Origin of the sequence: Devosia sp. LjRoot16 (assembly GCF_964252795.1) — a bacterium.
Taxonomy (GTDB): Bacteria; Pseudomonadota; Alphaproteobacteria; order Rhizobiales; family Devosiaceae; genus Devosia_A.
The window spans coordinates 1-115343 of the sequence record NZ_CAXUPH020000003.1; the positions used below are offsets into that span (position 1 = coordinate 1).

Genomic DNA, 115343 nt, shown 5'->3' on the forward strand with positions numbered 1-115343 from the left:
CCCTCAAGGGGCAGGGGAGCCGAAACTGCTCTACTCCCCGCCCTCTTCCTCGCGGCGCTGTTCGCGGCGGCCGGACCAGAAGTCGAGCCGCTTGATCACCTCGCGCTCGAAGCCGCGCTCGTTCGGCTGGTAGAACTCGGGGCGGCGATCGCCGGCCAACTCGTCCGGGAAGAACTCCTGGCCCGAGAACGCATCCGGATAATCGTGGTCGTAGCGGTAGCCCTTGTTGTAGCCGAGCTCTTTCATCAGCTTGGTTGGGGCGTTGAGGATGTGCTTGGGCGGCGGCAGCGAGCCGGTCTGCTGGGCCAGCGCCTTGGCATTGGCGAAGCCAAGCATGGCGGCGTTGGATTTCGGAGCCGTGGCGACATAGGCGATCGCCTGCGCCATGAACAGCTCGCCCTCGGGGAAACCGGTGCGTTCGAAGGCGTTCCAGGCAGTGATCACCTGCACCATGGCCTGTGGATCGGCCATGCCGACATCCTCGGAGGCGGCGCAGGCGAGGCGCCGGAAGATGGTGTCGGGGTGCTCGCCACCCACCAGCATGCGCTGCGCCCAGTACATCGCCGCCTGCACGTCGGAGCCGCGCAGGCTTTTATGGAAGCAGCTGAGCAGGTTGTAATGCTCCTCCTGCCCCTTGTCGTAGACCGGCGCCCGCTTCTGCACCGTCTCGGCGAGGGCGGCGACATCGAGCATCGCATCCTCCGGCAGCGCGAACAGTTCCTCGGCGAGGCCGATGAGATAGCGGCCATCGCCATCTGCCATCTCGAGCAGCGCATCGCGCGCTTCGGCGCTGATCGGCAGCTTCCTGCCCACATGCGCCTCAGCCCGCTCAGCAAGGATGGCGAGGTCGGGCTTCTCGAAGCGGCGGAGGGTATAGACCTTGGCGCGCGACAGCAGCGCCGCGACCATCGAGAAGCTCGGATTCTCCGTGGTGGCGCCGATCAGGATGACGGTGCCGTCCTCGACATGCGGCAGCAGCGCATCCTGCGTGGTGCGGTTGAAGCGGTGGAGTTCATCGACGAACATCACCGTCTGCCGCCCTGCCCCCAAACGCAGCGCCTTGGCGTCGGCGATCACCTTGCGGAGGTCGGCGACGCCGGACAGCACCGCGCTCAGCTGTACGAAATCGAGCCCGACTTCCTTTGCCACCAGCCGGGCAATGGTGGTCTTGCCGACGCCCGGCGGGCCCCACAGGATGAACGACGAGACCCGGCCGGCTGCGACCATGCGGCCGATCGGGCCGTTGGGTCCCAGGAGGTGATCCTGCCCGATGACGTCGGCGAGCCGCTGCGGCCTCAGGGCCTCGGCGAGCGGACGCGGCGCGGCATCATCGAACAGCGAAAGCATCAACCACTCACCTCGGCCCGGACGATCCGGCCGCCCCGCTGTAGCACAACCCGCCAGCTCTGCGGACGGTCATTGGCGAGCTTGCCGAAACGCTCGGCATCATCGGTCGCATTGCCGTTGAGACTGATGATCAGGTCGCCGGCACGCAAACCCATATCGTCGGCGGGCGAGCCGGACTCGATGCCGCGCACCACCACTGCATGGGTGTCGTAGGGCAGCCCCAGCTCCTGCGCCACGGCGGGCGTCACGGTTTCGACGGTGGTGCCGGCGAAGCGCGTGTTGCCCGAAACGGTGACAGGCTTGGCGGTGCCCGGAGGCGCTTCGAGGGTGATGATCTTGTCCTCGGTCTTGCCGGCGCGGAAATATTGCAGGTCCGCCGTGGCGCCGACCGGCTTGGTGGCAAGGCGGAAATCGAACGCGCTGGGCTGCTCGATGTTGAACCCGTCGACCGCCAGGATCACGTCGCCATCGGCAAAGCCGGCCTTCTCGGCCGGACCACCCGGGGCGATCTCGCTGATCAGCGCGCCGCGTGCCTGGCCAAGCCCGAGGCTGTCGGCGAGATCGGCGGTCACCGGCTGCATGCGGGCGCCGAACCACGGACGCACCAGCGCCCCACCGGCAATGCCGGTCTCGGCAACGAGCTTGGCCATATTGGCCGGGATGGCGAAGCCGATGCCGACCGAGCCGCCGGAGCGCGACACGATCGCGGTATTGACCCCGACCAGCCGGCCCTGCAGATCGACCAGCGCGCCGCCGGAATTGCCCGGGTTGATCGCCGCGTCGGTCTGGATGAAGAACTCGTAGTTCGAGCTCTCGACGCCGGTGCGCGCCAGCGCCGAGACGATGCCGGAAGTGACGGTCTGGCCGACACCGAACGGATTGCCGATGGCGAGCACCAGGTCGCCGACCTCGAGCTGGTCGGAATCGGCAAAGGCCAGCGCCGGGAAGGTCGCGCCCTTGGCGTCCTTGACCTTCAGCACGGCAAGATCGGTCTTGGGATCGTCGAGCACCAGGTCGACCGGGTACTCGTGTCCGTCATTGGTCGAAACGCGGATGTCGGTCGCGCCTTCGATGACGTGGTGGTTGGTGAGGATGACGCCGGCGCCATCGACGATCACACCGGAGCCGAGCGACTGCGATTTCTGCGGCCGGCTGTCCATGAACGGCCCATCGCCGCCGAAGAAGCGCTGGAAGAACGGATCATCGAGGAACGGTGAGGTGGCGCGCTGGCTGATCGTCGTGGCGTAGACATTGACTACCGAGGGGGTGACCGACTTCACCACCGGCGCGAAGCTGAGCTGCAGCTCGGTGCGGGTGGCAGGAACGGCGCGCGTTTCGGCCGCGGCCGGTTCGGTGGCTTGCACGGCGCTGACCATGGCCGGCGGCTCGGCGGTGCGACTCGAAAGCTCGGCGTAGCCGAACACCAGCGCGGCGCCCGCCGCAACGCCTCCGAGCACCAAGACCAAACCCTGTTTCGACATCGTCATATCCTCGGGCGATAGTGCGCCGCGAACCGTGGGCGCGATGGCCCGACAAACGCCGCGAATCTGGCGCCTTTTAGGTGCTGGGCTTACCGATTGGTAATCCCCGAAATATGACGTTGCCCAGTAGGTCAATCGACCCTATATGCAGCGCTCACTTTTCTGCCCCGAGGACCTTCTCGTACAAGACCCCTGAAAGGTTAGCCGCCCAATGACTGAGCCGACCACGGTCTACACCAACACGTCGCAGCTTATCGCCAGCGAGGAGCCGGATTTTCCGAGCTTCCTGTTCTCCAAGAAAGAACTGCACCGGGCGACCAAGGTGTTCAAGAAGGGGTTCGACGGCCTCCTGACCTATGCGGTCAAGTGCAACCCGTCGCCGCACATTATCCGCCAGCTGCACGAAGAGGGCCTGAAGGCCTTCGACGTCGCCTCCAACATGGAGATGGAGCTGGTGCGTGATAACGCCCCGGGCGCGGCGATGCACTACAACAACCCGATCAAGAACAAGCGCGAGATCGAGCGCGCCTATGAGGAGTTCGGGGTTCGCTCGTTCACCATCGATCACCCGCAGCAGCTCGACCAGCTGGCGGCGGTGGTGTCGCCGTCGCGCGACATCGAGGTGACCACCCGCTTCAAGGCCGGCAAGGCGCTGAAATCCTACGATTTCGGCATCAAGTTCGGCGTGATGCAGGACGGCGCCGCCGAGATCGTCCGGCTCGTCGACCAGATGGGCTACACGCCGTCGCTCTGCTTCCACGTCGGCTCGCAGTGCGAGGACGTTTATGCCTACGAGCGTCACATCGCGGCAGCCGCCAAAATTGCTGAAGAGTCGGGCATCGAGCTCAAGCGCCTGAACATTGGCGGCGGCTATCCTGCCCCCTACCCGACCTCCGAAGCGCCGCCGATGGACTATTATTTCGAGACCATCTCGCAGGCGGTGAAGGACAACTTCGCCAGCTCCAAGCCCGAGCTGATCATCGAGCCGGGCCGTGCGCTGGTGACGTCCTCCACTTCACTGTTGCTGCGTGTAAAACACCAGCGCGGCGGACAGTCGGTCTACCTCAACGACGGCGCTTACGGCTCGCTGATGGAAGTGAAGTTCATGCACTTCACCCCGCCGACCCGGGTGTGGCGTGGTCCGCGCCTGCACGACAATGACGGCGAGTTCTCCGATTTCACCGTCTGGGGCCCGACCTGCGACAGCTATGACGTGCTGCCGCAGATCTTCACCCTGCCGTCCGACGTCGATGAAGACGACTGGATCGAGTTCGGCCTGATGGGCGCCTACACCCAGGCCTCGCTGACCCCGTTCAACGGCTTCTGGCGCCGCGACCAGTACTGGGTGGACGAAGTCTACACCGGCAAGGACATGCAGCCGGCCGAGTGAGTCTCATTCAAACTGCTATGCCGCTCCAGCCCAGTGCTGGGGCGGCATTTCTGTCTCTGGAGGAACGACGTGCAGGACCTGCCTCCACTTGCCAGTCTCGGTCGCAGGATCATGATCCTGGGCCCCACCAACTCGGGCAAATCGACCTTGGCCGTCGCCGTGGCACAGAAGCTCGATATTCCTGCCATCCACCTCGACCGCCTGCAGCACCTGCCCAATACCAACTGGCAGGTGCGGCCCGAGGAGGAGTTCGCCGCCCTGCACGACCAGGTCATCCTTGAGCCAAGTTGGGTCATCGACGGCGGTTATTCGCGACTGGCGCCACAGCGGGTTCGACGGGCCACGGCCATTCTGGTTATCGATGCGGGCCTCGCCACGCGCTATCGCCGCTATTTCTACCGCACCCTGTTTCAGAAGTCGCGAGCCGGCGCCCTGGAGGGGGAACAGGACTCGCTGAACTGGCTGATGCTCCGCTGGCTGTGGAAGTCGCGGAACGCGGCCGGCAAGTATCGACAGCTGGCGCTGGCATCCGGCCTGCCGCATGTCTTCACCGGGACCCCGGAGGAGCTGAACCGGCTCTATGCATCGTGGGATCTGAAACGAAAATAGCTCGGCACCGCCCCATCGGTACCATCGCGACTGAGCGATAGGGCCCGCGCGAACCCCTGTTCACCCCGCCGTAACAGGCATATCGTCCTCCTCAGCAACCCAAACGAGGTGGCGAGATGCCGGGTGGGGTGGTCTTGGCTCTGGTGGTGCTCTTAGGTTTTGTGGCCTGGGGCGCGGTGCTGTTCTGGCGGGGACGGGTCGTCGACCGCAAGGCGCTGCACGAGGAACGGCACGAAACACGGGCCGAGCGACGGCGCATCCATCACAAGGGGTGAGCGATGTCCCTCGGTCTTATCATCGCAATCTGCGCCGCCTCGGCGCTTGCCGCTTGGGGCGTCATGCTGTTCCGGCGTGGCGCCGCCCCAGAGGCGGGCTCACAAGCATCCTCGCACACCGAGACAAACGCGGCGCAAACTGAGCCTGGAGTGGACGGCTCCGACTAGAGCAACTTCTCGATAGCGGGCGCGATGTCAGCCGGCTCCGTCGCCGAGGCGAAGCGCTGGACGTTCTTGCCGCTGCGATCGACGAGGAACTTGGTGAAGTTCCACGGGATCAGCTGCACACCGAGCAGGCCCGGCGCCTTGCGGCGCAGCCACTGGTAGAGCGGCAGCGCGCCGCGGCCATTGACCATCACCTTGCCGAAGATCGGAAAGGTGACGTTGTAGTTGAGGTCGCAGAACGCCGCGATCTCCGCCTCAGTGCCCGGCTCCTGCTCGCCGAACTGGTTGCAGGGGAAGCCGAGGACGACGAGGCCACGGTCCTTGTAGGTTTCGTACAGCTTCTCGAGCCCGGTATATTGCGGAGTGAAACCGCATTTGCTGGCGACGTTGACCACCAGCACGACCTTGTCGCGATAGGCTGACAGCTGCTGCTCGGCCCCACCGAGCAACGGGGCGGAAAAGTCATAAAGTGTGGTCAAGGCAATAGCTCCGGTCAGGGCAACATCCCTGCCCTAACCCGATACCTGCATCATGCCGCGAGGCTTTTCAAGGAACAGGCCTGTAACCGTCAAGCCGGCGGGACCTGGCACATGATGCCGAGCGGCCGACCCTCGTTGTCGCCGAAGAACGCCATCCATTCCTCGGTGCCGTCGGCATGCCGGTGAATCATATGCGGCGCCGACTGGAACACCGCGCCCCGTTGCTGCAACTCCCGGTGCGCGGCGTGAATGTCGGGGACGCGGAAATAGATGACGTAGCCGTCGGCCTCGGCTTTCTCGCCGGTGCTCAGCATCAGCCGGGTGCCGCCGCAATCGAAGAAGGCGAGGTTGCCGAAGGTGTAAAGGTGCGGCAGCCGCAGCACATCGCGATACCAGGCCTCGGCCGCCGCAATGTCGTGAACCGAGCGAGACAGCTGCCCGATAGTCCCCCACTGGACGTCGTTGCGCTCCAGAACTTCAGTAGCCGATGCCATGTCGTCTCCCCTTTGCCTGTGCCGCCCAAGCGCGCTGGCCTGCGGCACCCCGGCCCATTGCCGGAGGGCGCGGCGATCGGCGAAGCCGAGCTTGCCCAGGATATTGCCGACGTGGAACTTCACCGCGTCGCTGCTGATGCCGAGGCGCTTCGAGATGGTGCGGTCGGTGCCGCCATGCCGGATGGCATCGGCCACCCGCCATTCGGCGGGGGTCAGGCTATCGGCATAGGGCGGGCGGCCACGCGACCTCGTTACGCTCATCAGAGGAGGCTAGCGCAACGCGGGGCGAATTTCCCTACCCCTCGCTGCCATCGGGGTCGCGCAGATGCGCGTCTATCCGCCGCGTCTCGAGTGATTCCTGCGCCTTCTCAAGCTGCCGCTCCGCCTTGGTGCGCCCAAACTTGATCCGGTTCTCCGTCGCAACCTGCTCCTTGGCAACGCGCGCCTTGGCCTTGCGGGCTTTCGAGAGAGAGAGGATTTCGGCCACGACTGAAACTCCGGTTCGCCGCTATTGTGCAGCGGCCGGCGCCCGGGTCAACAGCGCCACCAGCGCATCCAGCATCGCATCGACCCGATGTGCCATCGGATCGTCCATCGCGTCCGCCAGCGCCACCATGGTAATGAAGCCGATCCCGGCCATGTGGGCAGCGACGGCCAGGCGGCGTGCGTCCTCGCCTCCCGTGAATTCAGGGCTGAGCTTGTCCGCCAGGGCGCTGTACATCGACGAGGTCGCCGCGTGAATCGGCGCGAGCAGTTCGCCTGTCCCAGGTACGGCCGCCCGCTCGTCGAATTGCGGCGCGAGATAGAGCATACGGAAACGGCCGAGGTCGGCGAGGTGATGCGCCACCAGCGCGCGAATGAAGCGTTCGACCGCTGCAGCGCCTGATGCTGTCGGTTTGACCGCCGCGATCAGCACATCGGCTTCGGCCTTGAGTTCGGGAAGCGAGAAGTCGCGGATCAGTTCCCACTTGTTGGGATACCAGTAGATGATGGCCTGCTTGGATACCCCCAGCGCTCCGGCCAGCGCCTGGAAGGTCAATGCCGCGGTGCCATGCTCGGCGACGATCCGCCGGGCATGCTCGACGATCGACTCTCGGGTGACCCGACTGCGCCCTGCCATCTCGATCCATTGACAACTTACCAACGGTAAGTATGGTAACTTACCAATGGTAAGCAAGTGGTGTCGCGATGTCGAAACTCACCGTGTCTACCTTCTCGCCCGATTGGGGACTGCCGACCTCGGGCCCGTTTGCGCTCAAGCTGCTCAAGTGGCTGGATCTCGCCGGCATCCCCTATGACCAGGAGTTCGAGGACGTTCCGTCCAAAGGGCCGAAGGGCAAGAGCCCATGGATCGAACTGGACGGCGAGCGGATCGGCGACAGCGAGGTGATCATCGAACTGTTGGCACGGCGCAGCGGCTTCGATATCGACCGCGACCTCGCCGACGAGCAGCGGGCGCTGTCGCACACGCTGCGGCGCATGCTCGAGGAGCACTTCCACATGGTGTTCGAATGGGAGCTGTTTGTTCACCCTGCGGGCATCGAAGCGGTGCGCGCCATGGCGGCCCGAATGGTGCCGGGTATCATGGCCGGCCCCGTCGCCACCATGATCTGCCGCCACTTCCGAAACCAGTTGGGCGCTCGCGGGATGGCGCGACACAGCGCCGAGACGATTGCCGCAAAAGGCAAGTCGGACCTTGACGCCATCGAGGCGATCCTCGGCGACAAGCCGTTCCTCGTGGGCAGCCGTCCTTCGATGGCGGATGTGACGGCCTACGGACTGCTGGGTCCGATGGCTGCCTGGCCAATGCGAACCCCAGTTGCCGACAGCATCAAGAGCCGCTCGAAGCTGATGGGTTACCTGCAGCGGGTAGCGGAGGCCAAGGCCGAGCAGCGTGTTGCCGCCTAGGCTCACGCTTTGAAACACTGCAGTGTTTCCTGGACGCGCCCTACGCGGTGGGGCGCGGCAGCGCCAGATAGACGCTGTGGCACCACTCATCGCCGACGAGGAACGTGTTCTCGGCGGCGCCGGTGACAGCAAAGCCGAGGCACTGCAGCAGCTTCAGCGAGGCCGCATTGCGCGGGTCGACGTCGGCAGTCACCGCCTCGATCGGATAGGTCGCGAAGGCATAGGTGAGAAACGCCGAGGCCGCTTCCGTCGCGAGGCCTTTGCCCCATGCGCCGGGATGCAGGATGAAGCCCATCTCCGGCATCTTCCAGATGCCGATATTGCCGATCACCTGCCCATCCTGAACGATGACCCATTCGTCGCGCGCCGGGTCACCGCTGAAGAACTGCGCCTCGAACCACGTTTCTGTCTCTGCCATCGATACGTGCGGCAGCGTCGCCCAATAGCGCATGGCCTCAGGCGAGCTGAGGATGGCGTGCATCGCCAGGATGTCGGCAGGAATGGCGCGGCGCAGCACCAGGCGCGCCGTTCGAAGCTCGGACAACTGGAACTCCTGAAATCCCTGGAGCCTATCGCGGGCCGGGCAGCGCGAGATAGATGCTGTCGCACCATTCGTCGCCGAGCAGGAACGTATTCTTCGCTTCGCCGGTCCTGGCAAAACCGAGCTTCTCCAGCACCCGCAGCGATGCGAGGTTTCGCGGGTCGACATCGGCCAGCAACTGGTCGGTGAGCTGGCGCGAGAAGGCGTAGTCGATGAAAGCCGCCGCCGCCTCGGAAGCAATCCCCCGCCCCCAATAGCCGGGGTGGATCATGAAACCGAAATCCGGCAGGCGGCCCGCGCCGACATCGCCGACCAACCGGCCCTCGAACTCGATCGCGAAATCCTCGCCACCCGCTGCCGTGCGCTCGATCTTCTGGTCGAGCCAGGCGCGGGTCACCTCACGATCGGCGTGCGGCAGCGTCGACCAGTAGCGCATCCCTCGCGCGTCCGACATGATCGCAAAGAACGCGTCCAGGTCGTCAGCACGTGGGCGGCGCAGCAGCAGCCGCGCCGTACGGATTTCCATCAGACCAGCCGGCTCTGTTCCTTCGCCGCTTCGATGAAGCTGGCAAAGAGCGGGTGCGGCTCGAACGGCTTCGACTTCAGCTCCGGGTGGAACTGCACGCCGATGAACCACGGGTGGTCGGTGCGTTCGACGATCTCGGGCAGCTTGCCGTCAGGCGAGACGCCGGAGAACAGCAGGCCATTCGCCTCGAGTACCTTGCGGTAGTTCATGTTCACTTCGTAGCGGTGACGGTGCCGCTCGGTGATGCGGGTCGAGCCGTAGATGTCGGCGACGCGAGACCCTTTGGCGAGCTGCGCCGGGTAGGAGCCGAGACGCATGGTGCCGCCGAGATCGGTTTCGGAACTGCGCGTAACCTGCTCGTTACCCTTGGTCCACTCGGTCATGATGCCGACGATCGGTTCCTTGGTCGGGCCGAACTCGGTGGAATTGGCGTTCTTGATGCCGGCGGTGTTCCGCGCCGCCTCGATGCAGGCCATCTGCATGCCGAAGCAGATGCCGAAATACGGCACGTCCTTCAGCCGCGCGAAGCGGGCCGCCTGAATCTTCCCTGCCGAGCCACGCTCGCCGAAGCCGCCCGGCACCAGGATGCCGTGGATATGTTCGAGATAGGGCGCCGGATCCTCGTGCTCGAAGATCTCGGAGTCGATCCAGTTGAGGTTGACCTTCACCCGGTTGGCGATGCCGCCATGCACCAGGGCTTCGCTGAGCGATTTGTACGCGTCCTTGAGGCCGGTATATTTGCCGACGATGGCGATGTTGACCTCGCCCTCCGGGTTGTGGAGGCGGGAGGACACATCCTCCCAGGCCTTGAGGTCCGGCGCCGGTGCGTCCTCGATGCCGAAAGCAGCGAGCACTTCGCGGTCGAGGCCTTCCTTGTGGTAGGCGAGCGGCACGTCGTAGATCGAAGCGACGTCGAGGCCCTGGATCACCGCGCTCTCGCGCACGTTGCAGAACAGCGCCAGCTTCTTGCGCTCGGAATGCGGGATCGGACGATCGCAGCGGATCAGCAGAATGTCCGGCGCGATGCCGATGGAGCGCAGCGTCGCCACCGAATGCTGGGTCGGCTTGGTCTTCAGCTCGCCGGCCGACGGAATGAACGGCATCAGCGTCAGGTGGACATAGATGGCGTGGCCGCGCGGCAGGTCGTTGCCGAACTGGCGGATCGCCTCGAAGAACGGCAGGCCTTCGATATCGCCGACGGTGCCGCCGACCTCGACGAGCACGAAGTCGAAATCCTCGTTGCCCTCGCGGATGAAGTCCTTGATGGCGTCGGTGACGTGCGGGATCACCTGCACGGTGGCGCCGAGGTAATCGCCGCGGCGCTCCTTGGCGATGATGTCGGAATAGATCCGGCCGGTGGTGATGTTGTCGCGCTTGTTGGCGTGCCGACCGGTGAAGCGCTCGTAATGACCGAGATCGAGGTCGGTTTCCGCGCCGTCGTCGGTGACGAACACCTCGCCGTGCTGGGTGGGCGACATCGTGCCCGGATCGACATTGAGGTAGGGGTCGAGCTTGCGGAGGCGGACCTTGTAGCCACGAGCCTGCAGCACCGCTCCGAGAGCGGCGGACGCAAGGCCTTTGCCCAATGAGGAAACCACGCCACCGGTGATGAAAACGTACCGAGCCATGGGCCTTTATCCTATTCGGTCGAAGTTCTGATTCTCAAGAGCGCCGCCGATCACGAACGGCACCCCACACAAAAAGAAGAAGGGGATGTTGCCATCCCCTTCCCCGGTTCGCTGTCGCGGCGGCCTCAGTTGGCGGGCGCCGCTGGTTGTTCTGTCGTCGCCGGCGCCGCCGGAGCTTCGGTAGCGGGCGCCGTTTCGGTGGGCACCGGCAGGTCGGAACCGGTCGCCGGAGCTTCGGTGGTGGTCGCCGGAGCTTCGGTGGTGGTCGACGGAGTGGTCGTCGTGGCCGGCGCCGGCGCGGTGGTCGTGTCAGTCGGAACCGGCAAGTCACCGGCGCTCTGCTGCTGCAGCTGCTGCAGCGCGTCGAGCACGGTCGTCGGCGCCGCGTCGCCACCCTGGGCGGCGCGGTCGAGGATGGAGCTCGTACCGCGATCAACCGAGGAGAGAATCGTCAGGCCGATGGCCGAGGCAAAGAACAGGGCCGCGAGGATTGCCGTGGTGCGGGTCAGAAGGTTCGCCGAACCACGGACCGAAATCAGCCCGTTGGCATTCGAGGAACCCATACCAAGCCCGCCGCCCTCCGACCGCTGCAGCAGGATCACTGCAATCAGCGCGAGCACGATCAGGAGGTAGGCGACGATCAGGACGTTGGCCATTGGACCTTCAGGCTTTCGATATCGGTTTGGCGCGCCTTCTACACGCGCGCCAACACAAATGCCAGCGCCATCCGCCGCCTTTCGCTCGGCGCCGGATGCGTCTTCTAGAGGGCGGAGATAATGGCGTGGAAGTCGTTTGCCAAGAGGCTTGCGCCCCCGACCAGCCCGCCATTGACGTTGGCGATGCGCAGGATCTCGCTGGCGTTGGACGGCTTCATCGAGCCGCCATAGAGGATGCGCACTGCCGCGCCGGGCTCGCCGAAGCGGGATTTCAGCTGGTCGCGGATGGCATTATGCATCTCAGCGATGTCGCTCGAAGTGGGAGTACGGCCGGTGCCGATGGCCCACACGGGCTCGTAGGCGATGACGATGTCGTGACCCGACCAGTCATCCGGCACCGAGCGTTCGAGTTGCCCGATAACCACGGCGACGGCATTGCCGGCGTCACGCTCGGCCTCGATCTCGCCCACGCAGATGATCGGCACGAGCCCGGAGGCGTGCGCCGCGAGCGCCTTCTGCTGCACCAGCACATCGGTTTCACCATGGTTGGTGCGGCGTTCCGAATGGCCGACGATCACGAACTGCGCCCCGGCATCGGCCAGCATCTGCGCGCTGATATCGCCGGTATGGGCGCCGCTGGCGGCCGGATGGCAGTCTTGTCCACCGGTGACGATGCCCGCGGGAGCCGCCAGTTCGTTGAGCCGCTCGAGCAGCGTGGCAGGCGGACAGATCACCACCGTTCCCCGCGGGCCGCCGCCATTGGCGAGGAGCGCGGCAAGCTTCTGCACCTCCCCCAGGGAGGCCGTGGTGCCGTTCATCTTCCAGTTGCCCGCGATCAGCGGCGTTATCTCTGCCGTCACCTTGACGCTCCTTCTACTTGCCTATTGTGGGAGTTTCCCATAACCCCCGTCCCGATGTGCCTTGCGGCACAAACTCGACCCTGTCTAGTATCCGCCGCCCGCCGGGGAGGCGGCTGTTGTTGGATTTGTCTCGATGCTCGATAGCTTTCGCCACCTGACCAAGACCTGGTTCGGCAAGATTCTCGGCGCCTTTCTGATTGTCGGCCTGGCGGGGTTCGGTATTTCGAACGTCATCACCGGCTTTGGCACGAACACCGTAGCCACCGTCGCCGGACAGGATATTTCGGTTCGCGACTATCAGCGCGCCTACAATACCCAGATCAATGCTGTCGCCCAGCAGATCGGGCGCGTGCCGACCGTCGAGGAAGCCAATGTCTTCGGCGTACCGGGCGCGGTGCTCGACCGGCTCGCTGGTGAGGCCGCCGTCAACAAGCTCGGCGAGGACCTCGGCCTCGGCGTCTCCGAGGACCGCCTCGGCAAGATGCTGCGCGAGGACCCGAGCTTTTCGAGCGCGCTTGGTGCGTTCGATCGCAGCAATTTCCTGCGCGTGCTGCAACAGAATGGTTTCACCGAAGCTGAGTATTTCGACCTCCAGACCAAGGCGGCGCGCCGCCAGCAACTGGTGAGCGGCCTGCTCTCCGGTGCGCCGGCGCCTACGACCGCTACCGAGCTGTTGAGCCGCTTTTCGGGCGACACGCGGACTGTCGACTACTTCATCCTGAACGCCCAGGCCCTGCCCCCGGTTGCCGAACCGACGGAAGAAGAGCTGGCGACCTACCTCAAGGACAACCAGGCCAATTTCCGCACCAAGGCGACCCGTACGATCGAGCTGCTGGCGCTGTCACCCGAGGCGATCGCCGCTACCAAGACCATTTCAGATGAAGACGTCGCGGCCGAATACGAGCGCACCAAGCAGAGCCGCGTGAAGATCGAGCGGCGCACCGTCAAGCAGGTGGTGCTCAACACGCCCGAGCTCGAGAAGGCCTTCACCGACGGCAAGGCCGCCGCTACGCCGTTCGCCGACGTGCTCGCCGCCAGCGGCGCGAGCGCGCAGGATCTGGGCAACCTCAGCAAGACCGAGATCACCGATAGCAGCCTGGCCGACGCGGCGTTCGGGCTGGCGCTGAACGACTACGTCATCATCGAGGGCATCGGCTCGAAGCGCGCCGTCACCGTTTCGGCGATCGAGCCGGGCGGCGTCATCAGCCTCGAGGACGCCAAGGCCGATATCGCCAAGCAGTTGGCGCTCACCCAGGCCCGCAACGAATATACCGACGTGCTCGACCAGATCGAGGAACTGCGCGCCGCGTTCAAGCCGCTGCCGGAGATCGCCGAGCGCTTTGGCCTCCACACCGTGACCGTCCCGCTGACCGAAACCGGTGCGGAGCTCGCCAACAGCCCCGATGTCGGCCCTGAGGATGCGCAGCGCATCGCCACCGCGGTGTTCAAGGCCGAGCAGGGCAACCTCGCTCCGACCATCCAGCTGAGCTCGACCCGCAACCTCTGGTTCGACCTCAAGCAGGTCGAGGACGCGCGAGACCAGACGCTCGACGAGGTCCGCGACGCGGTGATCACTGCCTGGACCAATGCCAAGACCGACGAAGCCGTCACCGCCGAAGCAGCCAAGCTGCTCGAGCAGGTGAAGGCCGGCACCGCATTTGCCGACGTTGCCAGCAGCATCGGCCAGTTCCCGATCCTCAGCCAGCCGCTGAAGCGCGCTGGCGACGGCACGACCGTGCTGAACCAGGCGGTAGCCAATGAGATCTTCAACGGCGGCCCGACGCATTTCGGCTCGGCGGTGAACGGCGACGGCGACCACGTGGTGTTCCAGGTGGTCGAAGTGAACCAGGGCACCTCCGACCAGACGGCCGAGATCAAGAAGTTCGTCGAAGAGTCGAGCCGTGATGCGCTCTACAGCGATCTGCTGACCGGGTTGAAGTCGGAAGCCGGCCTCAGGATCAACGAGCAGGTCCTGAAGCAACTTACCGATACCGGCGCCCTGCAATGACCGCTGACGACCAGTACGGCGCCTTCGCGGCCGGATACGATGCCGGCCGCGCCCAGATCGTGTTCCGGCGTGTCGTCGCCGATCTGGAAACGCCGATCGGCGCCTACCTGAAGCTCGCCGAGGGGCGGAAGAACACCTTCCTGCTCGAGAGCGTGCAGGATGGCGCCACTGTCGGGCGCTACTCGATGATCGGCTTCGATCCGGACATCATCCTCAAGGTCGAGCGGGGTCAGGCGAGCATCAATCGCAATGCCGGCCTGACGCCCGACGCCTTCACCCCGGTCAGCGAGCCGCCGCTCGATGTGCTGCGCGCCCTGGTGGCGGAGAGCCAGGCCGAAGTGCCGCCCGGTCTTCCCTCGACTGCGGCCGGCATCTACGGCTATCTCGGCTACGACATGGTGCGCCTGATGGAGGTGCTGCCCGACCGCCACGAGGATCCGCTGGGTTTCCCCGAAGCGATCCTGATGCGGCCCACCGTGCTCGCCGTGTTCGATACGCTGAAGGACGAACTCTATCTCACTGCGCCGGTCTACATCCGCCCGGGCGTGACCGCCCGGCAGGCCTGGGAAGGTGCGCAGAGCCGCATCGATGATGCCGTTGGCCGCATGGGGCGCACCCTGCCCTACACCTCGACCCCGCCCGATATCGACGCCATCGCGGTCAAGTCCAACACCAGCGTCGAGCAGTATGCCCGCATGGTCGAGGACGCCAAGGAATACATCCGGGCCGGCGACATCTTCCAGGTGGTGCTGAGCCAGCGCTTCGAGGCCGAGTTCACGCTGCCGCCGACCGCGCTCTATCGCGCGCTGCGCCGCACCAACCCCTCGCCCTACATGTACATGCTGGATTTCGGCGATTTCGCCGTCGCGGGCTCAAGCCCGGAAATCCTGGTCAAGGTGCAGGACGGCAAGGTCAACATCCGCCCCATCGCCGGCACCCGCAAACGTGGCGCCACGCCGACGCGCGACAAGGAACTGGCGGACGAGCTGCTGAGCGACCCCAAGGAACTGGCCGAGCACTTGATGCTGCTCGACCTCGGCCGCAACGACGTCGGCCGGGTGGCCAAGATCGGTAGCGTCGAGGTTACCGACAAGTTCTTCCTCGAGTACTACTCGCACGTCATGCACATCGTCTCGAACGTCGTGGGCGACCTCGACCCGAAATACGATTTTGTCGATGCACTGGCCGCCGGCTTCCCTGCCGGCACGGTCTCGGGCGCGCCAAAAGTCCGGGCGATGGAGATCATCGACGAACTCGAGAAATCGCGCCGCGGCATCTATGGCGGCTGCGTCGGCTATTTCGGCGCTGACGGCACGATGGATACCTGCATCGTGCTACGCACCGCGATCGTCGCCAAGGGCAAGATCTACGTGCAGTCGGGCGCCGGCATCGTCGCCGACAGCAAGGCCGAGCTCGAGCAGCTCGAATGCGAGAACAAGGCGCGCGCCCTGTTCAGCGCCGCAGAAGAGGCGCTCCGCTATGCCGGCGAAGCGCGGGTTGGCCAATGAGCACTCTACGATGGCGGGGGCAGCTCTGATTCTGTGATTTCCGCTTTCGCGGGAATGACCCGGTGTTTTACATAACGTCCGAGCCTGGAACCTGAGACATGCGCCTCCTCGTCATCGATAACTACGACAGCTTCACCTACAACCTCGTCCACTTTCTGGGCGAACTGGGCGGCGAGTCCGAGGTGTGGCGCAACGACAAGATCACCCTCGATCAGGTCGCGGCGATCGCGCCGGAAGCCATTGTACTGTCGCCGGGCCCGGCGACCCCCGATACGGCCGGCATCTGCCTCAGCCTGATCGAGCGCTTCGCGCCGACAACGCCGATCCTTGGAGTGTGCCTTGGGCACCAGGCGCTCGGCCAGGCGATGGGCGGCGAGGTGATCCGCGCGCCGCAGCTGATGCACGGCAAGACCAGCAAGATCAATCACAGCGGCAAGGGCCTGTTCCGCGGGCTGAATTCCGGCTTCGAGGCAACGCGTTACCACTCGCTGATCGTCAGACCGCAGAGCCTGCCGGATGTGCTGGAGGTGACCGCCTCCACCGATGACGGGCTGATCATGGGCATGCAGCACCGGAACTACCCGAGCCACGGCGTGCAGTTCCACCCCGAGAGCATCGCGTCGGAAAACGGGCACGCGATCCTGCAGAACTTCCTCAACCTCGCCCGCGACTTCAACCTCAGGAAGGCCGCGTGATGGATATCAAGGGAGCTCTCAACAAGATCGCATCGCGCCAGGATCTGACCGGCGAAGAAATGCGCGCCGTGATGACCACGATCATGGATGGCGAAGCGACGCCGAGCCAGATCGGCGCGTTCCTGATGGGCATGCGGGTGAAGGGCGAGACGGTCGGCGAGATCGCCGCGGCCGTGTCGATCCTTCGGGACAAGATGGTGCCGGTGGCGGTCGACGCCCCGGACAGCATCATCGATATCGTCGGCACCGGTGGCGACGGGGCGGAGACGCTGAACATTTCGACCGCGACGTCGATCGTCGTGGCGGGCGCCGGCGTTCCAGTGGCCAAGCACGGCAACCGCGCGCTCAGTTCCAGGTCGGGCGCCTCCGATGTGCTGCAGGCGCTTGGCATCAAAACCGATATCGGGCCCGACAAGATCAGCCAGTGCATCCGCGAGGCCAGCATCGGCTTCATGTTTGCGCCCGCGCATCACCCAGCGATGAAGCATGTCGGCCCCACCCGCATGGAGATGGGCACCCGCACCATGTTCAACCTCCTGGGGCCGCAGTCGAACCCGGCCGGCGCCCGCCGCTACATGCTGGGTGTCTACGACAAGAAATGGGTCGAACCGGTCGCCGCGGCGCTGCTTGCCAACCGCGCCATTTCGGCCTGGGTCGTGCATGGCGCCGATGGCATCGATGAGCTCTCGACCACCGGCCCGAGCTTCGTCGCCTCGATTAAGGGCGGGGACCTGCGCAGTTTCGAGATCACCCCGGAGGATGCCGGCCTGCCGCGCGCCACCATGGCCGACCTCAAGGGCGCTGACCCGGCCTACAACGCCTCGCGGCTGCGCGGGCTGCTGGATGGGGTGAAAGACCCCTATCGCGATATCGTGCTGCTCAACGCCGCCGCCGCGTTCATCGTCGCCGGCCGCGCCGACACGCTGAAGCTCGGCGCCGACCTTGCGGCCCGCGAGATTGACTCCGGCCGCGCCAAATTGACGCTCGACAAACTCATTTCCGTATCGAACAGCTGACCCATGTCCGACATCCTCTCCCAGATCGAAATCTACAAACGCGAGGAAATCGCCGCGGCGAAGACCCTCCGCCCCTGGAACGAGGTGGTCGCCGAAGCGCATGACGCGCCTCCGGTGCGGCGGTTCCTCTCGGCGCTGAAAAAGAAGCGGGCTGACAACCAGTTCGCGCTGATCGCCGAAGTGAAGAAGGCGAGCCCCTCCAAGGGCCTGATCCGTCCCGACTTCAACCCAGCCGAGATCGCCCGGGCCTATGAACTGGGTGGCGCCTCCTGTCTATCCGTGCTCACCGATCGCCCGAGCTTTCAGGGCGCGCCGGGCTACCTGATCGAGGCGCGCAACGCCACCAAGCTCCCGGTGCTGCGCAAGGATTTCCTGTTCGAGACCTACCAGGTGGCCGAGAGCCGCGCCTGGGGCGCTGACTGCATCCTGATCATCCTCGCCGCGGTCAACGACGACACCGCGCGCTACCTGCTCGACGCCGCCGAGGAGTGGCGGATGGATGCGCTGGTGGAAGTGCACGACCAGATCGAGCTCGATCGGGCGCTGGGGCTGAATGCCGAGTTCATCGGCATTAATAACCGGAACCTGCGCACCTTCGAGACGACGCTCAACACCTCGGTGACCCTCGCCGGCGGCGTGCCGCAGGGGGTGCACCTGGTGTCGGAAAGCGGCGTCAACACCCATGCCGACCTGGTGAAGCTCGAGCATGCCGGCATCGGCACCTTCCTCGTCGGCGAGAGCCTGATGCGCCAGGACGACGTCACCGCCGCAACCATCAAGCTGCTGCACGGCTGATGGCGCTCACCCACCTCAACCAGCGGGGGGAAGCGCATATCGTCGATATCGGCGACAAGGCCACGACTCGCCGCCGGGCGGTGGCGACAGCGCGGCTGGAAGCCAAGCCCGAGACAGTGGCGCTGATCCTTGGCGGCGAACTGAAGAAGGGCGATGCCCTGGCCGTAGCCCGCGTCGCCGGCATCATGGCGGCCAAGAAAACCTCCGAGCTGATCCCGCTCTGCCATCCGATTCCGCTGACCAAGGTGAGCGTTGAGATCGAAGGCGACGGCCCTGCCCTGCTGGTGACGGCGACCGCCGAGACCACAGCGCAGACCGGAGTCGAGATGGAGGCGATGACGGCGGCCTCAGTCGCCGCGCTGACCCTCTACGACATGGCCAAGTCGCATGATCGCGCCATGCGGGTGACCTCCATCCAGCTCGAGGAGAAATCGGGCGGCAAGTCGGGTGATTTCCACCGATGATGCCGGTCGACGAAGCCATCGAGCGGATCTTCAGGAAGCTGCCCAAGCTCGGCAGCGAGGCGCTGCCGCTGGTCCGCGCGCATCGCCGCGTGCTCGCCCAGCCACTGGTGGCGCGTCACAGCCAGCCGCCGTTCGATGCCAGCGCCATGGACGGCTACGCCGTACGCGCCGCCGAGGTGGTGCCGGGCCAGCCGCTGAAGCTGGCCGGCACCTCGCAGGCCGGTGCCCGCTTCGTCGGCATGATGGAGCATGGCCAGTGCGTCCGCATCTTCACCGGCGCGCCGTTGCCGATCGGCGCCGATGCGGTGATCATGCAGGAAGAAGCGACGGCCAAGGGCAACCAGATCAGCTTCGAGAAGGTGCCCAAGCCCGGCCAGAGCGTCCGCAAGCAGGGCTTTGACTTCAAGCGCGGCGCCGAGCTGCTGCCGGCGGGTGTGGCGCTGACCCCGGCAATGCTGAACCTCGCCGCTTCGGCCAACCACCCGACCTTGACCGTGACGCGCCGACCCCGGATAGCCGTGCTGGCGACCGGCGACGAACTGGTAGCGCCGGGCACGCCGCTCGGGCCGGACCAGATCATTGCCTCGAACACCTACGGGCTGATCCCGCTGCTGGCGCCCTGGGCCGAACAGGTGATCGACCTCGGCATCGTCGCCGACGACAAGGATAAGCTCGAGGCGGCGCTGCTCGGCGCCTTCGACCAGGGCGTCGACATGCTGGTCACCACTGGCGGTGCCAGCGTTGGCGAGCGCGATTACGTCCAGGAAGTGCTGCGCGACCTGGGCGTCGAGGTGGATTTCTGGAAGCTCAGGATGCGACCGGGCAAGCCTCTGATGTTCGGCACCCGCGGCAAGACGCTGGTGTTCGGCCTGCCGGGCAACCCAGTCTCGGCGCTGGTAACGGCCACCGTGATCCTGAAGCCGGCGCTCAGAGCGCTCACCGGCCACATCGATCCGTTCTGGCCGCGCATTGGCGTCCCCACCCTGCTCGGCCTGCCGCCGAATGGGCCGCGCCGGCACTTCATGCGGGCGACACTCAGCCGCAACGACATCGGCTTCCTGCAGGTCGAGCCGATCTTCGAAACCGACTCGAGCCACTCGACCTCGCTGGCGCTGGCCGACGCACTGATCGTCGTGCCTGAGGATTCGCCGGGCGTGCCGCCGGGCGAGATCGTCGACGTGATCCCGCTCAGCTGGGGCTGACCCGGACTTGACCTTCCCATCATGGGAAGGTGTATCCGCCTCCTGCTGACAAGGAGGCATTGGATGAACATCGGACAGGCCGCGAAGGCCACCGGCATCTCCACCAAGATGATCCGCTACTACGAATCGATCGGGCTGGTCGCCGCCCCGCACCGGACCGAGTCCGGCTACCGGGTCTATCTCGACGACGATCTGCATGCGCTGCGCTTCATCAATCGGGCTCGTGACCTCGGCTTCTCGGTCGAGCAGATGCGCGACCTGCTGACGCTGTGGCGCGATCGCGACCGGGCCAGCGCCGACGTCAAGGCGATCGCCCGCGCGCATATCGCGGTACTGGCCGAGAAGGCGCGCGCCCTCGCCGCGATGAGCGAGACGCTGCAGCACCTGGCTGAAACCTGCCACGGCGATGACCGGCCGAGCTGCCCGATCATCGAGAAGATCGCCGCTGCCGTGCCGTCTTCGGGCCGTCCGGCAAACCGCCCGCGCTTCGGCATCGCGCAGTTGCACTGAGGCTTGACCCTCCAAACATTGGAACCCTTAGGCACCTCGATCGATGCCGCGCGACTCCCGCGCCGGACCAGTCGAAAGGACCTTTCCAATGCAACCCGATCCACGGCGGTGGTGGGGCCTCGCGCTGCTGAGCGCCGCCCAGTTCATCGTCATTCTCGATACCTCGATCGTCGGCGTCGCCCTGCCGGCGATCCAGACCCAGCTCGGTTTCTCGCCCGAGAACCTCAGCTGGATCTTCAACGCCTATGTCGTCGCCTTTGGTGGCCTGTTGCTGCTCGGCGGCAAGCTGAGCGACGTGTTCGGGGCGCGCCGCATGTTCGCGCTCGGCTTCGTCATCCTGACCGCGGCCTCGATTCTGGCTGGTGTCGCGAGCTCTCAGGCCATGCTGATCGCCGGCCGCGCCATCCAGGGTGTTGGCGCAGCGCTGATTGCGCCGTCGGCGCTGGTGCTGCTGATGCAGCTGTTCGCGCATGATGGTCGCGAGCTCGGCAAGGCGTTCGGTGTCTGGGGCGCCGCCGCCGCTGCCGGTGGCACCGCTGGGGTGTTCCTCGGCGGCGTCATCACCGAGTGGCTGAGCTGGCCCTGGACCTTCCTCGTCAACGTGCCGCTCGGCGCGCTGGTGCTGCTGCTGACCCCTGCCCTGTTGCCGCGGGTGCATGGCGGCACCGGCCGGATCGACTGGCTCGGCGCCATCACCATCACCGGTGCGCTGTCGCTGGCGGTCTATGCCATCGTCACCACCGGTCCGGGACAATGGTCATCGCCCACGACGCTGACCCTGCTCGGTGTGGCGGCGCTGCTGTTCGTCGGCTTTGTCGTGCTGCAGGCCATGGGCCGGCAGCCCTTGCTACCGCTTTCGATCTTCGCGACCCCGAACCTCGCGGCTGCGAACCTGCTGATGGCGCTGCTCGGCGCGGCGTGGATTCCGCTGTGGTTCTACCTCAACCTCTACCTGCAGCAGGTGCTGGGGCTGTCGGCGCTCTATAGCGGCCTGGCGCTGGTGCCGATGACCATCACCATCATGGTGCTGATGGTCTGGCTGTCGGGCCGGCTGGTCGGCCGCTTCGGTATCAAGGCCAACCTCGTGGCCGGCCTGCTCGCCATGGCCGTTGCGCTGTTCCTGTTCACCCGCGTGCCCGCCGACGGTGACTTCTGGGTCGACGTGCTGCCAGCCTCGCTGCTGGCCGCGCTGGGCATGGCGCTGGCCTACATCCCGGCCACCATGGCCGGCATGTCCAGCGCACGCCCCGAGCAGACCGGGCTCGCTTCTGGCCTGATCAGCACCACCTATCAGGTCGGCTCGGCCATCGGCCTCGCCGCCATGGTGGCGGTGGCGGCGGGAAGCGGCTCAGACCTGCTGGCCGGCTTCCAGGCGGCATTCTTCGGGGCGATGATCGTCGCGGCGGTCGCCGCGCTGGCCGCGCTGCTGCTCATCAGCGGCACCCCTGCCACGCAGGCGGCAGCCGCGGAGTAGCGAGAACGGGCCCGGCGTCGGCGCCGGGCCTCACTCCACCGCTAGTGCCTGGTCTTCCGCTCGAGCACCGACTTGAGGACGATGGTGAGCACGGCCAGCAGCGCCAGCGTCGAGGCGGCGGCGAAGGCGCCGGTGACGTTGAAATCGTTGAACAAGAGCTCGATCTGCAGCGGCAGCGTATTGGTCTGGCCGCGGATGGCGCCCGAAACCACCGACACCGCGCCGAACTCGCCGATCACCCGGGCATTGCACAGCACCGCGCCATAGAGCAGCGCCCAGCGGATGTTGGGCAACGTTACGTGCCAGAAGATCTGCCGGCCGTTGGCGCCGAGCGACAGCGCCGCCTCCTCGTCTTCGCCGCCCTGCTGCTGCATCAGCGGGATCAGCTCGCGCGCCACGAACGGCGAGGTGACGAACAGCGAGACGAGGAAGATCGCCCACACCGTGAACATCAGCTTGAGGTCGAACTGCGCCAGCAGCGGGCCGAGCAGCCCCTGCCCGCCATAGAGGAACAGGTAGATCACACCAGCCACGATCGGGCTCACCGAGAACGGGATCTCGATGAAGGTGATGAGCAGCCGTTTGCCGCGGAATTCGTAGCGCGTCACCAGCCAGGCGGCGGCGATGCCGAACCCGACATTGATCGGCACCACGACGATCGCCGCCAGCACGGTGAGAAAGATCGCGTGCAGCGTTTCGGGTTCGACGATGTTGGCGAGATAGACGCCGACGCCTTCGCGAAATCCGGTGACGACGATCAGCAGCAACGGCACCAGCAGCACGGCGCCGGCCATCAGGTAGGCGAGCCCGATCAGCCCCCACGCCACCGCGGATTGCGGGCGGCGCGGATCGGCCGGGAGCGACGCGTCAGCGGGATTTATCTGCATAGCGGAGCTGCCAGGCCTGAAGCAGGTTGGTAAGGAACAGGGTGACGAACGCAGTCGCCAGCAGCACGGTCGCGAGCGCGGCGGCGGCCGGGTAATTGTGCTCGTCGAGCCGGATGAAGATCAGCAGCGAGACGATCTCGGTCATCCCCGGCAGGTTCCCGGCAATGAACACCACGGCGCCGAACTCGCCGATGGCGCGGGCAAAGCAGAGCACCACACCGGTGGTGAAAGCCGGCAGGATCAGCGGCAGGATCACCCGCGAGAACACCTGGAACGGCGTCGCGCCGAGCAGCCGGGCTGCCTCCTGCACATCCTCGGGAATGTCCTCCAGCACCGGCTGCACCGTACGCACCACGAAGGGCAGCGAGGTGAAGGCCATGGCGACGATGATGCCAAGCTGCGCGTGGGTGACAGTGACCCCGAGCGGCACGAGGATTTGTCCATACCAGCCGGCCGGACCGAACAGCGTCACCAGTGCGAGGCCGGCGACAGCGGTGGGCAGCGCGAATGGCAGGTCGACCAGTCCATCGATGATCCGCTTGCCGGGGAACTCGTAGCGCACCAGCACCCAGGCCAGCAGCAGGCCGAAAAAGCCGTTGAACATGGCCGCTGCGGCGGCGGAGGAAAAGGTGATCCAATAGGCCGAAATCGCCCGTGGCGACGAGACGATGCGCCAGAACTCCGGCCAGCCGAGGCTGAAGGTTTTCAGCAGCATCGCCGCGAGCGGCAGCGCCACGATCAGGACGAGATAGAGCGCCGTGATGCCGAAGGTCAGCCCGAAGCCCGGCAGCAGATGCCTGCGACCGGGCTTTCGCGCCTTCGGCAGGCGCGTTCCAAAGGCAATGGCGCGGGGTGCTTCCCGCGCCGTATCGAGGCTGGTCAAGGCCCGGCCCTACTGGTTGACGAACACCTTGTCGAGCAGGCCGCCTTCGGCGAAGTGGTCGGCCTTGATCTTGTCCCAGCCGCCGAACACGTCCTCGACCGTCACCAGGCGCACCTCGGGGAACTGCGCCTTGTACTTTTCGACTGCCGACGCCTCGTGGACGCGGTGGAACAGCGCGCCGGCAATGTCCTGGCCCTCGGGCGAATAGAGGTAGTTGAGGTAGGCAGTGGCGATCTCGCGGGTACCGCGCTTGTCGACCACCTTGTCGACCACGGCGACCGGGAATTCGGCCAGCAGGCTCACCGACGGGATCACCGCGTCATACTGGTCGTCGCCGAGCTGCTTGATGGTGCCGAGCACTTCGGCCTCGAAGGTGATCAGCACGTCGCCGATCTTGTTCTCGACGAACGTCGTGGTGGCGGCGCGGCCGCCGGTCTCGAACACCGGAACGTTCGAGAACACCTTCTTCAGGTATTCTTCGATCTTGGCCTCGTCGCCGGCAAACGCCTCGGTCGCCCAGGCGCGGGCGGCGAGATAGGTATAGCGGCCATTGCCCGAGGTCTTGGGGTTCGGGAAGATGATCTTGACGTCGTCGCTAGCGAGATCGGCCCAGTCCTTGATGCCCTTGGGGTTGCCCTCACGCACGAGGAACGCCGGCAGCGAGTAGAACGGCGAGGCGTTATTGGCGAACTTCGACTTCCAGTCCGCGGTTACGAACTCGCCCTTGGCCAGCGTATCGACGTCGATCACCTGGTTGAAGGTGACCACATCGGCTTCCAGCCCCTCGAGGATCAGGCCGGCCTGCTTGGACGAGCCGGCATGCGACTGGTTGACCTTCACGTCGGCGTTGACCGAGGCCTTGTAGGACGGGACGAACTTGGCGTTCACCGCATCGAACAGCTCGCGCGAAATGTCATAGGAGACGTTGAGGATCTCGGTAGTCTGCGCCAGCACCGGCGCGGTCCCCAGGAGAATGGCGGCAACGGCCGCGGTGAAAAGCTTGTTCATTATGCCCCAGCGGAAAAATCGGAATGAACCGAGGATTCGGTGAGGCGAGAAAGACGAAGTTGGCAGCCCGCGTCAAAGCCTAGTGCGTTGATCCGGAGGACTTATTCCCCTCGGGCGAGGCAAAGAGCATCGCGTTGCGCGGGACCGGTGCCGCGCGCAACGTCATTTCCAGCGCCTTGGCCGGTCAGCGACCGATGGCGCGGAACTGTTTGGGCTCGATGCCCAGGGTACGCAGGTCGCGGGCGGTCGGAACGCGGCCGGCCTGCGTCGCGGCAGCGGCCGCATTGGCAGCACCGAAAATGCTGAAGACGTCACGGAGAAGGCTGGGCTTGCGGGTCATCTGGAGGTCCTTTCGTCCCCCATAAATGGGAAGGCTTGCCTGCCTCCGGCAGTGGGCGGGGAGGCAGGCAAGCCATGCGTGTGTTGCAGGCGTCAGTCGTTGTCGGCAGCAACCGCCGCCAGCACTTCGCCCTTGCCGCGCACCCTGAGGATCAGGGGCACGATCAGCGCCAGCGCCGCCAGCGCCAGCAGCGTCGCCGAGATCGGCGAGGTGAACAGCACCATCACATCGCCCTGCGAGATGGCCAGCGCCCGCCGCAGCTGCTGCTCGGCCATCGGGCCGAGGATCAGCCCCACCACTACGGGAGCGATCGGGAAATGGAACAGCCGCAAGCCATAACCCAGCAGGCCGAAGGCCAGCAGCATGCCGAGCTCGAACACCGACGGGTTGGCGCCGATAGTGCCGAGCGTCGCGAACAGCAGGATGCCGGCATAGAGCCAGGGTTTCGGGATGGTGAGCAGCTTCACCCACAGCCCGATCAGCGGCAGGTTGAGGACAATCAGCATCAGGTTGGCGATCAACAGGCTGGCGATCAGGCCCCAGACCAGCTGCGGGTTCGAGGTGAACAGCAGCGGCCCGGGTTGCAGGCCGTATTGCTGGAAGCCGGCCAGCATGATCGCCGCGGTCGCCGAGGTCGGCAGCCCCAGTGTCAGCAGCGGCACCAGGGTCCCGGCAGCCGACGCGTTGTTGGCCGCTTCCGGTCCCGCCACGCCTTCGATGGCGCCATGGCCGAACTCCTCTGGGTGTTTGGAGAGCTTCTTTTCCGCCGCATAAGAGAAGAACGTGCCGATCTCGGCGCCGCCGGCCGGCATGGCGCCGATCGGAAAGCCGATAACGGTGCCGCGCAGCCACGGCTTCCACGACCGGGCCCAGTCCTTGGCGCTCATCCATAAGGAGCCGCGCACCGGCTCCACCGTTTCGGGCGCGCGCTTGCCCTGTGCCGCGACGAACAGCGTCTCGCCGATAGCGAACATGGCGACGGCCAGCGTCGTGACCTCCACCCCGTCGAGCAAGTCGGGAATGCCGAAACTCAGCCGCGCCTGCCCGGTCTGCAGGTCAATGCCGATGATCCCCAGCGTCAGGCCGATGAACAGCGAGGTCAGCCCGCGCAGGGCGGAATCGCCGAACGCCGCCGAGACCGTGACGAAAGCCAGCACCATCAGCGCGAAATACTCGCGCGGCCCGAAGGCAAGCGCGAACTTCACCACCCACGGGGCGAGGAAGGCGAGCGCGATGGTGGCGGTCAGGCCGGCAACGAACGAGCCGATGGCCGCGGTGGCGAGGGCTGGACCACCCCTGCCCGCCTTGGCCATCTTGTTACCCTCGAGCGCCGTGACGATCGAGGCGCTTTCGCCGGGCGTGTTGAGCAGGATCGAAGTGGTCGAGCCGCCATACATGCCGCCATAGTAGATCCCAGCGAACATGATCAGTGACCCGGCGGGATCGAGCTTGTAGGTGACCGGCAGCAACAGTGCCACGGTGGTCGCCGGCCCGATGCCGGGCAGCACGCCGACGGCGGTGCCGAGCGTCACGCCGACCAGGGCGTACAACAGGTTGATCGGCTGGATCGCAACCGAAAGCCCCTGCAGCAGCAGGGCGAAGGTATCCATCAGCTGGCGCTCCCCGGAGCGGCCTTGAACGGCGCGGTGATGAGGTCAAAACCCTGGATCAACAGCTGCTCGGGCGGACCGGCGGGCAGCGTCAGCTGCAGCAGGCGGGCGAACACGAACCAGACGAAGCCCGAAATGAGGATGCCGCTCAGCAGCGCCAGCGGCAGTGAAACCTTGCCCAGGCCCCGCGCCGTCATGGCGAACAGGATGCCGGTCGCGATCGAAAAGCCGGTGAACTTGATCAGCGCCATCTGCGCGACAAGTCCGCCGACGATCCACAGTACAGGCGGAAAATCCTGCTGCTCGCGCTCGGGAAAATCGTGCCGATAGGCGGCAATTGCGGTCCAGATGGCGAGGCCGCCAAGGCAGATGGCGATCGCATAGGGAATGGTCTGCGGTCCGATCCGGGCATAGGCGCCACCGGCGCCCAGCCGCGAGGCGTCCCACGCAACCAGCAGCGCGAGAGCCAACAGACCCGCAGCGATGACCAGCGCCGCCCAGTCAGGGCGGCGCTGCTTGTTTGCCTGAGCCATGGGCTCGATCATTGCACGAGACCGACGTCCTTGAGAATTGCCTCGGTGGAGGTGATCTCGGTGGCCAATTGGGTCTTGAACGCGTCACCGGCCAGGTAGGTGTTGTTCCAGCCCTTGGTCTCGAGGATCTTCGTCCACGAAGCCGAGTTCACCAACTTTTCGATATCGGCGCCGATCGCGGCGGTCTGCTCGGCGCTGAGGCCAGGACCGGCCCACACGCCGCGCCAGTTCTGCACCACCAGGTCAACGCCGCCTTCCTTGAAGGTCGGCCCGTTGATGATGGCCACCTTCTCGGGCGACGAAACCCCGATGACGCGTAGCGCACCGGCTTCCACCTGCGACTGGAATTCGCCATAGCCTGAAATACCCACCGTCACCTGGCTGCCGAGCACGGCGGCGAGCGCTTCGCCGCCACCCGAGAAGGCCACGTAGTTGACGAGCTTCGGGTCGACGCCGACGGCCTTGGCAAAGAGGCCGGCGGTGATGTGGTCGGTACCGCCAGCTGAGCCGCCAGCCCACGACACCGAGCCGGGATCGGCCTTCAGTTTGGCGACGAGACCGGCGAGGTCCTGGATGTCGGAAGCCGCCGGCACGACGATCACTTCGTACTCGCCGGTGAGCCGGGCAATCGGCGTCACCGCGTCGAGGGTCACCGGCGCCTTGTTGGTGAGGATCGCGCCGACCATCACGTAGCCGCCGACGATCAGCTTGGACGGGTTGCCATTGGCCTCCTGCACGAACTGCGCGAGGCCGATGGTGCCGCCGGCGCCCGGCACATTGGTAACCTGCACATTGCCGGAAATGCCCTCGGCGGTGAGCGCCTCCTGCATCGAGCGGGCGGTCTGGTCCCAGCCGCCACCGGGCGCGGCAGGCGCCATGATCGAATAGTCGGCGGCAAAGGCCGCGGTGGGCAGCGCCAAGGCGCCCGCCAGCAAGGCAGTCGCGACGAGATGCTTCATTGCTTGTCCTCCAATGCGGCCGACGCAACGCCGACCGTCGTTATTTCGATCCAGGGGGAATACCCCGCGATGAAACAGCGCGGGCTGCCGCGGGGTTGCGGCAACGCTGATCAAAACTGCGGGGGTCCTCCCAGACTCCTCGACCGGACGCTGTTGCGCCTCGGCCAGGCTGGACCAGAGCACAGCAAGCTGTCGTGAAGCTGACGCGCCCTCTCCCAGACGACGGGTGCGCCCTACCTACTGGATGCTCAGCGCGTCGTTCCAGCGCCGGATCAGCCGGGCTCGCTTTACCTGATCGAGATAGACCATCAGCCCGGGGCTGACCGGCACCGGCCGGAGCTGGTTGCCGAGCGCCAGTTGCATGGCGTTGGCGGTGTTGTCGCCGGTAACGCTGGGGTTGAGCGCCGCGATCTGCAGCTGTTGCGCCATGATCGTCTGACCCTCGGCCGACATGAAGAAGGCGAGGTAGCGACGGCCCAGGTCCGGGTTGGCCGCGGCCTTCGGCACCAGCCCGATGCGCGAGGTGACGATGGTGTAATCGGCCGGCAGGACGATGCCGAGATCGGGGTTCCGCGCCGCCGCCTCGGCGGCATAGGAGCCAAGGATGTTGTAGCCGAAGACGAACCGGCCGTCGGCGACGCGGTCGACGATCGCCGAGGTGGTCGAGTAGAGCTTGACCCCCGCCGCGCCCATGGCGCCGACCAGCGTCCAGAGGTCCGAATACTGCTCCTGGTCGCGCGAGAAGAACATGAAGCCGACGCCGGAGCGCTCGATGTCGTAGGTGCCGATCCGGCCATGGATCGCATCGGCATTGGCCTCGAGGTACTGGATCAGCTCGGCCCGCGTCGACGGCGGCTTCGACCCGGCAAAGCTCGGCTTGTGGTAGATGAACACCGCGGGCTCGTAGGTCAGCGCATAGGCGGTGTTGCGCCAGTTGGCCCAACGCGGCCAGCTCGCCGATAGCGGCACGCTGCTCTCCTGCGCATAGCCATCATTGGCCAGCTTCACCTGCAGGTCCATCGACGAGGAAAAGGCGAAATCGGCGGTCGGGGCCCCGGCATCGGATTCGGCAACGACCCGGTCGTAGATATCGACGGTCTGCAGGTCTTCGTAGGCCACGGCGATATCGGGATTAGCGGCCTGGAACGCTGCGATCATCGGGCGCGCCAGCGGCTCGTCGAGCGACGAATACACCGTCACCGTCCGCGCCTCGGCCGCTCCACCGAGCGCCGGAAACACCTTCATCCCCTGGGCCAGGGTCGGAGACGTGACGAGCAGCAGGAGGATGGCAAACAGACGCAGCATGGCGCGACCATGCCCGCTCCCCTGCCCGCTCCACAAGGGCTATGGGCAACGCGCCACGCTCAAACCTGAGCAAGATCGCGTTCTCCGACCGCGCTCTTGCTCAGGGTCTTTTGTATTGGTCGCGCGATCGAACCGGAAAAGTCTGCAACTTTTCCTGATCTCGCTCTACCGTGGGCGCGGGGAGCGAGTGATGCGTATCTTGGTGGTGGAAGACAACCGGACCTTGGCCGATGGCCTCGCCGCGGTGCTGCGCGTCGCCGGCTATGCGGTCGATGTGGTGCATGACGGTGTTTCGGCCGACGCGGTGCTCACGACCGAAACCTTCGATCTGGTGGTGCTCGACCTGAGCCTGCCTGAAATGGATGGGCTCGACGTGCTCCGGCGCATGCGGGGCCGCCGCAACCCCTCTTCGGTGCTGGTCCTCACCGCCCGCGGGGCGCTCGACGAACGGGTGCGCGGCCTCGACCTCGGCGCCGATGACTATATGACCAAGCCATTCGAAGTGTCGGAACTGGAGGCCCGCATCCGCGTGCTGCTGCGCCGCCAGGCCGGGCTGCACAATTCGAGTATCGCCTTTGGCAGCATCGAGCTCGATACCGTATCGCGCACCCTGTCGGCCTTCGGCCAGACGCTCGACATCCCGGCGCGCGAGCTGAGCGTGCTCGAAACGCTGCTGCACAAGGCCGGCAAGGTGGTGGCCAAGCAATCGATCATCGAATCGCTCGCCGCCTTCGACGACGACCTCAGCGAGAACGCGGTCGAGCAGTACATCTCGCGCCTCCGCCGCCGGCTCGCGCCTTACGCCCTCACCGTGCGGGTGGCGCGCGGGCTTGGCTATTATCTCGACCGGATCGCCGACTGATGATGACGCGGCCCTACTCGCTGCGCCGGCGCCTGCTGCTCTGGCTGATGGTGGCGCTGCTCGCCGTCGCGGCATTGGCGGTGGTCGACACCTGGCGCGAGGCCCGCGACACCGCCACCTCGCTGTCAGATCGGGTGCTCGCCGGCTCGGTACTGGCGATCGCTGAGCGGGTGATCGTCACCGAGGACGGGGCGCTCGAGGTCGACGTGCCCTATGTGGCGCTGGAAATGCTGACCTCAGCGGCGCAGGACCGGGTGTTCTACCGCGTCGACGGCCCAGAAGGCTTCATCACCGGCTACCAGACGCTGCCGACCTCCGACGTCGCGACGGCCGACATCGCCTATTCCGACGCCAGCTTTCGCGGTGAGCCGATCCGGGTTGCGGTGCTGCGGCGGGCGGCGTCGTCAGGCGTCAGTGCTATCCCCTTCACCGTCACGGTGGCCGAAACTACCATCGCCCGCACGCAGCTGACCCAGACGCTGCTGGTGCGCTCCGCCATCCGCCTGGCCCTGTTGATTCTCGCCGCGGCGGTGATCCTCTGGCTCGCTGTGGGGTTCTCCCTCGCTCCGCTCTACCGCTTGCGCGACGCCATCTCGCGCCGCGCCCTCGATGACCTCAGCCCGATCGAGCAGCAGGTGCCACGTGAGGTGCAGGGGCTGGTCGACACCATCAACTCCTTCATGACCCGGCTGTCGGCAGCGCTCGAGGCGCTTCGACACTTCACCGGTAATGCCAGCCACCAGCTCCGCACCCCGCTCACCATCATCCGCACACAGCTGGCGCTGGCGCTTCGCGCCGATACGCCGGCCGCAGCGCGCGAGGCGGCGCGAACCGCCGATGCCGCGGTGGTGCACGCCGAGCGCGTGCTGGCGCAGCTGCTGCTGCTCGCCCGCATCGACGAGGCCGCCTCAGATCGGCTGCAGTTCCCAGTCGTCGATCTGCACGAACTTGCACGAGATCGCACGGGCGACTACGTCGTCCGCGCCCATGCGGCCGAGATCGACCTCGGCTTTGACGGTAACGGCCCTGCCCTGGTCCGCGGCGACCCGATGCTGCTGGGCGAACTGCTCAGCAACCTGATCGAGAACGCTATCGCCTATGCCGGCCCGGGTGCCGAGGCAACGGTTCGCGTCGCCGCCGCGGAGGATGTGCTGCTCGAGATTGCCGATACCGGCAAAGGCGTTGCGCCCGAGCAGCTGGCCGCAGTGCAGAAGCGCTTCAGCCGCGGTGACAGCGACAAACCTGGCGCCGGCCTCGGCCTGCCCATCGTCGAGGAAATTGCTCAACTGCTCGGCGGTGAGCTGAGCGTCGCCTCACCGCCAGGCGGTGGTTTCCGCGTGCAGCTCCGCCTCCCGATTGCGGACCAGCCCTAGCGACAATTGTCATTCGTGCGTCTTCGTGCAATATCGTGCATAATCACGCACGGAGTCGCACATGCTCACCGATGAACGCCACGATGTGATCCGCGCCTTGCTGCTGAGCGATGGGCGCGTCGTCGCCAACGAACTCGCAGCGCGGTTCGGCGTGTCGGAGGACACCGTCCGGCGCGACCTGCGCGAACTGGCCAAGGCCGGCTACTGCCGGCGCGTCCATGGCGGCGCCCTTGCCCCGGCGCCGGTGGCGCTGCCGATTTCGGCCCGGGTGGAGAAAGACGCCGATGCCAAGACCCGCCTGGCGGCCGAGGCGGTAAAACTGCTGCAGCCGCGGCACACCGTGTTCATCGATGCCGGCAGCACCAATTACGCCATCGCCCGTGCCGTCCCGCGCAGCATGGAGCTGACGGTGGTCACCAACGCTCCCGCCATCGCCGCGGCGCTCGCTGACCACCAGCAGGTCACCATCATCATGCTGGGCGGCATCTACAACGGCGAACTCGGCAGCGTCAGCGGCAACACCACCGTCGAGGCGGTCGAGGCCATCTATGCCGATCTGGTCTTTCTCGGCACCTGCGCCATCGACCTGACGTTCGGCGTCTCCGCCCTTGATGCCGTCGAAGCCGAAGTGAAGCGCGCCATGGTGATGCAGAGCCGCGCCCTGGTGGTCGCCGCGACTGCCGACAAGCTTGGCCTCGCTGCGCCATTCCGGGTCGCGAGGCCTGAAGCGCTGACCCACCTGGTGGTCGAAGGCGATGCCGATCCCGGCCTGCTCGGAGATTTCGCCGCCCAAGGCACCACCGTCCACCACGCCACCTGACTTTAAGCCGCACTGGATCTCCGCCGTGACCACTCTCGCATTCGCCACTGACCGTATCCCCTCCGGCCGGCGGGAACAGCTCGCCACCCGGGTGATCTTCCTCGTGGTCGGCATCGTCATGGCCGGCTTTGCGCCGCTGGTGCCCTTGGCCAAACTCCGCCTCGGCCTCGATGAAGGCGCGCTCGGCCTGTTGCTGCTGTGCCTGGGTCTCGGCTCGATTCTTGCCATGCCGATCACCGGCATCCTGACTGCCAGGTGGGGCTGCCGCGCCGTGATCGCCGTCGCCTCGGTGATCATGATCGGTGCCTTCCCATTCCTCGCTGTCGCCGACAGCTGGCTCAGCATGGCCGTTGCCATCGCCGTCTTCGGCGCCTCCCTGGGCACGGTTGACGTGGCGATGAACATCCAGGCGGTGATGGTCGAGCGCGACAGCGGCCGGCCGATGATGTCAGGCTTCCACGGCCTGTTCAGCCTCGGCGGCATCGCCGGGGCCGGTGGCATGAGCGCCTTGCTGGCGCTCGGCGGCCTGTCGCCGCTGGTGGCGGCTATCGTCGTCAGCGTCGTATCGCTGCTGCTGGTTGGCTTGTCGCTGGGCGGGCTGCTGCCCTATGGCGACAATGGGCAGGAGAAGTCGCCGCTGTTCGCTCTGCCCAAGGGCGGCGTGCTGCTGCTCGGCATCCTGTGCCTCTTGACCTTCCTCGCTGAGGGCTCGGTGCTCGATTGGAGTGCCGTGTTCCTCACCTCTGTACGCGGCGCCGATATCGGCCTTGCCGGGCTTGGCTATGCCGCCTTCGCCGTGGCGATGACCGGCGGACGGCTCGCCGGTGATCGTATCCGGATGGCCCTGGGCGAGCGGCGCGTCATCCTGTTTGGCGGCCTGATCGGCGCCATCGGTTTCGCCGTGGTGCTGCTGGTTCCCTCGGCTCATGCCGGGCTCGTCGGCTATTTCCTCGTCGGCGTCGGCGCCTCCAACCTCGTACCGGTGCTGTTCTCGGCCGCGGGTCGTACCAGGGACATGTCGCCCGGCCTCGCGATCACCGCGGTCAGCACACTCGGCTATCTCGGGCTACTCGCGGGGCCCGCGCTGATCGGCTTCGTGGCACACCTCACCACCCTGCCCTTCGCCTTCGTGCTGCTCTCGGCCGCCATGCTGATGGTGGCGGCAAGCTACAAGGTCGCGAAATAGCGGATCGCACGTCTGTGTGTATTGTACCGCCGCCGGCTTTTGACTGCCGGCGGCGGAAAACGTTATCCTGCCGCCAAGCAATCTCTCGAAGTACCCAGTATGCCGCTGCAAACGCGCGCGACGCCACCTGAGGGAGCGTCGTATTACAGTGCCGGGTTCCTGAGGCAGACGCTGGCGCACGGCGATCTGGTGGTGGCGCGGACATTTCAGGCCGAGCGACGGCCGATGCGCGACAACAGCCATACCGCCGAGACCTTCGGTATCCAGGACGCCATTCTCTGCACGGTGCACCTCAAGCACATGGACCCCGGTCACACCTGGTGGGACGGGCGGCACTTGCCGACTTCGGAAATGACCGAAGGCAGCCTCCACGTGCACGATCTGAGGTACAACTGGACCTCCGAACTCATCGACGCCTTCGACTGTGTGCATTTCAGCTTTCCGCAGACCCTGCTGCGCGCCGTAGTGCTCGATGATCAGCCGGACTCGCGGATCGAGATCGCAGCCCGCACCTTCGACGCTGAACGCACCGACCAGACGTTGCTGCATCTGGCGCGATCCCTGTTGCCCGGCCTGGCACGGCCGCAGGAGGTCAGCCGGCTGTTTGCCGATCACGTGATCTCCGCCGCGGCCGCGCATTTCACCTCGGCCTATGGTTCGGTGCGCCTGGTCAATCGCCGGAATGGCCGGCTTGCTCCCTGGCAGCAGGCCCGGGTGCTGGAGTACCTGGCGGCGCATCTCGACACCGACATCACAGTCAGCGAGCTCCGCCGCGATCTGCTGGCAATCGTCGAGCCATTTCGCCCATGCGTTCCGGGCCACCATGGGCATGCCGCCGCATCGCTTCCTCCTCGGCAAGCGCGTCGGCCGGGCCATGGAACTGCTGGTGCACACCGATCAATCGCTCGGCGAGATCGCCGCCGCGTGCGGCTTTGCCGACCAGAGCCACCTGACCCGGGTGTTCAGCCGAACCGTCGGGGTCAGTCCCGGCAGGTGGCGGCAGCAGCGAGCCGAATAGTTCAGCTCGCCGCCGAATTTGGCGCAGCTTTGTCCAAAGCCAGCAGGTGCGTTCAATGGCAGCCGGCGATCACCGACTAGTCCTTGCGGGAGGGACTAATCGGGACGTGGCCGCGTGCAAACCTGTTGCTCACGTGAAGGGGATACGCCGCAGGCGCTGCAGCCGGGGCAGTATCGCTTCGGCCCCTTCGTGCTGGACGTGGCGCGCTCGATTCTCACCGAGAATGGGCGTCACATTCGGCTCGGCAGCCGTGCCATGAGCATGCTGGCGGCACTGGTGGCAGCGCGCGGCGAGCTGGTGCCGCGACGCCAGCTGATCGAGCGGGCCTGGCCAGAGACCTTCGTTGAGGCCTCGAACCTGCGCGTGCAGATCTCGGCGGTGCGGCGGGCCCTCAACGATGATGGCCAGTCGGCAACTTACCTCATCAACGTCGCCGGCTACGGCTACCGTATCGGCGTCCCCGTCGAACAGGGCGACTGGCATGAACCGGCAGCACCTGGAGCAGCCCTGCCACGGCACCAGATCACCGCCATAGTCGGCCGCGATCGAGAGGTTGCCGCACTCGTCCGGGCAACCCGGCGATCGCGGCTGGTAACGCTGACGGGGCCCGGCGGCGTCGGCAAGACCACCATTGCCGCTGCTGCCGCTCAGCGGCTGCATGACCAGCACATGATGGACATCTGCCAGGTGGACTTTGCCGCGCTGGAGGCGCCAGAACTCGTACCGGCAGCCGCGGCGGCGGCGCTTGGGCTGGAGGTCGACGCAGATGCCGCGCTCCCGGCACTGCTCGAGTTCGCGCGAGCCCGCACCTTGACCTTCGTTTTCGATAGCTGTGAGCATCTGTTGCCCGCCGTGGCGGCCCTGTCGCAGGCCATCCTCCATACCTGCCCCGATATCAGCGTCATCGCGACGAGCCACGAGGCGCTGGGTCTGGCGCTTGAACGCGTCATTCGGGTTACCCCGCTGGCGGTGGCGGAGGCGACGGCGACGCTGGAGGGTGTGCTGCGCTTCCCGGCCTGCGAGCTGCTGGTGTGTCGCGCCCTCGCTATGCAGCCGACGCGGAAACTCGGTGACGCGGACGCCGCCACTATCCGCGCGCTGTGCGACCGGCTGGACGGACTGCCGCTGGCCATCGAGATCGCCGCGGCGAATCTGGATGTGCTTTCGCTCGCCGAACTGCTTGGGCAGTTGAGTTCCGGCCGCGGCCTGGACCTCGGCAACAGACGGACAGCGGCGGCTCGGCACCAGACCATGCGCGCCATGCTCGACTGGACGACACGCCGTCTGAGCGGCCCCGAACACCTGGCGTTGCGGAGACTGGCTCAACTCGCCGAGCCGTTCGACCTGCAAAGGCTGGAGCAGGCAGCCGGCGCCGACATCATCGCCAGGTTGATCCGGCGCAGCCTGCTCGTTCCGGTCAGGCAAGACGGTCGCTTGCTGTACCGGATGCTCGCCAGCACACGCCTCTACGCGAACCAACACCTCAACGAGGTGTAAGCGCCTCGATCGTCACTTCGGCCCGACCTCGCCAGGCGAGTGCGCCTTGCGCTTGGGCGCAGGCCATCGCGGCAACGGCACGGTCTTTGGCCTCCTGCCTGTCGGCGCAGGTCAAAGCCTCCGCACGCAGCACCTCGGGCGCATTCCAGCCAACGGTGCCGGCGGCGACGCGTTGACTGGCCAGCGGCGTCAGGAAGGCTGGATCGAAGGTCGGCAGCATATCGACGACTTTGCGGGGCAGCTCCGGCAAGGGGCCGATGCGACCCGAGCGACCCATGGAGCGCGCAGCCTCGAAGCCAACGATCCAGTCGTTCCAGAATGTGGTTCCGATCCGTACCGCGGTCTCGCGGAAACTGGCGAGAGATTGGTCCACGAAGTCGTAGTCCGCGGTCCACAGTCCAAGCGGCACCGCGGCCAGTGCCATGGTCTGGCACAGCGCTCCCGGATTGGCGCCGGCGTGCTCGATGGCACGCTGTACAAGCAGGTGGCTCCGCCCGATCTCGCCCTTGAGGAAGGCGATACGCGCCAGGATGATCCGCGCCGACACCCGATGGCTCACGTTAGAAAGCGGCAGGAACTCGTAGGGACAGGCCAGGACCTGCTCGGCAAGGTCTTCGGCCAGCAGATGTCGCCCCAGGAAGTGTTCGGCCTGGGAGCGCATCCGCATCGCCGTCAGCTTGATCTCGGGCGAGTGCAGCCTGTCGGCCGCCGCGTCCATGTCGGTCGCTGCGAGCAGCGTCTCGGGATAGTCGCCTGTGGTGATGGCCGCCCCGAAACGGGCCATGACGCCTTCCGGCACGACGTCTCCCGTCTCGGCTTCGATCCTTCGCGCACGGTTCGCGAGGGCGGCAAACGCACCGGTATCTCCCGATATGCTGGAAATCAGCATGGCGTGGACCAGGGAAAGCCGCAACGCGTCACGCCGGAGCGGCGCATCCGGCAGGTCCACGGACTCAAGCGCGGCCTCGATGTGCTGCACGTACTCGCCAGTCAACGGAAACTGCTGGCCGAACTGCAGTGACAGCAGGGTCAGCCGCTTGCCGAGCATGCGGTCTCCATCGGGTGAGAACGCCCATGCAAGCGCGGCCCGGGCGTCGCCGACGAGCCCACCATAGCGCGCCATCCAGTCACTCCAGCCGACAGTGAGGATAGCCTCCTCTGCTCCGGCAAGCAGGTCGCAGCAATCCAGCGCGTGCCGACGGCGTACCTCATTGACGTCGGTTGCCTCGATGAGCCGCTCAAGTGCGTAGGTTCGGGTGGTCTCCAGCAGCCGATAGCGCACGACATCGCCGGAGATATCGACCTGCAGCAGCGATTTGCGAGCCAGCGTAGCGATGGCGCGCAGCGTACCGCTGTCATCGAGTTCGCCACCCGCCGCGATGCCGATGGCGCTTTGCAGGGTGAAACTGGACTGGAACACCGCGAGGCGGTTGAGCACCAGGCGCGCCTGGTCATCGAGCGCGGCGTAGCTCCAGCCGAGCGTCGCCTCGAGGCTGCGGTGCCGTGGATTGGCGGTTCGCCGGCCCTCCGCCATCGAGAGGAACCGACCATCGAGCTGTGCCGCCAGTTCGCGGATGCTGATGACGTCGATCAGGCTGGCCGCGAGCTCGATGGCGAGGGGGATTCCGTCGAGCCGTCGACACAGTTCCGCAATGGCGCCGACCTCGGCGTCGGTGATCTGCATCGCCGGCGAGCTGGCGGCGGCACGCTCGAAGAACAGCTCGACGGCCGGATAGAGCGCCGCCTCACCCACGGTCTCGAGGGTGCCGTCCGGAACGGCGAGTCCGGGCAGGCGGAACAGCGTTTCGCCGCTTGCCCTCAGGGCCTCCCGACTGGTGGCCAAAATGCTGACATTGGGGGCATGCGCCAGCAGCGCTTCGACGAGTTGCGCCGCCAGGTCGATCAAATGCTCGCAGTTGTCGAGCACCACCAGCAACTCGGCGTCGGCAAGGCTGCTGGCGATCTGCCGGAAGCTGTCGCGTTCGGACGTATCAACTCCCAGCGAGGCGGCGAGCCAGGTTCCCGCCTCCTCGATTGAGGTCACCGGTGACAGGTCGACGAACCGGACCCCACCGGCAAAACGCTCGGCGTTCCGCTCGGCCCAGGCGATCGCCAAGGTGCTCTTGCCGATGCCACCCGGCCCCGCCACGCTGACGAGACGAGAGCGCTGCAGGGCCGAGGACAGCGAACGCATCGCATCCTCGCGTCCCAGCATCCGCACGATCTGAGCCGGCAGCCCAAGCGCCATGCCCGGAGAGGCCGGCACGGAAGCGAGCGCCGGCCCGTGGCCGATCCGGCCGACGAAACGATAGCCGCGACCATGCTCGTTGACGATGAAGCGCGTGCCCGACTGGCCATCGCCAAGCGCTTTGCGCAAGGCGCTCATGTGCACCCTGAGGCTCGATTCATCCACCTGCATGCCAGGCCAGACCCGCTGCAGCAGCTCGTTGTGGCTGACCACCTCCCCCGACCGCTCGATCAGCGCGATCAGCAGGTCGAGGGCTCGGCCGCCCAGCCGCAATTCGCTGTCGCGGTCAGTGAGCCGGCGTTCGGTCAGGTCGAGCACGAAGGGACCAAAGTTCACCAAATCTGCTGCGGTCTGGGCCAAGGCGAGTAAGTCCGACGTGGCGCCATTGCCACGTCCCGAAGCTAGCCGGGCGAACATCCAGGCACGAGCGAAACGATGTTAAGCGAATGCACCAAAGGCCTGCGATTGCGGGACTTAACAAGATTTAACGCTGCATCGAGGACGCCCCCGCATAGCCTCTGTGGAACGATACAAACAGGCGGGACGGGCCATGTCGATCGCAACCGGTCACATCGGAATGGATTTGACGAACGACACGGCGCCGAGGGCCTCGGCGGCGTCCATTGTCGAGCGCATGGATCGCCTGCCGCTCACCTGGATGCATCTGGGGATCGTTGCGATCGGCGCGTTCGGCTTCACCTTCGATCTCATGGAGGTGTCGCTCGGCAACGTGCTGTCGGCGGTGTTCAGCGCCCCGCCCTACGCCGTCGAGGCGGTGCAGCTTTCGTGGTTGCTCGCCGCCATGTATGTCGGCGCCATTCCCGGTGCGCTCATCGCCGGGTGGCTGGCGGATCGCTATGGCCGGAAACAGGTGATGCTCGCAGTGCTGCTGGTGCTGTGCGTCACCTCCATCGCCGCCGCGGCGAGCCCTGACGTCAATACGCTGATCGTCTCGCGCATCCTGTCGGGCCTGGCGCTCGGCGCCTATCCGCCGCTGCTGTTCTCGTTCTTCACCGACTTCATGCCGCCGCGCCGCCGCGGCACGGTGATCATGATGACGGCCGGCATCGCGTCGCTCGGGCCGGTGCTGATGATCTTCCTCGTGCGCTGGCTGACGCCCATTCAGCCGTTCGGCGTCGAAGCCTGGCGCTGGGCTTTCATTCTTGGCGCTGTGGGTGCGCTGGTGGTGGCGATCTGCTTCCGCTTCGTGCCGGAATCGCCGCGCTGGCTGGTTGCCCGCGGCCGCATCCGGGAGGCTGAAGTGGCGCTCGAAGGGTTCGAACGCTCGCGCGTCGCCATTCCAAATCCCCCTGGCGCTGCGCCGGTTCCGCCGCCGGTGGCGCATCCGGTCGATGCCGCCGATGCCAAGCCGAACCGCTGGCACTTCGTCCTGGTCGCAGCCATCTATTTTGCCTCGCCCTGGGGCACTGTAGCCTTCCCGCTGCTGATGGGCGCAGTGCTGATCGAGAAGGGCTTCGCGCTCTCCGACAGCCTGTTCTATGTCGGCGTCTCGATGTTCGGACCGGCGATCGGCACGATCATCGGATCGCTGTTCGTCGACAAGTTCGAGCGCCGGATCGGCCTCGTTGCCTTTGGCCTCGGAATGATCGTTTCCGCCATCGCCTTTGCCGCCAGCCTCAACCCGCTTTGGCTGATGGCTGCCGGCATCGCCTTCCAGCTGCTGGCGATGATGCAGGTCCCGACCATGACCATCTACGCGGCGGAATTGTTCCCCACGGCATGGCGGGCACGCACCTCAACGGCGGCATGGTCGATCAACCGCCTCGCTTCGGCAGTGGCGCCGCTGGTGCTGCTACCGCTTTTGAAGACGCACGGAATCTGGCCCATGTTCTCGGTGATGATCGCGATCCTCGCGGTCGGCATCGCAATAGTTTTCGTGGCGCCCAACGGCAAGGCCGGGCGCGCCGTCGACTGACAGGTATTGGTTTTTGCTGCAGCGGCCGCCGGCGCGATCTGTGTCGGCGGCCAAGCAGGTTTATTGAATGGGGACGTTTCATGCGCGGCGCTGTGGACGCAGCACGCTACCGCAACCTGTGCCGGGCAGCCTCGCGGCGGCGAGGCTTGCGCAACCCTCGCGGCCTACCCTACCGTTCGGTGCGGGGCGCTTCCCCTGAGCTGGCCGAGAGCGGTGCAACGTGATGGACGAAGCTGGAGATCCTTCGGCTGACGACCCCGGTGCGGTGGTGTCTGGCCACGGCTCCGGCGCTCCATCCTATGCTTTTGGCCCGTTCGAGCTGTCGGCGGCGCGCCAGTTGCTCACCCTGAACGGGCAGCCGGTCCGGCTTGGCAGTCGCGCGATCATGATCCTTTCGGCGCTGCTGCAGCGGCCGGGCGAACTGGTGAGCAAGAACGACCTCCTGGCGAGCGCCTGGCCCGACACGCATGTCGAGGAAGGCAATCTCCGCGTGCACATCGCCGCCCTCCGCCGCGCGCTCGGCGATTCCAGCGAACTGCCCAAATACATCCTCAATGTCGCCGGCCGCGGCTACAAGTTCGTGGGCCCGGTATCACGGGAGATGAGCGGCCCCGCGCCACTGGAGGGCTTCACCCCGGCGATCCGTGTCAACCTGCCGGCGCAGGTCGCCAATGTCATCGGACGGGCCGACGTCCTCGATGTGCTGGCAACGCTGCTGGAGCAATCGCGCGAAGTGACGATCGCCGGACCGGGTGGCATCGGCAAGACCACGGTCGCCGTCGCCCTGGCCCACAGGTTAAAGCATCAGTTTCGTAGTGGCGCCTACTTCATTGATCTGGCAGCAGTCTCGTCCGCAGACAACCTTCCATTCGCCGTCGCTTCGGCGCTTCGGATCGCCATCGACACCGAGCGGCCGGCGCAGAGCCTGGTTGCCCACCTCACGCGCGACGAGGCCTTGCTGGTGTTCGACAACTGCGAGCACGTGATCGATACCGCCGCGCATGTGACCGAGGCCATCCTCAGGGGTTGCCCAGGCATTCGGATCGTCGCCACCAGCCACGAGCCGTTGCGGATGGAGGGCGAGCGGGTGTTCCGGCTGGCGCCGTTCGAACTGCCTCCGGGCGCGGATGCGCTGCCGCTGCGCGAGGCCCTGCTCCTCCCCGCCGTCGAGCTCTTCGTCTCGCACATGCTGGCCAACGACGACGCGCTGACCATCGGCGATGCCGATGTGCCGTTCATCGTCGAAATCTGCCGTCGGCTGGACGGATTGCCGCTGGCGATCGAGATCGCCGCCTCGCGCGTCGGCACGTTCGGCATCGCCGAACTGGCTGCCCGGCTCGATGACCGCTTCGGCATCCTGACCGGCGGACGGCGCACCGCTGCGACGCGGCACCAGACCCTGAGCAATATGCTGGATTGGAGCCACGACAACCTCGGCGAGCGCGATCGCGTCGTGTTGCGACGGCTGTCGGTATTCGCTGGCGAGTTTTCCATCGACGCTGCCGCGCTGGTGGCGGGCGACGAGCGTGTCAACCAGAGCAGCGCGACCGATGCGGTCATGAGTCTCGCGCGCAAATCCCTGCTGATGCAGGGTGCCCGGGACGGTGCGTCGAGCTTCCGCATGCTCGACAGCACGCGGATCTACGCCCAGGACAAGCTCGCGCAGGCCGGCGAGGTGAAGCGGGTCCGCGAACTGCACGTCCATTACCTCTGCGATGTACTGCGCAGGGCGGAAACTGCCTGGAATACGACACCGGTGCCGGACTGGACCGACACCTACAAGCGCTACATCGACGATATCCGCACGGCTCTGAGTTGGTCCTTCGGGTCGGATGGCGATGCCGCAGGCGGGATCGTGCTGACCGGACTCAGCCTGCCGCTGGCCATGCAACTGGGCCTCCACGACGAGTTCCGCGAGCGCATGTTCCTTGCCATCGAGCATGCCGGACGGTTGCCCAAGCCACTTGTCGTGCCCGAACTGCGGCTGCACATCGCGAGGAACGCCTTCACCTACAATGTCGGGCAGACCGTCGATGTCGCCTTTGCCCGCGCCGTGGAGCTGGCCGAAATGACGGGAAAGGACCGTCACCGGCTCGAGCCGCTGGTGCAGATCAGCTCTACCCATATCAGCCTCGCTCAATTCGAAACGGCCGCCGTCGTCGGCGCCCGAGCGCTGGAACTGGCATATCGGAGCGGCGACGAATACGCGGTTCTCTCCGCAAGCCGCGTCCAGGCGCAAGCCGCCCACTACGTCGGCCAGCACGGGCGCGCCATGGAGCTGGCCAACGCCGTGTTGCGCCACCCGGTGCGCAACATCCCCTACACCTATGGCTTCGTTCACACCGACCGCCGGATTTCGATGCGCTGGGTGTTGATGCGATCGCTATGGATGAGCGGCCGCGCCGACGAGGCGAGGCGGGTAGCCGAGGAAGGCATTGTCATCGCGCCCGATGCGGGTCCCGTCGCCCTGGCGCAACTGCTGGGCATGGCCGCGATCCCGGTCTATTTGTGGTGCGGCGACTACGGGCGGGCGCGCGAGCTGACGACGATGCTGCTCGAGCACTCGGAGCGCTACTCCTTCAAGTACTGGGCCCAGTGGGGTAAGTTGTTTGACGACGTCATCGCCTGGCACACAGCGGGCCGGCCCATCCCCCCGGCGACAGGCGACCTGCAGGTACAGACTCTGTCGTCCATCGTGGGCCTCGCCGCCCCGCTGCCAACGACCATCAACCTCGCCGACTGGTCGGCCCCCGAACTGCTCCGGCTGCGCGGTGAGCGTGACAGCAGTGAAGCAGACCTGACCGACGCGCTGCAGCTCGCCCGGCAGCATGGGGCGCGCGCCTGGGAACTCCGTTGCGCGATGAGCCTTGGGCGTCTTTGGGCAAGCAGACGTCGACGGATGGAGGCCGTGGACCTGCTCAGCGGCACTCTCGAGCAACTGCCCGAGGGGCATGGCACTGCCGACCCGATCGCCGCCCGGGCGCTGTTGGCCGAGCTGGCCTAGCCGCGCTGCTTGAGCGCGGTGAGTTCGCCGGTGTCGTGGCTGCAGAAGATCTCGATCTCGCCGCTATGAGCTTGCTGCAGCTGGCGGAGCCGCTCCAGGTTGTGCCGCGCCGCCGGCAGGTCGGTGGTCATGATCCGCTCGTAGAGCGCCAGACCCGGCGGCATGCCGCCTTTCGCCAGCAGCTCGCTGTGGTGAAGATACGCATCGCCGGCATTCAGCAGCCAGCCGTCGCTCGTCGATACCGCAACGCCGGCGTGACCCAGGGTGTGGCCGCGCAACGGGATGAGCAGGATTTCGGGTGGCAGGCCTTCCAGCTGGCGCACCGCCTCGAAGCCGAACCAGGCCTCGCCGTCGGGGGTGTAGCTCCGCCAGTCGCGGACCGCATCCCACTGCAGCGGCCGGTAGCGCTGGTTGCCGACGAAGCCTCGCGGCAGCTGCCGCGCCGCATCGTGCTCGGCCGCAAGCAGATGCACCTTGGCGCCTGGAAAGTCCTCGAGCCCGCCGGCGTGATCGAAATCGAGGTGGGTCAGCACAATGTTCCGTACGTCGCGGGCCGAATAGCCCAGCGCCTCGACCTGGCGGATGGCCGTATCCGCTTCCCGAAGCCGAGGGTTGAGCACCAGCGGCCAGAGATGGCTTAGGCGCCGCTCCGGGATGCTGCTCACATCCTGCAGGCCATAGCCGGTGTCGACCAGCACGAGGCTGTCGGCCAGCTCGATCAGCAGGCAATGGGTACAGATATTGGCGCTGAGGCCGGTCGCGGCGCTGTCGTAGAAGCGACCGCCGACCGGGCAATGGCTTCCGCAGTTCAGGTGGTGGATACGCATCGAACCTCACCCCAGGGCAGGCCGGCCCGTAGACCGGCCCGCTACTATGTCATGCCACCGAGCGTTTGAGAGCGGCGACATTGCTGCGGCCGGAGCGGGCGTTGCGGCTCGCCCAGTCGAGCGCCAGGTCGGCGACCTCCTCCCAGCCGAGATCCATGCAGGTCCAGTGCGACCGATCGGGGAAGATCCGAAGCTCGGTCTTGGAAGGCGCGCGCTTCTGCCGCTCGTAATTGGCCCGCGTCATGCTCGCATCGGCCACCAGATCCTTGCCGCCGCCGATCATCAGCAGCGGCGCCCGCTGCGGGTTGTCCCACTGGATCTTGCCGGTCTGCGTCAGGATGCCGTCCCAATAGAGCTTTCCGGGGGTCGGCACGATGTAGCGATCATAGAGCGCATCGGACTGGCCGGCGGGGATGGTCTGGGCGAAACGCGTCGCGAAGAACTTGCGCGACATCTGCATCACCCGCCCCCAGCTGCCGAACGAGCCGAGCACCGGGAAGGCCGAGACGATCGAATGCGGCCCCAGCGGCACGCCGGTGGTCGGCGCCGGGTCGATGGCGACGCCGGCAACGCCGAGGCCGCGATTGAGCAGGCTCTGCACCATCACGCCGCCGGCCGAGTGTCCCATCAGGATCGGCTCTTCCGGCAGGCTGCGAATGGTGCGGTCGAGGTGTTCGAGGATCTTGAGGAAGCCGACCGTCCGGAGCTCGGGGTGTGAATGCGCCCGCAGTTCAGCGGGATCGCGATCGTCGTAGGGCCAGTTGGGCGCCACGACGCGGTAGCCCTTGGCTTCGTAGTGGGCGACCCATTTCTCCCAGCTCTTGGCATTGAGCCAGGCGCCGTGGACCAGAACGATGGTGTTGCTCATTCGTCGTCTCCTTGATTGTTCAGGCTCGGGTTGTTCAGGCTTGGACAGTCTCGACCGGCAGGTCGGCCAGCCACTCGGCAAACAGGTGGCGCGACGCCCGCTTGAGCGCGGCGCCATGGTGGAGCGATTGTTGACGAAGCTGCTCGGGCGACTTGCCGGCCATCGCCAGCTCGACGGCATGGCCGATCAGCCAGCTCTCGATTTCGTCGGCATCGACTTCGGCGTGGAACTGCAGGCCAAGGGCGTAGTGCCCCAGGGCAAACGCCTGATGCGGGCAGGCCTGTGTGGCGGCGAGCAGGCTCGCCCCATCCGGTAGATTGAACACATCGCCATGCCAATGCAGCACCTCTACGTCCTGCAGAGCCGCCAATGGCGATTGCAGGCCGCGGTCGGTGAGCACCAGCTCGCTCCAGCCAATCTCCTTGACCGGGCACAGATCAACCGAGGCTCCCAGCGCCCGCGCCATGAGCTGTGCGCCCAGGCATATGCCCAGCGTCGGTCGCCCGCGCCTGAGCCGCGCCTCGATCAGGCGGATCTCCTCGGTAAGGAACGGGTAGTGATGCTCGTCATAGGCGCCGATCGGCCCGCCGAGCACCACCAGCAGGTCGTCTTCCAGCGCTTCGGCGACCGGCAGCGCGTCCCTGCCCGCATCGACCAGGCGAATGTCGAAACCCGATTGTCGCAGCAGCAGCTCCAGCGTGCCGAGGTGCTCGAACTCGACATGCCGGAGGGCGACACAGGTCCTGGGGGCGCTGCCGTTCATTGCGGCGCCGGCGCCACTTTGCCCGGCAGGCTGAGGTCGCCCGAGGCGATCTTGAAGACATCATCGACGCAGAGCAGTGGGGCGTGGATGTTGGCGTTGACCTTGAGACCGGCGGTGACACCGTCGAAACTGGCGCCGGCGAGCGACGAGACCGCACTCAAAGGAACGCGGACCTCCACCGTGTCCGAAGTGAAATCGAGCGGAAACTCCGGGCTATCGATGAGGATCGGCACCCCCGGCCAGGTCGGCGGGGTCTTGACCGTCGCCCCCTCGGGAATGTCTTTGACCGTCAGTCCACCGCCGCAGGCTTCGTCCTTGACCAGCACCACCCAATGGGGGTGCCAGATGTGACGGTTCTTGCCGCCATAGGCCGCGTCGTCGAAATCCGGGTGGAAGGTAACCGCCATGGCGACGATCCCCTGGCCAACGTCAAAACCAATATCGCCGCTGTCGATCGAGGTCGGCCAGACATAGGCATAGACCTCCGAACCGGCGAACTCACCCTTCGGATCGGGCTTGCTGGTGCCAGCCCCATCACGAACCTTGACGGCGAACACCACATCGCCGCCCTCAGTGGTAACCCGCGTATCGACGATGTCGAACGCGGCATGCACCGCCGGATCGCTGGCACTGGCGATCTCGTGGGCGCCGGCCGGCGGAACGAGTGCGGCCGCGACGGCGAGCGCCACGAGTGATGAGCTACGCATGGACTTGTCCTTTGCTGATGGGTGGACATTGGTGGTCCCGGCGCCAGCGGCCGGGACTGGTGGAGGTGTGGCGGTGGAACCGGCGCGAGAAATGCGACTGGTCGACATAGCCGCAGGCGCTGGCGATCTCAGACAGCGGCAGGTCGGTGCTGAGCAGCAGGTGCTTGGCTTGCATGATGCGGTGGTGCGCCAGCATCTTGTGTGGCGACAGCCCGAAGCTCGCCCGGAAGGCCCGGGAGAAGTGGCCGGAGCTCAGACCGGCGAGGTCGGCCAGCTTGCTGACCCGCAGCGGACGATCGGCGTTGTCGACGATGTGACGCGCCACCCGGTTCTCCTGCCAGGCTGCAAGCCCGCCGCTGCCCCGCCGATCACGCCGCAGATAGGCCGGGATCGGCCGAGCCAGCCGGCTTTTGAGCGCCGCCGCTACGGCGTCGACCAGCTGCGTTTCAACCTCGTTCGCGCGCATGTCGAGCATGTTCATGTCGTCCTCCGAGGCTGGTCAGCCAGACCGAGCCGGTGCATGCGAAGGCGGATCGCTGGCGGGGAAGGACTCGTCGGATTCCTCATCCACCAGATCCCAATCCCGCGCCGGGCGGCGCATCGCCGCCGGACCGGAATCGCGGACGGTGCCAAGCTCGGGCGCGAGCGGCGGCGGGCGATCCCCTGCCGGTTTTCGCCTGGTCATGGCGCGGCCAGCCCGGAGACGAACTGCCAGAGGTCGGCATTCACCCGGTCCTTCTGCGTGGTGCAGATGCCATGGTCGCCGCCGGCATAGACACGCAGCTCGTTGCCGGCGACGATCTTGGACGACTGCGCTGCCGATGCGATGATCGGCACGATCTGATCGTCGTCGCCGTGGAGGATCAATGTCGGCTTGTCGAACCGCTTCAGGTCCTCGGTGAGGTCGGTCTCCGAGAACGCCTTGATGCAGTAGTGGCTGGCCGGCATGCCCGCTGCCATGCCCTGGCGCCAGAAGCTGTCGCGGACGCCCTGGCTGATCTTCGCGCCGGGTCGGTTGTAGCCGTAGAACGGCATCGACAGGTCGATGAAGAATTGCGACCGGTCCGCTTGCACCCCGGCGCGGATGCCATCGAACACCTCGATCGGCAGCCCGGTCGGATTGGCGGCAGTCTTCAGCATCAGCGGCGGCACCGCACCGATCAGCACAGCTGCGGCGACACGCGCCGTGCCATGCCGGCCGATATAGCGAGCCACCTCACCACCGCCGGTCGAATGGCCGACATGAATGGCATCGGCAAGCCCGAGATGGCTGACCAGAGCCGCGAGGTCGTCGGCATAGTTGTCCATATCGTTGCCGCCGAGGGGCTGGCTCGATCGGCCATGTCCGCGCCGGTCATGCGCGATCACCCGGTAGCCGCGCTCGGCGAAATAGAACATCTGGTCCTCGAACGCGTCGGCGCTCAACGGCCAGCCATGCGAGAAGACGATCGGCTGTCCGGTTCCCCAGTCGTTGAAGTAGATCTCGGTGCCGTCCTTGGTGGTGAAGTGGGCCATGGGCAATCTCCTGGGTAAGGGAAAGACGCGTGCCGCCACGCGAGGGGCATGGGAGGGCGGGCGGCACGCGAGGGCCACGAGCGCAGGATTTGGGGCGTCTGCACTCGCGGGAGAGCGTGGGCTACTGCGCCGACACCGCCTTGGCGGCGTCCATGATCAGCTTCGCGGTGTCCTCGGCATGGGCAATGAACGCCAGGTGCCCGCCGCTGACCGTCACCACGGTTGCCTTGGCGCGGCCGGCCATCTGCTTTTGCGCCTCGGGCGGGATCACGTGATCGGCATCGGCCAACTGGTACCAGGACGGCTTGTCCTTCCAGGCGGCAACGGTGAGCGGCGTGCTGGCGCCCTGCAGCGAGATCGGCACCTGCGAGTCACGCAGGAATTCGGCGTCGGCCTGCGGCAGCGCATCGGCGAAACCGGGAACATACGCAGCCTCGTTGAAGAACACGAAGCCATCCTCGCCGATATCGAACGGCGGCGGATGGTTCGGATCCTGCGGGATCAGGCCGAACGGCGATTCCCCGACATCCGGCACGAAAGCCTCGACATAGACGAGACCCGCCACCTTCTCGTGGTCACCCGCCTCGGTGATCACCGCGCCGCCATACGAGTGGCCGACGAGAATGACCGGGCCATCCATGCGGTCCAGCACCCGATCGGTGGCAGCGACGTCTGCCTCGATCGAGGTCAGCGGGTTCTGCACCATGCGGACGTTATAGCCCTCCTTCTTCAGGATCTCGTAGATCGGCCGCCAGCCCGAGCCATCGGCCCAGGCGCCATGGACCATCACGACATTCTTGATCTCGGCGGCGAGTGCCTGCGGCATGGCCGCGAGCAGCATCGGCAGCGCTGTCGCGAGGCTGAGCGCGATCATCTTTGTTGAAAGCATTGGATCTCTCCTTGGTGAGACCGAGTTCTGTCTCGGTGGTCCAAAGCTGATCCGGCGCCGGTCATGCTGCCAGTTAATCGCTGTGAAGTATCGTAACGGCGCGCCGAGCGATTCATGCTTCTTAGCAACTCTTCACACGCCGCGGGTTGGCCGACTCGCTAGGGTCTCTGCTGGGGCATGCTGCCGTCAGCCGCGACAGCATTGTCTCCGCAACCGATCCGGAGGCAGCGCCGATGACGATTTCAGCGGCCGACACGCACACCGAAATGGCCATGCAGTGGTGCGCCACCTTCACCGAGGCGGACTATCCGCGCTGCCGACAAATCGCCTACGACATGGTCGAGCAGGCGACGCGCGAGCGGCTCGACGAACCGATCTTCGCCTACAAATCGATCGCCCAGTCGCTGCACTTTCTCGGCGAACATGCCGAGGCGAAACGGGTGGCGGAACGCGTCCGACGCGAGGCCAAGGGGTTCATCCCCTGCACCTCTGTGCACCCCTACGTTTCGATGGGCATCGTCCTCGCCCGCATCGCGTGTCTCACCGGCGACGGCCAGGAGGCGGTCGAGATCGCTGCCGACACCCTGGCGCGATCACGCCGCGACAACCTCATCGCCAACTGTCACGCCATTGCGCTGGCCTGTGCCCCCATCGCCATCTGGACCGATGACGAACAGGCCGCCCGCTCCTATGCGTTCGAGCTGATGGAGGAAGCTGGCGGCGACGGGCTCAACTACTGGCGCAACTGGGGCCGCCGCCTGCTCCGCGCCATCGATCTCCGCTTCAATCCCCACGAGGTCAACGAGGAGCCGCTCGAGGTCGACAGCCTCGATGCGATCGAAGCCGACCACCTGGCAACGGTGGACGGCCGCGCCATTTCCGAACTGGCGCTGCGGCGTGTCGCCGAAGGCACCGTCGGCTGGACCAAACCCGAGGTGCTGCGCACCCAGGCAAGCACGGCCATCTGGTTCGACCCAGCGGCCGCCCGGCGCCTTCTTGCAGAGGCCCGCGCTACCGCCCTCGAGCAAGGCGCAATCGCCTGGGTGAAGCGCATCGACGAGACGGCGGCGCAGCACGGCGGCCGTTTCCCGCCCCCGCACCACCCTACCCTCGGCCCCTGACCCGATGAATGGCCCGCCAAATGAACTGAAGCTGCGCTCGCCGGATGCCGCCGGGGCGTCCGAAGACCAGTTACTGCATTTTGGTGGCTTCAGCGTCGACGCCTCCCGCCACCTGCTGTTCGAGGACGACAAGCCGGTGCGTCTGGGCAGCCGCGCCATGGCCATTCTTCTGGCACTGCTGGAGCGACCCGGCGCCCTCGTAACCAAGGAGGAGCTGGTCCGGGTGGCGTGGCCCGAGACCTTCGTCGAGGAGGTGAACCTGCGCGTGCACCTCGCCGCCATTCGACGTGCGCTGCGCGATTCCTCCACCAGGCCGGTTTACATCGCCAACGTTTCGGGCCGCGGCTATCGCTTTATCGCGCCGGTCGGCGGCAGAACGCCGGTTGCTCGCGCTGCCGACGGCCCACCCGCAACACTGCCAGGTAGCCTGGTCCAGTTGATCGGCCGTGACGAGGCGCTGCGCGCCGTTGCCGACATGGTCACGGCGCGCCGGCTGGTGAGCGTCGTGGGCCCGGGCGGCATCGGCAAGAGTTCGCTCGCTGCCGTGGCGGCGCAGCGGCTGGCCGGTCGCTTCGCCGACGGGGGCGCCTATGTCGACCTCTCCACGCTGACCGGCGGTCGCAGGGTCGAGCCGGAGTTGCTGCGGGCGCTCGCAGCGGGCAGCGGGGACCGGCCGGTGGATGTTCACAAACTGCTGCTGATCGACAGTTGTGACGCGCTGATCGAGGACGCCGCCGTCGCGATCGAAGCCGTGCTGCGCCTGCTGCCGCGCCTCCACGTCCTCGCCACCAGCAGCGAGCCGCTGCGAGCTGCCGGAGAGCACGTCTATCGCCTGGCGCCGCTCGACCTGCCGGAACGCGACGATATCGGGCTGGACGAGGCCATGACCCACGCCGCGGTGCGCATGCTGATCGAGCGCGTCCAGGCCGGCAACGAAACCCTGCGCGGCAGCGACCGCGACGTCCGGCACCTCGTGGCCATCAGCCGCAAACTCGACGGCTTGCCGCTCGCCATCGATATGGCCGCCGCTCGTATCCAGGTGTTCGGGCTGCAGGAAGTGCGCACCCAACTCGAGCGCGGTATCGAGTTTCTGTCCGATGGCCGCCGCACCGTTGCGCCGCGCCACCGTTCGATGCGCGGGCTCTATGAGCTCAACCATGGCACGCTTTCCGGCGACGAACGCATCGTGTTGCGGCGGCTGTCGATCTTCGCCGGCGCGTTCGACCTGGCTGATGCCTCTGCCGTGACCACCGACGGCGACCTCGATGATCGCCGCCTCATCGCCGCGCTGGGAGGCCTCGTGGCAAAGTCGCAGGTGCTCACCGCTCGGGGTGGACATGCAGTGCGATACCGTCTCTCCCGCCCCTTGCGCGCCTACGCCGCCGAACGGCTCGCCGCGTCGGAGGATTTGCCTCGGACGGCACGGCGTCATGCCGACCTCGCCCTGTCGCATGTCATCAATGCCCTCGAGGCCTGGCAGAAGCTGTCACGGGCCGAGTGGCTGGAACGGCATGGCGACCTGGTCGAGGAGGTCCGCGAGGCACTCGACCGGTGCCTTTCGCCGCATGGCGACCTAGACGCTGGCGCCCTCCTCGCGGCCCATGCGAGCCCCCTGCTGCTGCGGGGTGGCCACTATGATGAGATGCGGAGCCGCGCCGTGACAGCTCTACGGGCCGGAGCGCTTCTGCCAGCCAACCTGCGGTTCCGGCTGCATCTGCAACTGGCGACGCTGACGGAAGATCGCGCCGGTCCGCTGCGCATCGAAGGCCGGCACTTGCTCGAGGCGGCCCGCCTTGGCCGCACCATGGCCGCCGCATGGGCCGATGCAGAACTTCTGCTGGTCCGCTCGGCCCTGGCGCTGCGCACCGGTCACCTCCGGCACGCCGCCGGGCTGTCGCAGGCGGCTCTTGCCTATGCCCGCGCTGCCGGACGTCGCGATCTGGCGCAAACCGCGGACCGGTTGCAGGCGGAGGCGCTCCACTATGCCGGCGACCATGCCGCCTCGGCCCGCCTCGCCAACGCCATGATCGGTGGACCCGACTGGCAATTGCCGGCGCCGCTCGCCATTCTGACCTCCCCGCCGAGGGGGGCCCTGCGCGTCGTGGAGGCGCGCCGGCTGTGGCTGCTGGGCAAGCCCGACCAATCCCGCCACCTGCTGTTCGAGGCGCTGAACTTCGCCGCCGAGCAAGGTCCCTGGGCCCTCTGCGAAGCGATTGGCCTCGGCGCCTGCCCTTTGCTGCTGTGGTACGGCGAGGATGACCGAGCCGTTGGCTGCATCACGCAACTGGGGCGCGCGGCCGAGCATGCCGGGCTGCCGCTCTGGACCTCATGGGCCGATCTCTACCGCAAGGTGATGATCCACATCGCCGTCCGCGAAGGCCGTCGCAGCGAAAGCGCCATCCTGTTGCAGCCGGCGAGCTTCCTGCAGGCCGAGACCTGGGTGACGCTCACCGGCTCGCTGCGCGGGCTGAAGCTCTCCCCCGAACGCAGCAGCGGCTGGTGCCGACCCGAGATCCTGCGGGCCTTCGCCCTCGCGAGGGTCGCTGACGGCGATATCGAGGCCGGCACGCGGCTGCTGCAGGAGGCCATCGATCTCGCTCGAACCCAGGGAGCGCTCGCCTGGGAACTGAGGGCCGCCATGAGCCTCGCACGCCTGTGGTCGAGGGACCGGCGGACTGCCGCCTACGAGCTCCTTGCGGGCACTCTCCACGCCTTCACCGAAGGCAAGGCTACCTCGGATCTCCTCGCCGCCACGGCCCTCCTCCGCCGCCTCGCCAATGGGTGAGAGCAGCGGCGTTCCTAGGCCCGACACCTGCTCATTCCGCTCGCTGCGCCCCCAATCGTAACGCAATATTCACCGCTCGATTGCAGAACATAACTGGAACACGTATAACACGTTCAGTCTTTGTTCCGATTCTGCTCACGGAGCCGCCCATGCTTACGCGCAAGCAACACGAACTGCTGATGTTCATCCACGAGCGGATGAAAGAGTCCGGCATCCCACCCTCGTTCGACGAGATGAAGGACGCGCTCGACCTGAGAAGCAAGTCCGGCATCCATCGATTGATCACCGCGCTGGAAGAGCGTGGCTTCATCCGGCGTTTGCCCAATCGGGCCCGCGCGCTCGAGGTGATCAAGCTGCCGGATTCGATGAACCCCTCGCTCGGTGGTCGCAAGGCCCGCTTCGAGCCCTCGGTCATCGAGGGTAACCTCGGCAAGGTGTCGGCGCCTCCGGCCCGCCCCTCGGCACCGGTGGTCAATGCCGACTCCTATCGGGCGGTGACGATCCCGGTAATGGGCCGCATCGCGGCAGGCACGCCGATCGAAGCGATCCAGACCCACAGCCACTCCATCATGGTGCCGCCTGAAATGCTGGGGCCTGGTGAGCACTATGCACTGGAAGTCCGCGGCGACTCGATGATCGACGCCGGCATCTTCGATGGCGACACCGTGCTGATCAAGAAGCAGGACGCCGCTTCGACTGGCGAGATCGTGGTCGCCCTAGTCGATGACGAGGAAGCGACGCTGAAGCGGCTTCGCCGCCGCGGCAACTCCGTTGCGCTCGAAGCGGCCAACCCGGCCTACGAGACCCGCATCTTCCCGCCTGACCGGGTGAAGGTGCAGGGCCGGCTGGTGGGCCTGCTGCGCAAATACTGACGTATTGACCCCACCGCCAATCGGGTCCCTGGGCCGGCAGCCTTGCCGGCCCTTTTTCTTATGAAACCGAACCTCCCCGCCGATATTTGCACTAGGGCCGGGCCGGCAAAGACGTTACGGTCCGCGCCGCCAAGGGAGGCTTCGGGCATCCTCGGGCAGCGCCGCCATGCAAATGGCCGTCGCGATCGTACCAGGAGAGTGGACAACCTTCCCGATCGCGCTTTAGCGGCATGGCGGTGCGCAGCAAACGTGCAGCGCCAGGGAGAAGGTTTTGGCAGCAGAGGTCGAATGGGTCGCCGTTGATTGGGGCACTTCCAATCTGCGCGCATGGGGCATCGACGCCGCCGGCGAGATCGCCTTCGCGCGCTCGTCGCCGGATGGCATGGGTCGCCTCAGCCGCGAACAATACCCCGATGTGCTGACCTCGCTGCTCAGCGGTGTCGCCGAGGATGTCGAAGACGTGCTGATCTGCGGCATGGCCGGTGCCCGCCAGGGCTGGATCGAGGCCCCCTATCTCGACGCGCCGGCCGAGCTTGGTCGCCTCGTTCAAGGCGCGGTGGCGCCCGACATGCCCGGTCCGCTCAACCCCCGCATTCTTCCCGGCGTCTGCCTGCGTGATGTCGGCGCCGAGGACGTGATGCGCGGCGAGGAAACCCAGTTGCTGGGCCTGTCATCGTTGCTCCCGGGCTTCTCCGGTCTGGCGGTGATGCCCGGCACCCACAGCAAATGGGCGCTGCTTTCTGGCACCAGGCTCGAGCGCTTCTCGAGCGCCATGACCGGCGAGATTTTCGAACTGCTGCGCACCCACTCGGTACTGCGTCACTCGCTGGGTGGCGAACTCGAAGGCGAAGATCGGGAGCGCGGCTTCGAAGCCGGCCTCGATCAGGGGCTGGAACGTCCCGAACGGCTGACTGCGACGCTGTTCAAGGTTCGCGCCGGCTCGCTCCTCTCAGGACGCAGCGCACCATGGTGCGCCGGGTTCCTCTCGGGTCTGCTCATCGGCGCTGAAATCGGCGGCCAGCGCGATTGGATCGGCGAAGCCGAGATCCCCTTGGTCGGCAGCGTCGGCCTTTGCGGGCTCTACCAGATGGCCTTCGCCCGGCTGGGCGCCAGCACCCGCATTATCGATGCAACCGACGCCACCCTCGCCGGCCTCAAGGCTGCAAGACAGGCATAGACCATGACCCACCGACACATCATCGCGATCCTTCGCGGCATCACCCCTCATGAAACCCTCGAAGTCTGCGACGCCCTGGTGCTCGCCGGCATCACCATGATCGAGGTGCCGCTGAACTCGCCGGAGGCGCTGCGCTCCATCGAGGATGCCGCCAAGGTGTTCGAGGGCCGGGCGCTGATCGGCGCCGGCACCGTGCTGAGCCGCGCCGACGTCGATGCCGTTGCTGATGCCGGGGGGCAGTTCGTCGTCTCGCCAGATACCAACCCGGCGGTGATCGGCGCCACCATCGAGCGTGGCATGACCTCGTATCCGGGCGTCTTCTCGCCCACCGACGCCTTCAACGCCATCCGCTCGGGCGCCACGGGCCTCAAGTTCTTTCCGGCCGAAGTGCTGGGCCCCAAGGGCATCAAGGCGATGAAGGCCGTACTGCCACCCGACATTCCGCTTTACGCCGTCGGGGGCGCCAATCCCGATAATTTCACCGAGTACTTCGCCGCCGGCTGCGCCGGCTTCGGTCTCGGCACCTACATTTTCAAGCCCGGCATGTCCGCCGCGGATGTGGCATTGCGCGCCACCGCGGCCGTCGCTGCCTATGACCAGGGAAAACCGCGATGAACACCAAGGCCGAGCTCTTTGTCGATAGCCGCTGCGAGCTGGGCGAAGGCCCGTTCTGGCACCCGCTGCTCGAGCGCCTGTTCTGGTTCGATATCCTCAACCAGACCATGCTGAGCGCCGGAACCGATGGCCACATCGTCGACCGCATCACCTTCAAGGACACCGTCAGCGCCGGCGCGGTGATCGACAAGCAGAGCCTTGCAATCGCCCAGTCGGGCGCCCTGCTCCGCTACGACTTCTTGACCGACACGACCTCGGTGATCGCCGAGATCGACGGCGATGTTCCGACCAACCGCACCAATGACAGCCGCGTCGACCGCACCGGTGGTTTCTGGATCGGCACCATGGGCCGCAAAGCCGAAGCGGGAGTCGGCGGCGTCTACCAGTACCGGGCCGGGCAGACCACCAAGGTGATCGAGAACATCCGCATCCCCAACTCGATCTGCTTTTCGCCCGACGGCCGCACCGCCTACTTCACGGACGCCGGCAAGATGATCGTCAAATGCGCCACCGACCCGGAGACCGGCCTGCCGGTCGGGCCGTGGGAAGACTTCTTCACCATGGACGGCCCTGGCGGCGCCGATGGCTCGGTGGTCGACTCCGAGGGCTGTCTGTGGAATGCCCGCTGGGGCGGCGGCAAGGTCATCCGCATCTCGCCCGACGGCAAGCTCGACAAGGTGGTCGAGGTGCCCGGCGTCAGCCAGGTGAGCTGCCCGGCCTTTGGCGGCAACGACCTCAAGACCCTCTACATCACCACGGCGCGCGAACACATGACGCCCGCAGAGATCGAACGCGAGCCGCATGCGGGCAGCGTCTTCGCCGTGGCGCTCGACGTGCCCGGTATCGCCGAACCCTTCCTCAAGCTCTGAGTTTCACGTGTCTTTTCCCGCTGTCGGCGTCTGCTACTACCCCGAACACTGGCCCGTCGAATGGTGGGAGGATGACGCGCGCCGCATGGCGGAAATCGGCATCCAGTATGTCCGCATCGGCGAGTTCGCCTGGTCGCGGCTCGAGCCCAGGCCGAACGAGATGGACTTCGGCTGGCTGGTGGCTGCCATGGATGTGCTCGGCAAGCATGGCCTGAAGGTCATCGTCGGCACGCCCACGGCCACGCCGCCGCGCTGGCTGCTCGACAAGATGCCCGACATGCTGGCGGTCGACCGTGATGGCCGGCCGCGCGGCTTTGGTTCGCGGCGACACTACGACTTCTCGCATCTGGGCTATCGGCGTGAGTGCGCCCGCATTACCCGGCTGCTGATCGACCAGGTCGGCCAGCACCAGGCGCTCGCCGGCTGGCAGACCGACAACGAGTATGGCTGCCACGACACCGTGCACTCCTACTCCAAAGCCGCCGCGCTTGGTTTCCGGCTCTGGCTGAAAGACAAGTACAAGTCCATCGATGCGCTGAACGCCGCCTGGGGCAACGTGTTCTGGTCGATGGAGTACAACAACTTCGAGCAAATCGACCCGCCGAACCTGACGGTGACCGAGGCCGCGCCGGCAGCCTGTCTCGATTTCCGCCGCTACTCCTCCGCGCAGGTCGCTGCGTTCAACAAGACGCAGTACGACCTGATGAAAGCCGCACGTCCCGATCTGCCGGTGATCCACAACTTCATGGGCCGCTTCACCGAGTTCGATCACTACGAAGTGGCCGAGACGCTCGATGTGGCGAGCTGGGACTCCTACCCGATCGGCCATCTCGCGGTTTCCAATGAATCCGACGAGGTGAAAGCCGCGTATTTCCGCCAGGGCGAGCCGGACGCGCAGGGCCTGCAGCACGACATCTACCGTGCCGTCGGCCATGGCCGCTGGTGGATCATGGAGCAGCAACCCGGTCCGGTGAACTGGGCCGAGTACAACCCCGATCCCCTGCCCGGCATGGCTCGCCTGTGGGCCTGGGAAGCCTTCGCGCACGGCGCTGAGGTGGTGTCGTACTTCCGCTGGCGGCAGGCGCCATTCGCGCAGGAGCAGATGCATGCCGGCCTCTTGCGTCCCGATAGCCAGCCGGCCCCGGCCTACCACGAGGCCAAGCAAGTCGCAGAGGAACTCAAGCGGCTCGGCATCGATGGGGTGGCCAACAAGGGTCGCGTCGCCATCGTCTACGATTACCAGAGCGAATGGGCATGGCGGATCCAGCCGCAGGCCAAGGGGTTCTCGCACCACCAGCATGTCCGCAACGTCTATGTGCCGCTGCGCAAGCGTGGCGTCGACGTCGATATCCTGCCGCCTTCGACCACCGATTTCTCTGGTTATGACCTGGTGGTGATCCCGGCGCTGTTCGCCTGGAACGACCAGCTCCGCACCGCCATCGAGAATTTTGACGGCCACCTGCTGATCGGCCCGCGCTCCGGCTCGAAGACCGAGAACTTCTCTATCCCCACCGGCCTTGGTCCGGACCTGCCGCAGAACCTCCTCGACGCAAAGGTGGCGCGCGTCGACAGCACCGATCCGCGCCGGACTGTTTCGGTCAAGGGTGGCGGCGCCGTCGGCCATTGGCGGGAGCGGCTCGACACCCGGGCTGAGATCGTCATCGAGGACGAAGAGGATTTCCCGGTGCTGGTGGCACAGGGAAAGCTCAATTACCTGGCAGCCAGCGGTGATCGCGCCCTGATGCAGCGGATCGTCGATCACCTGCTCACCGAAGCGGATGTTCCGACGCTCAACCTCCCCGCCGGCGTGCGCTGCCGCACCAGAGGTAAATGGCGCGTTTACTTTAACTACGGCGACACTGTGGCAAACCTGACTGCGGCGCCCGACGAGAAGGGCTATGTGCTGGGCGGCGCCCAGATCGAAGCGGCCGGGGTCACGGTAGCGTTGCTCGCCACGGCCGGCTGAGTTGCGGAATAGCGGGGCGGATTTCGAAACCGCCCCGCGCTTCATCCCAGCGCAGCCACTGCACCCCGCCGCGGGCCAGCGCAGCTGCGTCGATCACCGTATCGGCCGCGCAGTTGGCTGGGACGGCCCGGCGGGCGATCAGCAGATCGGCCATGCCGCAATCCTCGTAGAAGCCGGCCGGGTCCCGCACGATCGTCACGGTGAAGCCCCGGCTGCTGGCGCCAAAGCAGCCGATACTGTCGCAGCTGAGCAGCGCGCCGGGTTCAATGACCTCGCCATAGGTCTCGCGCCACACTCCGACGGCAAAGCTGTCGGCTTTACCCGCCACAAGCTGCAGGCCCGCGTCGCCCCGCAAAGCCACCGCCTGCGTGGTGTCGGCGATAAGGACATCAGGCGGACGATCAACGGCGAACAGCAGAACAGCCGGCACCAGCAGCACGGGCGCGATCAGCCGGTGCCAGGTCGAGAGGAACGTGAACCAGGCAAGCGTTGCGAGCCCCATCAGCAGGGCAACGGGCGCCAGCAATGGACTGGCATCGAGGCCCGAACTCCAGCTGGCCACCAGCCCGCCAAGATCGAGCATCCGGTCGATCGACCACCCCATCACGGCAAGGAAAGGAGCCTCCCAACCGAACGGCATGGCAAGCGTTGCCAACACCGCGAAGGGCATCATCACGAAGCCGACCAGCGGCAGCGTGAACAGGTTGCCCAGCACGCCGAGCGGCGAGGTCTGCTGGAAGTGGTAGACGGAGAACAGCAGCGTCGCAGCCCCGGCGATCAGGCTGGTCAGCACGATGCCCCACAGATATCCGCCGGTGCGCGCCAGTAGGGATTTCTCTCGTCCCTCCGGCGGCCGCATCAGCTCCCACGCGCCGATCAGTGCCACGACTGCCGCGAACGACAGCTGGAAGCTCGGCCGGAACACGCTGGCGGGATCAGTGGCGATGACGATCAGCGCCGCGATGGCGACATTGCGCATAGTGAGCGCGCGCCGACCGAACACGATAGCGCCGAGCACCAGCACCAGCATGATCGTCGAGCGCAGCGCCGCAACATTGCCACCCGAAATGGCGAAATAGGCGAGCGCTGCGACCACGGCGCCCGCCGCAGCAACGCGCTTGACCGAAACGAACCGGTGGATGCCGCTCACCAGCGCCAGGCCGCCTCGCAGCGTCACCAGCACCAGTCCCGCGACGATCGTCAGGTGCAGCCCGGAAACCGACAGCACATGCGCCAGCCCGGCCGCGGCCATGGTCTCGCGCGCCTCGTCGGGCACCGCGCTCTGGTCGCCGGTGATCAGGGCGCGCGCGATGCCGGCGGTCGGCTGCCTGAGGTCGACGTCGATGCGCGCGGCGATGCCGCGGCGGATGCCGTCGATCACCCGTTCCGGCGCCGAGTTGCTGCCGGTCGATACCCGCTCGACCGGTCCGGTGGCGTTGCCATAGGCGCCGACCCCATCGAAGAAGGCGTGGAACTGGCTATCGAAGCCATTCGGAACCACCGGACCGGGCACCGCGTAGAACCGCACCGGCGCGCGAATGATGTCGCCCGGAGCCAGCGATGGTCCATCGGCAATGACGATCCGGGCACGCCGCATCGGCACGGTCCGCGACGTTCCCTGCGGGGTGATCGCCGAGACGATGACCCGTGTCCCGCTCTCGAGCTCCGACACAATCTCGTCGACGCGCATCTCATAGGTGCCGTAGGCCGGCCGGGCCAGCATTGTCGTGCCGAACAAGGCCGCGTGGATGGAGAGCAGCGAGATGCCAACCCAGAACGCACCGGCGAGGGTCAGGGCGCGAAAGACAACCGTGTGGCCGCGAGAGAAAAGCAGCCCGATGGCGATCGCAGAAGCGATGAGCCCAAGTACCCAGGGCTCGGGCTCAGTCGGCGCCACCAGCGAAACCATGAGGCCGGCGATGATGGCATAAGGCCAGAGCAGAAACAGCCGTCGGTGTTCGAGGGCCGTTGCAACGCTGGTGCGGAAGCCTTGCCAGAGTGTCACACGAGGCCGCAGCCTGGCCGGCAGCGGCGACGGCAACGCCGGTTCGGCCCGCGCCGGAACCAGCCGCTCAGCCACCGCCTTTCCGACAGTCACGGTCATTCGCCGAGCCCCCGCTCCGCCCGATCGCGGCAGTAATGCTAACCGGGTGGTGCCGCCATGCCAACTGCCGCGCTTGCGCTTCGGCCCCGGGGTGCTTACACACCGCCAAACGCCAATTCTCCGGGATGTTTCACCGACCCATGGCTACCCCAGTCGTCACCCGCTTTGCTCCCTCGCCCACCGGCTATCTCCATATCGGCGGGGCCCGCACTGCCCTGTTCAACTGGGCCTTTGCGCGCCACACCGGCGGCAAGATGCTGCTGCGCATCGAGGATACCGATCGCGAACGTTCGACCGAGGGCGCCGTCAAGGCGATCTTCGAGGGGCTGAGATGGCTGGGGCTGGATTGGGATGGCGAGCCATTCATGCAGTTCTCCCGGGCCGCCCGGCACGCCGAGATCGCCAACGAACTGCTGGCGCGTGGCCAGGCCTACTATTGCTACTGCTCGCCCGAGGAGTTGGCCGAGATGCGCGAGACCGCGCGGGCCAACGGCCTGCCGCCGCGCTACAACGGCTACTGGCGCGATCGCGATCCGGCGGAAGCCCCGGCTGGCGTTGCGCCTGTCATCCGCATCAAGGCGCCGCAGTCCGGCGAGATCCGCGTGCAGGATCATGTGCAGGGCGAGGTGGTGTTCAAGGCCGAGAACCTTGACGATTTCATCATCCTGCGCTCCGACGGCACTCCGACCTACATGCTGGCCGTCGTGGTCGACGACCACGACATGGGCGTCACCCACATCATCCGCGGCGACGATCACCTGACCAATGCCGCCCGCCAGATCGTCATCTACAACGGCATGGGCTGGTCGGTGCCGGAGATGTCGCACATCCCGCTGATCCACGGCCCGGATGGCGCGAAGCTCTCCAAGCGCCACGGCGCGCTCGGCGTCGAAGCCTACCGGCAGCTGGGCTATCTGCCTGAGGCACTGCGCAACTATCTCGCCCGCCTCGGCTGGAGCCACGGTGACGAAGAGCTGTTTTCGACCGCGCAGATGGTCGAGTGGTTCACCCTCGAGGCCCTCAACAAGGGCGCCGCGCGCTTCGACTTCGTCAAGCTCGAGAACATCAACGGCCATTACATCCGCCAGGCGACGCCCGAGCGGCTCTATGAGGTGATGCTGGAAACGGCGACCGAGCTGAACCGGGTGTTCGACATGGATGGCCTTGCGGCCAACAGTGAGACGGTGCTCGCCGCCCTGCCCGAGCTGCAGCCACGCGCCAAGACGGTGCTCGAGCTGATTGACCTGGCGCAGTTCATTTACGCCGTCCGCCCGCTCACCATCGATGCCTCGGCGGCCGACCAGCTGACCCCCGACGCCCGAGCCAATGTCGGGGCCTTTGCCGATATCCTGAAGGGGCTCAACGACTGGTCGGTCGAAGCCATCGACGCGGCCGCCCGCGCCTTTGCCGAAGCCCGTGGGCTGAAGCTCGGCAAGGTGGCGCAGCCGCTGCGCGCCGCGCTCACCGGACGCACGGTTTCGCCAGGCATTTTCGAGGTCATGGTACTGATCGGGCGCGACGAAACGCTGGCCCGGCTCGGTGATCAGGCCGGCTGATGCATATTGGGAAAAGTGATTAGGTCAGCGGTGTTCACCCACCTGTTGCAGTGCTGGGGTATATGAGCTACGCCAGCCGAACCTGCCTCTAAACGACCATACGGCCTGCCCGCTCCCACCTTCCGCGGGCCATTGAAGGCCATCAAGGAGTGCGAAGATGAGCGATACCGTCGCCAAACTCACCATCGGGGATCAGACTTTCGAGTTCCCGGTGCTTTCGGGCTCGGTTGGGCCGGATGTCATCGATATCCGCTCACTCTACGCCAAGACCGGCATGTTCACTTATGACCCGGGCTTCACCTCTACCGCTGCGACCGACAGCGCCATCACCTACATCGACGGCGACAAGGGCGAACTGATGTATCGGGGCTACCCGATCGAGCAGCTGGCCGAAAAGTCGAACTACCTCGAGGTCTGCTACCTGCTGCTCTACGGCGAGTTGCCCAACAAGGCGCAGATGGCCGATTTCGAGCAGCGCGTCACGCGTCACACCATGGTGCACGAGCAGATGCACTATTTCTATCGTGGCTTCCGTCGCGATGCGCACCCGATGGCCATCGTCTGTGGCGTGGTCGGCGCCATGGCCGCCTTCTACCACGACTCGATCGACATCAATGATCCCGAGCAGCGCGAGATCGCTTCGATCCGCATGATCGCCAAGATCCCGACGATCGTCGCCATGGCCTACAAGTACTCGGTCGGCCAGCCCTTCGTGTACCCGCGCAACGACCTCGATTACGCTTCGAATTTCCTCCGCATGTGCTTCTCGGTTCCGGCCGAGGATTTTGTGGTGAACCCGGTCGTGGCGCGTGCCATGGACCTGATCTTCACGCTGCACGCCGACCACGAGCAGAACGCCTCGACCTCGACCGTGCGGCTTGCCGGCTCGTCAGACGCCAACCCGTTCGCCTGTATCGCGGCGGGCGTGGCCTGCCTCTGGGGCCCCGCACACGGCGGCGCCAACGAAGCGGCGCTCAACATGCTCAAGCAGATCGGCACCGTGGATCGCATCCCGGAGTTCATCGCCAAGGCCAAGGACAAGAACTCGGGCTTCCGGCTGATGGGTTTTGGCCACCGCGTCTACAAGAACTACGATCCGCGCGCCAAGGTGATGCAGCAGGCCGCCAACGAGGTTCTGGCCCAGCTCGGCGCCGACAACCTGTCGCCGACCCTGCAGGTGGCCAAGGAACTCGAGAAGATCGCGCTCTCCGACCAGTACTTCATCGATCGCAAGCTCTACCCGAACGTCGACTTCTATTCGGGCATCATCCTCGATGCGATCGGCTTCCCGACCTCGATGTTCACCGCCATCTTCGCGCTCAGCCGCACCGTCGGCTGGATCGCGCAGTGGAAGGAAATGATCGCCGACCCGCAGAAGAAGATCGGCCGCCCGCGCCAGCTCTACAACGGCGCACCGGTTCGCGATTACGAGCCGATCAGCAGCCGTTGATTGGCACAAGCCAACACCCGCTCGGCGGGATCGACAAGGGGCGCCTCGGGCGCCCCTTTCTGCATCAGGGCGCGAAGCTCATGGAAGGCGGCGACCTGCGCCGCGATCGCGTCTGGATCGTCCAGCAGCGCGCCGAGCGGCGCCAGTGAGCGCCCTGCCCTGGGATCAACGAACTGCAGTTCCGGCACTACCTCGCGCCCGAGGACGATGTTAGGCAGCGCGATCTGTACCGGGCGGCCAATCTTCGCGGCGCGCTTGGCCTGCTGCGGATCGGCGACATAGGTGACGACCATGGGCACGCCCGACATGGCGAGCTCGAAAGTGATGGTGCCGCTGACCGCAAAGGCGGCATAGGCGACTGCAAAGGCGGCGCCACGGCCTTCGCCGGCAACCACCTCGACCGGTACCGGCCACGTCGCGACTTCGGCCCTGAGGCGGCCGGTCAGCGACGACAGGGTCGGCATGATGAAGCCGCTAACCCGCGGGTGCGCCTGCAGCAATGTCGCCGCTTCGCGCATCAGCGGCAGGTGCCGGCGCAGCTCACCCTCGCGGCTTCCGGGCAAGAGCAGCAGCGGACCACGCTCCGGTTGTGCCGGCCGTATCGGGAAGCGTGCGAGCGCAGGATGACCAACATAGCTGGTGGGCGGCCCGCCCAGTTCCGCCATCACCTTGGGTTCGAACGGCAGCACCGCCAGCACCTCGTCGAACAGCGGCTTGAGCTCGGCGGCGCGTTCCGGTCGCCAGGCCCAGACGCTGGGGGCGACATAGAGCAGCATCGGCACACGCACCCCGGCGCGGCGCACACGTTTCGCAACCGCCTGCACGAACACCTGCGAGTCGATGAGGACGACCACATCCGGACGCTGTTTGATGATGGCACTGGCCGTCTGCCGCACCCGCCACAGCAGCAGCGGCAATCGACGCAGCACGTCGCTCCAGCCCATAACGGAGAGGTTCTCCATGGGAAAGAGGCTCACCAGCCCCTCGGCCTCGAGCTCCGTTCCGCCAATGCCGTTGAGAGAGAGCTCTGTCCGCCGGCGAAGCCGTTGGACCAGGTCCGCGCCAATGCGATCGCCCGAGGCTTCTCCGGCGAGGACAAACAGGCGCAGCGGCTCAGCCATCGATGCTGAGGCCGATGACCGCGATGCCGTGCCGCTCGGCCGCTGCGACAAGGCTTGGCCGGTCGAGCACCAGTGCCCTGCCCGCTTCGACGGCAATTACCTCGATCCCGGCTGTGGCCGCATTGGCGATGGTGTCGGGGCCGATCGCCGGCAGATCGACATAGAGCGGCTGCTGCGGCTTGGCAGCCTTGGCGAGGACGAGCGGCCCGGTGCCATTGCCAATCCGGCCGGCGGCGCGGTGCGCTGCCACCCGCACCAGCAGCTCGTCAGTCCCGCCGACGTCCTCCGCGGCGACGACGCGCCGGCCCGCGACCACCACGGCTTGTCCAAGGTCGAGCCGGCCGACCTCCCGTGCTGCGGCCAGACCCTGACGCGCCGCGGCCAGCTCGGCGTCCGTTGGCAACCGACCGGCGATCTGGCCTGCGTCCGCCAGAATATCAGCCGCCACCTCATGCACGCCGATCACCTTGGCGCCGGAGAACTTCTCGATGGACGCCGTGACCGACGACAGAGCGGCGTCACCCTGAGCCGCACCAGGCGCGCCGCCGGCGAAGCCGGCCAACGCTTCGCGATCGCGGTCCGAAATCATCAGCGCGCCGGCGAGCACCACGTGAGTCGCCTTGAAGGCGACGATCGCCGCGATGGCGGCGGCCGGGTTGGTCAGGCTGCCAGCCGCGAGCGGCACCCCCGGGCGTTCCGGCTGCGGTGCAAAGCCGACCACCTGCACGACATCGCCGGCCGCCAGCGCGGCCTCGACGACGTGGGAGACAAGGGCTCCCGATCCGGCAAGGACGGAGAGCCGGCGAGGCATCATTCCTCGCCCGGCACGTTGATCGGCAGGTTGCCCGGCAGCGTCAGCGGGCGCTCGGCCGCGGCGACGAACTTCACCACGTCCTGCACCAGCTCTTCGTCGGGGAACATGGCGGACGCATCGTCGACCCGCTCGCGCAGCGTACCTTCGCTGGAAAAGATCATCCGATAGGCCGTGCGCAGCCGATGGATCGCCTCGCGGTCGAAACCACGACGTTTCAGGCCGACGATATTGACGCCGGACAGTGCCGCCGGATTGCCCAGCACGGTGCCGTAGGGGATCACGTCCTTTTCGACCTTGGTCATGCCGCCGATGAAGGCATGCGCGCCGATATGGACGAACTGTGCCGAGCCCGAGTGACCGCTCATGATGACGTAATCGTCGATCACGCAGTGACCGGCGATGCCGGTGTTGTTGGACAGCACGATGTGATCACCGAGGATGCAGTCGTGCCCGATATGCACGCCGATCATCAGCAGGCAGTGGTTGCCGATAACCGTCTTCATCCCGCCGCCGGCCGTACCCGGGTTGATGGTGACGTGCTCGCGGATGACGCAGTCGGTGCCGATCGACAGCGTCGATGGTTCGCCCGCATACTTGAGATCCTGGGGGCGGTGTCCGACCGACGCGAACGGAAACACCACCGTGCGGGCGCCCACACTGGTGCGGCCGGTGACCACGGCATGCGAGATCAGCTCGACGCCGTCCTCCAGCGTCACGTCGCTACCGACCACACAGAACGGCCCCACCTTGACGCCGGTGCCGATCCTGGCACCTGGCTCAACGATCGCAGAAGGGTGGATGGTCATTGCTCGCTGGGGCTCACCATGGCGCCGACCTCGGCCTCGGCAATGACGACACCGTCGACGATCGCCTTGGCCTCGAACCAGCCCATGGTCATCCGCCGGCGCAGCTTCCTGATATGATACTCGATCTGATCGCCCGGCCTCGCGGGCTTGCGGAATTTGCACTTGTCGATCGTCAGCAGGTAGACGATGTGCTTCATCCCGCCGGCCGCGCCCGCCGCGATTGCCATGGCGCCCGCCGTCTGCGCCATGCCCTCGATGATCAGCACACCGGGGAACACCGGCTCGCCGGGGAAGTGGCCCTGGAAGATCGGCTCGTTGAACGTGACGTTCTTGATGCCGATACCCGAATTGTCGCCGTCGACCTCGATGATTCGGTCGATCAGCAGGAACGGGTAGCGATGGGGCAGAACCTGAAGGATCCGACCGATGTCCATCGAGGAGAGTTCTCTCGTCTCACTCGCTGGCGCCTCGTTGGTAACCGTCACTCTCGTCCCCTTTTGTTCAGTCGCCGCAACATCGCTATCTCGCGCTGCCAGGCCTTGAGGTCCTGCGCCGGATAGCCTCCGACTCTCGCGCCCGCCGGCACGTCCTTCGTCACCAGGCATCGGGCCGACAATATGCTGCCATTACCGATCCGCAAGTGTCCCGCCGTGCCCGCACCGCCGCCCACCAGCACGTTATCGCCGATGATCGTGCCGCCGCCGATACCGCAGGTACCAGCGATGAGGCAATACCGACCGATGCGCGAGTTGTGGCCAATCTGCACGAGATTGTCGATCTTGGTACCTTCGCCGATCACCGTGTCGCCCAGGGCGCCACGATCGACCGTCGAATTGGCGCCGATCTCGACGCCGTCCTGCACGATGACCCGACCGAGCTGCGGGATCTTGCGGTTGGAGCGGCCCTGCCCCAGCCAGCCGAATCCCTCGCTGCCGATCCGCGCGCCGGCATGCAGCACGACGTTGTTGCCCAGATACGCACACTCGATCGAGACATTGGAGGCGATCACCGCATTCCGGCCGATCGTCACGCCGCGACCGATCACCGTGTTGGGCCCGATGATGGTATTGCGGCCGATCTCGACGCCGGGGCCGATCACCACATTGGCGCCGATCCGCACACCCTCCTCGATGAAGGGGGCCGGACCGCCAGGCTCGAACAGTCCTGACGCGATACCGCGAGTGCCCAGCGGGTAGAGCCGTTCCAGCAAATCGACGAACAGCTCATGCGGTCGCTCGTCGACGATGGGCACGGTTCCGGCCGGCACATCGGCGAGGAATTTCGGGTGGACGATCACTGCGCCGGCACCGGTCTCGGCGAGCGCCGTGCGGTACTCGGCCTGCGCCGCCAGCGCAAGGTGGTCGGGCTCAGCCAGGGAGAGTTCCTCGGCGCCGCTGATCACCAGTGCGGCTGCCCGCCGCTCGTCGACATCGACCTTCCGGCCCAGCGTCGACAGCACGACACCAAGCGAAATCGGTCCCGACGAGGAATGGAAGCGCGTATCGACCATGGCTGTCATTACACAACAAAGAGGCCGCGGGGCAACCGCGCCGCGGCCTCGATAACCAGGAGGGAGGCCGGCGATTGCGCCGGCCGACCGATTACAGCAGCTGCTGCAGCGTGAGCGAGAAGACCTGGGTCTTGTCGTCCGTCGCCTTGTTCAGCACGTGGGCGAAATCGCCACGCAGCGGACCGAACGGGCTGTCCCAGATGATCGAGGCGCCAACCGAGGACTTGAAGTTCTGGTCGATGCTGCCGGGATCGATGATACCCGCACCGCCGTTGCCATTGCCATCGATCAGAGCCGCGTCGGCCCAGATCGCACCACGAACACCATAAGTTTCCGGCAGGATCGGGATCGGGAACTCGATTTCGGCAGAAGCTGCCACATAACCGGTATAGCCGAGCAGTTCCTGCGAGCTGTCGAGACGCGGACCCATCCCGCCACTCTGGAAGCCACGGACGATCGAGCCCGCGCTGCGGAAGGCTTCCAGCGGGCTGACCCCGCCGCCGTCGAGAGCGGCGATGTAGCCAGCCTGCCCCTTGACGCTACCGATGACGTTCCAGTCCGACAGCAGCGGCATGAAATAACGGGCCTTCGCCTCCGTCTTCAGCAGGTTGTAGTCCCAGCCGATATACTGCTGCGAGAAGGTCGCGTAGATGCCCTCGGTCGGACGCTTGGTATCGTCCAGCGTGTTGTACGCCAGGGAATAGCCGACCCACGCCTTGTTGAAGGTATCCTCGAAGCCGGCAACGTGGCCCGGGTTGAACACATCCGTCCACGGCGCCTCGTGATCCTTCAGCACCTTCTGCTCAAGACCGGTAAAGATCGACGCGCTCAGGTCTGTAGTGATCGGCGCACCGAAGCGGATCTGCCCGCCGGTCGCAGCCGTGCCATAGGTGTTCTTGTCCGTCTCTTCGGTGATGCGGTGATAAACATCGACGCCGGACGAAATACGCAGGCCCATGAAACGGGGCTCGGTGAACGAGAAGTCGTAGCTCTGTCCCGACTCCGACGCACTCACTGCGGCGCGAACATACTGCCCACGACCAAGGAAGTTGCGCTCGGTGACCGACACCTCGCCCAGGAGACCAGCGCTCGAGTCGAAGCCCGCGGTCAGGCCGTAATCGCCGGTCGACTGCTCTTCGACGGTGATGTTGATGACCACCTTATCGGGCGCACTGCCGGCCTGCATGTCGAAGGCGACCGTCTTGAAGAATCCGAGACCCTCGATGCGGGTCTTGCCGCGCTGCACCATCGAACGGTTGAAGGGGTCGCCTTCACCGAAATCCAGCTCGCGACGGATAACCGCGTCGCGGGTCTTGGTGTTGCCGCTGATGTTGATGCGCTCGACATAGATGCGGGCGCCCTCGTCCACCAGGTAGGTGACGTTGAAGGTGCTGTTGGTCACGTCACGGTCGACACGCGGACGAACGTCGGCAAAGGCATAGCCCTGCGCGGTCGCCTCGAAGGCCAGGTCTTCCTGGGACTTCTGCAGATCGGCCAGCGAATAGGTGCCGCCCTTGCCGGTGCGGATCGCACCGGTCATGGCGTCGGGGTTCAGACCCGGGATCGAGGTCTCCACACCGATCGCGCCGAAGCGATAGCGCTCGCCCTCGGAGATGGTGAAGTTCACAAAATACGCATTGCGCGACGTGTCGTACTCGCCGACGGCCGACGTCACCTGCGCATCCGGGTAACCGTGGTTCATGTAGTAGAGTTCGATCAGCCCACGGTCGATCGTCAGCAGATCTTCACTGTAGGTGTCGTCACGGAACAGCCAGCTCAACAGGCTCGTCTCATGGGTCCGGATGATGGACTTGAGGGTGCCCGAGCTGATCGAGTTGTTGCCGGTGAAGTTGATCGCCGCGATGCCGGTGCGCTGCCCTTCATTGACCACGAAGGTGATGCGGGCGCGACCGCTCTCGGATTGCTCGACCCGCGGCGTAACCGTCACGCCCATGTAGCCCTTGCCGACATAGGCAAGGCGGATCGACTCTGCGTCGGCTGCGAGGCCGCCCTCGGTGAAGCTCCCCTGCTCCGCCACGTTGACCATCGCGAGCAGTTGGGCGTCGGAGAAGCCGCTGTTGCCTTCGAACAGCACCGCCGAGATGAGGCGTTGCTGCTGAGCCTGGGCCGCATCGACCCCGATGAATGTACCGCTGACGCCTGCGAGCGGCGCTGCCACGAGGGCGAGCGCTACAAAAACACCGCGCATCAGCTTTTTCGGGTTCGTCATGATTCTTGTTGCCTCGTGCGACCTACGCTGGGAATCGCCATGCACAGCGTCCCCAGCTAACTCCATCAAAAGCTTTTACTGGAATTTTAACCACGGACAAGCCGCGACCGGCTTCGAGGTTAGCGAAAGATTGGCCCTCGTGCATTCCTGCAACACCTAGAAAACTAAGCTTATCCAAGGGTTAACAGGAATGTAGGGGCATTCGAGCAAATGCGTCGGAGGCGCGGCGACAATGTGGCTGCACGCCGCGTTGCGGCGTGCCCTCACCCGAGGCTGCGAATGTAGCTGAGAATGGTGTCGTTGAACGTGGCGAACACCATGAGGGTGAACACCAGTGCCATCCCGAACCGATTTCCAATGTCCTGCACCCGCTGCGGCAGCGGCCGCCCCCGGATCGCCTCTGCAACGTAGTAGAGCAGATGGCCGCCATCGAGCACCGGAATCGGTAACAAGTTGAAAATGCCGATATTAAGCGACAGCGCCGCAGCAAGATAAATGAGCGCTATGGGCCCCAGACTGGCCATTTCGCCGGACACCTTGGCGACTTTCACCGGGCCGCCCAGCTGTTCGAGATCGCCTCGGCCGACAAAGAAATCGCCCAGGAAAGCCACCGTGCGATCGATGGTGAAACGGACCTCTTCGAACGTCATCCCGATCGCCTCGACCGGGTTGGGTCGGTACTGCACGACTTCGGCCTGATCGACATCCTTGGTGACGCCAAGGCGACCGATCCGGTGGTTGTTGCCAAACCGATCCTTGACCGACACGGCCAGTGGCACAGCGGTGACGGTCTTCGTGTGCCCGGCGCGCTCGAATGTAATTGACACTCGACGCTCCGGAGCCGTCGCGATCAGCCGTTGGAAGTCCTCAAAGCCGCGCACCTCGTACCCATCGACCGAAAGGATGCGGTCCCCTCCCGCGAGGCCTGCCTGCCCGGCGATCGATTCCACCGGCACCGTATCGAGCACCGCTGGAATGGTCGTACGGCCATTGCTCAACAGCAGGGCATAGAGCACGAGCAACGTGAAGATGATGTTGGCGACAGGCCCGGCGATCACCACCGCGATGCGTTGCCACACGTTCTTGTTGACGAATAGTTGCCGGCTCAACTCGGGACCGGCGCGCTCAATGAACGCCTCGTCCGGCATGCTGGCTGCGTTCATGTCCCCGACGAAGCGGACATAGCCGCCTAGCGGGATAGCCGAAATCTTCCAGCGCGTGCCGCGCTTGTCGTCGAAACCGATGAGCTCTCGTCCAAAACCGATCGAGAAGGTCTGGATGGCAATGCCGTTCCAGCGCGCCACCAGATAGTGTCCCATCTCGTGCACGAACACGATGATGGTGAGCACCACCAGGAACGGCACCACGAAGGAAAGCAGCCAGAAAACAAAGTCCATGTCGTCGGTTCCGAACGCCCCGCAGTTGCCGAGAACCTAGGGGTCGAATGCGTTAAGATTGCGATAGGACCGGGTGTCGCAGCGTCACCAGTTGAGGAAGCCCGACGCCACTGCGCCCAGGCCGCCATGTAGGGCTCCCACGACGCAAAGGAAGATCGAGCTGAGCGTCAGGCTGTCGAGCCGGTCCATCAGGCCACCATGCCCCGGGATGATGTCACCGGAATCCTTGATCCGGAAACGCCGCTTGATGGCGCTCTCCGCCAGATCGCCGACCTGCCCCAGGATGCTGAGGGCGGCGCACAGCGCGAGGCCAACCCACCACGGCGATTGCGGCACCACCAGCAGCCAGACCACCAGCCCGACCAGGGTGCCCAGCGCAAAGCCGCCAATGGCGCCCGACCAGGTCTTGGACGGCGAAATATCGGGCGCCAGCTTCTCGCCACCAACCTGACGGCCGGTGAAATAGGCTCCTGTATCGGTCGCCCAGATCACGCAGCCGAGCAGCAGGCCGGCCCAGAGGCCACTGTCGAACACCCCCGGCTGGTTCCAGGTTGCGTCGCCGCGGATGAGCAGCAGCGCGATGATGACAATGCCGTAGAAAACCACGCCGCCGATTCGCCAAAGGCGGCTGCCGGGGCTGCCGAATGCTGCAACCACGGCAGCCGCTGCCACGGCGGCGAGCGATGCCAGCGGCCCGAGCGCGGGATAGATCAGTGCGGCAATGACCAACAGGCCGATCAGCGCGCCGCCAACGGTGGTCAGTGGCTTCAGCGTCACCATCCGTTCCCACTCGCGATAGCAGCCGGCAAACACCACGGCGACCAGAGCGGCGAAGACGTAGGAACCGAAATAGAGCCCCACGCCGGCCATGATGAGAAGCACAATTGCCGAAGCGAAACGGGGGCCGAGGTCGGTCCAGGACCGACGGGCAAGCGGGTTGAACTGGGGACGCTGGTCCTCCGGTGCGCTCACTGGCTCCTCGACTCGATCCCGCCAAAGCGTCTGCTGCGCGCGGAATATTCATCGAGCGCCTTGAGGAAAACCTGCTCGCCGAAATCCGGCCAGTTCTCCTCGACGAACACCAGTTCGGAGTACGCGCCCTGCCAGAGCAGGAAATTCGAAACCCGCTGCTCGCCGCTGGTGCGGATGATCAGGTCGGGATCCGGCGTGCCGGAGGTGTAAAGCGCCCGCGCGATGGTCTCTTCAGTGATGTCCTCGACGCGCAGCTTGCCGGACGCCACCGCCTGGGCGATCGCTTTCGTCGCCTCGGTGAGTTCGGATTTGCCGCCATAGTTGAAGGCGACGATCAGCTCGAGCCCGGTATTGCGGGCGGTCTTGACCTGCACTTCGTCGATCAGCCGCTTCAGCGCTTCGTCGAGGCCGGTACGGGTCCCGATGATCCGCACCCGGACATTGTTCTGGATCAGCGTCGCCAGGTCGGAGGCGACGAACCGGTGCAGCAGCCCGAAGATGAAGTTGACTTCATCGCGCGGCCGGCTCCAGTTCTCCGATGAGAAGCTGAACACAGTCAGGTGCTTGACGCCGTAGCGGATCGACAGGTCGACCAGCCGGCGGAGCGCCTTGACGCCCTCGACATGGCCCTCGGTACGCACCTTGCCGCGCGCCTTGGCCCAGCGCCCATTGCCATCCATGATGACCGCCAGGTGGGCGGGAATCTTGAGCCCAGGCTTCTCGTTGAGCGTCGTGGCGACGGCAGTATCGGCGGACATTGACGCCCTCCAGGGGCAGCGCGTTACAGGCCTATACTAGACCTGCATGATTTCCTGTTCCTTGACGGCCAGCACGTTGTCGATATCGGCCACGGCGGCGTCGGTCGCCTGCTGCACCTGATCGCCCAACTTACGGCTGTCGTCCTGGCTGAGGTCGCCGTCCTTCTCCAGCTTCTTGAGCAGGTCCATGCCGTCACGACGGATGTGGCGAACGGCGACGCGCGCCTGCTCGGCATAATTATGCGCAACCTTGGTCAAGTCGCGGCGGCGTTCTTCGTTGAGCTCCGGCAGCGGCACGCGGATCACCACGCCCTCGGCCGCCGGGTTGAGTCCAAGGCCGGAATTGCGGATGGCCTTCTCCACGGCGCCGGCGAGGGTACGGTCCCACACCTGCACGCTGAGCATGCGGGCTTCCGGCACGGTGACCGTCGCCACCTGGTTGAGCGGCATGCGACCGCCATAGGCCTCGACCGTTACGGGCTCCAGCAGGCTGGCGCTTGCGCGTCCGGTCCTGAGGCCAGCCAGTTCGTCCCTGAGCGAGACGATCGACTTCTGCATCCGGTCCTTGAGTGCGGGCAGCGAGAATGCCTCGGCCATCGTAAAACTCCTTGATATCCCGCGTCTTAGCCGACGCGTGTACTCCTTGCCCGGCCGGCCAGGACGCCTTTGAGGCCTTCCTTGTCGTCGAGCGCGTAAACAATTATCGGCAAGCCGTTGTCGCGGGCAAGCGCGAAGGCCGCCGTATCCATAACCCGCAGGTCCTTGGCGATCACTTCTTCATGGCTGATCGTCTCGAAGCGCAGCGCCTTGGGGTTCTTCTTGGGATCCTCGGAATAGACTCCATCCACCTTGGTGCCCTTGAGCAGCACATCGCACCTGAGCTCGATCGCCTTCAGCGCCGCCGCCGTATCAGTGGTGAAGAACGGGCTGCCGGTGCCGCCGGCGCACACCACCACGTAGCCATCGGCCAGCGCCAGGTTGGCGTCGCGGGCCGTGAACGTATCGGCCACCGTCTCCATCGGCACGTTGGAATAAACTTTGACCTTCAAGCCCTTCTGCTCGATGGCGTCGCCCAGCGCCAGCGAGTTGATCACTGTGCCCAGCATGCCCATCAGGTCGCTGGTGACCCGGTCGCCGCCCTTGGCTGCCACGGCCATGCCGCGGAAGATATTGCCCGCACCGATGACGATCGCCACCTGGACGCCGCTCTTGGCGACTTCCGCGATCTGGTCGGCCATGGCGTGGAGGAATTTCGGCTCGATGCCGAAGGACTGGTCGCCGGCAAGCACTTCGCCGGAGACTTTCAGCAGAATCCGTTTGTAGGCGGATTTGGCCATTCGTCAGTCTCCCGAGGTGCACAACAATGCCCGAATCTAGGGGCGTCGCAGGCGGTTATGGCATATTCGGAGGGGCTGTTGACCAGCCCGTCCGAAACTTATCCCGCGTCTTACTTCACGCCGGCAGTGGCAGCAACTTCGGCAGCGAAGTCGGTTTCTTCCTTGGCGATGCCTTCGCCCAGCGCGTAGGCGACGAAGCCCGTCACCTTGATCGGAGCGCCGGCATCCTTCTCGGCGTTCTTGACCACGTCGGCGATCTTGGTCTCGCCGTCGATCACGAACACCTGCGAGAGCAGCGTCACTTCCTCGTAGAACTTGCGCACGCGGCCTTCGATCATCTTCTCGATCACGGCCTCCGGCTTACCGGATTCTCGCGCCTGCTCGGTGAAGATGGCGCGCTCGCGGGCCAGCACGTCCTGGTCGATGTCGTCGGGCGACACGCTCAGCGGCTTGGTGTTGGCGATGTGCATGGCGAGCTGCTTGCCCAGGGCATTCAGCGCTGCCTTGTCACCGGTCGACTCGAGCCCGACGATCACGCCGAGCTTGCCGAGGCCGGGCGCCACGGAGTTGTGCACGTACGAGCCGATCACGCCGTCCTTGACGGTGAGCGTGCCGGTGCGACGCAGGTTCATGTTCTCGCCGATCTTGGCGATGGCGTCGGTGAGTTCGGCCGAAGCGGAGCGACCCGAGCCCGGGTACGGCATCTCGCTGAGCTTGCTCACGTCGCCATCGGCGTCGAGGGCGAGCTTGGCAATGTTGGCGACGATCGACTGGAACTGGTCGTTGCGGGCAACGAAGTCGGTCTCGGAGTTCACTTCGACGATCGCGCCGCGGGTGCCGTTGAGCGACACGCCAACCAGACCTTCAGCCGCGACACGGCCGGCCTTCTTGGCGGCCTTGGCCAGACCACGGGTGCGCAGCCAATCGACTGCCGCTTCCATGTCGCCACCGGTCTCCTCGAGGGCCTTCTTGCAGTCCATCATCCCCACGCCGGTCAGTTCGCGGAGCTCTTTAACCTGCTGAGCGGAAACAGCCATTTGATATCACCTTTCCGCGGCCCCGTTCCGGAGCCGCGCCATTGTTCGAATGCGTAACCCGGAGCGAACCGGATTAGTTGGCGGCAGACGACGTATCGGCGTCTTCGGCGCTGAGCGCCGGCTCTTCCGGAGCCTCGGCGGCAGCACCGAGATCGGCGCCACGGCCGGCGGCCGAACGGCCGATGCCGTCGATGGCGGCGCGCGATACCAGCGAGCAGTAGAGCTCGAGGGCGCGAGCCGCGTCGTCATTGCCCGGAATGGCGAAATCGACGGTGTCGGGATCCGAGTTCGAGTCGACGATCGCGATCACCGGGATGCCAAGGCGCTTGGCTTCCTTAATGGCGTTCGCTTCCTTGTTGGTGTCGATCACGAACAGCAGGTTCGGCAGGTTACCCATGTCCTTGATGCCGCCCAGGTCACGCTCGAGGCGCTCCTGCTCACGGCTGAGGAGCAGCAGCTCCTTCTTGGTCAGGCCATGGCCGCCGTCGGCCTGCTGTGCTTCGAGCTCGCGCAGACGGGCGATCGAGTTCGAAATGGTCTGCCAGTTGGTCAGCGTGCCGCCGAGCCAGCGCGAGTTGACGTAGTACTGGGCGGACTGGCGGGCAGCCTCGGCCACCACCGGAGCGGCCTGGCGCTTGGTGCCGACGAACAGCACGCGGCCGCCGTCAGCGACGGTGTCCGAGATCAGCTGCAGCGCGCGCTGCAGAGCCGGAACGGTCTGCGACAGGTCGAGAATGTGGATGTCGTTGCGGACGCCGAAAATGTGGCGCTCCATCTTCGGGTTCCAGCGGTGCTTCTGGTGGCCGAAGTGAACACCTGCTTCGAGCAGCTGACGCATAGAAAAATCGGGCAATGCCATGGAAGGCTTCCTTTACCGGTTATTGCCTCCGCGAGCGTTTGCGACGGGATGTCCCGCCACCGGTTGGAGCCATCGACCTAAGTGCCGTGGCGCCGCGCTTCGCGTGTGAATTACGCCTGGGTCTCAGGACGCGCCGCGCATATAGGGGGTTTTGCTGTCATAGGCAAGGGTCGCGCCGTCAGCTATCAAACCCGGCATGAGCGAGCTTCGACTAACCTACATTGCAGACGACGACGAGAACCGGCTTGGCACCCTCGTCGTACAGGCACAGTCAGGCGGCTTCGCAGGACGCGCGGAGAGCTATGTGGCCCTCGATCCGCTCCTGCAGTTCGTCGACGACCTTGGCACCTACCCTGTCAACGCTGAGACCGGCATCACCTACTACACTGGCGTGATCGAGGACGAGGTGCGCATTTCTGTCACTCCGCTGACTTCGCGCGGGCACTTGAAGGTTACGGTCGAGCTGCGGCACCGCCGCTGGTGGGAAGATCGGCAACTACCGCAGGTGGCTACGCTCCAGATGGCTACCGACTATGCCGCCCTCGAAACGTTCCAGAGGAAACTCAGCCGGCTGGGATTGGAAGAACAGGTCGAAGCGGTCCTGGCCGGGACTGCTTAGCCCTCGCGGTGGGCACTCTCGACGCCCCTGCCCTTCGAAGCTAGATTGTCGCTGTCCGTGCCGATCGCTTCGATGGCCGCGCGGCCTCGGGGCCCGGCGTCACTGCTCGATGGAGAGGTGTGGCATGGCCTTGCTTTCTGAACAGGCGTTCGAATCTTTGCGGGCCGGCTTCGCGGGCGAGGTCGTGACACCACAAAGCCCGTCCTTCGGCGAGGCCCGAACCGTTTTCAACGCCATGATCGACCACCGTCCCGCCGCTCTGGCGCAATGCGCCACATCGGCCGATGTCGTCGCGGCGCTGGCCTTCGCCGACCAGCACGGCCTCGAAGTCGCGGTCCGGGGCGGCGGGCATAGCGTGGCCGGCAAGGGCAGCGTCGATGGCGGCCTGGTGGTCGACCTCAGGCGCATGAATGCCGTTTCCCTCGACCCCGATCGCATGACGGCCAGGGTCGGCGGCGGCGCTACCATGAGCCACCTCGATCGCGCCACCCAGCCCCATGGGCTGGCGACCACCGGTGGCCGGGTCTCGACGACGGGCGTCGGCGGCTTCACCCTCGGCGGCGGTACCGGCTGGCTCGACCGCAAGTTCGGCCTCGCCTGCGACAACCTGCTGTCGGCCGACCTCGTCACCGCCGACGGGAAATTGCTCACCGCCTCCGAGACCGAAAACCCTGAGCTGTTCTGGGCGCTGCATGGCGGCGGCGGCAATTTCGGCGTCGTGACATCGCTGACCTTCAAGCTCTACCCGCTCTCGTCGGTCACCGCCGCGCTGCTGTTCTGGACGCCGGAACAAGGCCCGGAAATTCTAAGGCAGTTCCGTGACTTCATCGAAGCGGCGCCCGACGAAGTGGGGGGCGGTGCGGTCTATCTGACCGGCCCCGAGGCCGAGTTCGTTCCCGCGGCTCTGGTCGGACAGCTCTCCTTCATCCTGCTGCTGGTGTACGCCGGCGGCGAAGCGGATGCGCGCAAGGCGCTGGCGCCGATGCTGTCGCTCGGGCACGCCGGCGGCATGATCGCCGAAATGCCCTATGCCGATTTCCAGTGCATGATCGATGATCCGCCGGGCTACCGCAATTACTGGTCGGCGCAGTACCTCACCTCGCTCCCAGACGCCGCGATCGACCGGTTCTGTTCCCGGGCGGCCGATATGATCGTGCCCTCCGCTTCACAGCACGTGCTGTTCCCGGGTGGCGGCAAGGTCGCGCGCGAAACGGCGGATTGGCCGGTGCCGTGGCGGAGCGCACCGTGGTGCGCCCACCCGTTCGGCCTGTGGACTGACCCAGCCGATGATGCCAGAGGCCGAAGCTGGGCCCGAAACATCGTCGCCGACCTCAAGCCATGGTCGACGGAGCATGTCTACCTGAACTTCATCGGCGACGAGGGGGCCGACCGCGTGGTCGCCGGGTTTGGTGCGGATCACTACAAGAGGCTGGTACAGGTCAAACGCGAGTACGACCCGCGCAACGTCTTCCACCTCAACCACAATATCGCGCCGGGCTGATGGACCCGGTCGATCGGTCTGGCGGCCGCGACCCCGACCTAGTTCAGCCGGACGTCCACCACGCCTTCCATCGCCTTGATGCTGCCGGCGATCTCTGCGCTGAGGCGGTAGCCGCCCCTGAGCTCGATTTCGTACTCCTTCGCCCCTGCATCGCGGATGACGATGAAGCTGACCTGCCCCTCGCCGCCGGGCTTGAGCTGCGACGCGATCGGAGCGAGGCACTTTTCGGAGCCTGCGAACACCGTGAGGCGGCGACCGACCTTTTCAGCCGCGCCCTCGATCGGCTCGGCCTTGTTCAGGCGAATGCTTATGCCATCGGGGCGTTCATCGGCTTCAACCGTCAGGATCACCGACTTGCCTGGCTGCAGGACATTGGAGAACTGGCTGATCTGCTCGGAAAAGGCGATCACCTCGTAGCCGCCGCTCGCGTCCGACAGGCTGAGGATCGCCATCGGCGTGCCCTTTTTGGTACGCCGATCGTTACGGGACGCAATCGTGCCGGCGATGCGCCCTGCCCGCGCATCGGCTTCCTTCACTGCGCGCTCGAAATCGCTGTACGGCGTCACCCGCAGCCGGTCGAACAGCTCGGCGTACTGATCGAGCGGATGACCCGAAAGGTGGAAGCCGATGGCGCCGTGCTCGCGCGCCAGCCGTTCGGCCGGTAGCCAATTGGTTACGGCTTGATTGAGCAGGATCGGCGGTGGACCATCGAAATCCAGCAGGCCGAGCTGACCGGTGTCACGATCGCTGTTGATCGAGGATGCCGTCGCGACGATAGCGTCGATGGCAGTGAAAGCCTGCTCCCGACGTGGCACCAGTTGGTCGAACGCGCCGGCGTTGACGAGAGCCTCAAGCGTCCGCCGATTGATGATCCTGGCGTCGACGCGCGACGCGAAATCACTCAGATCCTTGAACGGCTTGTCGCCGCGCGCTTCCATGATGTGCTCGGCCACCGCCTGGCCCACGCCCTTCACTGCGCCGATGGCGTAAAACACCTTGCCGTCGTGGGTGTTGAACACCGCATCGGAGCGGTTGACGCAGGGCGGCACGATCTCGATGCCGTGCTTCTTGGCGTCCTGGCGGAATTCATTGAGCTTATCCGTGTTGCCCATGTCGAGCGTCATGGTCGCCGCGAAGAACTCGTGCGGATAATGCGCCTTGAGATAGGCGGTCTGGTAGCTGACCAGCGCATAGGTCGCGGCGTGCGACTTGTTGAAGCCGTAGTTGGCGAACTTGGCGAGCAGGTCGAAAATGGTGTCGGCGAGGCCCTTTTTCAGGCCGTACCTGATCGCGCCCTCCTGGAAGCGCGCCCGCTGCGCATCCATTTCGGCCTTGATCTTCTTGCCCATGGCGCGGCGCAGCATATCGGCTTCGCCGAGCGAATATCCGGAAAGGATCTGCGCGATCTGCATCACCTGTTCCTGGTAAACGATGATGCCGTAGGTCTCGTCGAGGACTTCGCTCAGCGCCTCGTGCGGATACTCCACGTCCTCGCGGCCGTGTTTGCGGTCGTTGAAGAGCGGGATGTTCTCCATCGGGCCCGGGCGGTAGAGCGCCACCAGCGCGATGATGTCCTCGAAATGGTCGGGCTTCATGTCGACCAGCGCCCGGCGCATGCCGGCGCCTTCCACCTGGAACACACCCGCCGTGTCGCCGATGGCGTAGAGCTTGTAGGTCTTCTCGTCGTCGATCGGGATGTCTTCGATGCGGAACTTGCCGTCGCCGCTGCGATTGATCATGTCGACGGCGCGCTTGATGGTGGTCAGCGTCTTGAGGCCGAGGAAGTCGAACTTCACCAGCCCGGCCGTCTCCGACCACTTCATGTTGTACTGGCTGACCGGCATATCCGAGCGCGGATCGCGGTACAGCGGCGCCAGTTCCTGCAGCGGCCGGTCGCCGATGACGATGCCGGCAGCGTGGGTCGAAGCGTGCCGGTAGAGCCCCTCGAGCTTCTGCCCGATGGCCAGCAGCTCGCCGACCTGCTCGTCTTCGTCGGCCAGTTGCCTCAGCTGCGGCACTTCCTTCAGCGAGCGCTCGAGCGTCCAGGGGTCGGCCGGGTTGGCCGGCACGAGCTTCGCAATGCGGTCTACCTGCCCATATGGCATCTGCAGCACGCGGCCGACGTCACGCAGCACGGCGCGTGCCTGCAGCGTTCCGAAGGTGATGATCTGCGCAACCTGCGCCTCGCCGTATTTCTGCTGGACGTAGCGGATCACCTCTTCGCGGCGGTCCTGGCAGAAGTCGATGTCGAAGTCCGGCATCGATACGCGTTCGGGGTTGAGGAAGCGCTCGAACAGCAGGTTGTAGCGGAGCGGATCGAGGTCGGTGATGGTGGTGGCATAGGCCACCAGCGAGCCGGCGCCGGAGCCGCGGCCGGGGCCGACCGGGATGTCCTGCGCCTTGGCCCACTGGATGAAGTCGGCAACGATCAGGAAGTAGCCGGGATACTTCATCCGCTCGATGATACCGAGCTCGTATTCCAGCCGCTCGCGATAGATTTCCTCGGTCTTGCCGGGGGCGACGCCGACCACGCGGAACCGCTCCTCGAGGCCGGTGCGCGCCATATGGGCGAGCGCCTGCGCCTCGGCCGCCACCGCCTCCTCAGCCGATTGGCCGGGGGATGCGGCAAAGGTCGGCAGCACCGGATTGCGCTTCTTGGGCCGGTAACCGATGCGTTGCGCGATCTCGATGGTGTTGTCGAGCGCTTCGGGCAGGTCGGCGAAGAGCTTTTGCATCTCCTCGCGGGTCTTGAAATAGTGCTGGTCGGTGAGCTTGCGGCGTTCGGTCTGCGCCACCACCGTACCGCCGGCGATCGCCAGCAGCGCGTCATGCGCCTCATGGTCGGAGGGGCCAGGATAGAACGGCTCGTTGGTGGCGACCAGCGGAACGCCGCGGGCGTAGGCGTAATCGAGGAGCTTGGCTTCGTTCAGCGTTTCCTGCGGGCGGCCATGCCGCTGCAGCTCGATATAGAACCGGTCGCCGAACAGCTCACGCAGCCGGTCGAGCCGACCCAGCGCAATCGTATCCACATTATTGGCGAACCACGGGTCGATCGCGCCTTCCGGGCCACCGCTGAGGCAGATGATGCCCTCGAGCGTTTCGCGCTGCAGCCAGTCGAGCTTGGCGGCGGCGCGCCCATTCTCGCCTTCGAGGTGAGCACGGCTGACGAGACCGGACAGATTGGCGAAGCCGGTCTCTGACGCCGCCAGCAGCACCAGCCCGCCCTTGCCATAACGGCCACGATCGTGGCCGCGCTCCTGCATGCGATCCTGGCTGTCCTCCATGGCGGAGAAATCCACCGCCAGTTCGACGCCGATCAGCGGCTGGATCCCCTTCCCCGCCGCCTTCTCGGAGAACTCGAGCGCGCCGAACAGGTTATTGGTGTCGGCAATACCGAGCGCCGGCTGCTTGTCCGCCTTGGCGAGATCGAGCAACTTGCTGAGCGGCAGCGCTCCCTCGAGGAGCGAGTAAGCCGAGTGTACATGCAGGTGAATGAAGCCGGGGCCAGCCATTCGTCGTTCCTAACCCCGTGGCGGCACCACGGCCACACACGAGGACGTCAATCCACAGCTCGTCACACGAGTCGGGCAGCGATATCCATCCAGGTCAGCGAGGCGACCGAAAAGCCGCAGATGGTGACGAAAGCCAGCAGATCCTTGACGAAAGAGAGCATCGGAACCTCCAAAGTTTCTGTTCCGTTCTTGTATGTTCTCAATTTGTTCTTGTCTAGCACCATCGGCCTAGCCATGAATACGTGGTTAACGCGCGAGTCGCCGATCCACCAAGCCGCAAGGAGAACGAGAGTTGAACCAAGAGCAGAAAGCCGAGCGTTTCCAGGCCCTTCACCAGGGCGCGCTGTTCGTCATCCCCAACCCGTGGGACGCCGGTAGCGCTCGCCTGCTCGCTGGTTTCGGCTTCTCGGCGCTTGCCACCACCAGCGCCGGCCTGGCTTTCGCACTCGGCCGCCGCGACGGCGAAGGCAGCGTCAGCCGCGACGAGGCCCTGCGCAACGCTGCCGAGATCGTCGCCGCGACCGACCTGCCGGTCAGCGCCGACCTTGAGAACGGCTATGGCGACACGCCCGAGGACGCCGCCGAAACCACGCGCCTCGCTGCCGAGGTGGGCCTGGTGGGCAGCTCGATCGAGGACGCGACGGGCAACGCGGCCGATCCGATCTACAACTTCAACCTCTCGGTTGAGCGCGTCGCCGCCGCGGCCGAGGCGGCGCATGCCCGCTCGTTCCCATTCACCTTCGTCGCCCGCGCCGAGAATTTCCTCCACGGCCGCAACGACCTCGACGACACCATCCGCCGCCTGCAGGCCTATGAGAAAGCCGGCGCCGATGTGCTGTTCGCGCCGGGCTTGCCCAACCTCGATGCCATCCGCACGGTCTGCGCATCGGTGACAAAGCCGGTAAATGTCGTGCTGGGGGCGAAGAACACCCCCTACTCTCTCGCCGACCTGGCGGCGGCCGGCGTGCGCCGGGTGAGCACCGGCAGCTCGTTCGCCCGCGCCGCGCTCACCGGCCTCAGGGATGCGTCGCTGGAGCTCTTGGGCCCGGGCACTGCCACCTATCTGGACGACGCCATCACCTTTGCCGAGGTGACGGCGCTGATGGCATCGAAGCGCTAAGCTGTGAAAGTCTGCGAAGCCTGCTGTTTTGCACCTCTCCCATCATGGGAGAAGTGAGGCGGCTGGATTTCGCGTAGCGATGCGGTTACCCCTTCGGCCATGGCCATAGATGCCCGCACCCGCAAGAAACTCGTCCGCATCCTGAAGCTGCTCGGGTCGGACCAACCAGGCGAACGCGACTCCGCCGCGCTCGCCGCACACAAGCTGGTCGCGTCGCTGGGGACCGATTGGGACACGCTGCTCGAACCGCCACCTGAAACCAAGGTAGTGGTCCGTCGGGTGCGTGAGTGGGACATCAACCACCAGGAAGCAGCCGAGACCCGCATCCGCCAGCTCCGGGACACCAATGAGCGCCAGGCCCGACAGATCCGCGGCCTCAGGACCCGGGTAAACAGCCTGCTCGACCGTGAGCGCTTGCGGCGCGCCAGCGAGGGCGATGAGGACGAGGTCCGGACGGACGGCTAGAGGGGGGAGGACCACACCGTTCGTTCCACCTACTCGCTGTCATCCCAGCGAAAGCTGGGATGACAGCCGGTGGGGAGGCGAGTTGGTGGCCGACCCTCCCTCCCGTTTGGATCGCAAGCGGCCTACAGCGTGATCGGCTCGATCAGCCCGCCGCGCAGCGTCACGATCCGGTTGGCCCGGCGCGCCAGCTCATGGTTGTGCGTGGCGATCAGCGCTGCGGCGCCTTCTTCCCGGATCAGCGCGGCGAGCGCTTCGAACACCACGTCGCTGGTCGCCGGGTCGAGGTTGCCGGTGGGTTCGTCCGCGAGGATGATCCGCGGATGGTTGGCCGCAGCGCGGGCGATGGCGACGCGCTGCTGCTCGCCGCCCGACAGTTCGGCCGGTCGATGCTGGGCCCGCGGCGCGATGCCGAGGATATCGAGCAGCTGCATGGCCCGCTTCTCGGCCGCCGCACGGTCCCGCCCGGCAATCAGCTGCGGCATGGTGACGTTCTCGAGCGCCGAGAATTCCGGCAAGAGGTGATGGAACTGGTAGACGTAGCCGATGGTATCGCGGCGCAGCACGGTGCGGCCGCGTTCGTTGAGCTTGCTGGTCGGCACGCCGGTGATCTCGACCTCGCCGCCCTGCGGCCGCTCCAGCAGCCCCGAAATATGCAGCAGCGTCGACTTGCCGGCGCCCGACGGCGCGACGATCGCGACGAGCTCGCCGCCCTTGACCTCGAGGTCGGCTGCCTCGAGCACCCGCACCAGCGTGGCGCCCTCGCCGTAATGGCGATGCACCTTGGCGAGCTTCAGGTGGACATCACTCATAGCGAAGGGCCTCGACAGGATCGTATTGGGCGGCGCGCCAGGCGGGATAGAGCGTCGCAAGGAAGGACAAGCCCATGGCGACGGCAACGATGGCGATCACTTCGGATGGGTTGGTGCGGCTCGGCAGCGAGGACAGGAAGAACACCTCGGGCGGAAAGATGGTGAAGCCGAGCACGCTCGAAAGGAACGCCCGGATCGCCTCGGCATTGGCGGCAATCACCAGCCCCAGCGCCAGGCCGAGCAGCGTGCCGCCGACGCCGATCGCCACGCCCGCAATGCCGAAGATTCGCATGATCGAGCCGCGCGTCGCGCCCATGGTGCGCAGCACCGCGATATCGGTGCCCTTGTCCTTCACCAGCATGATCAGGCTGGAGATGATGTTGAACGCCGCAACGACGACGATCATCGACAGGATGACGAACATCACGCTGCCCTGGGTCTGCAGCGCATCGAAGAAGTTCTGGTGCTGCTGGCGCCAGTCCGAGAGGATCAAGGGCCGTTCGATCTCTTGGCCGATCTTCAGCCGCATCGCATCGAGCGCGTTCGGATCGGCGATGAACACCTCGATCGCCGTGGCGCGATAGATCCGGTCATACGCCGCCTCACGATCCGCCTCATCCGCGTCGACCGGCGGCACGCTCGCATTGGGCTTCAGCACCCGGTCGAACATCTCGAGATAGTCCTGTGCCGGCCGGAGCGGCATGTAGAGGTAGAAACTGTCGAACTCGGTCATCCCGAGATCGAAGATCACCTGCACCGGGAACGACCGGGTGCGCGGCCGGGCGCCGCTCTGCAACCCCGATGCATCCGGGCTCAACAGGGTTACGGTGTCGCCGATATTGACCTTGAGCTTTTCAGCCAGGCGCCGCCCGATGGCGACGCCGTTGCCGTCGTCCCAGCCATCCCAGTGGCCGAGGATCGCCCCGTCATGCAGCAGCTTGAGCTTCTCGATCGAGTCGAGCGAAACACCGCGGACGATCGCCCCGGTGGCATCGGCCTTGGCGCCGGAGGCCAGCGCCTGCCCCTCGACGAACGGGATCGCGGCGACCACCCCGTCGACGCTCTGAATCTGGAACGCCGATTTCTCGTAGTCGGTGAAGCGTGCCTCGATCGGATAGGCCGAGAAGTGACCGTTGAGGCCCAGCAGCTTGCTGACGATCTCGGCATTAAATCCGTTCATCACCGAGGTGACGACGATCAAGGCCGCCACCCCAAGTGCAATACCGGTCAGTGTCAGCGCGGCGATCACCGAGACGAAGCGATCGCGCCGCCGGGCCCGCAGGTAACGGCCCGCCACCAGGAACTCGAAGCGCGAGAACGGGCCGGGATCGGAAGCCGGGGCGCGATCGGTCATTGGTTCAACCCCTCGATCGGATCGAGCCGCGCCGCGCGCCAGGCTGGATAGAGGGTTGCGAGGAAAGTTAAGCCCAGCGACAACAGCACCACCACCGTCACCTCGCCCGGGTCCACGCGCGACGGCAGGGCTGACATCAGGAACAGCTCGGGCGGAAAGATCGAGATGTTGAGGAGGTTGGAGACAGTGGAGCGGATCGCTTCGACGTTGATCGCGAACACCAGCCCCAGGATCAGGCCAAGCAAGGTTCCCGACAGCCCGATGGCGAAACCAGTCATCGAAAAGATGCGGAGGATCGAGCCGCGCGTCGCGCCCATGGTTCTGAGCACCGCGATGTCAGGCCCCTTGTCCTTCACCAGCATCACGAGGCTGGCGATGATGTTGAAGGCGGCGACGAGAATAATCAACGACAGGATGACGAACATCACCACCCGCTCCACCTGCAGGGCGGAAAAGAACGTGGCGTTGCGCTGCTGCCAGTCGGTGATGGTGAAGTCGCCGTCCAGCGCCGCCTGCAGCTTGCCGCGCATCCCGGCAATGTTGTCGGGATCGGCGACGAAAACCTCGACGCCGCTCACCTTGTAGGCACGCTCATAGGCAGCATCGATCTCTTCGTCGGTCGCCATCACCCCGGGCATCTGCACCCCGGGCTTCAGCTTGTCCTCGAACAGCCGGAAATAGACCTGCGCCTCCTGCATCGGCAGGTAGACATAGAAGCTGTCATATTCGGGCATGCCGATATTGAAGATGACGTTCACCGGCAGCGACAGTTCCGCTGGTGTCATGCCGAACGGCGTCGGCGTGCCATTCGGATTGATGATGGTGATCTGGTCGCCCAGCGACACGCCCAGCCGCTCCGACAGCCGCTGACCGATAGCGACGCCCTGGCTGCCATCCCACTGGTCCCAGCCGCCCAGCACCGCGCCCTCGCGCAGCAGGTCGAGCTTGGCCAGCGAGGCCTCGCTGATGCCGCGGACCACCACGCCGGTGGCGCTGGCATTGCCCGAGGCAAGCGCCTGTCCCTCGACATAGGGGATGGCGTAGCGCACGCCCTCGACGCCTTCGAGGCGCGCCACCACGTCGTCGTAGCCGTCAAAGCCGGTGCCCGCGGTCTGCACCACGAAATGGCCGTTGAGGCCAAGGATCTTGCCCAGGAGCTCGGTGCGAAACCCGTTCATCACCGACATCACGACGATCAGCGTCGCAACGCCCAGCACCACGCCCAACAGCGTCAGGACCGCAATGACCGAGGCGAACTTCTCCTTGCGGCGGGCGCGCAGATACCGGCCCGCCACCAGGAACTCGAAGTGCGAGAACGGCCCTGTCCGCTTCGCCGCGATGGCCGGGGAAACGCTCAAACGCTATCCCGCCGCTGCGGCACGATCAGCGACTTGAGCCGGCCGACGGCTTCTTCGATCGACAGCGTTTCGCGCTCGCCCGACTTGCGGTGCTTGATTTCGACCACACCATCCTTGAGGCCGCGCGGCCCGACGATCAGCTGGTACGGGATACCGATCAGGTCAGCCGCGGCGAACTTGCCGCCGGCGCCCTGGTCGCGATCATCGAGCAGCACATCGATGCCCTCGCGGGTGAGATCGTCGTAGAGCCGTTCGGACGCCCGGTCGCTCTCCGCGTCGCCGACCTTGAGGTTGATTACCACAGCCTCGAACGGCGCGACGCTGACCGGCCAGATGATGCCGGCATCGTCATGCGAGGCTTCGATAATGGCAGGCACGAGGCGGGTCGGGCCGATGCCGTAGCTGCCCATGTGGACGGTGACGTCCTTGCCATCCGGACCGGTCACCTTGGCGCCCATCGGTTCGGAATACTTGGTGCCGAAATAGAAGATGTGTCCGACCTCGATGCCACGGGCAGCGAGCTGGTTGTTGCCCGAGACCGAGGCGCGGAACGTTTCCTCGTCAGTCATTTCGTCGGTCGCAGCAAACAGCGACGTCCAGTCCTGAAAAATGGGATCCAGGTCACCGGCGAAATCGGTGTCGATGGAAGGGATCGGTTTGTCCAGCAGGCCAGAGTCGAGGAACACCGCGCTCTCGCCGGTTTCTGCGAGCACGTGGAACTCGTAGCTCATGTCACCGCCGATCGGGCCGGTATCGGCGCGCATGGGGATGCCTGTAAGGCCGAGCCGATAGAACGTGCGCAGGTAGGCGACGAACATGCGCTGAAACGCCTTCTTGGCGCCAGCCTCGTCGAGGTCGAACGAGTAGGCGTCCTTCATCAGGAACTCGCGTGAGCGCATGGTGCCGAAGCGCGGGCGCACCTCATCACGGAACTTCCACTGGATGTGGTAGAGGTTCAGCGGCAGGTCCTTGTAGGACTTTACATAGGTGCGAAAGATGTCGGTGATCATCTCCTCGTTGGTCGGCCCGTACAGCATATCGCGCTCGTGCCGGTCCTGAATGCGGAGCATCTCCTTGCCGTAGGCATCGTAGCGGCCGGATTCCTTCCACAGGTCCGCCGACTGGATGGTCGGCATCAGCAGCTGCACCGCACCCGAGCGGTTCTGCTCCTCTTCGATGACGCGTATGACCTTGTTCAACACTTTGAAACCGAGCGGCAGCCAGGAGTAGCTCCCGGCGGCCTGCTGCTTGATCATGCCGGCGCGCAGCATCAGCTGGTGCGAGACGATCTCGGCCTCTTTCGGCGTCTCCTTCAGGAGGGGCAGGAAGTAACGGCTCAAACGCATGTACGGTCCTCGATGGCGCCGGATTCGGAATTGCGATCCCTATAGCGCAAAGCGGGGCAAAGTGGAGCCCGCAAAAGCGCGCGAAACTTAGGCAAACGCTTGGATCTGCGGCACTTTTGCGCAGTCTGAGCGGCCTACCAAATGATGACTTGAATACTATGTAAAAATGCGATGGCTGCCATGCAGAATCCGCTTGGCAGCCCCAGATTCAGTTGTTAGGGTCCCGCGTCATAAGAACACAGGCAACCGCAAGTTGCCGGACGTCGACAACGTCAAGGGAGGAGCGTTGGCAGCCACCTAACCGTGTGCCTAAGACCAGCGTATTGTCGAGAAACTTTACAAAGCAGGGCTCCGGCCCTGCTTTTTTCATTTGCGGATGAAGAATCGATGACAACTTCTTCTGACTTCAGGGCAATTGCATTGGCGCTCGACGGCACGACCGAGGCGCCGCACTTCGATCGGCAGGCTTTCAAGGTCGCCCGCACCTACGCCACCCTCGCCGCCGACGGGCTCACCGCCAACCTGAAACTCACGTCCGACGAGCAGGAGTTCAAGGCGATGCTGGCGCCCGAGGCGTTCGTGCCGATCGACAATGGCTGGGGTCGCCAGGGCTGGACCACGGCGATACTGGCAAGGCTGTCAGCCGAGGAGCTGAAGGCCGCGCTGGAGATGGCCTATGCGCATGCGCTGCCGAAGGTGAAGACGAGGAAGAGAACGAAGACAACGGGAGGCTAGCCCCCTCCTCACCCACCGGCTGTCATCCCAGCGAAGGCTGGGAACCAACTCACCGCTGGCTCGGGCTGCGACATGGGTCCCTGTGTGTCGAGCTTGTGGTTAGATGGGTGTCGGGAGGCAGACCGTTGGGTCCCAGGTCGAAGCGACCGTAAGCTGGCTCGGGTCGCCTCCCGACTGCTTATGCACCTGAACAGTTGAACGAGGCCGGTTGCATCGGACCTCGCAGCACAGGGACAGGCCTCATGATCATAGCACCTGGCTTCATCGGTATCGACGTCTCCAAGAACCATCTCGACATCTTCGACGGCAGCACGCATCGGATCGCCAACGAGAGGGAGGCGATCGCCGCCTGGCTGGCGGAACTGACCGCTCCCCGGCTGGTCCTGTTCGAGGCGACCGGTACCTACGACCGGCAGCTGAAGCAGCAGTTGCACGCCGCCGGCATTGACCTGGTTCGGGTCAACCCGCTGCATGCTCGAGCTTTCGCCCGTGCCACCGGGCAACTGGCCAAGACCGACGCGATCGATGCCCGACTGCTCGCGGCCATGGCTCAGGCGTTCAACCCGGCGCCACAGCCGCCGGACGATCCAGAGCGGATGGAACTGGCCGAGTTGCACCGTCGGCGGGCTCAGTTGGTCAGCTGCCGCCAGCAGGAACGCACCCGGCTGCACACCGCCATCCCGAGTATCGCCCCCAGCATCGTCAGCCACCTGGACTGGCTCGACGCCGTGATCAAGCAGCTCGAGCAGCAGATCGAGATGCTGATCCGCCGGTCCACAGCCCTGACGCTGGCCGCCAGCCTGCTGCGCTCCATCCCGGGCATCGGCCCGGTCAATGCGGCGGCGCTTATCGCGCTGATGCCGGAGCTTGGTCAGCGCTCCGGCAAGACCATCGCCGCACTCGGTGGGCTCGCCCCGATCAACCGGGACTCCGGCCAGTTCCGCGGCCAGCGATCAATCGCCGGTGGCCGCGCTGAGGTTCGCAAGCTTCTCTACATGGCCGCCGTCACCGCATCCCGCTCAAGCTCTCGGTTCGCCGAGACCTACAAAGGGCTCACTGCCAAAGGCAAAGCCGCAAAGCTTGCCCTCATCGCCGTCGCTAGAAAGCTCCTCGTCACAGCCAACGCCATCCTCAAGACCGGACAGCCCTTCAAAGCCTGAACAACACAGTTGCCAGCTTTCGCTGGGATGACACTGAGTGCGTGGAGACAGTGTGCCCGCCCCAGCCTACCGCCAGTACTCCTGCAGCCACGGCGCCGTCAGCCCCCACAGCAGCAAGCCGGTGACAACAGCCGCGAGCACGGTGGTGATCAGCAGCTTTGGCCACAGCCGGAGAATTCCCGCCGGCGCCCCGCGCTCCGTCCCCTCGATCCACTCGCCCGCGTCGACCTGGTTGCGCACCTTGAACGGCAGCACCAGGAACAGGCAGATCCACCAGGTGACGAAGAAGATCGCGAGGAACGTTCCGACTTGCATGGCGAGCCTCAGACTCGGTGTACGAACACCGTTACATTGGGTTTGCGGCCCCAGTAGGACGAAACCTCGCTGCGGACCGCCCGCTGCAGCGCCGTGTTGACCAGCTCAGGGTCATTGCGGCGCTTGGGCGGAATCGACTTGAGCGTACCTGTTACCGCACGACGGACGAGATCGGGCAGCGACTCATCGTCATCCTCAACATCCGGCAGACCTTCGATCACCGTTTCCGGTCCGGCCAGCACCTGGCCCGAAGCATTGACGCAGAGGCTGACCACGATATGGCCGCCGAAGCTGAGCCGGCGGCGCCCCTTCACGCCGCTCTCCTCGGGCGTGCAGAGCACGTTGCCGTCGAGATAGAGCTGACCGACGCGAATCTCGCCGGGGAATTGCGTGGTGTTCGGGAACAGCCGCACCATGTCGCCGTTGCGAGCGTGAACGACCGTCTCGATGCCATGCTGCCGGCCGAGCAGCGCATGCGCCTCGAGATGCGCAGCCTCGCCATGCACCGGCACCAGCACTTCGGGCTTGATCAGGTCGTAGAGCCGCTTCAGCTCCTCGCGGCGCGGGTGGCCGGTGGTGTGCACCAGCCCGTGCGTCTGGGTGATGACGTCGACGCCGCGGTCGATCAGCATGTTCTGGATGTCGATGACTTCGCGTTCGTTGCCCGGGATCGCCCAGGACGAGAAGATTACCCGGTCGCCGGCATTGAGCGAAATCTCAGGGTGCTCCTCGCGGGCGATGCGGGCGATGGCGGCGCGCGCCTCGCCCTGGCTGCCGGTGCACAGCAGCACCACCTTGGAGCGCGGCAGCGACTTGTACTCGTTCTGGTCGAGGAACGGATCGATCCCCTCCAGCATGCCGAGTTCGCGCGCGATGCCACTGATGCGGTGCAGCGCCCTGCCCGACATCACCACCTTGCGGCCGGCCTTCTGCGCGGCGCGGGCCACCGAAATCACCCGGCCGACATTGGAGGCGAAGGTGGTGACGGCGACGCGGTGCGTCGACGAAGCAATCAGCGCCTCGAGCGTCGACGCGACCTCGTCCTCGGACGGGCTGGTGCCGTCCTTCATCGCGTTGGTGGAATCGCAGATCAGCGCAATCGGGGTCGAACGGTCCTCACCGATCTGGGCGAAGCGGCCGACATCGGTCGGCGGGCCGCCCACCGGGTGCGGGTCGAGCTTCCAGTCGCCGGTATGGATGACCCGACCGACCGGCGTGGTGATCAGGAGCGCACAGCTCTCGGGGATCGAGTGGGCGACGTTGATCGCCTCGATGGTGAAGGGGCCGACGGTGAAGGGCTTGCCCACCCGCATCGGCTTCACTTCGATATCCTCGACGATGCCCTCGGACTCTCGCTTGGCGCTCAGCATCGCCTCAGTGAAGGCGGTGGCATAGACCGGCCGATCGAACGCCGGCCACAGGTCGAGCACGGCGCCGTAGTGGTCTTCGTGGCTATGGGTGAGGATCAGCGCCAGGATGTCGTCGGCATTCTCCTCGAGGAAGGCCGGATCGGGCAGGATCAGCTCGACCCCCGGCTCCTGCGGTCCGGCGAAGGTGACGCCGCAATCGACCACGATCCACTTGCGGCCGCGCTCCGGCCCGAAGCCGTAAGCGCCCATGTTCATGCCGATCTCGCCCACGCCGCCTAGCGGCACGAACACGAGCTCATCGGGTCTCGGCTTTGCCATTATCAGTTCCTAACGCTTGCGGTCGTGCCGAAATGCACATCACCGGCGGTGATGGCAATTCGGCTGTTGTCATTGGCGCGAACGATCAGTCGTCCGCCCTCGTCGATTGTTTCAAAAATGCCGCGCACGATGTCGCCATCGCGGTTCACCGCGACTTCGGCGCCGATCCCGGCGGCCGAACGGCGCCACAGCTCAAGCACCTGGGTCACGCCCCTACCCCGGTCCCAGAGTTCCACGGCATCGACCCAGGCATCCGACAGCGCGCCAAACACGGTCTCTGCCGAAGTATCGAGCCCGAGGGCGCGCAGCGACGTTGCCGGGTATGGCAGGCCCTCGGGGGCCTCGACCACATTGACGCCGATGCCGACCACGATGGCCATGCTGCCATCGGGGCGCTTGTGCGCTTCGAGCAGAATGCCGGCGAGCTTGGCGCCGTCGGCCAGTACGTCATTGGGCCACTTGAGCGCGATGCGTCCGTTGGCCATGTCGGCGCCGTCAATGCCGGTTCTCAGCAGGCCAGCTGGCACGATACCAGCAAGAGCCTGGTTCAGCGACACGCCGGCAACGAAGCCGAGCGTCGCGGCAATCGCCGGATCGACATCGGGAACCACCAGCAGGCTGGCGGCAAGGTTGCCGTGTGGCGATTGCCACGGTCGGCCGCGCCGGCCGCGACCGGCGCTCTGCTGCAATGCGCAGAACCAGACATCGCCGATATCACCGGCCTGGGCAGCCCTCGCCGCCTCGGTCGAGGTCGAACCGACGCTGTCGAAGCCGTTCAGCCTGTAGCCGCGCGAGACCGCCCTGGACCCAAGCCAGAATCCTGCCACTAGAACAGGCTTCCGGCCGCAATACTGGCAGCCGCGGTCAGCGGCGAACCCACCGTGACGAAATAGGTGACGATCAGGAAGCCGATGCCGGCCATGACCACGTTCAATTCGCCCGGCACGGCGGCAAATTGCGCGACCGGCTCGTCGAAATACATCACCTTGACGATCCGCAGGTAATAGAACGCGCTCACCGCCGAAGCGAGGACGCCGATCACCGCGAGGATGAACAGGTTCTGTTCGACCGCGGCGAGGAACACCTGCCACTTGGCGAAGAACCCGGCCAGCGGCGGCAGCCCGATCAGCGAGAACATCAGGATCGCGATGATGGCGGCGACGAACGGCCGCTTCTGCGCCAGCCCGGCAAGCTCGGAGATCGTCTCCACCGGGCCGTTCTCGGTCCTGAGCGCCAGCACGCAGGCAAAAATGCCCACCGTCATGGCGATGTAGATCGCCATATAGACGGCAACGCCCTCGACGCCGGCCTCAGTGCCGGAAGAAAGGCCAACCAGCGCGAAGCCGACATGGCCGATCGATGAATAGGCCAGGAGGCGCTTGAGGTTGTTCTGCCCGATCGCGGCGAAGGCGGCGAGCACCATCGAGGCGATGGAGAGGAAGATGACGATCTGCTGCCAGTCATGGGTGATCGGCGCGAAGCTGACCGTGGTGACGCGGATGAACAGCGCCATCGCCGCAACCTTCGGAGCAGCCGCAAAGAACGCGGTGACCGGGGTGGGCGCGCCTTCGTAGACGTCCGGCGTCCACATATGGAACGGCACGGCCGAGATCTTGAAGGCGATACCGGCGAGCAAGAACACCATGCCGAAAATCAGGCCGATCGAGCGGCTGTCGAGCGTGATGGCGGCGACGATCTGGTCGATCTGCGTCGTGCCGGTGAAGCCATAGACCAGCGAGGCGCCATAGAGCAGCATGCCGGACGACAGCGCACCGAGCACGAAATACTTGATGCCGGCCTCGGTGGCCTTCTTGTCTTCGCGCTTCATCGCCGCGACGACATAGAGCGCCAGGCTCTGCAGCTCGAGGCCGATATAGAGGCTCATCAGATCATTGGCCGAAACCATGATCATCATGCCCAGCGTCGCCAGCAGCACCAGCACGGCGTACTCGAACTTGTCGATGCCGTGCTCCTTGCTGTTCGACAGCGAGATCAGCAGCGTCGCCGCCGCACCGCCCAGCACCAGCGCCTTCATGTAGCGGGCAAAGCCGTCGACGATGAACACGCCGTTGAACAGCACACCGGTCGCCGGCTGCAGCAGTAGCACCGCCAGTACCACAAGGAGTAGCACGATGGCGACGATCGACACCGCCGTCGAGCTGATGCCCTTCCAGAACAGCGAGACCAGCAGCACCACGATGGCGCCTACGGCCAGCAGCAGTTCCGGATAGGCGGGGGCGAGCGAAGCGAAGCTCGTGACGTCGGACAGCATGCCCGTCTCCTAATGGCCGGTCGCCGCGGCAACCGCTTGCGGTGCGGCACCAATGGCGTTGGCGAAGTTTTCCGCGACGAGGTTCACCGAGGCGGCAGTCGCATCGAGGATCGGGGCGGGATAGAAGCCGAAGAGAATGGTGAGGAGCACCAGCGGCACCAGCACGATGGCTTCGCGCCGGTCGAGATCGAGGATGCCCTTCAGCGATTCCTTGGTGAAGGCGCCGAAGATCACCCGGCGATAGAGCCAGAGCGCATAGGCCGCCGACAGGATCACGCCGAACGCCGCGAAGAACGCCACCCAGGTGTTGGCCTGGAAGGCCGCCAGCATGGTGAGGAATTCACCGACGAAGCCCGAGGTGCCCGGCAGGCCGACATTGGCCATGGTGAACACCATGAACACCACGGCGTAGCGCGGCATCGGCGACACCAGCCCGCCATAGGCATCGATCTCACGCGTGTGCATCCGGTCGTAAACCACGCCGACGCAGAAGAAGAGCGCGGCCGAGACGATACCGTGCGAGATCATCTGGAAGATCGCGCCGTGGATGCCGTAGATGTTGCCGGTGAAGATCCCCATCGTCACGAAGCCCATATGGGCAACCGACGAATAGGCGATCAGCTTCTTGATATCGGTCTGCACCAGCGCGACGAGCGAGGTGATGATGATCGCCGCGATCGACAGGACGAACACGAAGTTCGCGAACTGGTGCGAGGCATCAGGGAACATCGAGATCGAGAAGCGGATGAAGCCGTAGCCGCCAAGCTTCAGGAGGATCGCGGCCAGGATCACCGAGCCTCCCGTCGGCGCTTCGACGTGCGCTTCCGGCAGCCAGCGGTGGAACGGCCACATCGGCATCTTCACCGCGAACGAGGCGAAGAACCCGATCCACAGCCAGGTCTGCACCTCGGGCGGGAACTTGAAGGTCAGGAGCCTGGCGATATCGAGTGTGCCGGCCTGCCAGTACATCGCCATGATGGCGATCAGCATCAGCACCGTGCCGGTGAAGCTGTAAAAGAAGAACTTGTAGGTCGCCTGGATGCGCCGCGCCCCGCCCCAGATACCGATGATCAGGAACATCGGGATCAGCGTGCCCTCGAAGAACACGTAGAACATCGCCAGATCGAGCGTCGCGAAGGCGCCGATCATGAACGTCTCGAGGATCAGGAAGACGATCAGGTACTCCTTCACCCGCTTGGTGATGGAGCCAAAGCTCGAGAGGATCACGGCAGGCATCAGTACCGCGGTCAGCGGGATGAACAGCACCGAGATGCCGTCGACGCCCATGCGGTAGCCGATCGAGTCGCTGAACGCCCACACTTCAACGAACTGGAAGCCGGTGTTCGATGCGTCGAACAGGTACCAGAGCCAGAGGCTGAGGGCAGCCGTCACCAGCGTCACGCCGAGCGCGATATAGCGCGCCAGGTTGTTGGCAGCCTCGTCGCGACCGCTGACGAACAGCAGCAGCAGCGCGCCCGCCGTCGGCAGGAAAGTGATGAACGTCAGAAGGTGGTCACTGAAGATCATCCAAGAAGTCCCCCGGCGGCGATGGCCCAGGTGAGCAGCGCCGCGATACCGATAAGCATGGCGAAAGCGTAGTGATAGAGGTAGCCGGACTGCAGCTTCACCACCTTGCCGGTGATGTCCTTGACGCGATTGCCAAGGCCCTCGGTGATGGTCTTGTCGATCAGCATGTCGTCAAAGCCCTTCCACAGGGCATTGCCCAGCCAAAGCGCCGGCTTGACGAAGATGCGGTCGTAGAGCTCGTCGAAATACCACTTGTTCAAGAGGAACAGGTAGAGCCCCGGGTTGGCGTGCGCCAGCCGCTTCGGCGCCGCCGGATCGCGGATGTACATCTGGTAGGCCGCGGCAAAGCCGAGCACCATGGCGATGGTCGCCGACCACTTCACCCAGATTGGCACGCCGTGTGCGGCCTCGAGCAGCTCTTCGGAGACGACGAGCGAGCCCTGGAAGAAATGCTCGATATGCTCGGCATGGCCGAAGAACAGGTCGTTGAAAACTACGCCCGCCAGCACCGCACCGGCGGCCAGCACGTAGAGCGGCACCAGCATGACATTGGGGCTCTCATGCGCGTTGTCATAGGCGCTGCCGTGATGCTCGTGATCGTCGTGCGCGTGGTCGGCATGGGCATGGTCATCATGCGTCGCGTGCGCACCGTGCCCGTGATGCTGGCCACGCGGCTCGCCATGGAAGGTCAGGTGGATCAGGCGCCACGAGTAGAAGCTGGTGAACATGGCCGCGATCACCAGGGCCCAGAAGCCGATGTAACCGGTCGAACCACCCGCCGCGTAAGCGACTTCGATGATGCCGTCTTTCGAGAAGAACCCGGCGAAGCCGAGCGGTGTGCCCGGGATGCCGACGCCGGTGAGCGCCAGCGTGCCGATGATCATCATCCAGTAGGTGATCGGGATCTTCTTCCTGAGCCCGCCCATGTTGCGCATGTCCTGCTCATGGTGCATCGCGTGGATGACCGAGCCAGCGCCCAGGAACAGCAGCGCCTTGAAGAAGGCGTGGGTGAACAGGTGGAAGATACCCACCGAATAGACCCCTGCCCCCAGCGCCACGAACATGTAGCCGAGCTGCGAACAGGTCGAATAGGCGATGACACGCTTGATGTCGTTCTGGACGAGGCCAACGGTCGCCGCGAAGAATGCGGTCAGCGCGCCGACCAGCATCACCACGGTCATGGCGAGCTCGGAGCCTTCGAACAGCGGCGAGAAGCGGGCCACCATGAACACGCCGGCCGTCACCATGGTCGCGGCATGGATCAGCGCCGACACCGGGGTCGGGCCTTCCATGGCGTCCGGCAGCCAGGTGTGAAGCAGGAACTGCGCCGACTTACCCATGGCGCCCATGAACAGCAGCAGACACACCACGGTCATGGCGTGCAGATCCCAGCTGAGGAAGCGGAAGGTCAGGTCCTTGTTCGCCTCGACCGCATGGAAGGCGCCGTCGAAATCCAGATGTCCGAGCACCACGAAGGCCGCAAAGATGCCGAGCGCAAAGCCGAAATCGCCGACGCGGTTGACGACGAACGCCTTCATCGCCGCCGCATTGGCCGAAGGCCGCGTGTACCAGAAGCCGATCAGCAGATACGACGCGAGACCCACGCCTTCCCAGCCGAAGAACATCTGCAGGAAGTTGTCGGCGGTCACCAGCATCAGCATGGCGAAGGTGAACAGCGACAGGTAGGCGAAAAACCGCGAACGGTGCGGATCATCGGCCATGTAGCCGATCGAATAGAGGTGGACGAGGCTCGAAACGGTGGTCACCACCACCAGCATCACCGCGGTCAGCGTGTCGACGCGCAGCACCCAGCGCAGGTCGAGCGCACCGGAGACGATCCAGCGCATCACTTCGACCTTGGTCGCGGCATGCTCGGCGCCGTGTGCGCCTTCGACCGCTGCCGGCGCGAACCAGTACTGGGCGAAGACGATCCAGCTCAACGCGGCGGCGGCGATCAGCAGCCCGGTGGTGATGTACTCGCTGGTGCGGTGACCGATGATGCGGCCCAGCAAACCCGCGATCAGGGCCCCGACGAGCGGGAAGAATACGATGGCCTGGATCACTTTGCGGTCAGCCCTTCAGCGAGTTGACGTCTTCCACGGCGATGGAGCCGCGGTTGCGATAGAAGATGACGAGGATGGCGAGACCGATCGCCGCTTCAGCGGCGGCCACGGTGAGGATCAACAGCGCAAACACCTGCCCGGCGAGATCGCCCAGCTGCGACGAGAACGCCACGAAGTTGATGTTCACTGCCAGGAGGATCAGTTCCACCGACATCAGGATGACGATAATGTTCTTGCGGTTGAGGAAGATCCCGAACACGCCCAGCGTGAAAAGGATCGCCCCGACGGTCAGGTAGTGCCCGAGCCCGATGCCTGTTGCTGCCAGCATTTAGAGCCCCTGCCCCGATTTGACCTTGACCAGTTCCGTGCCTTCCGAGCGCTTGCGCCCGGTTTGGCGGAACACATCCTGCCGCTTGACGTTCGACTTGTGCCTGAGCGTCAGGACGATCGCGCCGATCATGGCGACCAGCAGCACGCCGGCAGCGCCCTGGAACAGAAAGACGTAGCGCGTGTAGAGCAACTGCCCGATGGCGCGGGTATTGTCGATCGCCGCATCCATCGGCACCGCTGCCACGGCCCCGCCATCGACCGGCAGCACAAAGCTCCCCGCCACCAGCAGCAGCTCGAGCAACAGGATCACGCCGACCACCACGCCCACCGGCGCGTATTGCAGCATGCCCTGGCGCAGCGAGGCGAAATCGACATCGAGCATCATGGTGACGAACAGGAACAGCACCGCGACGGCGCCGACATAGACGACGATCAGGATCAGCGCCAGGAACTCGGCGCCGGCCAGCATGAACAGGCCGGCCGAATTGACGAACGCCAGGATCAGGAACAGCACCGAGTGCACGGGATTGCGCGCCGCGATCACCATCAGCGCCGAAGCGACGGTGATGACCGAGAACACATAAAAGAAGAACAGCGGCAGCGTCATCTCGATCCCTTACCGGTACGGCGCGTCGGCGGCGAGGTTGGCCGCGATCTCGCGCTCCCAACGGTCGCCATTGGCGAGCAGCTTCTCTTTCGAGAAATACAGCTCCTCGCGCGTTTCGGTCGCGAACTCGAAGTTCGGCCCTTCGACGATCGCGTCGACCGGGCAAGCCTCCTGGCAGAAGCCGCAATAGATGCACTTCACCATGTCGATGTCGTAGCGCACCGTCCGGCGGGTACCGTCGTTCTGGCGCGGGCCGGCTTCGATAGTGATGGCCTGCGCCGGGCAGATCGCTTCGCAGAGCTTGCAGGCGATGCAGCGCTCTTCGCCGTTGGGATAGCGGCGCAGCGCGTGCTCGCCGCGGAAGCGTGGCGAATATGGGATCTTCTCGAACGGGTAGTTCACCGTCTTCTTGGGTGCGAAGAAGTACTTCATCGCCAGGAAGAAGGCGCCGACGAACTCACGCAGCAGCAGGCCGTTGAGGAACTGGGCGAAACGCATCAGACGGACCCTCCGTGCCAGCCCCAGCCGGTGAGCTGGAGAACCGCGGCGACGACGACCACCATGAGCAGCGAGATCGGCAGGAAAACCTTCCAGCCGATACGCATCAGCTGGTCATAGCGGTAGCGCGGCACGATCGCCTTGGCCATCGCGAACATAAAAAACACCAGGCAGAGCTTGAGGACGAACCAGACCACACCAGGGATCCAGGTGAACGGCGGCAGGTCGATCGGCGCCGCCCAGCCCCCGAGGAACAGGATCGTCGTCATACAGCACATCAGGATGATGGCGATGTACTCGCCGAGCATGAACAGCAGGTACGGGGTCGAGGAGTACTCGACCATGTAGCCGGCCACCAGCTCGGATTCACCTTCCGGCAGGTCGAACGGCGGGCGGTTGGTTTCCGCCAGGGCCGAGACGTAGAAGATCACGAACATCGGGAACAGCGGCAGCCAGTACCAGTTCAGGACACTGAGCCACGGCACGCCGAGCATATGCGCGATGCCACCCGACTGCTGCGCCACCACGATATCGGTGAGGTTCAGCGAGCCGACCACCAGCAGCACCGTGATGATCACGAGGCCGATCGAGACTTCGTACGACACCATCTGCGCTGCCGAACGGAGCGCACCGAGGAAGGCGTACTTCGAGTTCGAAGCCCAGCCGCCCATGATGATGCCGTATACGCCCAGCGACGAAATGGCGAAGATGTAGAGGATGCCGACATTGATGTTGGCGAGTGCCCACCCCTTGTCGAAGGGGATCACGGCATAGGCCGAGAGCGCCAGGATGGAGGTCACCAGCGGCGCCAGGATGAACAGCACCTTGTCCGAACTTGCCGGAATTACAGGCTCTTTGAGGACGAACTTCAACAAGTCCGCGAAGCTCTGCAACAGCCCGAACGGGCCGACGACGTTGGGGCCGCGACGCTGTTGCACCGCCGCCCAGATCTTGCGGTCGGCGAGCAGGATATACGCGGTGAACAACAGCAGCGCGATGAGCAGCAGCAGCCCCTTGTAGATGAAGCCGACCTGTTCACCCCACCCGAAGATCGGGATACCGAGCAGGTAGTCCAGCGCTGAAACAACGAAATCCATCTGGGTCCCTTACTCTGCTGCCTGCCGGAGACCGGCCTGCAGCGCGGCGCATTCGCCCATCGTCGCGGACGACCGCGCGATCGGGTTGGTGAGGTAGAAGTCGGCAACCGGCGAGGTGAAGGTCGCGGACTTGGTCTTGATCGCGGCGCCGGCGAGCTTCTTCACATCGGCCAGCGAACCCTGGGCGATCTGGTCGAGCCGCGCCAGGTGCGGGAACTCGGCATAGATCGCGGCGCGCAACTGGCTGAGAGAGTTGAACGGCAGCGGCTGGCCGAGCACGGCGCTGAGCGCCCGGAAAATCGCCCAGTCTTCCTTCGCCTCGCCCGGCGGGAACACGGCGCGCTCGGCGAGCTGCACGCGACCCTCGGTGTTGACATAGGTGCCCGACTTCTCGGTGTAGGCGGCAGACGGCAGGATCACGTCGGCGCGGTGTGCGCCGGCATCGCCATGCGTGCCGACATAGACCACGAACGCCTTGCCCATCGCCGAGGTGTCGTACTCGTCGGCACCGAGCAGGAACAGCACGTCGAGCTCGCCCTTGCCGGCAAGGCCGATCTGGTCGGCCGAGCAGACGCCGCCGTCATGCGGCACGAAACCGATATCGAGGCCGCCGACGCGGCCGGCGGCATTGTGCAGCAGCGCGAGGCCATTCCAGTCTTCCGCGGCGCCCGAGCCGGTGGCGAGCTTGGCCGCCATGGCGAGGACGTCACGGCCGATCTGCTTGGAATGCGCAGCGCCATGCGACACGGCGCCCTCGCCCACGATGATCAGCGGACGCACGGCCTTCGACAGGATCTCGCCGAAGCTGCCCTTGCGCGCCACGAGGTCGGCCAGCGCCGACAGCCCGTTGCCCAGGTACTCGTACTTGTAGGTGAGGTCCGCATTGTCGCCGATCACCGCGATCGGGGTGTTCTTGGCGCGCCAGGCCTTGCGGATACGCGCGTTGACCAGCGCGGCTTCCTTGCGCGGGTTCGAGCCGATGATCAGGATCGCGTCGGCTTCTTCGATACCCGTAATAGTCGGGTTGAAGATGTAGGCCGAGCGCGGCATCGACGGGTCGATCCCCGACATTGCCGGGCGGCAATCGGTCATGCCCGAGCCGAGCGAGCTCATCAGCGCCTTGAGCGCATACATGTCCTCGACGGCCGCCAGGTCGCCGGCAATGGCGCCGACCTTGTTGCCGCCGCCCGAAGCCTTGATCGCCTTGGCGATGGCGGCAAACGCCTCATCCCACGACGCCGGCTTCAGCTTGCCGCCGGAGCGGACATAGGGGCGATCGAGACGCTGGCTCTTGAGGCCATCCCAGATGAAGCGGGTCTTGTCCGAAATCCACTCTTCGTTAATCGCCTCGTTGACGCGCGGCAGGATGCGCATCACTTCGCGGCCACGGCTGTCGACGCGGATGTTGGAGCCGACCGCGTCCATCACGTCGATGGTCTCGGTTTTCACCAGTTCCCACGGACGCGCATGGAACGCGTAGGGCTTGGAAGTGAGCGCGCCGACCGGGCAGAGGTCGATGACGTTGCCCTGCAGTTCGCTGGTCAGCGCCTGCTCGAGATACGAGGTGATCTCGGCGTCTTCACCGCGGCCGAGCAGGCCCATCTCGGTGATGCCGGCAACCTCGGTGGTGAAACGGACGCAGCGCGTGCAGTGAATGCAGCGATTCATCTCGGTCTTCACCAGCGGCCCGAGATACTTGTCCTCGACGGCGCGCTTGTTCTCGGCGAAGCGGTTCTTGTCCACCCCATAGGCCATGGCCTGGTCCTGCAGGTCGCACTCGCCGCCCTGGTCGCAGATCGGGCAATCCAGCGGGTGGTTGATGAGCAGGAACTCCATCACCCCTTCGCGGGCCTTCTTGACCATCGGGGTGTTGGTGAACATCTCCGGCGGCTCGCCGTTCGGGCCAGGACGCAGGTCCTTCACCGACATGGCGCAGCTGGCCTGCGGCTTGGGCGGGCCACCCTTCACCTCGACGAGGCACATGCGGCAGTTGCCCGCCACCGACAGGCGCTCGTGGTAGCAGAAGCGCGGGATTTCCGCGCCGGCTGCTTCCGCGGCTTGCATCAGGGTGTAGTAATCGGGGACCTCGACGAGCGTACCGTCGACTTTGATGCTGGCCATTGGCCTTACTCCGCCGCGATCGAGGGCACGGCGCCCTCGCTGGTCGAGGACCAGGTGTATTGGTCGATCCGCGCCTCGATGACGTCGCGGAAGTTGCGGATCAAGCCCTGCACCGGCCAGGCCGCCGCATCGCCGAGGGCACAGATGGTGTGCCCTTCGATCTGCTTGGTCACGTCGAACAGCATGTCGATCTCGCGCTTCTGGGCGCGGCCTTCGACCATGCGTTCCATGACACGCATCATCCAGCCGGTGCCTTCACGGCACGGCGTGCACTGGCCGCAGCTCTCGTGCTTGAAGAACGCCTGGATGCGCCAGATCGCCTTGATGATGTCAGCCGACTTGTCGAGGACGATCATGCCGCCGGTGCCGAACGAGGACTTCTTCTCGCGCAGCCCATCGAAATCCATGATCGCGGTGCGCATGTCTTCGCCGCGCACCACCGGGCAGGACGCGCCGCCGGGGATCACCGCGAGCAGGTTATCCCAGCCGCCCCGGATGCCGCCGCAATGCTTTTCGATCAGCTCTTCGAAGGTGCAGCCCATCGCATCTTCGAACACTGCCGGCTTGTTGACGTGGCCCGAGGCCATGAACAGCTTGGTACCGGTATTGTTGGGCCGGCCGATGCCGCCGAACCAGGCGCCGCCGCGGCGCAGGATCTCAGGCACCACGGCAATGGATTCGACGTTGTTCACCGTGGTCGGGTTGCCGTAGACGCCCATCGCCGCCGGGAACGGCGGCTTCAGGCGCGGCTGGCCCTTCTTGCCCTCGAGCGACTCCATCAGCGCGGTTTCTTCGCCGCAGATGTAGGCGCCGGCGCCGTGATGGACCACGATCTCGAAGTCCCAGCCATGCACGTTGTTCTTGCCGATCAGCTTGGCGTCATAGGCCTGCTGCACGGCGGCTTCGAAATTCTGCCGCTCGCGGATGAACTCGCCGCGGATGTAGACATAGGCGATGTGTGCGCCCATGGCGCGGCCGGCGAGCAGGCACCCTTCGATCAGGTGATGCGGGTCGTGGCGCAGGATCTCGCGGTCCTTGCAGGTGCCAGGCTCGGACTCGTCGGCATTGACGAGGAGCTGGCTCGGACGGCCGTCATTGACGCCTTCCTTGGGCATGAAGGTCCATTTGAGCGCAGTCGGGAAACCGGCGCCGCCACGGCCACGCAGGCCCGAACCCTTGACCTCGTTGACGATCCAGTCGCGACCGTTGTCGATGAACTTCTTGGTATCGACCCAGCCGCCACGCGCCCGGGCGCCTTCGAGGCCCCAGTCGCCAGTGCCGTAGAGATTGGTGAAGATGCGATCCTGGTCAGCGAGCATCAGCGCGGGTCCTTCCCGAACACCTTGCGATATTCCTCGACGCCGCCCTTAGCGAGCGCCTTGGCCTGCTTGATCCACTCATCGCGGGCCACCCGGCCCGGGAATGCGAGGTGATCTTCGAGCTTTGCGATATCGGCCTTCTTCAGCCCCGCCACCTGGGCCCAGGTGGTGATGCCGATGGCATTGAGCTTGCCCTCGAGCACCGGGCCGACGCCCGAGATCAGCTTGAGGTCATCCGGCGTGCCGGCAGGCGCCTGGAACAGTTTGGCGCCGCCATCCTCGCTCGGCGACACCGCGGTCGCCGGCGCGGGTGCGCGCTTGGCCTTGGTGTCGGTCTTACCGGCATCGATCTTGCCGGCCGGCGATTCCGCGCCGGTGGCCGTCTCGCGCATCGCCCTGTTGGGTGTGCCGTCGGCCTTGGCCGCCTTGTTGGCGGCCTTGCGCTCGGCTTCGGCGGTCGCCGTCGAGACCTTCTCGGGCGACGGCGACTTCAGGGCCGGCGCCGTCTCTTCCGTCGTGGTGTTCTTGCGTCCGGCAGCGGTCGGCGCAGCGGCGGCAGGAGCGGGCGCAGCGGCGGCGGGAGCCGCAGGAGCCGCGGCGCCCGGAGCAGTCGCGGGAGCGGCCGGCGGCGGCGGGAACGGCTTGTAGGTGCGCTTGGCGGTCGGCTTTTCGAGCAGCGTCGTCTGGCCACCCTCGGCAGCCGCGAACTGACGGGCGACCTGCGGGCCGGGCTTCACATCGCTGCCCTTGCCGGCGGCAAACTTGTCGAGGATCGCCTCAAAGCTCTCGACCGTCAGGTCTTCGTAGGTGTCGCTGCCCACCATCACCAGCGGCGCATTCACGCAGGCGCCAAGGCACTCAACCTCTTCCCAGCTGAGGGTACCCTCGGCATTGGTCTCGAACGGGTTGTGGTTGATGCGGCGCTCGCAGATATGGCGGATGTCCTCGGCGCCACGCAGCATGCACGGCGTCGTGCCGCACACCTGGATGTGGGCGCGGGTGCCGACCGGCTGCAGCAGGAACTGCGTGTAGAAGGTCGCGACTTCCAGCACCCGGATATAGGGCATCTCGAGCAGCTTGCCGACCGCTTCGATCGCGGCGCGGCTAACCCAACCCTGCTGCTCCTGGGCGCGGAACAGCACCGGAATCACGGCCGACTGCTGACGGCCCGGCGGATACTCCGCCATCTTCTTTTCGGCCCAGGCCTGGTTTTCCTTCGTGAAGGCGAAGGTAGTCGGCTGGACGGCCTCATCTGCTAAACGGCGGACGGACATTACCGATCGACCTCACCAAACACGATATCGAGCGAACCGAGGATAGCGGCGACGTCGGCCAGCATGTGTCCCCGGCAGAGGAAATCCATTGCCTGCAGGTGCGCAAAGCCCGGCGCGCGGATCTTGCAGCGGTATGGCTTGTTGGTGCCGTCGCTGACCAGGTAGACGCCGAACTCGCCCTTGGGCGCTTCGACTGCGGCATACACCTCACCGGCCGGCACCTTGTAGCCTTCGGTGTAAAGCTTGAAGTGATGGATCAGTGCTTCCATCGACTGCTTCATCTCGCCGCGCTTGGGCGGCACCACCTTGCCGTCGGTCGAGGCGACGGGCCCCTGCCCTTCGGGCGAATTCAACAGGTCGAGCACCTGCTTCATGATCCGGATCGACTGGCGCATCTCGTCCATGCGGACCAGGTAACGGTCGTAGCAATCACCGTTCTTGCCGATCGGCACGTCGAACTCGAGCCGGTCGTAGCACTCATAGGGCTGCGACTTGCGCAGGTCCCAGGCATCGCCCGAGCCGCGCACCATCACGCCGGAAAAGCCCCACTTCCATGCATCTTCCGCCGACACCACGCCGATATCGGCGTTGCGCTGCATGTAGATGCGGTTGCCGGTGAGCAGTTTCTCGAGGTTGTCGAGCACCAGCAGGAACGGGTCGCAGAACGCGCCGATATCGTCGATCAGCGCCTGCGGCAGATCCTGGTGCACGCCACCCGGACGGAAATAGGCCGCATGCATGCGGCTGCCCGAGGCGCGCTCGTAGAAGATCATCAGCTTCTCGCGCTCGTCGAACCCCCATAGCGGCGGGGTCAGCGCGCCGACGTCCATCGCCTGCGTCGTGCAGTTGAGCATGTGCGACAACAGCCGGCCGATCTCGGCATAAAGCACGCGGATCAGCTGGCCACGCAGCGGCACTTCGATGCCGAGCAGCTTTTCGACTGCGAGGCAGAAGGCATGCTCCTGATTCATCGGCGCGACATAGTCGAGCCGGTCGAAATACGGCACGGCCTGCAGGTACGTCTTGGTCTCGATCAGCTTCTCGGTACCGCGATGCAGCAGCCCGATATGCGGATCGACGCGCTCGACCACTTCGCCGTCGAGCTCGAGGATGAGGCGGAGCACACCGTGGGCGGAGGGATGGATCGGCCCAAAGTTGATGGTGAAGTTTCTTACATCGACTTCGGACATCAGTTCTTCGCCTTCTCGTCGCCGGGCAGCACGTAATCCGTACCCTCCCACGGTGACAGATAATCGAACTGCCGGAATTCCTGCGGCAGCTTCACCGGCTCATAGACGACGCGCTTGCGCTCTTCGTCGTAGCGGACTTCGACGTAACCGGTGGTCGGGAAATCCTTGCGCAGCGGATAGCCGTCAAAGCCATAGTCGGTCAGCAGCCGGCGGAGGTCCGGGTGGCCGGTGAACAGGATGCCGAACAGATCGTAGGTCTCGCGCTCGAACCAGTCGGCACCCGGGAACAGGCCGGTGATCGACTGCACCGGCTGGGTGTCGTCGGTGGAGAGCTTCAGCCGCACGCGCAGGTTCTGCTTGGGGCTCAGGAGGTGGTAGACCACGTCGAAGCGCTCTGCGCGCTCCGGATAGTCCACCCCGCACACGTCGGTGATACCGGCAAACGCCTCGTGATCGTGCAGGAACGTCGCGACATCGATGATCGCGTCGCGCTGCACCGAGAGCGTCAGTTCGCCGTAAGCCAGCTTGTGGTCGATGATTTTTTCGCCGAGCGCGTTGCGAGCGCGTTCAGCGAGCGCCGCGAGCGGTGAAGGAATGGGGCCGTCAGTCATGGCCGGTCCTAACGTTCGATCGTGCCGGTGCGGCGGATTTTCTTCTGCAGCAACAGGATGCCGTAGAGCAGTGCCTCGGCGGTCGGCGGGCAGCCCGGAACATAGATGTCGACGGGCATGACGCGATCGCAGCCGCGCACCACAGAGTACGAATAGTGATAGTAGCCGCCGCCATTGGCGCAGCTGCCCATCGAGATGACGTAGCGCGGCTCCGGCATCTGGTCGTAGACCTTGCGCAGCGCCGGGGCCATCTTGTTGGTCAGCGTACCGGCGACGATCAGCACGTCCGCCTGGCGCGGCGAGGCGCGCGGCGCAGTGCCGAATCGCTCGATGTCGTAGCGCGGCATCGACATCTGGATCATTTCCACGGCGCAGCAGGCGAGGCCGGTCTGCATCCACATCAGCGAGCCGGTGCGTGCCCAGGTGATCAGCTGCGACGCTGTCGAAACCAGGAAGCCCTTGTCGGCGAGCTCGGCATTCACATCCGCCATGAACGGATCGTCGGCGCCGATCGGCTTGTTGGTGCGTGGGTCGATCAGGCCCTTGGGCTGCGGCGCGACCAGCGTCTGTTCACTCAATCCCATTCCAGCGCGCCCTTCTTCCATTCGTAGATGAAGCCGATAGTCAGCACGCCAAGGAAGATCATGACTGACCAGAAGCCGAACCAGCCGACATCACGGAACGCCACGGCCCAGGGGAACAGCAGCGCCACTTCGAGATCGAAGACGATGAACAGGATCGACACCAGGTAGAAGCGCACATCGAACTTCATGCGCGCATCGTCGAACGCTTCAAAACCCGCTTCAAACGCCGACACCTTCTCGGGGTCGGGCCGCTTGTAGGCAACGATGAAGGGGGCAACCATGAGGGCCAGGCCGATAACGGCAGCCAGACCGACGAATATGATGATCGGCAGGTAGTTGCTGAGCAACTCGTTCATTGTGCAGCCTAATGGTCGGGCCGGCTGGAGTGGCCGGCTCGCGCGGCCAGACGGGCAATTTTGGGCCCCTCAGACGACGCGACTTCGTGTGGCACGGGCTTAGCCCACGCCTTGCAGCGATTCAAGAAAAACTAATGTTGATCATTACGCTCAACTTAGTACGGAAAACTGGCTGAGACGCCCTGCCCGCAACGGTCTTCCGGCTATTGGTGCCGCGTGAGTGTTCCACTCATGGTTGAGGCCCCGCAAACGCAATGCTGCGCCCGGCTATGTGACCCTCGGATTCGCCTAGAAGTGGAACCGCGCGCCGAGGCTGAACTGGTCCTTGGGGTTGCCGCCCTCGAGGTCGAAGCCACGCAGGTATTCGGCATTCAACGAGATGTCGTCGGTGACGGCATACTCGAGGCCGCCGCCGGCAAGGAAGTCGCGCTCGCCGGTCCCGCTAAGTTCCATGCCATAGCCGGCCGAGGCATAGGCCAACAGGTCATCGGTCACCAGCACCCCGCCGCGACCGGTCACCTGGCCATAGGCCGTATCGATTGTGTCGCCGGTCAGCCCGTGCAGGGCCACCTCGCCACCAATGAGGAAGAAGTCGAGTTGCGCGTTTACGCCGGCAGCGATTCCCGCGCCAACCTCGGTGCCGCGAGCCGGGCTGGACTGCACCACGCCGTAGACCCCGGCGTAAAAGCCGCTCCAGTTGAATCCCGTGGCGACCGGTACCGCGACATCGCTCGAGCCCACTGGCACGGTGATCAGATCAGAAGCCGTCGCAGCGCCTGCCATGGCGGCCAGCAACGTTCCTGCAAACACCAGTCGCAATGGCACCAGCATGGCCGGTTTCTCCTGGATCGCCTCCAACAGTTCTAAATGCACGACACACATCCGCGGTTCCGTCAGGATTCGCGGAGACGTACATCTGAAATGTGGTGTGGCGGCGGCCATTGCAAGGACAGCCGCCCCCAAACCGTAACGAGCCGGCTACACGAGATCGTTCGGTGCACCTGGCTGGTTTTCTGGTTGGCAGGGGCATCAGACGCGCCCTCTTCGAGCATCGCCAACAATGACCGGCTTTGAGCTTCACGGTGGGGCTTTCGCCCGCAACCTTGCCTAACAGCGGGCATGAAAAAACCCGCCGATGTGGCGGGTTCGCTCTACTCGTCGATGCGCAGCGGCTAGCCGCCTCGAAGCGCCGAAGGCGCCTGGGCTCGCTGGAATGCCGGTTTCTTCACCGGGGCAGCGATCAGGCCTTCACGAATGGCGGTCTTGCGAGCGGCCTTGCGGCCCCGACGTACTGCCTCGGCGGCTTCACGAACCCGCTTTTCCGACGGCTTCTCGTAATAGCTGCGGAGTTTCATCTCCCGGAAGACACCCTCACGCTGCAAGCGCTTCTTGAGTACCTTGAGAGCCTGATCGACGTTATTGTCGCGAACGAGAACCTGCAAACATTGTCCTAACGTGGGGTGGCGGCTTCATGATTGAAGCCACTTCGAACGCCAATGCGTTCGCCGCGCTAATAGCATGCGTCAGCCTGAACATCACCCTCTGAGTTGGATGCGGCACTGAAGCGATCGCCGTCGACGCCTCGGCCAGCGTTCAGTCAGAACAAAACGGCATAGAAAGTGGGAACATGTCGGCGGGGGAAGTGAGAGCATCGCTCGAAGGCGATCAGCGCCACCCAAAGTTCATCACTGATGTGAAGGAAAAGGGTGGCGCGAGAGACGGGGCTCGAACCCGCGACCTCCGGCGTGACAGGCCGGCGCTCTAACCAACTGAGCTACTCCCGCAGCGCTTGCGAACAAGTCGTCCGCGCAACGTGGCGTCCGTTTAGAGGGCGTGCCGGAGAGTGTCAAGCGCCGAAACCGCGTCGCCGGCATACTTTCTTCCGGCTTTTCCACGTCTGCTTGCAAATGCCTTTGCGGACTGGCGTTTTCCGCCCGTTTACGCCCCGGCAGCGGCCGGCCGGATGTTGTGGTTGTGCCGGAACACGTTGTCGGGGTCCCACTTGGCCTTGAGCTCGCGCAACCGCGCGAGCTTTTTCTCGCCGAACGCCGCGTCGACGCGCTCCTGCCCCTCGTTGCCGATGTAATTGAGATAGACCCGCCCGGTCGACCACGGCTTCAGCACAGAGGCGATCTGTTTGACCCGCGCCGTGTTGGCGGCGTTGTCTGCGGGATTCGTCCAGCCGCAGATATAGTGCACGTTCCATGGCGCGGTGCGCATGCCGAAGGCCGTGGCCTCCTCATCGACGCGCGACGGGGCGCCGCCGCCGGGAACGAGGATGATCGCAGACTGCGGAGAAAGCGGCGTCAGGGCCAGTTTGGCGTAGGCGTCGATCGCTTCCTCCGGCAGCTCGTTGAGGAAATCCGCGGTCCAGTAGTTCTGCGCCCCGGGAAAGTTGCCGCCCATCTTCTGGAACTCGGTATAGGGCATCGGCTGCACCAGGTCGGCCGCCGGCGGCCCGAAGGCCCGGAACGGCGCCAGCACCCTGATTCCCTCCTCCACGTCGCCGGCATAGATCAGCTGCACGACGACGATCGGCTTGCCGCGCGCCGGCTCGGGAACGAACGGCGCATCCGGCGCGGTGGTGAAAACCATGCCGATGCCCACCTCGTCGGGCGCTGCCCGCATGAAATCGCGCATGTGGCGCAGTACCGCCGCCGCCATCGGAGCGGGGTAGAGCAGCACGCCGGCGAGGACGATCGGGCCCAGCCGGTGCAGCCGGAAATGAAAGGCAGTGACGATACCGAAATTGCCGCCGCCGCCGCGCAGGCCCCAGAACAGATCCGGGTTCTCGGTTTCGGACGCAATGACCTTGCGGCCGTCGGCGGTAACCAATTCGGCCGAGATCAGGTTGTCGCAGACATAGCCGAACTTGCGTTCGAGCCAGCCACTGCCGCTGCCCAGCGACAGCCCGGCCACCCCGGTCGTTGGGTTACGGCCACCGGTGAGCGCCAGGCCGTGCCGCGCCGTCGCCGCGTCGAATTCGCCCCAGTTGAGGCCGGCCTCGGCCCGGCAGGTCTGGCCCGCCGGATCGATGCGGATATCCTTCATGCCGCGCAGGTCGATGCAGACGCCATCGTCGCAGACGGCCGAGCCGGTGACCGCGTGGCCACCGCCGAACACCGAAACCGGCAATCCCTCGCGACGCGCCAGGGCGAGCGCCAGCACCACATCGTCGGCGCTGTTGCAGCGCGCGATCAGCGCCGGCCGGCGATCGATCATGCCGTTATAGACGCGGCGCGCCTCGTCGTAACCGGCATGGTGTGGGTGGATCAGAGTGCCCGCGAAACCGGGCAGATCAAAGCGGCCTACCTCGGCAATCGACATCGAGCCCTCCCCGGCCTCAGTCCGACGAACCGTCAGCGTAGCGGCACTACTCTATAGGGGGAATTTGCCGGGGCACAGCGAGATTCAGCGGCACGGGTTGACGGCCTGCGGCCGAGACCCTAGTTAGTGCGCCTTCGTCGCTCCCCTGCGTCGCCAATAGGCGACCCCAGGAGTAGCTGACGGGCGGTTAGCTCAGTTGGTAGAGCATCTCGTTTACACCGAGAGGGTCGGCGGTTCGAGACCGTCACCGCCCACCATTTCTCCAAAGCCCACGCGCCTGCTGTCATCGCGGCGAGACCGGGCCCCCTGCCCCCAAAAACAAATGGCCCCGGCGACGAGCGCACGGGGCCATGTGGTCTGTCGACCGGAACGCGATCTTAGTTGATCGCGTCCTTGAGGCCCTTGCCGGGCTTGAACTTGGCCTGGTTAGAAGCCGGGATCTTGATCTCCGCGCCCGTTGCCGGGTTGCGGCCGATCGAGGCCTTGCGCTTGGAAACGGCGAACGTACCAAAGCCGACGAGACGGACTTCTTCGCCCTTCTTCAGCGACGCGGTGACGGCGTCGAACACAGCATCGACAGCCAGTGCAGCGTCGGCCTTGGTCAGGCCCGCCTTGTCGGCGACGACGCCGATCAGATCGTTCTTGTTAGACATAGCGTTTCCTCACTGTGGGATGCCCGCCCTGTGGAGGCGAACCAAAACGCCGTGACCCTTCTTCGATTCTGCTCGGAACGCAAGGAAATCCGGGCTTTTCCGCAGGCGAGGCACAGCAATTCTGTTAATGAAGCGTCAATTCTGGCTCAACTTTGTCAGCCGTCGGGCGTCACTGTGGCAACGCGCGTCCGGCGGATGCCCAAAAGCAGCGGCAACGCCAGCAAATACACGGCTCCCCCGACGATCCAGATCAGCCCCGGCCAGGTCGGTTTGAGGGCAAAATACACCGCCGAGAAGAAGATCGGACCGAACACCGCCGAGAGGCTGACAAGGCTCGCCAGCACGCCCTGGAGCTTGCCCTGATTGTCGCCATCAACCTGCTGCGTGGTGAGCGACTGCAGCGCCGGCATGCCGATGCCGCCGAGCGCGAACAGCGGCGCCAGCGCGAACAGGATCCAGCCCTGCGCCGCAAAGCCCAGGATCAACAGCGCCGTCAGCTCGCACGCCATCCCCAGGACCATGGCCCAGCGCTCGCCCAGCCGCGCCGCCGCAGGGCCGGTCAGCAGCGCCTGTGCTCCGGCATGGAACAGCCCGAACGCGCCGAGCGACAGCCCGATCATCAGCCCGTTCCACTGGAACATGTCCTGGCCGAACAGCGCCCAGATCGTGCCGTACATGGTGCCGACGAAGTTCATGATGACGAAGATCGCCATCAGCGGCAGCAGCGCGGTGAAGCTGAAAGCCCAGCCGAGCGGCCGGAACGGGTTGAGCGTCGCGAAATCGAACTTGGCGCTGGCATCGCCCGGCCGTGATTCCGGCAGGACGAACAGCGCCAGCGCGAAGTTGACCGCGTTGAGCCCGGCCGCCACCAGGAACGGCGCCCGCACCCAGATGTCGCCCAGGATGCCGCCGATCACCGGCCCGATGATGAAGCCGATGCCGAACATGGCGTGGAAATAGCCGAAGCGCTTGGCGCGCTCCTCCTCGGCCGAGATGTCGGTGATGTAGGCGGTGGCGACCGCCATGTTGGCGCTGGTGATGCCGGCGATGGCGCGGCCCAGCACCAGCATCCAGAGCTCGGGCGCGAACGCCATCACGAGATAGTCGATCGCCGCGCCGGCCAGCGACACCAGCAGTACCGGGCGACGGCCATAACGGTCGCTGAGCACCCCCAGCACCGGCGAGAACAGGAATTGCATCGCCGAATAGAGCGCCAGCATGATGCCGATGATCATCGTCACTTCGCCGGTATGGGTGACGTCCTCGAGCAGGCGCGGCAGAATCGGGAAAATCAGCCCGATGCCGACCGCATCGAGCGTCACCGCGGCCAGAATGATGATCAGTGCCTTGTTCAATTCAGGGCCCTCCAGCCGGCTGACACGCGGGGCGTGTTCTATATTCGTTCTCGTTTGGCGGTGCAAACGAAATGCCAGTAGCGCTTTCAGGAAAAGTTGCAGACCTTCCGTTTCGAAAGCGCGAAAGACCCCTACGTGGTGATCACGCGGGCGTTACACCAGAGCGAGAGTGCGTGAATGACAGGAGGCAAACTGGCGAGGGACGAACAGCTAGTCAGCTGCTCCGTGTGCATCGATCACCCAGCTGCGGCCGTTGCTCGGATCGAACGCCAGCGTCATCTGCAGCAGCACGGGCAGGCCAATCAGCGGCCGCCCGGCCTTGAAGAACCGGACCACCGGGTTGTTCAGGGTGACCGGTCCGATCTTGATGTCGCCAGTGACCTGCCCCTCGTAGACCGGCTGACTGCCGGACGCCGAAACCACCTTGCCGATCTCCTTCAGCGTGCCGCCGACGCCGAGCTCGTCGGCCAGATCCAGCGGCAGCACGAGCGTCGAATCATTACCGCTGTCCAGTATCGCGTCGACCGTTCCGCTCGGCAGCACGATGGGTATGGACGGCAAACCAGCAGCGCCGTCGCCGAGATACGGCATGCCGGGGCCCTGCATCGACGCGATTGCAGTTCCCGGCAGGATGCGCAATTCGGCGTTCCGCAAATCCAGCAGCACCAGCTTTCCGGGAAAGCTGTTGGGCCCGAAGATGCCGACCTCGTCGGTGCTGCGGTAATCGAAGACATTGGCCGGTGCGTCGGCAATCGGCGCGCCGCCAAGCCGTACGCCGACGAGGTGCGTCTGGTAGCCCGGCACGGGAATGCCGGTGTTGCCGTCTATCGACGTGGATGGACCGATGCGCGGCAGCTCGAACGGCTCTGCGTAGACCGTGTCCAGGATGTTGTCATTGGTGCCAGTATCGAAGACCACCGGCGCCGGCGGATGATCGCCGATCCGCATCATCACCAGCGGACGCTTGGAGGACAGATAGACCGGAATAACCGCTTCCGCTTGGAGCGGCCTCCGGGCGAGCGCATCGCCCGCCCAGGCGGCGCAGAGCGCCAGACCTCCAACGATCGCTCCCGCAGCGACCAGGCAAGTCAGCGATCGTCTGGTGAAGGTCATCTGGCCGGTGTCCTCGGTTAGCGCTGCCTTGCCCTATCGGCGCAGCGAGGCAAAGCAGATATCGGTTGCGGGATGATTGCGAAGCGCGCAGGGAGGCTGGCCGCCGGAAATATGGTGGGAGCCTTGAGCTGGGTATGGAAACGGCGCCCCAGAGGGCGCCGCTTGTTGTTCCCGCGCCAGGCCCGGCGGTCAGTTCACGGCGATGAAGGTGCCATCCGCCTTGAAATAGCAGTTGAAGAACGTCGTACCACCCGAGCCGTCGAACCAGCCCTGCGAGACGAAGAGCTTGCCGCTCTTGAACGCGGCGTTGGTGGTGATGTCCTGCAGGCGCACTCCGAACTGCGCCGAGGCTTCACCCGTGCAGTAGCGCGGCATCATCGCCACCGGCACGCCGTCATCGGAGCTGAGCGGCGGCTGGCCGGCCGGCGGTGGGGTCACCGGGCGCGACGGGCTCGGGGCGCGGGTCGACTCGTGCAGGTACTTGCCCGAGACCCAGCCATTGAGACCGGTCTGATCTTCGACGCGGCACCAGCGGGTAGAGCCGTTCATCTTGCAGCCGAGGTTGCGGATCACGTCACCCTCGTCGAGCACACCCAGCACCGACGCCCCGGAGGCGGCCGAGGCGCGCACATTCAGCGT

Annotated in this window: 106 protein-coding genes and 2 tRNA genes (1 of these 108 running past the window's edge); 37 read left to right on the forward strand and 71 right to left on the reverse strand. The window is 65.5% G+C overall.

What is annotated here, in order from left to right:
- Positions 1-30: 30 nt before the first annotated feature.
- The gene (locus ACSQ23_RS14395) at positions 31-1347 is read right to left on the reverse strand and encodes a replication-associated recombination protein A (RefSeq protein ID WP_055881436.1); all 1317 of its coding nucleotides are present in this window, start codon (positions 1345-1347) and stop codon (positions 31-33) included.
- Positions 1347-2828, reverse strand: a complete 1482-nt coding sequence (locus ACSQ23_RS14400) for a DegQ family serine endoprotease (RefSeq protein WP_248310552.1) — start codon at positions 2826-2828, stop codon at positions 1347-1349. Before ACSQ23_RS14400 ends, ACSQ23_RS14395 begins: the two co-directional genes overlap by 1 nt.
- 211 nt (positions 2829-3039) lie before the next feature.
- Between ACSQ23_RS14400 and ACSQ23_RS14405 the strand changes: the two genes are divergently transcribed.
- The 3 genes from ACSQ23_RS14405 (at position 3040) to ACSQ23_RS14415 (ending at position 5102) form a co-directional block, all read left to right on the forward strand.
- Positions 3040-4218: a hypothetical protein gene (locus ACSQ23_RS14405; RefSeq protein WP_055996514.1), complete on the forward strand. Its 1179-nt coding sequence runs from the start codon at positions 3040-3042 to the stop codon at positions 4216-4218.
- 69 nt (positions 4219-4287) lie between these two features.
- Positions 4288-4827: an isopentenyl transferase family protein gene (locus ACSQ23_RS14410; protein WP_436091041.1), complete on the forward strand. Its 540-nt coding sequence runs from the start codon at positions 4288-4290 to the stop codon at positions 4825-4827.
- A gap of 116 nt (positions 4828-4943) precedes the next feature.
- Positions 4944-5102, forward strand: a complete 159-nt coding sequence (locus tag ACSQ23_RS14415) for a hypothetical protein (RefSeq protein ID WP_156384543.1) — start codon at positions 4944-4946, stop codon at positions 5100-5102.
- Positions 5103-5266: 164 nt separating this feature from the next.
- On the opposite strand, the gene ACSQ23_RS14420 is transcribed toward ACSQ23_RS14415, so the two are convergent.
- The 4 genes from ACSQ23_RS14420 to ACSQ23_RS14435 all read right to left on the reverse strand — a co-directional run bounded on the left by ACSQ23_RS14420 (position 5267) and on the right by ACSQ23_RS14435 (position 7360).
- A complete protein-coding gene (locus ACSQ23_RS14420; protein ID WP_055881441.1) occupies positions 5267-5746 on the reverse strand; it encodes a glutathione peroxidase in 480 nt (159 codons plus the stop codon).
- 89 nt (positions 5747-5835) lie between these two features.
- On the reverse strand, positions 5836-6501 hold the full coding sequence (locus ACSQ23_RS14425) for a LuxR C-terminal-related transcriptional regulator (RefSeq protein ID WP_436091042.1): 666 nt from the start codon (positions 6499-6501) through the stop codon (positions 5836-5838).
- Positions 6502-6535: 34 nt separating this feature from the next.
- Positions 6536-6727, reverse strand: a complete 192-nt coding sequence (locus tag ACSQ23_RS14430) for a DUF4169 family protein (protein ID WP_436091043.1) — start codon at positions 6725-6727, stop codon at positions 6536-6538.
- Positions 6728-6748: 21 nt separating this feature from the next.
- Positions 6749-7360, reverse strand: coding sequence for a TetR/AcrR family transcriptional regulator (locus ACSQ23_RS14435; protein WP_436091044.1), 612 nt, complete (start codon positions 7358-7360; stop codon positions 6749-6751).
- Between the two features lie 68 nt (positions 7361-7428).
- Between ACSQ23_RS14435 and ACSQ23_RS14440 the strand changes: the two genes are divergently transcribed.
- Positions 7429-8148 (forward strand): glutathione S-transferase family protein, encoded by a 720-nt coding sequence (locus ACSQ23_RS14440; protein WP_055881452.1) that lies wholly within the window; start codon positions 7429-7431, stop codon positions 8146-8148.
- A 40-nt stretch (positions 8149-8188) separates the two neighbouring features.
- Here the strand turns inward: ACSQ23_RS14440 and ACSQ23_RS14445 are convergent, their stop codons facing one another.
- From ACSQ23_RS14445 to tpiA, 5 genes are all read right to left on the reverse strand, one after another.
- Complete coding sequence (locus ACSQ23_RS14445; RefSeq protein WP_436091045.1) at positions 8189-8692, reverse strand: GNAT family N-acetyltransferase; 504 nt, start codon at positions 8690-8692, stop codon at positions 8189-8191.
- A 25-nt stretch (positions 8693-8717) separates the two neighbouring features.
- Positions 8718-9215, reverse strand: a complete 498-nt coding sequence (locus ACSQ23_RS14450) for a GNAT family N-acetyltransferase (RefSeq protein ID WP_200940424.1) — start codon at positions 9213-9215, stop codon at positions 8718-8720.
- Complete coding sequence (locus tag ACSQ23_RS14455) at positions 9215-10843, reverse strand: CTP synthase (RefSeq protein WP_055996526.1); 1629 nt, start codon at positions 10841-10843, stop codon at positions 9215-9217. The genes ACSQ23_RS14450 and ACSQ23_RS14455 overlap by 1 nt, the downstream gene beginning before the upstream one ends.
- Before the next feature lie 125 nt (positions 10844-10968).
- Entirely contained in the window at positions 10969-11499 is a 531-nt protein-coding gene (gene secG, locus ACSQ23_RS14460; RefSeq protein ID WP_055881457.1) for a preprotein translocase subunit SecG, read from the reverse strand.
- A 104-nt stretch (positions 11500-11603) separates the two neighbouring features.
- Positions 11604-12359, reverse strand: a complete 756-nt coding sequence (tpiA, locus tag ACSQ23_RS14465) for a triose-phosphate isomerase (protein ID WP_082528220.1) — start codon at positions 12357-12359, stop codon at positions 11604-11606.
- A 133-nt stretch (positions 12360-12492) separates the two neighbouring features.
- Between tpiA and ACSQ23_RS14470 the strand changes: the two genes are divergently transcribed.
- From ACSQ23_RS14470 to ACSQ23_RS14510, 9 genes are all read left to right on the forward strand, one after another.
- Positions 12493-14367: a peptidylprolyl isomerase gene (locus tag ACSQ23_RS14470; protein WP_055996529.1), complete on the forward strand. Its 1875-nt coding sequence runs from the start codon at positions 12493-12495 to the stop codon at positions 14365-14367.
- Positions 14364-15875 carry an anthranilate synthase component I gene (gene trpE / locus ACSQ23_RS14475; protein ID WP_055996532.1) on the forward strand — a complete coding sequence of 504 codons (1512 nt, stop codon included), beginning with the start codon at positions 14364-14366 and terminating at the stop codon, positions 15873-15875. Before ACSQ23_RS14470 ends, trpE begins: the two co-directional genes overlap by 4 nt.
- 98 nt (positions 15876-15973) lie before the next feature.
- Positions 15974-16570, forward strand: coding sequence for an anthranilate synthase component II (locus ACSQ23_RS14480; protein WP_055881465.1), 597 nt, complete (start codon positions 15974-15976; stop codon positions 16568-16570).
- Positions 16567-17586 carry an anthranilate phosphoribosyltransferase gene (gene trpD / locus ACSQ23_RS14485; protein WP_055881468.1) on the forward strand — a complete coding sequence of 340 codons (1020 nt, stop codon included), beginning with the start codon at positions 16567-16569 and terminating at the stop codon, positions 17584-17586. The genes ACSQ23_RS14480 and trpD overlap by 4 nt, the downstream gene beginning before the upstream one ends.
- A gap of 3 nt (positions 17587-17589) precedes the next feature.
- Positions 17590-18381: an indole-3-glycerol phosphate synthase TrpC gene (gene trpC / locus ACSQ23_RS14490; protein WP_055881471.1), complete on the forward strand. Its 792-nt coding sequence runs from the start codon at positions 17590-17592 to the stop codon at positions 18379-18381.
- Complete coding sequence (moaC, locus tag ACSQ23_RS14495; RefSeq protein WP_055881475.1) at positions 18381-18845, forward strand: cyclic pyranopterin monophosphate synthase MoaC; 465 nt, start codon at positions 18381-18383, stop codon at positions 18843-18845. The genes trpC and moaC overlap by 1 nt, the downstream gene beginning before the upstream one ends.
- Positions 18842-20047 carry a molybdopterin molybdotransferase MoeA gene (locus ACSQ23_RS14500; RefSeq protein ID WP_055881477.1) on the forward strand — a complete coding sequence of 402 codons (1206 nt, stop codon included), beginning with the start codon at positions 18842-18844 and terminating at the stop codon, positions 20045-20047. The genes moaC and ACSQ23_RS14500 overlap by 4 nt, the downstream gene beginning before the upstream one ends.
- A gap of 63 nt (positions 20048-20110) precedes the next feature.
- Entirely contained in the window at positions 20111-20557 is a 447-nt protein-coding gene (gene cueR / locus ACSQ23_RS14505; protein ID WP_055881481.1) for a Cu(I)-responsive transcriptional regulator, read from the forward strand.
- Positions 20558-20645: 88 nt separating this feature from the next.
- Positions 20646-22031 carry an MFS transporter gene (locus ACSQ23_RS14510; RefSeq protein ID WP_436091046.1) on the forward strand — a complete coding sequence of 462 codons (1386 nt, stop codon included), beginning with the start codon at positions 20646-20648 and terminating at the stop codon, positions 22029-22031.
- Positions 22032-22072: 41 nt separating this feature from the next.
- On the opposite strand, the gene cysW is transcribed toward ACSQ23_RS14510, so the two are convergent.
- From cysW to ACSQ23_RS14550, 8 genes are all read right to left on the reverse strand, one after another.
- Positions 22073-22912: a sulfate ABC transporter permease subunit CysW gene (gene cysW, locus ACSQ23_RS14515; protein ID WP_407065061.1), complete on the reverse strand. Its 840-nt coding sequence runs from the start codon at positions 22910-22912 to the stop codon at positions 22073-22075.
- Positions 22899-23744: a sulfate ABC transporter permease subunit CysT gene (gene cysT / locus ACSQ23_RS14520; protein ID WP_436091415.1), complete on the reverse strand. Its 846-nt coding sequence runs from the start codon at positions 23742-23744 to the stop codon at positions 22899-22901. Before cysT ends, cysW begins: the two co-directional genes overlap by 14 nt.
- 66 nt (positions 23745-23810) lie before the next feature.
- Positions 23811-24809, reverse strand: a complete 999-nt coding sequence (gene cysP / locus ACSQ23_RS14525; RefSeq protein WP_436091047.1) for a thiosulfate ABC transporter substrate-binding protein CysP — start codon at positions 24807-24809, stop codon at positions 23811-23813.
- 184 nt (positions 24810-24993) lie between these two features.
- Positions 24994-25149 (reverse strand): hypothetical protein, encoded by a 156-nt coding sequence (locus tag ACSQ23_RS14530; RefSeq protein WP_197421256.1) that lies wholly within the window; start codon positions 25147-25149, stop codon positions 24994-24996.
- A 92-nt stretch (positions 25150-25241) separates the two neighbouring features.
- Complete coding sequence (locus ACSQ23_RS14535) at positions 25242-26759, reverse strand: tripartite tricarboxylate transporter permease (RefSeq protein WP_436091048.1); 1518 nt, start codon at positions 26757-26759, stop codon at positions 25242-25244.
- Positions 26759-27292 (reverse strand): tripartite tricarboxylate transporter TctB family protein, encoded by a 534-nt coding sequence (locus ACSQ23_RS14540; RefSeq protein ID WP_055882524.1) that lies wholly within the window; start codon positions 27290-27292, stop codon positions 26759-26761. The genes ACSQ23_RS14535 and ACSQ23_RS14540 overlap by 1 nt, the downstream gene beginning before the upstream one ends.
- An 8-nt stretch (positions 27293-27300) precedes the next feature.
- Positions 27301-28251: a Bug family tripartite tricarboxylate transporter substrate binding protein gene (locus tag ACSQ23_RS14545; protein WP_055881495.1), complete on the reverse strand. Its 951-nt coding sequence runs from the start codon at positions 28249-28251 to the stop codon at positions 27301-27303.
- A gap of 237 nt (positions 28252-28488) precedes the next feature.
- Positions 28489-29556, reverse strand: coding sequence for an ABC transporter substrate-binding protein (locus tag ACSQ23_RS14550; protein ID WP_055881497.1), 1068 nt, complete (start codon positions 29554-29556; stop codon positions 28489-28491).
- A gap of 190 nt (positions 29557-29746) precedes the next feature.
- Here ACSQ23_RS14550 and ACSQ23_RS14555 point away from each other — a divergent pair, with 190 nt between their 5' ends.
- From ACSQ23_RS14555 to ACSQ23_RS14580, 6 genes are all read left to right on the forward strand, one after another.
- Positions 29747-30418: a response regulator transcription factor gene (locus tag ACSQ23_RS14555; protein WP_055881498.1), complete on the forward strand. Its 672-nt coding sequence runs from the start codon at positions 29747-29749 to the stop codon at positions 30416-30418.
- Positions 30418-31791 carry a sensor histidine kinase gene (locus tag ACSQ23_RS14560; RefSeq protein WP_436091049.1) on the forward strand — a complete coding sequence of 458 codons (1374 nt, stop codon included), beginning with the start codon at positions 30418-30420 and terminating at the stop codon, positions 31789-31791. The genes ACSQ23_RS14555 and ACSQ23_RS14560 overlap by 1 nt, the downstream gene beginning before the upstream one ends.
- A gap of 61 nt (positions 31792-31852) precedes the next feature.
- The gene (locus ACSQ23_RS14565) at positions 31853-32611 is read left to right on the forward strand and encodes a DeoR/GlpR family DNA-binding transcription regulator (RefSeq protein ID WP_436091050.1); all 759 of its coding nucleotides are present in this window, start codon (positions 31853-31855) and stop codon (positions 32609-32611) included.
- A 25-nt stretch (positions 32612-32636) separates the two neighbouring features.
- The gene (locus ACSQ23_RS14570) at positions 32637-33797 is read left to right on the forward strand and encodes an MFS transporter (protein ID WP_436091051.1); all 1161 of its coding nucleotides are present in this window, start codon (positions 32637-32639) and stop codon (positions 33795-33797) included.
- A 99-nt stretch (positions 33798-33896) separates the two neighbouring features.
- Positions 33897-34895, forward strand: coding sequence for a hypothetical protein (locus ACSQ23_RS14575; RefSeq protein WP_436091052.1), 999 nt, complete (start codon positions 33897-33899; stop codon positions 34893-34895).
- Positions 34896-34929: 34 nt separating this feature from the next.
- A complete protein-coding gene (locus ACSQ23_RS14580) occupies positions 34930-36312 on the forward strand; it encodes an ATP-binding protein (protein WP_436091053.1) in 1383 nt (460 codons plus the stop codon).
- On the opposite strand, the gene ACSQ23_RS14585 is transcribed toward ACSQ23_RS14580, so the two are convergent.
- Positions 36299-38920, reverse strand: coding sequence for an ATP-binding protein (locus ACSQ23_RS14585; RefSeq protein WP_436091054.1), 2622 nt, complete (start codon positions 38918-38920; stop codon positions 36299-36301). The two genes, ACSQ23_RS14580 and ACSQ23_RS14585, sit on opposite strands and share 14 nt — an antisense overlap.
- A 190-nt stretch (positions 38921-39110) precedes the next feature.
- Between ACSQ23_RS14585 and ACSQ23_RS14590 the strand changes: the two genes are divergently transcribed.
- Both ACSQ23_RS14590 and ACSQ23_RS14595 read left to right on the forward strand, forming a co-directional pair.
- Entirely contained in the window at positions 39111-40496 is a 1386-nt protein-coding gene (locus tag ACSQ23_RS14590; protein WP_436091055.1) for an MFS transporter, read from the forward strand.
- A gap of 337 nt (positions 40497-40833) precedes the next feature.
- Positions 40834-43500: an ATP-binding protein gene (locus ACSQ23_RS14595; RefSeq protein ID WP_436091056.1), complete on the forward strand. Its 2667-nt coding sequence runs from the start codon at positions 40834-40836 to the stop codon at positions 43498-43500.
- Here the strand turns inward: ACSQ23_RS14595 and ACSQ23_RS14600 are convergent.
- The 7 genes from ACSQ23_RS14600 to ACSQ23_RS14630 form a co-directional block, all read right to left on the reverse strand.
- Complete coding sequence (locus ACSQ23_RS14600; RefSeq protein ID WP_055996571.1) at positions 43497-44327, reverse strand: MBL fold metallo-hydrolase; 831 nt, start codon at positions 44325-44327, stop codon at positions 43497-43499. The two genes, ACSQ23_RS14595 and ACSQ23_RS14600, sit on opposite strands and share 4 nt — an antisense overlap.
- A 49-nt stretch (positions 44328-44376) precedes the next feature.
- The gene (locus tag ACSQ23_RS14605) at positions 44377-45195 is read right to left on the reverse strand and encodes an alpha/beta hydrolase (protein WP_055996574.1); all 819 of its coding nucleotides are present in this window, start codon (positions 45193-45195) and stop codon (positions 44377-44379) included.
- A gap of 34 nt (positions 45196-45229) precedes the next feature.
- Entirely contained in the window at positions 45230-45958 is a 729-nt protein-coding gene (locus ACSQ23_RS14610) for a glutamine amidotransferase (protein WP_055996577.1), read from the reverse strand.
- A complete protein-coding gene (locus ACSQ23_RS14615; RefSeq protein WP_055996580.1) occupies positions 45955-46665 on the reverse strand; it encodes a hypothetical protein in 711 nt (236 codons plus the stop codon). The genes ACSQ23_RS14610 and ACSQ23_RS14615 overlap by 4 nt, the downstream gene beginning before the upstream one ends.
- Positions 46658-47146 (reverse strand): helix-turn-helix domain-containing protein, encoded by a 489-nt coding sequence (locus ACSQ23_RS14620; protein ID WP_436091057.1) that lies wholly within the window; start codon positions 47144-47146, stop codon positions 46658-46660. The genes ACSQ23_RS14615 and ACSQ23_RS14620 overlap by 8 nt, the downstream gene beginning before the upstream one ends.
- Before the next feature lie 200 nt (positions 47147-47346).
- Positions 47347-48180 (reverse strand): alpha/beta fold hydrolase, encoded by an 834-nt coding sequence (locus ACSQ23_RS14625; protein ID WP_055996585.1) that lies wholly within the window; start codon positions 48178-48180, stop codon positions 47347-47349.
- Between the two features lie 121 nt (positions 48181-48301).
- Positions 48302-49069 (reverse strand): alpha/beta hydrolase, encoded by a 768-nt coding sequence (locus ACSQ23_RS14630; protein WP_197421260.1) that lies wholly within the window; start codon positions 49067-49069, stop codon positions 48302-48304.
- A gap of 233 nt (positions 49070-49302) precedes the next feature.
- Between ACSQ23_RS14630 and ACSQ23_RS14635 the strand changes: the two genes are divergently transcribed.
- From ACSQ23_RS14635 to ACSQ23_RS14665, 7 genes are all read left to right on the forward strand, one after another.
- The gene (locus tag ACSQ23_RS14635; RefSeq protein WP_055996588.1) at positions 49303-50190 is read left to right on the forward strand and encodes a hypothetical protein; all 888 of its coding nucleotides are present in this window, start codon (positions 49303-49305) and stop codon (positions 50188-50190) included.
- 4 nt (positions 50191-50194) lie between these two features.
- On the forward strand, positions 50195-52975 hold the full coding sequence (locus tag ACSQ23_RS14640) for an ATP-binding protein (RefSeq protein WP_055996591.1): 2781 nt from the start codon (positions 50195-50197) through the stop codon (positions 52973-52975).
- Between the two features lie 149 nt (positions 52976-53124).
- Complete coding sequence (gene lexA, locus ACSQ23_RS14645) at positions 53125-53847, forward strand: transcriptional repressor LexA (RefSeq protein WP_055881535.1); 723 nt, start codon at positions 53125-53127, stop codon at positions 53845-53847.
- A 271-nt stretch (positions 53848-54118) separates the two neighbouring features.
- Positions 54119-55024, forward strand: coding sequence for a 2-dehydro-3-deoxygalactonokinase (locus ACSQ23_RS14650; RefSeq protein ID WP_055996594.1), 906 nt, complete (start codon positions 54119-54121; stop codon positions 55022-55024).
- A 3-nt stretch (positions 55025-55027) separates the two neighbouring features.
- Complete coding sequence (locus tag ACSQ23_RS14655; RefSeq protein WP_055996597.1) at positions 55028-55639, forward strand: 2-dehydro-3-deoxy-6-phosphogalactonate aldolase; 612 nt, start codon at positions 55028-55030, stop codon at positions 55637-55639.
- Complete coding sequence (locus tag ACSQ23_RS14660; RefSeq protein WP_055996600.1) at positions 55636-56508, forward strand: SMP-30/gluconolactonase/LRE family protein; 873 nt, start codon at positions 55636-55638, stop codon at positions 56506-56508. The genes ACSQ23_RS14655 and ACSQ23_RS14660 overlap by 4 nt, the downstream gene beginning before the upstream one ends.
- A gap of 7 nt (positions 56509-56515) precedes the next feature.
- Positions 56516-58474, forward strand: a complete 1959-nt coding sequence (locus ACSQ23_RS14665) for a beta-galactosidase (RefSeq protein WP_436091058.1) — start codon at positions 56516-56518, stop codon at positions 58472-58474.
- Here ACSQ23_RS14665 and ACSQ23_RS14670 read toward each other — a convergent pair.
- Positions 58443-60578, reverse strand: coding sequence for a ComEC/Rec2 family competence protein (locus ACSQ23_RS14670; protein ID WP_055996606.1), 2136 nt, complete (start codon positions 60576-60578; stop codon positions 58443-58445). The genes ACSQ23_RS14665 and ACSQ23_RS14670 overlap by 32 nt on opposite strands.
- A 140-nt stretch (positions 60579-60718) precedes the next feature.
- Here ACSQ23_RS14670 and gltX point away from each other — a divergent pair, with 140 nt between their 5' ends.
- Both gltX and ACSQ23_RS14680 read left to right on the forward strand, forming a co-directional pair.
- On the forward strand, positions 60719-62134 hold the full coding sequence (gene gltX / locus ACSQ23_RS14675; RefSeq protein WP_055996609.1) for a glutamate--tRNA ligase: 1416 nt from the start codon (positions 60719-60721) through the stop codon (positions 62132-62134).
- Positions 62135-62291: 157 nt separating this feature from the next.
- Complete coding sequence (locus ACSQ23_RS14680) at positions 62292-63584, forward strand: citrate synthase (RefSeq protein ID WP_055881552.1); 1293 nt, start codon at positions 62292-62294, stop codon at positions 63582-63584.
- Here the strand turns inward: ACSQ23_RS14680 and ACSQ23_RS14685 are convergent.
- From ACSQ23_RS14685 to rpsB, 13 genes are all read right to left on the reverse strand, one after another.
- Positions 63560-64705 (reverse strand): lipid-A-disaccharide synthase, encoded by a 1146-nt coding sequence (locus tag ACSQ23_RS14685; RefSeq protein ID WP_055996612.1) that lies wholly within the window; start codon positions 64703-64705, stop codon positions 63560-63562. The two genes, ACSQ23_RS14680 and ACSQ23_RS14685, sit on opposite strands and share 25 nt — an antisense overlap.
- A complete protein-coding gene (lpxI, locus tag ACSQ23_RS14690; RefSeq protein ID WP_055996615.1) occupies positions 64698-65516 on the reverse strand; it encodes a UDP-2,3-diacylglucosamine diphosphatase LpxI domain-containing protein in 819 nt (272 codons plus the stop codon). The genes ACSQ23_RS14685 and lpxI overlap by 8 nt, the downstream gene beginning before the upstream one ends.
- Entirely contained in the window at positions 65516-66325 is an 810-nt protein-coding gene (gene lpxA / locus ACSQ23_RS14695; protein WP_055996620.1) for an acyl-ACP--UDP-N-acetylglucosamine O-acyltransferase, read from the reverse strand. Before lpxA ends, lpxI begins: the two co-directional genes overlap by 1 nt.
- The gene (gene fabZ / locus ACSQ23_RS14700; protein WP_055881562.1) at positions 66322-66759 is read right to left on the reverse strand and encodes a 3-hydroxyacyl-ACP dehydratase FabZ; all 438 of its coding nucleotides are present in this window, start codon (positions 66757-66759) and stop codon (positions 66322-66324) included. The genes lpxA and fabZ overlap by 4 nt, the downstream gene beginning before the upstream one ends.
- Before the next feature lie 47 nt (positions 66760-66806).
- On the reverse strand, positions 66807-67835 hold the full coding sequence (gene lpxD / locus ACSQ23_RS14705; protein WP_436091059.1) for a UDP-3-O-(3-hydroxymyristoyl)glucosamine N-acyltransferase: 1029 nt from the start codon (positions 67833-67835) through the stop codon (positions 66807-66809).
- A 91-nt stretch (positions 67836-67926) separates the two neighbouring features.
- Positions 67927-70065: an outer membrane protein assembly factor BamA gene (gene bamA / locus ACSQ23_RS14710; RefSeq protein ID WP_055996625.1), complete on the reverse strand. Its 2139-nt coding sequence runs from the start codon at positions 70063-70065 to the stop codon at positions 67927-67929.
- A 263-nt stretch (positions 70066-70328) separates the two neighbouring features.
- Entirely contained in the window at positions 70329-71462 is a 1134-nt protein-coding gene (gene rseP, locus ACSQ23_RS14715) for an RIP metalloprotease RseP (RefSeq protein ID WP_055881570.1), read from the reverse strand.
- Between the two features lie 84 nt (positions 71463-71546).
- Positions 71547-72434 carry a phosphatidate cytidylyltransferase gene (locus ACSQ23_RS14720; RefSeq protein WP_055996627.1) on the reverse strand — a complete coding sequence of 296 codons (888 nt, stop codon included), beginning with the start codon at positions 72432-72434 and terminating at the stop codon, positions 71547-71549.
- On the reverse strand, positions 72431-73192 hold the full coding sequence (locus ACSQ23_RS14725) for an isoprenyl transferase (RefSeq protein ID WP_055881576.1): 762 nt from the start codon (positions 73190-73192) through the stop codon (positions 72431-72433). Before ACSQ23_RS14725 ends, ACSQ23_RS14720 begins: the two co-directional genes overlap by 4 nt.
- Before the next feature lie 36 nt (positions 73193-73228).
- Entirely contained in the window at positions 73229-73789 is a 561-nt protein-coding gene (frr, locus tag ACSQ23_RS14730) for a ribosome recycling factor (protein WP_055881578.1), read from the reverse strand.
- A 26-nt stretch (positions 73790-73815) separates the two neighbouring features.
- Positions 73816-74529 carry a UMP kinase gene (gene pyrH, locus ACSQ23_RS14735; RefSeq protein ID WP_055881581.1) on the reverse strand — a complete coding sequence of 238 codons (714 nt, stop codon included), beginning with the start codon at positions 74527-74529 and terminating at the stop codon, positions 73816-73818.
- A gap of 110 nt (positions 74530-74639) precedes the next feature.
- Positions 74640-75566: a translation elongation factor Ts gene (gene tsf, locus ACSQ23_RS14740; protein WP_055881584.1), complete on the reverse strand. Its 927-nt coding sequence runs from the start codon at positions 75564-75566 to the stop codon at positions 74640-74642.
- 73 nt (positions 75567-75639) lie between these two features.
- The gene (rpsB, locus tag ACSQ23_RS14745) at positions 75640-76425 is read right to left on the reverse strand and encodes a 30S ribosomal protein S2 (RefSeq protein ID WP_055881587.1); all 786 of its coding nucleotides are present in this window, start codon (positions 76423-76425) and stop codon (positions 75640-75642) included.
- Between the two features lie 196 nt (positions 76426-76621).
- Here rpsB and ACSQ23_RS14750 point away from each other — a divergent pair, with 196 nt between their 5' ends.
- Positions 76622-77044, forward strand: a complete 423-nt coding sequence (locus ACSQ23_RS14750) for a hypothetical protein (protein ID WP_436091060.1) — start codon at positions 76622-76624, stop codon at positions 77042-77044.
- A gap of 124 nt (positions 77045-77168) precedes the next feature.
- On the forward strand, positions 77169-78545 hold the full coding sequence (locus ACSQ23_RS14755) for an FAD-binding oxidoreductase (RefSeq protein ID WP_436091061.1): 1377 nt from the start codon (positions 77169-77171) through the stop codon (positions 78543-78545).
- 38 nt (positions 78546-78583) lie between these two features.
- On the opposite strand, the gene dnaE is transcribed toward ACSQ23_RS14755, so the two are convergent.
- A complete protein-coding gene (gene dnaE / locus ACSQ23_RS14760; RefSeq protein ID WP_436091062.1) occupies positions 78584-82057 on the reverse strand; it encodes a DNA polymerase III subunit alpha in 3474 nt (1157 codons plus the stop codon).
- A gap of 292 nt (positions 82058-82349) precedes the next feature.
- On the opposite strand from dnaE, the gene ACSQ23_RS14765 reads away from it, so the two are divergent.
- Both ACSQ23_RS14765 and ACSQ23_RS14770 read left to right on the forward strand, forming a co-directional pair.
- Entirely contained in the window at positions 82350-83177 is an 828-nt protein-coding gene (locus ACSQ23_RS14765; protein ID WP_436091063.1) for an isocitrate lyase/PEP mutase family protein, read from the forward strand.
- 99 nt (positions 83178-83276) lie between these two features.
- Positions 83277-83642 carry a hypothetical protein gene (locus ACSQ23_RS14770; protein ID WP_055881601.1) on the forward strand — a complete coding sequence of 122 codons (366 nt, stop codon included), beginning with the start codon at positions 83277-83279 and terminating at the stop codon, positions 83640-83642.
- Positions 83643-83764: 122 nt separating this feature from the next.
- Here the strand turns inward: ACSQ23_RS14770 and ACSQ23_RS14775 are convergent, their stop codons facing one another.
- From ACSQ23_RS14775 to proS, 4 genes are read right to left on the reverse strand one after another with little or no spacing between them, the layout of a single operon-like run.
- On the reverse strand, positions 83765-84451 hold the full coding sequence (locus tag ACSQ23_RS14775; RefSeq protein WP_055881605.1) for an ABC transporter ATP-binding protein: 687 nt from the start codon (positions 84449-84451) through the stop codon (positions 83765-83767).
- Positions 84444-85805 (reverse strand): ABC transporter permease, encoded by a 1362-nt coding sequence (locus ACSQ23_RS14780; protein WP_436091064.1) that lies wholly within the window; start codon positions 85803-85805, stop codon positions 84444-84446. Before ACSQ23_RS14780 ends, ACSQ23_RS14775 begins: the two co-directional genes overlap by 8 nt.
- On the reverse strand, positions 85802-87163 hold the full coding sequence (locus ACSQ23_RS14785; protein ID WP_436091065.1) for an ABC transporter permease: 1362 nt from the start codon (positions 87161-87163) through the stop codon (positions 85802-85804). The genes ACSQ23_RS14780 and ACSQ23_RS14785 overlap by 4 nt, the downstream gene beginning before the upstream one ends.
- Complete coding sequence (proS, locus tag ACSQ23_RS14790) at positions 87160-88509, reverse strand: proline--tRNA ligase (protein WP_436091066.1); 1350 nt, start codon at positions 88507-88509, stop codon at positions 87160-87162. The genes ACSQ23_RS14785 and proS overlap by 4 nt, the downstream gene beginning before the upstream one ends.
- A gap of 387 nt (positions 88510-88896) precedes the next feature.
- Between proS and ACSQ23_RS14795 the strand changes: the two genes are divergently transcribed.
- Positions 88897-89244: an MmcQ/YjbR family DNA-binding protein gene (locus ACSQ23_RS14795; RefSeq protein WP_436091067.1), complete on the forward strand. Its 348-nt coding sequence runs from the start codon at positions 88897-88899 to the stop codon at positions 89242-89244.
- A gap of 242 nt (positions 89245-89486) precedes the next feature.
- On the forward strand, positions 89487-90404 hold the full coding sequence (locus tag ACSQ23_RS14800) for an IS110 family transposase (protein ID WP_156387292.1): 918 nt from the start codon (positions 89487-89489) through the stop codon (positions 90402-90404).
- A gap of 66 nt (positions 90405-90470) precedes the next feature.
- Here ACSQ23_RS14800 and ACSQ23_RS14805 read toward each other — a convergent pair whose 3' ends face one another.
- From ACSQ23_RS14805 to ACSQ23_RS14905, 21 genes are all read right to left on the reverse strand, one after another.
- The gene (locus tag ACSQ23_RS14805; RefSeq protein WP_055881622.1) at positions 90471-90719 is read right to left on the reverse strand and encodes a DUF1467 family protein; all 249 of its coding nucleotides are present in this window, start codon (positions 90717-90719) and stop codon (positions 90471-90473) included.
- 8 nt (positions 90720-90727) lie between these two features.
- Positions 90728-92407 (reverse strand): ribonuclease J, encoded by a 1680-nt coding sequence (locus tag ACSQ23_RS14810; protein WP_436091068.1) that lies wholly within the window; start codon positions 92405-92407, stop codon positions 90728-90730.
- Between the two features lie 2 nt (positions 92408-92409).
- Entirely contained in the window at positions 92410-93234 is an 825-nt protein-coding gene (locus ACSQ23_RS14815) for a biotin--[acetyl-CoA-carboxylase] ligase (protein ID WP_055881628.1), read from the reverse strand.
- Positions 93234-94679, reverse strand: coding sequence for an NADH-quinone oxidoreductase subunit NuoN (nuoN, locus tag ACSQ23_RS14820; protein ID WP_055881631.1), 1446 nt, complete (start codon positions 94677-94679; stop codon positions 93234-93236). The genes ACSQ23_RS14815 and nuoN overlap by 1 nt, the downstream gene beginning before the upstream one ends.
- Positions 94680-94688: 9 nt before the next feature.
- On the reverse strand, positions 94689-96206 hold the full coding sequence (locus ACSQ23_RS14825) for an NADH-quinone oxidoreductase subunit M (RefSeq protein ID WP_436091069.1): 1518 nt from the start codon (positions 96204-96206) through the stop codon (positions 94689-94691).
- The gene (gene nuoL, locus ACSQ23_RS14830; protein WP_436091070.1) at positions 96203-98269 is read right to left on the reverse strand and encodes an NADH-quinone oxidoreductase subunit L; all 2067 of its coding nucleotides are present in this window, start codon (positions 98267-98269) and stop codon (positions 96203-96205) included. The genes ACSQ23_RS14825 and nuoL overlap by 4 nt, the downstream gene beginning before the upstream one ends.
- Before the next feature lie 7 nt (positions 98270-98276).
- Positions 98277-98597, reverse strand: coding sequence for an NADH-quinone oxidoreductase subunit NuoK (nuoK, locus tag ACSQ23_RS14835; RefSeq protein WP_055881636.1), 321 nt, complete (start codon positions 98595-98597; stop codon positions 98277-98279).
- On the reverse strand, positions 98598-99206 hold the full coding sequence (locus ACSQ23_RS14840) for an NADH-quinone oxidoreductase subunit J (RefSeq protein ID WP_055881639.1): 609 nt from the start codon (positions 99204-99206) through the stop codon (positions 98598-98600). It abuts the gene before it with no gap.
- Between the two features lie 9 nt (positions 99207-99215).
- Positions 99216-99704, reverse strand: coding sequence for an NADH-quinone oxidoreductase subunit NuoI (nuoI, locus tag ACSQ23_RS14845; protein ID WP_055881640.1), 489 nt, complete (start codon positions 99702-99704; stop codon positions 99216-99218).
- A complete protein-coding gene (nuoH, locus tag ACSQ23_RS14850; protein ID WP_082528229.1) occupies positions 99704-100801 on the reverse strand; it encodes an NADH-quinone oxidoreductase subunit NuoH in 1098 nt (365 codons plus the stop codon). Before nuoH ends, nuoI begins: the two co-directional genes overlap by 1 nt.
- Positions 100802-100810: 9 nt before the next feature.
- The gene (nuoG, locus tag ACSQ23_RS14855; protein ID WP_436091071.1) at positions 100811-102922 is read right to left on the reverse strand and encodes an NADH-quinone oxidoreductase subunit NuoG; all 2112 of its coding nucleotides are present in this window, start codon (positions 102920-102922) and stop codon (positions 100811-100813) included.
- Positions 102923-102927: 5 nt separating this feature from the next.
- Positions 102928-104241: an NADH-quinone oxidoreductase subunit NuoF gene (gene nuoF / locus ACSQ23_RS14860; protein WP_055881645.1), complete on the reverse strand. Its 1314-nt coding sequence runs from the start codon at positions 104239-104241 to the stop codon at positions 102928-102930.
- Positions 104241-105515 (reverse strand): NADH-quinone oxidoreductase subunit NuoE, encoded by a 1275-nt coding sequence (gene nuoE / locus ACSQ23_RS14865; protein ID WP_055996656.1) that lies wholly within the window; start codon positions 105513-105515, stop codon positions 104241-104243. Before nuoE ends, nuoF begins: the two co-directional genes overlap by 1 nt.
- Positions 105515-106705, reverse strand: coding sequence for an NADH-quinone oxidoreductase subunit D (locus ACSQ23_RS14870; protein ID WP_055881649.1), 1191 nt, complete (start codon positions 106703-106705; stop codon positions 105515-105517). Before ACSQ23_RS14870 ends, nuoE begins: the two co-directional genes overlap by 1 nt.
- Positions 106705-107316: an NADH-quinone oxidoreductase subunit C gene (locus ACSQ23_RS14875; protein WP_055881651.1), complete on the reverse strand. Its 612-nt coding sequence runs from the start codon at positions 107314-107316 to the stop codon at positions 106705-106707. Before ACSQ23_RS14875 ends, ACSQ23_RS14870 begins: the two co-directional genes overlap by 1 nt.
- Positions 107317-107324: 8 nt before the next feature.
- Positions 107325-107900, reverse strand: a complete 576-nt coding sequence (locus ACSQ23_RS14880) for a NuoB/complex I 20 kDa subunit family protein (protein WP_055881654.1) — start codon at positions 107898-107900, stop codon at positions 107325-107327.
- Positions 107891-108256, reverse strand: coding sequence for an NADH-quinone oxidoreductase subunit A (locus ACSQ23_RS14885; RefSeq protein WP_055881655.1), 366 nt, complete (start codon positions 108254-108256; stop codon positions 107891-107893). Before ACSQ23_RS14885 ends, ACSQ23_RS14880 begins: the two co-directional genes overlap by 10 nt.
- A 288-nt stretch (positions 108257-108544) precedes the next feature.
- Complete coding sequence (locus ACSQ23_RS14890) at positions 108545-109129, reverse strand: outer membrane protein (protein ID WP_162247919.1); 585 nt, start codon at positions 109127-109129, stop codon at positions 108545-108547.
- A gap of 299 nt (positions 109130-109428) precedes the next feature.
- On the reverse strand, positions 109429-109698 hold the full coding sequence (gene rpsU, locus ACSQ23_RS14895) for a 30S ribosomal protein S21 (protein ID WP_069911195.1): 270 nt from the start codon (positions 109696-109698) through the stop codon (positions 109429-109431).
- Between the two features lie 265 nt (positions 109699-109963).
- Positions 109964-110040: transfer RNA gene (locus tag ACSQ23_RS14900), tRNA-Asp, on the reverse strand.
- A 154-nt stretch (positions 110041-110194) separates the two neighbouring features.
- On the reverse strand, positions 110195-111583 hold the full coding sequence (locus ACSQ23_RS14905; protein ID WP_055996668.1) for an FAD-binding oxidoreductase: 1389 nt from the start codon (positions 111581-111583) through the stop codon (positions 110195-110197).
- A gap of 181 nt (positions 111584-111764) precedes the next feature.
- Here ACSQ23_RS14905 and ACSQ23_RS14910 point away from each other — a divergent pair.
- Positions 111765-111840 (forward strand) — tRNA-Val (locus ACSQ23_RS14910).
- Positions 111841-111960: 120 nt separating this feature from the next.
- Here ACSQ23_RS14910 and ACSQ23_RS14915 read toward each other — a convergent pair.
- The 4 genes from ACSQ23_RS14915 to ACSQ23_RS14930 form a co-directional block, all read right to left on the reverse strand.
- A complete protein-coding gene (locus tag ACSQ23_RS14915) occupies positions 111961-112236 on the reverse strand; it encodes an HU family DNA-binding protein (protein ID WP_055881846.1) in 276 nt (91 codons plus the stop codon).
- A gap of 155 nt (positions 112237-112391) precedes the next feature.
- Positions 112392-113591: a Tet(A)/Tet(B)/Tet(C) family tetracycline efflux MFS transporter gene (tet, locus tag ACSQ23_RS14920; protein WP_055881849.1), complete on the reverse strand. Its 1200-nt coding sequence runs from the start codon at positions 113589-113591 to the stop codon at positions 112392-112394.
- Positions 113592-113801: 210 nt separating this feature from the next.
- A complete protein-coding gene (locus ACSQ23_RS14925; protein WP_436091072.1) occupies positions 113802-114704 on the reverse strand; it encodes an aspartyl protease family protein in 903 nt (300 codons plus the stop codon).
- Positions 114705-114893: 189 nt separating this feature from the next.
- Positions 114894-115343, reverse strand: partial view of an SH3 domain-containing protein gene (locus ACSQ23_RS14930; protein ID WP_197421270.1) — the 3' end only. The gene runs 495 nt beyond the window's last position; 450 of the gene's 945 nt are visible here — the last part of the coding sequence; its start codon lies off the right edge, out of view; it ends in the stop codon at positions 114894-114896.

Excerpts from the sequence above, each read along its gene's own strand:
- ACSQ23_RS14395 (WP_055881436.1), bottom strand. The coding sequence starts at position 1,347 with ATGCTTTCGCTGTTCGATGATGCCGCGCCGCGTCCGCTCGCCGAGGCC.
- ACSQ23_RS14400 (WP_248310552.1), bottom strand. The coding sequence starts at position 2,828 with ATGTCGAAACAGGGTTTGGTCTTGGTGCTCGGAGGCGTTGCGGCGGGC.
- ACSQ23_RS14405 (WP_055996514.1), top strand. The coding sequence starts at position 3,040 with ATGACTGAGCCGACCACGGTCTACACCAACACGTCGCAGCTTATCGCC.
- ACSQ23_RS14415 (WP_156384543.1), top strand. The coding sequence starts at position 4,944 with ATGCCGGGTGGGGTGGTCTTGGCTCTGGTGGTGCTCTTAGGTTTTGTG.
- ACSQ23_RS14425 (WP_436091042.1), bottom strand. The coding sequence starts at position 6,501 with ATGAGCGTAACGAGGTCGCGTGGCCGCCCGCCCTATGCCGATAGCCTG.
- ACSQ23_RS14435 (WP_436091044.1), bottom strand. The coding sequence starts at position 7,360 with ATGGCAGGGCGCAGTCGGGTCACCCGAGAGTCGATCGTCGAGCATGCC.
- ACSQ23_RS14440 (WP_055881452.1), top strand. The coding sequence starts at position 7,429 with ATGTCGAAACTCACCGTGTCTACCTTCTCGCCCGATTGGGGACTGCCG.
- ACSQ23_RS14450 (WP_200940424.1), bottom strand. The coding sequence starts at position 9,215 with ATGGAAATCCGTACGGCGCGGCTGCTGCTGCGCCGCCCACGTGCTGAC.
- ACSQ23_RS14455 (WP_055996526.1), bottom strand. The coding sequence starts at position 10,843 with ATGGCTCGGTACGTTTTCATCACCGGTGGCGTGGTTTCCTCATTGGGC.
- secG (WP_055881457.1), bottom strand. The coding sequence starts at position 11,499 with ATGGCCAACGTCCTGATCGTCGCCTACCTCCTGATCGTGCTCGCGCTG.
- ACSQ23_RS14470 (WP_055996529.1), top strand. The coding sequence starts at position 12,493 with ATGCTCGATAGCTTTCGCCACCTGACCAAGACCTGGTTCGGCAAGATT.
- trpE (WP_055996532.1), top strand. The coding sequence starts at position 14,364 with ATGACCGCTGACGACCAGTACGGCGCCTTCGCGGCCGGATACGATGCC.
- ACSQ23_RS14480 (WP_055881465.1), top strand. The coding sequence starts at position 15,974 with ATGCGCCTCCTCGTCATCGATAACTACGACAGCTTCACCTACAACCTC.
- trpC (WP_055881471.1), top strand. The coding sequence starts at position 17,590 with ATGTCCGACATCCTCTCCCAGATCGAAATCTACAAACGCGAGGAAATC.
- moaC (WP_055881475.1), top strand. The coding sequence starts at position 18,381 with ATGGCGCTCACCCACCTCAACCAGCGGGGGGAAGCGCATATCGTCGAT.
- ACSQ23_RS14500 (WP_055881477.1), top strand. The coding sequence starts at position 18,842 with ATGATGCCGGTCGACGAAGCCATCGAGCGGATCTTCAGGAAGCTGCCC.
- cueR (WP_055881481.1), top strand. The coding sequence starts at position 20,111 with ATGAACATCGGACAGGCCGCGAAGGCCACCGGCATCTCCACCAAGATG.
- ACSQ23_RS14510 (WP_436091046.1), top strand. The coding sequence starts at position 20,646 with ATGCAACCCGATCCACGGCGGTGGTGGGGCCTCGCGCTGCTGAGCGCC.
- cysP (WP_436091047.1), bottom strand. The coding sequence starts at position 24,809 with ATGAACAAGCTTTTCACCGCGGCCGTTGCCGCCATTCTCCTGGGGACC.
- ACSQ23_RS14530 (WP_197421256.1), bottom strand. The coding sequence starts at position 25,149 with ATGACCCGCAAGCCCAGCCTTCTCCGTGACGTCTTCAGCATTTTCGGT.
- ACSQ23_RS14535 (WP_436091048.1), bottom strand. The coding sequence starts at position 26,759 with ATGGATACCTTCGCCCTGCTGCTGCAGGGGCTTTCGGTTGCGATCCAG.
- ACSQ23_RS14540 (WP_055882524.1), bottom strand. The coding sequence starts at position 27,292 with ATGGCTCAGGCAAACAAGCAGCGCCGCCCTGACTGGGCGGCGCTGGTC.
- ACSQ23_RS14545 (WP_055881495.1), bottom strand. The coding sequence starts at position 28,251 with ATGAAGCATCTCGTCGCGACTGCCTTGCTGGCGGGCGCCTTGGCGCTG.
- ACSQ23_RS14550 (WP_055881497.1), bottom strand. The coding sequence starts at position 29,556 with ATGCTGCGTCTGTTTGCCATCCTCCTGCTGCTCGTCACGTCTCCGACC.
- ACSQ23_RS14555 (WP_055881498.1), top strand. The coding sequence starts at position 29,747 with ATGCGTATCTTGGTGGTGGAAGACAACCGGACCTTGGCCGATGGCCTC.
- ACSQ23_RS14560 (WP_436091049.1), top strand. The coding sequence starts at position 30,418 with ATGATGACGCGGCCCTACTCGCTGCGCCGGCGCCTGCTGCTCTGGCTG.
- ACSQ23_RS14565 (WP_436091050.1), top strand. The coding sequence starts at position 31,853 with ATGCTCACCGATGAACGCCACGATGTGATCCGCGCCTTGCTGCTGAGC.
- ACSQ23_RS14575 (WP_436091052.1), top strand. The coding sequence starts at position 33,897 with ATGCCGCTGCAAACGCGCGCGACGCCACCTGAGGGAGCGTCGTATTAC.
- ACSQ23_RS14590 (WP_436091055.1), top strand. The coding sequence starts at position 39,111 with ATGTCGATCGCAACCGGTCACATCGGAATGGATTTGACGAACGACACG.
- ACSQ23_RS14600 (WP_055996571.1), bottom strand. The coding sequence starts at position 44,327 with ATGCGTATCCACCACCTGAACTGCGGAAGCCATTGCCCGGTCGGCGGT.
- ACSQ23_RS14605 (WP_055996574.1), bottom strand. The coding sequence starts at position 45,195 with ATGAGCAACACCATCGTTCTGGTCCACGGCGCCTGGCTCAATGCCAAG.
- ACSQ23_RS14610 (WP_055996577.1), bottom strand. The coding sequence starts at position 45,958 with ATGAACGGCAGCGCCCCCAGGACCTGTGTCGCCCTCCGGCATGTCGAG.
- ACSQ23_RS14615 (WP_055996580.1), bottom strand. The coding sequence starts at position 46,665 with ATGCGTAGCTCATCACTCGTGGCGCTCGCCGTCGCGGCCGCACTCGTT.
- ACSQ23_RS14620 (WP_436091057.1), bottom strand. The coding sequence starts at position 47,146 with ATGAACATGCTCGACATGCGCGCGAACGAGGTTGAAACGCAGCTGGTC.
- ACSQ23_RS14625 (WP_055996585.1), bottom strand. The coding sequence starts at position 48,180 with ATGGCCCACTTCACCACCAAGGACGGCACCGAGATCTACTTCAACGAC.
- ACSQ23_RS14630 (WP_197421260.1), bottom strand. The coding sequence starts at position 49,069 with ATGCTTTCAACAAAGATGATCGCGCTCAGCCTCGCGACAGCGCTGCCG.
- ACSQ23_RS14635 (WP_055996588.1), top strand. The coding sequence starts at position 49,303 with ATGACGATTTCAGCGGCCGACACGCACACCGAAATGGCCATGCAGTGG.
- ACSQ23_RS14640 (WP_055996591.1), top strand. The coding sequence starts at position 50,195 with ATGAATGGCCCGCCAAATGAACTGAAGCTGCGCTCGCCGGATGCCGCC.
- lexA (WP_055881535.1), top strand. The coding sequence starts at position 53,125 with ATGCTTACGCGCAAGCAACACGAACTGCTGATGTTCATCCACGAGCGG.
- ACSQ23_RS14655 (WP_055996597.1), top strand. The coding sequence starts at position 55,028 with ATGACCCACCGACACATCATCGCGATCCTTCGCGGCATCACCCCTCAT.
- ACSQ23_RS14660 (WP_055996600.1), top strand. The coding sequence starts at position 55,636 with ATGAACACCAAGGCCGAGCTCTTTGTCGATAGCCGCTGCGAGCTGGGC.
- ACSQ23_RS14670 (WP_055996606.1), bottom strand. The coding sequence starts at position 60,578 with ATGACCGTGACTGTCGGAAAGGCGGTGGCTGAGCGGCTGGTTCCGGCG.
- gltX (WP_055996609.1), top strand. The coding sequence starts at position 60,719 with ATGGCTACCCCAGTCGTCACCCGCTTTGCTCCCTCGCCCACCGGCTAT.
- ACSQ23_RS14680 (WP_055881552.1), top strand. The coding sequence starts at position 62,292 with ATGAGCGATACCGTCGCCAAACTCACCATCGGGGATCAGACTTTCGAG.
- ACSQ23_RS14685 (WP_055996612.1), bottom strand. The coding sequence starts at position 64,705 with ATGGCTGAGCCGCTGCGCCTGTTTGTCCTCGCCGGAGAAGCCTCGGGC.
- lpxI (WP_055996615.1), bottom strand. The coding sequence starts at position 65,516 with ATGCCTCGCCGGCTCTCCGTCCTTGCCGGATCGGGAGCCCTTGTCTCC.
- lpxA (WP_055996620.1), bottom strand. The coding sequence starts at position 66,325 with ATGACCATCCACCCTTCTGCGATCGTTGAGCCAGGTGCCAGGATCGGC.
- fabZ (WP_055881562.1), bottom strand. The coding sequence starts at position 66,759 with ATGGACATCGGTCGGATCCTTCAGGTTCTGCCCCATCGCTACCCGTTC.
- lpxD (WP_436091059.1), bottom strand. The coding sequence starts at position 67,835 with ATGGTCGATACGCGCTTCCATTCCTCGTCGGGACCGATTTCGCTTGGT.
- bamA (WP_055996625.1), bottom strand. The coding sequence starts at position 70,065 with ATGACGAACCCGAAAAAGCTGATGCGCGGTGTTTTTGTAGCGCTCGCC.
- rseP (WP_055881570.1), bottom strand. The coding sequence starts at position 71,462 with ATGGACTTTGTTTTCTGGCTGCTTTCCTTCGTGGTGCCGTTCCTGGTG.
- ACSQ23_RS14725 (WP_055881576.1), bottom strand. The coding sequence starts at position 73,192 with ATGTCCGCCGATACTGCCGTCGCCACGACGCTCAACGAGAAGCCTGGG.
- frr (WP_055881578.1), bottom strand. The coding sequence starts at position 73,789 with ATGGCCGAGGCATTCTCGCTGCCCGCACTCAAGGACCGGATGCAGAAG.
- pyrH (WP_055881581.1), bottom strand. The coding sequence starts at position 74,529 with ATGGCCAAATCCGCCTACAAACGGATTCTGCTGAAAGTCTCCGGCGAA.
- tsf (WP_055881584.1), bottom strand. The coding sequence starts at position 75,566 with ATGGCTGTTTCCGCTCAGCAGGTTAAAGAGCTCCGCGAACTGACCGGC.
- rpsB (WP_055881587.1), bottom strand. The coding sequence starts at position 76,425 with ATGGCATTGCCCGATTTTTCTATGCGTCAGCTGCTCGAAGCAGGTGTT.
- ACSQ23_RS14750 (WP_436091060.1), top strand. The coding sequence starts at position 76,622 with ATGAGCGAGCTTCGACTAACCTACATTGCAGACGACGACGAGAACCGG.
- ACSQ23_RS14755 (WP_436091061.1), top strand. The coding sequence starts at position 77,169 with ATGGCCTTGCTTTCTGAACAGGCGTTCGAATCTTTGCGGGCCGGCTTC.
- dnaE (WP_436091062.1), bottom strand. The coding sequence starts at position 82,057 with ATGGCTGGCCCCGGCTTCATTCACCTGCATGTACACTCGGCTTACTCG.
- ACSQ23_RS14770 (WP_055881601.1), top strand. The coding sequence starts at position 83,277 with ATGGCCATAGATGCCCGCACCCGCAAGAAACTCGTCCGCATCCTGAAG.
- ACSQ23_RS14775 (WP_055881605.1), bottom strand. The coding sequence starts at position 84,451 with ATGAGTGATGTCCACCTGAAGCTCGCCAAGGTGCATCGCCATTACGGC.
- ACSQ23_RS14780 (WP_436091064.1), bottom strand. The coding sequence starts at position 85,805 with ATGACCGATCGCGCCCCGGCTTCCGATCCCGGCCCGTTCTCGCGCTTC.
- proS (WP_436091066.1), bottom strand. The coding sequence starts at position 88,509 with ATGCGTTTGAGCCGTTACTTCCTGCCCCTCCTGAAGGAGACGCCGAAA.
- ACSQ23_RS14795 (WP_436091067.1), top strand. The coding sequence starts at position 88,897 with ATGACAACTTCTTCTGACTTCAGGGCAATTGCATTGGCGCTCGACGGC.
- ACSQ23_RS14800 (WP_156387292.1), top strand. The coding sequence starts at position 89,487 with ATGATCATAGCACCTGGCTTCATCGGTATCGACGTCTCCAAGAACCAT.
- ACSQ23_RS14805 (WP_055881622.1), bottom strand. The coding sequence starts at position 90,719 with ATGCAAGTCGGAACGTTCCTCGCGATCTTCTTCGTCACCTGGTGGATC.
- ACSQ23_RS14810 (WP_436091068.1), bottom strand. The coding sequence starts at position 92,407 with ATGGCAAAGCCGAGACCCGATGAGCTCGTGTTCGTGCCGCTAGGCGGC.
- nuoN (WP_055881631.1), bottom strand. The coding sequence starts at position 94,679 with ATGCTGTCCGACGTCACGAGCTTCGCTTCGCTCGCCCCCGCCTATCCG.
- ACSQ23_RS14825 (WP_436091069.1), bottom strand. The coding sequence starts at position 96,206 with ATGATCTTCAGTGACCACCTTCTGACGTTCATCACTTTCCTGCCGACG.
- nuoK (WP_055881636.1), bottom strand. The coding sequence starts at position 98,597 with ATGCTGGCAGCAACAGGCATCGGGCTCGGGCACTACCTGACCGTCGGG.
- ACSQ23_RS14840 (WP_055881639.1), bottom strand. The coding sequence starts at position 99,206 with ATGACGCTGCCGCTGTTCTTCTTTTATGTGTTCTCGGTCATCACCGTC.
- nuoI (WP_055881640.1), bottom strand. The coding sequence starts at position 99,704 with ATGCGTTTCGCCCAGTTCCTCAACGGCCTGCTGCTGCGTGAGTTCGTC.
- nuoH (WP_082528229.1), bottom strand. The coding sequence starts at position 100,801 with ATGGATTTCGTTGTTTCAGCGCTGGACTACCTGCTCGGTATCCCGATC.
- nuoG (WP_436091071.1), bottom strand. The coding sequence starts at position 102,922 with ATGGCCAGCATCAAAGTCGACGGTACGCTCGTCGAGGTCCCCGATTAC.
- nuoF (WP_055881645.1), bottom strand. The coding sequence starts at position 104,241 with ATGCTCGCTGACCAGGATCGCATCTTCACCAATCTCTACGGCACTGGC.
- nuoE (WP_055996656.1), bottom strand. The coding sequence starts at position 105,515 with ATGTCCGTCCGCCGTTTAGCAGATGAGGCCGTCCAGCCGACTACCTTC.
- ACSQ23_RS14870 (WP_055881649.1), bottom strand. The coding sequence starts at position 106,705 with ATGTCCGAAGTCGATGTAAGAAACTTCACCATCAACTTTGGGCCGATC.
- ACSQ23_RS14875 (WP_055881651.1), bottom strand. The coding sequence starts at position 107,316 with ATGACTGACGGCCCCATTCCTTCACCGCTCGCGGCGCTCGCTGAACGC.
- ACSQ23_RS14880 (WP_055881654.1), bottom strand. The coding sequence starts at position 107,900 with ATGGGATTGAGTGAACAGACGCTGGTCGCGCCGCAGCCCAAGGGCCTG.
- ACSQ23_RS14885 (WP_055881655.1), bottom strand. The coding sequence starts at position 108,256 with ATGAACGAGTTGCTCAGCAACTACCTGCCGATCATCATATTCGTCGGT.
- ACSQ23_RS14905 (WP_055996668.1), bottom strand. The coding sequence starts at position 111,583 with ATGTCGATTGCCGAGGTAGGCCGCTTTGATCTGCCCGGTTTCGCGGGC.
- ACSQ23_RS14915 (WP_055881846.1), bottom strand. The coding sequence starts at position 112,236 with ATGTCTAACAAGAACGATCTGATCGGCGTCGTCGCCGACAAGGCGGGC.
- ACSQ23_RS14925 (WP_436091072.1), bottom strand. The coding sequence starts at position 114,704 with ATGACCTTCACCAGACGATCGCTGACTTGCCTGGTCGCTGCGGGAGCG.